106 protein-coding genes, 1 tRNA gene, 1 other RNA gene and 2 pseudogenes (1 of these 110 cut by a window edge) are annotated in these 115343 nt (G+C 42.4%); 95 read left to right on the top strand and 15 right to left on the bottom strand.

What is annotated here, in order from left to right:
* The 12 genes from holA to ACOXXR_RS06430 form a co-directional block, all read left to right on the top strand.
* On the top strand, nt 1-920 hold the 3' portion of the coding sequence (holA, locus tag ACOXXR_RS06485; protein WP_445278873.1) for a DNA polymerase III subunit delta. The gene continues 118 nt to the left of window position 1, outside the view; the window shows 920 of its 1038 coding nt (coding positions 119-1038); its start codon lies beyond the left edge, outside the window; the stop codon is at nt 918-920.
* A gap of 71 nt (nt 921-991) precedes the next feature.
* On the top strand, nt 992-1597 hold the full coding sequence (sodA, locus tag ACOXXR_RS06480; protein ID WP_048789622.1) for a superoxide dismutase SodA: 606 nt from the start codon (nt 992-994) through the stop codon (nt 1595-1597).
* A 94-nt stretch (nt 1598-1691) separates the two neighbouring features.
* Complete coding sequence (locus tag ACOXXR_RS06475) at nt 1692-2258, top strand: helix-turn-helix domain-containing protein (protein ID WP_023023319.1); 567 nt, start codon at nt 1692-1694, stop codon at nt 2256-2258.
* Entirely contained in the window at nt 2189-3076 is an 888-nt protein-coding gene (locus ACOXXR_RS06470; RefSeq protein WP_081697786.1) for an IS3 family transposase, read from the top strand. The genes ACOXXR_RS06475 and ACOXXR_RS06470 overlap by 70 nt, the downstream gene beginning before the upstream one ends.
* Nucleotides 3077-3319: 243 nt before the next feature.
* The gene (locus tag ACOXXR_RS06465; RefSeq protein ID WP_195348168.1) at nt 3320-4792 is read left to right on the top strand and encodes a helicase HerA-like domain-containing protein; all 1473 of its coding nucleotides are present in this window, start codon (nt 3320-3322) and stop codon (nt 4790-4792) included.
* Nucleotides 4793-4934: 142 nt separating this feature from the next.
* Nucleotides 4935-5987: a serine hydrolase gene (locus tag ACOXXR_RS06460; protein WP_414283856.1), complete on the top strand. Its 1053-nt coding sequence runs from the start codon at nt 4935-4937 to the stop codon at nt 5985-5987.
* A gap of 142 nt (nt 5988-6129) precedes the next feature.
* Complete coding sequence (locus tag ACOXXR_RS06455; protein WP_061563760.1) at nt 6130-6816, top strand: Crp/Fnr family transcriptional regulator; 687 nt, start codon at nt 6130-6132, stop codon at nt 6814-6816.
* 267 nt (nt 6817-7083) lie between these two features.
* Nucleotides 7084-8313 carry an arginine deiminase gene (arcA, locus tag ACOXXR_RS06450; RefSeq protein WP_009732527.1) on the top strand — a complete coding sequence of 410 codons (1230 nt, stop codon included), beginning with the start codon at nt 7084-7086 and terminating at the stop codon, nt 8311-8313.
* Nucleotides 8314-8408: 95 nt separating this feature from the next.
* Complete coding sequence (argF, locus tag ACOXXR_RS06445; protein ID WP_445278303.1) at nt 8409-9425, top strand: ornithine carbamoyltransferase; 1017 nt, start codon at nt 8409-8411, stop codon at nt 9423-9425.
* Between the two features lie 85 nt (nt 9426-9510).
* A complete protein-coding gene (arcC, locus tag ACOXXR_RS06440) occupies nt 9511-10455 on the top strand; it encodes a carbamate kinase (RefSeq protein ID WP_048789627.1) in 945 nt (314 codons plus the stop codon).
* A 205-nt stretch (nt 10456-10660) separates the two neighbouring features.
* The gene (locus tag ACOXXR_RS06435) at nt 10661-12172 is read left to right on the top strand and encodes a YfcC family protein (protein WP_006596655.1); all 1512 of its coding nucleotides are present in this window, start codon (nt 10661-10663) and stop codon (nt 12170-12172) included.
* 17 nt (nt 12173-12189) lie between these two features.
* A complete protein-coding gene (locus tag ACOXXR_RS06430; RefSeq protein ID WP_129822236.1) occupies nt 12190-13530 on the top strand; it encodes a dipeptidase in 1341 nt (446 codons plus the stop codon).
* A 197-nt stretch (nt 13531-13727) separates the two neighbouring features.
* Here the strand turns inward: ACOXXR_RS06430 and ACOXXR_RS06425 are convergent, their stop codons facing one another.
* Entirely contained in the window at nt 13728-14198 is a 471-nt protein-coding gene (locus ACOXXR_RS06425) for an arginine repressor (protein WP_154852392.1), read from the bottom strand.
* A 12-nt stretch (nt 14199-14210) separates the two neighbouring features.
* Nucleotides 14211-15239: a tRNA preQ1(34) S-adenosylmethionine ribosyltransferase-isomerase QueA gene (gene queA / locus ACOXXR_RS06420; RefSeq protein WP_154852395.1), complete on the bottom strand. Its 1029-nt coding sequence runs from the start codon at nt 15237-15239 to the stop codon at nt 14211-14213.
* Between the two features lie 203 nt (nt 15240-15442).
* Here queA and ACOXXR_RS06415 point away from each other — a divergent pair, with 203 nt between their 5' ends.
* The 4 genes from ACOXXR_RS06415 to ACOXXR_RS06400 all read left to right on the top strand — a co-directional run bounded on the left by ACOXXR_RS06415 (nt 15443) and on the right by ACOXXR_RS06400 (nt 20195).
* Nucleotides 15443-16144: a glucosamine-6-phosphate deaminase gene (locus ACOXXR_RS06415; RefSeq protein ID WP_445278302.1), complete on the top strand. Its 702-nt coding sequence runs from the start codon at nt 15443-15445 to the stop codon at nt 16142-16144.
* Between the two features lie 107 nt (nt 16145-16251).
* The gene (locus ACOXXR_RS06410) at nt 16252-17586 is read left to right on the top strand and encodes a DUF1958 domain-containing protein (RefSeq protein ID WP_445278301.1); all 1335 of its coding nucleotides are present in this window, start codon (nt 16252-16254) and stop codon (nt 17584-17586) included.
* 72 nt (nt 17587-17658) lie between these two features.
* Nucleotides 17659-18822 carry an MFS transporter gene (locus ACOXXR_RS06405; RefSeq protein ID WP_023022707.1) on the top strand — a complete coding sequence of 388 codons (1164 nt, stop codon included), beginning with the start codon at nt 17659-17661 and terminating at the stop codon, nt 18820-18822.
* 83 nt (nt 18823-18905) lie between these two features.
* A complete protein-coding gene (locus ACOXXR_RS06400; protein WP_445278300.1) occupies nt 18906-20195 on the top strand; it encodes a DUF1958 domain-containing protein in 1290 nt (429 codons plus the stop codon).
* Nucleotides 20196-20687: 492 nt separating this feature from the next.
* On the opposite strand, the gene ACOXXR_RS06395 is transcribed toward ACOXXR_RS06400, so the two are convergent.
* A complete protein-coding gene (locus ACOXXR_RS06395) occupies nt 20688-21062 on the bottom strand; it encodes an IS110 family transposase (protein WP_048715136.1) in 375 nt (124 codons plus the stop codon).
* 31 nt (nt 21063-21093) lie between these two features.
* Nucleotides 21094-21855, bottom strand: a complete 762-nt coding sequence (locus ACOXXR_RS06390) for an IS110 family transposase (RefSeq protein ID WP_445278299.1) — start codon at nt 21853-21855, stop codon at nt 21094-21096.
* Between the two features lie 404 nt (nt 21856-22259).
* Here ACOXXR_RS06390 and ACOXXR_RS06385 point away from each other — a divergent pair, with 404 nt between their 5' ends.
* The 8 genes from ACOXXR_RS06385 (at nt 22260) to alaS (ending at nt 32138) form a co-directional block, all read left to right on the top strand.
* Entirely contained in the window at nt 22260-22811 is a 552-nt protein-coding gene (locus ACOXXR_RS06385; RefSeq protein WP_023026609.1) for a hypothetical protein, read from the top strand.
* 362 nt (nt 22812-23173) lie between these two features.
* Nucleotides 23174-23728: a hypothetical protein gene (locus tag ACOXXR_RS06380; protein WP_023026610.1), complete on the top strand. Its 555-nt coding sequence runs from the start codon at nt 23174-23176 to the stop codon at nt 23726-23728.
* A gap of 424 nt (nt 23729-24152) precedes the next feature.
* Complete coding sequence (locus ACOXXR_RS06375) at nt 24153-25103, top strand: competence protein CoiA (RefSeq protein WP_023026611.1); 951 nt, start codon at nt 24153-24155, stop codon at nt 25101-25103.
* A gap of 70 nt (nt 25104-25173) precedes the next feature.
* Nucleotides 25174-26976: an oligoendopeptidase F gene (pepF, locus tag ACOXXR_RS06370; RefSeq protein ID WP_023026612.1), complete on the top strand. Its 1803-nt coding sequence runs from the start codon at nt 25174-25176 to the stop codon at nt 26974-26976.
* A 1-nt stretch (nt 26977) separates the two neighbouring features.
* Nucleotides 26978-27691, top strand: a complete 714-nt coding sequence (locus ACOXXR_RS06365) for an O-methyltransferase (protein ID WP_023022719.1) — start codon at nt 26978-26980, stop codon at nt 27689-27691.
* A gap of 77 nt (nt 27692-27768) precedes the next feature.
* Nucleotides 27769-28710, top strand: a complete 942-nt coding sequence (locus ACOXXR_RS06360) for a peptidylprolyl isomerase (protein ID WP_445278298.1) — start codon at nt 27769-27771, stop codon at nt 28708-28710.
* 290 nt (nt 28711-29000) lie between these two features.
* Complete coding sequence (locus ACOXXR_RS06355) at nt 29001-29483, top strand: LURP-one-related/scramblase family protein (protein ID WP_006596642.1); 483 nt, start codon at nt 29001-29003, stop codon at nt 29481-29483.
* A 36-nt stretch (nt 29484-29519) separates the two neighbouring features.
* Complete coding sequence (alaS, locus tag ACOXXR_RS06350) at nt 29520-32138, top strand: alanine--tRNA ligase (protein WP_445278297.1); 2619 nt, start codon at nt 29520-29522, stop codon at nt 32136-32138.
* 108 nt (nt 32139-32246) lie between these two features.
* On the opposite strand, the gene nrdF is transcribed toward alaS, so the two are convergent.
* The 3 genes from nrdF to nrdH all read right to left on the bottom strand — a co-directional run bounded on the left by nrdF (nt 32247) and on the right by nrdH (nt 35840).
* Nucleotides 32247-33206: a class 1b ribonucleoside-diphosphate reductase subunit beta gene (gene nrdF, locus ACOXXR_RS06345; RefSeq protein ID WP_445278296.1), complete on the bottom strand. Its 960-nt coding sequence runs from the start codon at nt 33204-33206 to the stop codon at nt 32247-32249.
* Nucleotides 33207-33329: 123 nt separating this feature from the next.
* Nucleotides 33330-35489 (bottom strand): class 1b ribonucleoside-diphosphate reductase subunit alpha, encoded by a 2160-nt coding sequence (gene nrdE / locus ACOXXR_RS06340; RefSeq protein WP_445278295.1) that lies wholly within the window; start codon nt 35487-35489, stop codon nt 33330-33332.
* 132 nt (nt 35490-35621) lie between these two features.
* Nucleotides 35622-35840, bottom strand: a complete 219-nt coding sequence (gene nrdH / locus ACOXXR_RS06335) for a glutaredoxin-like protein NrdH (protein ID WP_006596951.1) — start codon at nt 35838-35840, stop codon at nt 35622-35624.
* A gap of 430 nt (nt 35841-36270) precedes the next feature.
* On the opposite strand from nrdH, the gene ACOXXR_RS06330 reads away from it, so the two are divergent.
* The 26 genes and pseudogenes from ACOXXR_RS06330 to ACOXXR_RS06205 all read left to right on the top strand — a co-directional run bounded on the left by ACOXXR_RS06330 (nt 36271) and on the right by ACOXXR_RS06205 (nt 61621).
* Complete coding sequence (locus ACOXXR_RS06330; RefSeq protein WP_006596636.1) at nt 36271-36534, top strand: phosphocarrier protein HPr; 264 nt, start codon at nt 36271-36273, stop codon at nt 36532-36534.
* A gap of 2 nt (nt 36535-36536) precedes the next feature.
* Nucleotides 36537-38270 (top strand): phosphoenolpyruvate--protein phosphotransferase, encoded by a 1734-nt coding sequence (ptsP, locus tag ACOXXR_RS06325; RefSeq protein WP_445278294.1) that lies wholly within the window; start codon nt 36537-36539, stop codon nt 38268-38270.
* A gap of 388 nt (nt 38271-38658) precedes the next feature.
* Nucleotides 38659-40560: a 1,4-alpha-glucan branching protein GlgB gene (glgB, locus tag ACOXXR_RS06320; RefSeq protein WP_023022736.1), complete on the top strand. Its 1902-nt coding sequence runs from the start codon at nt 38659-38661 to the stop codon at nt 40558-40560.
* Nucleotides 40561-40677: 117 nt separating this feature from the next.
* Nucleotides 40678-41820: a glucose-1-phosphate adenylyltransferase gene (locus ACOXXR_RS06315; RefSeq protein WP_023022737.1), complete on the top strand. Its 1143-nt coding sequence runs from the start codon at nt 40678-40680 to the stop codon at nt 41818-41820.
* On the top strand, nt 41810-42946 hold the full coding sequence (glgD, locus tag ACOXXR_RS06310) for a glucose-1-phosphate adenylyltransferase subunit GlgD (protein ID WP_445278293.1): 1137 nt from the start codon (nt 41810-41812) through the stop codon (nt 42944-42946). Before ACOXXR_RS06315 ends, glgD begins: the two co-directional genes overlap by 11 nt.
* Nucleotides 42946-44373 carry a glycogen synthase GlgA gene (gene glgA / locus ACOXXR_RS06305; protein ID WP_023022739.1) on the top strand — a complete coding sequence of 476 codons (1428 nt, stop codon included), beginning with the start codon at nt 42946-42948 and terminating at the stop codon, nt 44371-44373. The genes glgD and glgA overlap by 1 nt, the downstream gene beginning before the upstream one ends.
* 48 nt (nt 44374-44421) lie before the next feature.
* Nucleotides 44422-44913, top strand: a pseudogene (locus ACOXXR_RS06300) (ZmpA/ZmpB/ZmpC family metallo-endopeptidase); the annotation flags it as partial.
* Between the two features lie 270 nt (nt 44914-45183).
* Complete coding sequence (locus tag ACOXXR_RS06295; RefSeq protein ID WP_023022742.1) at nt 45184-45384, top strand: F0F1 ATP synthase subunit C; 201 nt, start codon at nt 45184-45186, stop codon at nt 45382-45384.
* A 32-nt stretch (nt 45385-45416) separates the two neighbouring features.
* Entirely contained in the window at nt 45417-46133 is a 717-nt protein-coding gene (gene atpB, locus ACOXXR_RS06290) for a F0F1 ATP synthase subunit A (protein ID WP_445278292.1), read from the top strand.
* Nucleotides 46134-46151: 18 nt separating this feature from the next.
* Entirely contained in the window at nt 46152-46646 is a 495-nt protein-coding gene (gene atpF / locus ACOXXR_RS06285) for a F0F1 ATP synthase subunit B (protein WP_445278291.1), read from the top strand.
* Nucleotides 46646-47182, top strand: a complete 537-nt coding sequence (locus ACOXXR_RS06280; RefSeq protein ID WP_023022745.1) for a F0F1 ATP synthase subunit delta — start codon at nt 46646-46648, stop codon at nt 47180-47182. Before atpF ends, ACOXXR_RS06280 begins: the two co-directional genes overlap by 1 nt.
* A 15-nt stretch (nt 47183-47197) precedes the next feature.
* Nucleotides 47198-48703, top strand: coding sequence for a F0F1 ATP synthase subunit alpha (atpA, locus tag ACOXXR_RS06275; RefSeq protein ID WP_350018772.1), 1506 nt, complete (start codon nt 47198-47200; stop codon nt 48701-48703).
* A 15-nt stretch (nt 48704-48718) separates the two neighbouring features.
* Complete coding sequence (locus ACOXXR_RS06270; protein ID WP_324737801.1) at nt 48719-49600, top strand: F0F1 ATP synthase subunit gamma; 882 nt, start codon at nt 48719-48721, stop codon at nt 49598-49600.
* Nucleotides 49601-49688: 88 nt separating this feature from the next.
* Entirely contained in the window at nt 49689-51095 is a 1407-nt protein-coding gene (gene atpD / locus ACOXXR_RS06265) for a F0F1 ATP synthase subunit beta (RefSeq protein ID WP_123159335.1), read from the top strand.
* 13 nt (nt 51096-51108) lie between these two features.
* Complete coding sequence (locus ACOXXR_RS06260) at nt 51109-51528, top strand: F0F1 ATP synthase subunit epsilon (RefSeq protein ID WP_031573404.1); 420 nt, start codon at nt 51109-51111, stop codon at nt 51526-51528.
* A gap of 240 nt (nt 51529-51768) precedes the next feature.
* On the top strand, nt 51769-51999 hold the full coding sequence (locus ACOXXR_RS06255; RefSeq protein WP_023022750.1) for a DUF1146 family protein: 231 nt from the start codon (nt 51769-51771) through the stop codon (nt 51997-51999).
* Between the two features lie 66 nt (nt 52000-52065).
* The gene (gene murA, locus ACOXXR_RS06250; RefSeq protein WP_023026629.1) at nt 52066-53349 is read left to right on the top strand and encodes a UDP-N-acetylglucosamine 1-carboxyvinyltransferase; all 1284 of its coding nucleotides are present in this window, start codon (nt 52066-52068) and stop codon (nt 53347-53349) included.
* Nucleotides 53339-53527, top strand: coding sequence for a DNA-directed RNA polymerase subunit beta (locus ACOXXR_RS06245; RefSeq protein ID WP_023022752.1), 189 nt, complete (start codon nt 53339-53341; stop codon nt 53525-53527). The genes murA and ACOXXR_RS06245 overlap by 11 nt, the downstream gene beginning before the upstream one ends.
* A 104-nt stretch (nt 53528-53631) precedes the next feature.
* Nucleotides 53632-54444, top strand: a complete 813-nt coding sequence (locus tag ACOXXR_RS06240) for a DNA/RNA non-specific endonuclease (RefSeq protein WP_233331708.1) — start codon at nt 53632-53634, stop codon at nt 54442-54444.
* A gap of 166 nt (nt 54445-54610) precedes the next feature.
* Entirely contained in the window at nt 54611-55336 is a 726-nt protein-coding gene (locus tag ACOXXR_RS06235; protein ID WP_023022754.1) for a matrixin family metalloprotease, read from the top strand.
* Nucleotides 55333-55704 (top strand): hypothetical protein, encoded by a 372-nt coding sequence (locus tag ACOXXR_RS06230; RefSeq protein ID WP_023022755.1) that lies wholly within the window; start codon nt 55333-55335, stop codon nt 55702-55704. Before ACOXXR_RS06235 ends, ACOXXR_RS06230 begins: the two co-directional genes overlap by 4 nt.
* Before the next feature lie 82 nt (nt 55705-55786).
* On the top strand, nt 55787-57694 hold the full coding sequence (locus ACOXXR_RS06225) for an ABC-F family ATP-binding cassette domain-containing protein (RefSeq protein ID WP_445278290.1): 1908 nt from the start codon (nt 55787-55789) through the stop codon (nt 57692-57694).
* Between the two features lie 205 nt (nt 57695-57899).
* A complete protein-coding gene (locus tag ACOXXR_RS06220; RefSeq protein ID WP_445278289.1) occupies nt 57900-58256 on the top strand; it encodes a hypothetical protein in 357 nt (118 codons plus the stop codon).
* Nucleotides 58257-58260: 4 nt separating this feature from the next.
* Nucleotides 58261-59133: an XRE/MutR family transcriptional regulator gene (locus ACOXXR_RS06215; protein ID WP_445278288.1), complete on the top strand. Its 873-nt coding sequence runs from the start codon at nt 58261-58263 to the stop codon at nt 59131-59133.
* A gap of 25 nt (nt 59134-59158) precedes the next feature.
* A pseudogene (locus tag ACOXXR_RS06210) lies at nt 59159-60337 on the top strand (MFS transporter).
* 108 nt (nt 60338-60445) lie between these two features.
* Nucleotides 60446-61621: an MFS transporter gene (locus ACOXXR_RS06205; protein WP_445278287.1), complete on the top strand. Its 1176-nt coding sequence runs from the start codon at nt 60446-60448 to the stop codon at nt 61619-61621.
* 184 nt (nt 61622-61805) lie between these two features.
* Here ACOXXR_RS06205 and ACOXXR_RS06200 read toward each other — a convergent pair whose 3' ends face one another.
* Genes ACOXXR_RS06200 through murT form a run of 3 tightly spaced genes read right to left on the bottom strand, consistent with a single transcriptional unit; the run spans nt 61806 to nt 64234 of the window.
* Nucleotides 61806-62096, bottom strand: a complete 291-nt coding sequence (locus ACOXXR_RS06200) for a LapA family protein (protein WP_270307914.1) — start codon at nt 62094-62096, stop codon at nt 61806-61808.
* Between the two features lie 9 nt (nt 62097-62105).
* Nucleotides 62106-62894: a lipid II isoglutaminyl synthase subunit GatD gene (gene gatD / locus ACOXXR_RS06195; RefSeq protein WP_445278286.1), complete on the bottom strand. Its 789-nt coding sequence runs from the start codon at nt 62892-62894 to the stop codon at nt 62106-62108.
* Entirely contained in the window at nt 62894-64234 is a 1341-nt protein-coding gene (gene murT / locus ACOXXR_RS06190) for a lipid II isoglutaminyl synthase subunit MurT (RefSeq protein WP_445278285.1), read from the bottom strand. Before murT ends, gatD begins: the two co-directional genes overlap by 1 nt.
* A gap of 182 nt (nt 64235-64416) precedes the next feature.
* Between murT and cdaA the strand changes: the two genes are divergently transcribed.
* From cdaA to whiA, 11 genes are all read left to right on the top strand, one after another.
* Nucleotides 64417-65265: a diadenylate cyclase CdaA gene (gene cdaA, locus ACOXXR_RS06185; RefSeq protein WP_129822207.1), complete on the top strand. Its 849-nt coding sequence runs from the start codon at nt 64417-64419 to the stop codon at nt 65263-65265.
* Nucleotides 65262-66002 carry a CdaR family protein gene (locus ACOXXR_RS06180; RefSeq protein WP_195348185.1) on the top strand — a complete coding sequence of 247 codons (741 nt, stop codon included), beginning with the start codon at nt 65262-65264 and terminating at the stop codon, nt 66000-66002. Before cdaA ends, ACOXXR_RS06180 begins: the two co-directional genes overlap by 4 nt.
* 27 nt (nt 66003-66029) lie before the next feature.
* The gene (glmM, locus tag ACOXXR_RS06175; RefSeq protein WP_445278284.1) at nt 66030-67385 is read left to right on the top strand and encodes a phosphoglucosamine mutase; all 1356 of its coding nucleotides are present in this window, start codon (nt 66030-66032) and stop codon (nt 67383-67385) included.
* A 42-nt stretch (nt 67386-67427) separates the two neighbouring features.
* Nucleotides 67428-68819 carry an LPXTG cell wall anchor domain-containing protein gene (locus ACOXXR_RS06170; protein WP_023026643.1) on the top strand — a complete coding sequence of 464 codons (1392 nt, stop codon included), beginning with the start codon at nt 67428-67430 and terminating at the stop codon, nt 68817-68819.
* A 194-nt stretch (nt 68820-69013) separates the two neighbouring features.
* Complete coding sequence (locus ACOXXR_RS06165; protein WP_006596603.1) at nt 69014-69145, top strand: DUF4044 domain-containing protein; 132 nt, start codon at nt 69014-69016, stop codon at nt 69143-69145.
* A gap of 45 nt (nt 69146-69190) precedes the next feature.
* Nucleotides 69191-70504, top strand: coding sequence for a GTPase ObgE (gene obgE / locus ACOXXR_RS06160; RefSeq protein ID WP_445278283.1), 1314 nt, complete (start codon nt 69191-69193; stop codon nt 70502-70504).
* 23 nt (nt 70505-70527) lie between these two features.
* Nucleotides 70528-70689, top strand: coding sequence for a hypothetical protein (locus tag ACOXXR_RS06155; protein ID WP_048717230.1), 162 nt, complete (start codon nt 70528-70530; stop codon nt 70687-70689).
* Between the two features lie 16 nt (nt 70690-70705).
* Nucleotides 70706-71083, top strand: coding sequence for a RidA family protein (locus ACOXXR_RS06150; RefSeq protein ID WP_125335397.1), 378 nt, complete (start codon nt 70706-70708; stop codon nt 71081-71083).
* Nucleotides 71084-71194: 111 nt separating this feature from the next.
* Nucleotides 71195-72091: an RNase adapter RapZ gene (rapZ, locus tag ACOXXR_RS06145; protein WP_048717232.1), complete on the top strand. Its 897-nt coding sequence runs from the start codon at nt 71195-71197 to the stop codon at nt 72089-72091.
* Nucleotides 72088-73065 carry a YvcK family protein gene (locus tag ACOXXR_RS06140; protein WP_445278282.1) on the top strand — a complete coding sequence of 326 codons (978 nt, stop codon included), beginning with the start codon at nt 72088-72090 and terminating at the stop codon, nt 73063-73065. The genes rapZ and ACOXXR_RS06140 overlap by 4 nt, the downstream gene beginning before the upstream one ends.
* Nucleotides 73062-73982 carry a DNA-binding protein WhiA gene (gene whiA / locus ACOXXR_RS06135; RefSeq protein ID WP_048689373.1) on the top strand — a complete coding sequence of 307 codons (921 nt, stop codon included), beginning with the start codon at nt 73062-73064 and terminating at the stop codon, nt 73980-73982. Before ACOXXR_RS06140 ends, whiA begins: the two co-directional genes overlap by 4 nt.
* A 37-nt stretch (nt 73983-74019) precedes the next feature.
* Here whiA and ACOXXR_RS06130 read toward each other — a convergent pair whose 3' ends face one another.
* On the bottom strand, nt 74020-74988 hold the full coding sequence (locus ACOXXR_RS06130; protein ID WP_445278281.1) for an NAD(P)/FAD-dependent oxidoreductase: 969 nt from the start codon (nt 74986-74988) through the stop codon (nt 74020-74022).
* A gap of 205 nt (nt 74989-75193) precedes the next feature.
* Here ACOXXR_RS06130 and gla point away from each other — a divergent pair, with 205 nt between their 5' ends.
* The 3 genes from gla to rpsU all read left to right on the top strand — a co-directional run bounded on the left by gla (nt 75194) and on the right by rpsU (nt 76775).
* On the top strand, nt 75194-76063 hold the full coding sequence (gla, locus tag ACOXXR_RS06125) for an aquaglyceroporin Gla (RefSeq protein WP_048717236.1): 870 nt from the start codon (nt 75194-75196) through the stop codon (nt 76061-76063).
* Between the two features lie 80 nt (nt 76064-76143).
* Complete coding sequence (locus tag ACOXXR_RS06120; RefSeq protein WP_445278280.1) at nt 76144-76455, top strand: hypothetical protein; 312 nt, start codon at nt 76144-76146, stop codon at nt 76453-76455.
* 143 nt (nt 76456-76598) lie between these two features.
* The gene (gene rpsU, locus ACOXXR_RS06115) at nt 76599-76775 is read left to right on the top strand and encodes a 30S ribosomal protein S21 (RefSeq protein ID WP_000048054.1); all 177 of its coding nucleotides are present in this window, start codon (nt 76599-76601) and stop codon (nt 76773-76775) included.
* A gap of 102 nt (nt 76776-76877) precedes the next feature.
* On the opposite strand, the gene mscL is transcribed toward rpsU, so the two are convergent.
* Entirely contained in the window at nt 76878-77258 is a 381-nt protein-coding gene (mscL, locus tag ACOXXR_RS06110; RefSeq protein WP_048717238.1) for a large conductance mechanosensitive channel protein MscL, read from the bottom strand.
* A 238-nt stretch (nt 77259-77496) separates the two neighbouring features.
* Between mscL and dnaG the strand changes: the two genes are divergently transcribed.
* The 12 genes from dnaG (at nt 77497) to ACOXXR_RS06050 (ending at nt 91291) form a co-directional block, all read left to right on the top strand.
* Complete coding sequence (gene dnaG / locus ACOXXR_RS06105; RefSeq protein ID WP_445278279.1) at nt 77497-79284, top strand: DNA primase; 1788 nt, start codon at nt 77497-77499, stop codon at nt 79282-79284.
* A 2-nt stretch (nt 79285-79286) separates the two neighbouring features.
* Nucleotides 79287-80399 carry an RNA polymerase sigma factor RpoD gene (rpoD, locus tag ACOXXR_RS06100; RefSeq protein WP_048689399.1) on the top strand — a complete coding sequence of 371 codons (1113 nt, stop codon included), beginning with the start codon at nt 79287-79289 and terminating at the stop codon, nt 80397-80399.
* Between the two features lie 198 nt (nt 80400-80597).
* Nucleotides 80598-80927, top strand: coding sequence for a metal-sulfur cluster assembly factor (locus ACOXXR_RS06095; RefSeq protein ID WP_006596590.1), 330 nt, complete (start codon nt 80598-80600; stop codon nt 80925-80927).
* 155 nt (nt 80928-81082) lie between these two features.
* Nucleotides 81083-81790, top strand: coding sequence for an ABC transporter ATP-binding protein (locus ACOXXR_RS06090; RefSeq protein ID WP_238656191.1), 708 nt, complete (start codon nt 81083-81085; stop codon nt 81788-81790).
* 9 nt (nt 81791-81799) lie between these two features.
* Nucleotides 81800-82600, top strand: coding sequence for an ABC transporter ATP-binding protein (locus tag ACOXXR_RS06085; protein WP_238656193.1), 801 nt, complete (start codon nt 81800-81802; stop codon nt 82598-82600).
* A 76-nt stretch (nt 82601-82676) separates the two neighbouring features.
* Nucleotides 82677-83024: a transfer-messenger RNA gene (ssrA, locus tag ACOXXR_RS06080) on the top strand.
* 132 nt (nt 83025-83156) lie between these two features.
* Nucleotides 83157-83244, top strand: a tRNA-Ser gene (locus ACOXXR_RS06075).
* A 128-nt stretch (nt 83245-83372) separates the two neighbouring features.
* Nucleotides 83373-86474, top strand: coding sequence for a DNA polymerase III subunit alpha (locus ACOXXR_RS06070; protein WP_445278278.1), 3102 nt, complete (start codon nt 83373-83375; stop codon nt 86472-86474).
* Between the two features lie 84 nt (nt 86475-86558).
* Nucleotides 86559-87572, top strand: a complete 1014-nt coding sequence (gene pfkA / locus ACOXXR_RS06065; RefSeq protein WP_023026651.1) for a 6-phosphofructokinase — start codon at nt 86559-86561, stop codon at nt 87570-87572.
* Nucleotides 87573-87632: 60 nt separating this feature from the next.
* Nucleotides 87633-89138 (top strand): pyruvate kinase, encoded by a 1506-nt coding sequence (gene pyk / locus ACOXXR_RS06060; protein WP_023022804.1) that lies wholly within the window; start codon nt 87633-87635, stop codon nt 89136-89138.
* 144 nt (nt 89139-89282) lie between these two features.
* On the top strand, nt 89283-89840 hold the full coding sequence (lepB, locus tag ACOXXR_RS06055) for a signal peptidase I (RefSeq protein WP_123159320.1): 558 nt from the start codon (nt 89283-89285) through the stop codon (nt 89838-89840).
* 99 nt (nt 89841-89939) lie between these two features.
* A protein-coding gene (locus ACOXXR_RS06050; RefSeq protein WP_270616305.1) for an IS3 family transposase occupies nt 89940-91291 on the top strand; the annotation gives its coding sequence in 2 pieces (ribosomal slippage) (nt 89940-90381 and nt 90381-91291; 1353 coding nt in all).
* Between the two features lie 83 nt (nt 91292-91374).
* Here ACOXXR_RS06050 and ACOXXR_RS06045 read toward each other — a convergent pair.
* Nucleotides 91375-92568, bottom strand: a complete 1194-nt coding sequence (locus tag ACOXXR_RS06045) for a cation diffusion facilitator family transporter (protein WP_123159319.1) — start codon at nt 92566-92568, stop codon at nt 91375-91377.
* 185 nt (nt 92569-92753) lie between these two features.
* On the opposite strand from ACOXXR_RS06045, the gene pcrA reads away from it, so the two are divergent.
* From pcrA to ACOXXR_RS06030, 3 genes are all read left to right on the top strand, one after another.
* Entirely contained in the window at nt 92754-95039 is a 2286-nt protein-coding gene (gene pcrA, locus ACOXXR_RS06040; RefSeq protein ID WP_195214049.1) for a DNA helicase PcrA, read from the top strand.
* A 475-nt stretch (nt 95040-95514) separates the two neighbouring features.
* Nucleotides 95515-96789: a DUF2130 domain-containing protein gene (locus ACOXXR_RS06035; RefSeq protein ID WP_126404048.1), complete on the top strand. Its 1275-nt coding sequence runs from the start codon at nt 95515-95517 to the stop codon at nt 96787-96789.
* Between the two features lie 3 nt (nt 96790-96792).
* Nucleotides 96793-97593 carry an alpha/beta fold hydrolase gene (locus tag ACOXXR_RS06030; RefSeq protein ID WP_445278277.1) on the top strand — a complete coding sequence of 267 codons (801 nt, stop codon included), beginning with the start codon at nt 96793-96795 and terminating at the stop codon, nt 97591-97593.
* Nucleotides 97594-97632: 39 nt separating this feature from the next.
* On the opposite strand, the gene ACOXXR_RS06025 is transcribed toward ACOXXR_RS06030, so the two are convergent.
* Complete coding sequence (locus ACOXXR_RS06025) at nt 97633-98949, bottom strand: FAD-containing oxidoreductase (protein WP_445278276.1); 1317 nt, start codon at nt 98947-98949, stop codon at nt 97633-97635.
* Nucleotides 98950-99130: 181 nt separating this feature from the next.
* Here ACOXXR_RS06025 and truB point away from each other — a divergent pair, with 181 nt between their 5' ends.
* The 13 genes from truB (at nt 99131) to ACOXXR_RS05960 (ending at nt 111575) form a co-directional block, all read left to right on the top strand.
* Nucleotides 99131-100027 carry a tRNA pseudouridine(55) synthase TruB gene (truB, locus tag ACOXXR_RS06020; RefSeq protein ID WP_343094096.1) on the top strand — a complete coding sequence of 299 codons (897 nt, stop codon included), beginning with the start codon at nt 99131-99133 and terminating at the stop codon, nt 100025-100027.
* A gap of 4 nt (nt 100028-100031) precedes the next feature.
* Nucleotides 100032-100949, top strand: a complete 918-nt coding sequence (locus tag ACOXXR_RS06015; protein ID WP_048717254.1) for a bifunctional riboflavin kinase/FAD synthetase — start codon at nt 100032-100034, stop codon at nt 100947-100949.
* A 127-nt stretch (nt 100950-101076) separates the two neighbouring features.
* Complete coding sequence (locus tag ACOXXR_RS06010; RefSeq protein ID WP_040803090.1) at nt 101077-101478, top strand: Spx/MgsR family RNA polymerase-binding regulatory protein; 402 nt, start codon at nt 101077-101079, stop codon at nt 101476-101478.
* Between the two features lies 1 nt (nt 101479).
* Nucleotides 101480-101758, top strand: coding sequence for a UPF0223 family protein (locus ACOXXR_RS06005; protein WP_023026658.1), 279 nt, complete (start codon nt 101480-101482; stop codon nt 101756-101758).
* A complete protein-coding gene (locus tag ACOXXR_RS06000) occupies nt 101748-102521 on the top strand; it encodes an inositol monophosphatase family protein (RefSeq protein ID WP_048717256.1) in 774 nt (257 codons plus the stop codon). Before ACOXXR_RS06005 ends, ACOXXR_RS06000 begins: the two co-directional genes overlap by 11 nt.
* Nucleotides 102518-103822 carry an RsmF rRNA methyltransferase first C-terminal domain-containing protein gene (locus ACOXXR_RS05995; RefSeq protein ID WP_445278275.1) on the top strand — a complete coding sequence of 435 codons (1305 nt, stop codon included), beginning with the start codon at nt 102518-102520 and terminating at the stop codon, nt 103820-103822. The genes ACOXXR_RS06000 and ACOXXR_RS05995 overlap by 4 nt, the downstream gene beginning before the upstream one ends.
* A 130-nt stretch (nt 103823-103952) precedes the next feature.
* Entirely contained in the window at nt 103953-104819 is an 867-nt protein-coding gene (locus ACOXXR_RS05990; RefSeq protein ID WP_048717260.1) for a phosphate ABC transporter substrate-binding protein PstS family protein, read from the top strand.
* A 17-nt stretch (nt 104820-104836) separates the two neighbouring features.
* Nucleotides 104837-105748 carry a phosphate ABC transporter permease subunit PstC gene (gene pstC / locus ACOXXR_RS05985; RefSeq protein WP_048717261.1) on the top strand — a complete coding sequence of 304 codons (912 nt, stop codon included), beginning with the start codon at nt 104837-104839 and terminating at the stop codon, nt 105746-105748.
* A complete protein-coding gene (gene pstA, locus ACOXXR_RS05980) occupies nt 105738-106622 on the top strand; it encodes a phosphate ABC transporter permease PstA (protein ID WP_006596570.1) in 885 nt (294 codons plus the stop codon). Before pstC ends, pstA begins: the two co-directional genes overlap by 11 nt.
* 11 nt (nt 106623-106633) lie before the next feature.
* Entirely contained in the window at nt 106634-107437 is an 804-nt protein-coding gene (pstB, locus tag ACOXXR_RS05975) for a phosphate ABC transporter ATP-binding protein PstB (RefSeq protein ID WP_048689960.1), read from the top strand.
* A 36-nt stretch (nt 107438-107473) separates the two neighbouring features.
* The gene (gene pstB / locus ACOXXR_RS05970; RefSeq protein ID WP_006597331.1) at nt 107474-108232 is read left to right on the top strand and encodes a phosphate ABC transporter ATP-binding protein PstB; all 759 of its coding nucleotides are present in this window, start codon (nt 107474-107476) and stop codon (nt 108230-108232) included.
* A gap of 14 nt (nt 108233-108246) precedes the next feature.
* The gene (phoU, locus tag ACOXXR_RS05965) at nt 108247-108900 is read left to right on the top strand and encodes a phosphate signaling complex protein PhoU (protein WP_006596567.1); all 654 of its coding nucleotides are present in this window, start codon (nt 108247-108249) and stop codon (nt 108898-108900) included.
* A 131-nt stretch (nt 108901-109031) separates the two neighbouring features.
* Nucleotides 109032-111575, top strand: coding sequence for a M1 family metallopeptidase (locus tag ACOXXR_RS05960; RefSeq protein ID WP_445278274.1), 2544 nt, complete (start codon nt 109032-109034; stop codon nt 111573-111575).
* Nucleotides 111576-111631: 56 nt separating this feature from the next.
* On the opposite strand, the gene ACOXXR_RS05955 is transcribed toward ACOXXR_RS05960, so the two are convergent.
* Complete coding sequence (locus ACOXXR_RS05955) at nt 111632-112174, bottom strand: biotin transporter BioY (RefSeq protein WP_042361035.1); 543 nt, start codon at nt 112172-112174, stop codon at nt 111632-111634.
* 205 nt (nt 112175-112379) lie between these two features.
* On the opposite strand from ACOXXR_RS05955, the gene ACOXXR_RS05950 reads away from it, so the two are divergent.
* The 3 genes from ACOXXR_RS05950 to ACOXXR_RS05940 all read left to right on the top strand — a co-directional run bounded on the left by ACOXXR_RS05950 (nt 112380) and on the right by ACOXXR_RS05940 (nt 115121).
* On the top strand, nt 112380-112970 hold the full coding sequence (locus ACOXXR_RS05950) for a hypothetical protein (RefSeq protein WP_023022846.1): 591 nt from the start codon (nt 112380-112382) through the stop codon (nt 112968-112970).
* Nucleotides 112971-113083: 113 nt separating this feature from the next.
* Nucleotides 113084-113758, top strand: a complete 675-nt coding sequence (locus ACOXXR_RS05945; protein WP_023022847.1) for a response regulator transcription factor — start codon at nt 113084-113086, stop codon at nt 113756-113758.
* Nucleotides 113748-115121, top strand: a complete 1374-nt coding sequence (locus ACOXXR_RS05940) for a sensor histidine kinase (RefSeq protein ID WP_023022849.1) — start codon at nt 113748-113750, stop codon at nt 115119-115121. The genes ACOXXR_RS05945 and ACOXXR_RS05940 overlap by 11 nt, the downstream gene beginning before the upstream one ends.
* Nucleotides 115122-115343: the final 222 nt, after the last annotated feature.

Raw genomic sequence — 115343 nt, 5'->3', positions numbered from 1 at the left:
TTGGCTACGATTCGTCTGATTTGAACTATTCCTATTTTGACATGAAGGAAACAGCTTATTCTGAAGTCGAGCTTGACTTGGTTAGCCTTCCATTTTTTGCGGACGAAAAAATAGTGATTTTGGATCATTTTGTCGATGTGACGACCGCAAAAAAAAGATACCTGACGGATGATGAATTGCAGTCCTTTGAAGGATACTTATCAGCACCTTTAGAAACAACTCGCTTGATTGTCATTGCGGAAGGAAAACTGGATAGCAAACGAAGAATTGTCAAGCTTTTAAAAAGGGATGCCCAGTTGCTAGAAGCAACTGAATTAAAGGAACAGGAGTTGCGTGCCCATTTCGCGGAAGAGATCAAGTCTCTAGGGCTAGCGATTGATTCACAAGCCTTCGACCAACTTTTGATCAAATCTGGCTTTGATTTTAGTGAGATTCAGAAAAACTTGGAGTTTCTTAAAACCTACAAGGGAGCTTCAAGCATCACTATCACAGATATAGAAGAGGCTATTCTGAAGACACTCCAAGATAATCTGTTTGATCTGATCCAGATGATTCTAAAGAAACAAATTGATTCCGCTCGCAGTTTGGTCAAGGACCTTCGGCTGCAAGGAGAGGATGAAATCAAGCTTTTAGCCATTTTATTGAGTCAGTTCCGCATCTACACACAGGTCAAGCTGTTGAAGCAAGAGGGACGAACAGAATCCCAAATCGTTTCAGACCTATCAGAGCTGACCGGTCGAAAAGTAAATCCCTATCAAGTCAAATTTGCTCTAAGAGATAGTAGAGGGATTTCTCTAGCTTATTTGGAGCAGGCGATTTGTCTTTTGATTGATACCGACTTCCAAATGAAATCGGGAACCTATGAGAAAGATTATCTATTTGATTTGGCTGTACTAAAGCTAGCTAACCCATCTGTGTAAGCAGAATAGTTGAATAAATTTGATGATTGCGTTATCATTTTTATATACATAAAGAAATAGAGGTATTTTCCATGGCAATTATTTTACCAGATCTTCCGTACGCATACGATGCATTGGAACCATACATTGATGCTGAAACAATGCACTTGCACCATGATAAACACCATCAAACTTACGTAAACAATGCAAATGCAGCTCTTGAAAAACACCCTGAAATTGGTGAAGACCTTGAAGCTTTGTTGGCAGATGTAGAGTCGATCCCAGCTGATCTCCGCCAAGCGCTTATCAACAATGGTGGTGGACACTTGAACCACGCTCTTTTCTGGGAATTGATGACTCCTGAAAAGACAGCTCCTTCAGCAGAACTTGCAGCAGCAATCGATGAAGCCTTCGGTTCATTCGAAGAATTCCAAGCAGCTTTCACTGCAGCAGCAACTACTCGTTTCGGTTCTGGATGGGCATGGTTGGTTGTGAACAAAGAAGGGAAGCTTGAAGTCACTTCAACAGCAAACCAAGACACACCAATCTCAGAAGGGAAGAAACCAATCTTGGGCTTGGACGTTTGGGAACATGCATACTACGTGAAATACCGCAACGTTCGTCCTGACTACATCAAAGCTTTCTTCTCAGTGATTAACTGGAACAAAGTAGACGAGCTTTACGCAGCAGCTAAATAAGCTTTCATAATAAAAAAGTTTGAATCAAGAGGTCCCTTAAAGGAGCTTTGATATGTACCCTCTTTACTGGACACCCAGTAAGGAGGGTATTTTCATGCGTTACAGTCATGAGTATAAGTTAGAGTGTATTGAGCTATATAGAAAAGGAATATGGCCTGAAACACCAGAAGGAATAAAAACATCAAACTTTCATCTAATGGTTCGATACTGGGCTCGTATCGAAGAAGAAAATGGACCAGATGCATTAAAGCACTTAGGTAATAACAAAGTGTGGACCCCTGAAGCGAAATATGAATTAGTTGCTAAAGTATTAGCAGGACAATCCAACAAGTCAGTTGCTGTTTCTGCAGGTATAAATAATGGAATGCTATATACCTGGGTTCGCAAATACAAAGAATTAGGTTACAATGGTCTTGTGAATAAAAAGAAAGGTCGCAAGAGTAAGAACCCTGTTATGAAAAAGAAAACGATTAAGCCCAAACCTTTAACTGAATCAGAACGTGAAGAGTTAATCAGACTAAGAGAAGAAATTGCGGCAATGAAAGCGGAGATTGAAGTAGTAAAAAAAAGGATCGCCTTGAGGCAAGAAAGATGGGCTGCGCAACTCAAGGCGAAAAAGCAGCAATCATCAAAGCGCTCAGAGAAGAAGGATACCAATTAAAGCACCTACTAAAAGGTTTAAATATGCCTAAATCAACTTACTACTACGAAATCAGTAAAGTTGATACTGTAGACTTTAGAAATATTAAGCTCACTGAAGAAATCAAGAAAATATTTAGCCAGCATAAAGGTAGATATGGTGTGAGAAGAGTGTATAGAGAGCTCTTAAGACGTGGAAATTCTGTCAATCATAAAAGAGTACAACGTATCATGCATTCACTTGGATTGCAAGGCAAAAGACCTAAAGAAAAGTATCACTCATTCAAGGGTGAAGTAGGTAAAGTAGCACCAAACATAATAGATAGAGACTTTACAGCAACAGCACCACTTCAGAAGTGGACAACTGATGTATCTCAGTTTAACTTTTCATGGGGAAAGTGTTACCTTTCTCCGATAATTGATATGTACACAAATGAAGTTATTTCATATGACTTGTCGATGAGTCCAAACCTAAATCAAATCAAGAGAATGCTAGAGATGGCGTTTAAAAAGTTCAAATCACTTACAGGATTAATATTTCATTCAGATCAAGGATGGCAATATCAACACAACTACTATCGTCAGGAACTAAAAAACAGGGGAATTATCCAATCAATGTCTAGACGTGGCAATTGTATAGATAATTGCATTATGGAAACATTCTTTGGACGTCTAAAGAATGAAATGTACTACAGCTACGAGAAAGAATATGAATCATTTGAGAGCTTTTCAAAAGCACTAGATGAATACATAAGTTATTACAACAATGAAAGAATACAAGGAAAAACAAAATGGATGCCACCTGTAATGTACAGGATAGCATCCATGTGTTCCACTTAGTTCATAACATGTGTCCAGGATTCTGGGTACATATCACTTCTCGATTCAGGCTTTTTATTTTTCAAATTAGCCAACATAGTCTCAAATGAATACCCCATTTTAGGAGGGATATTTCTTGCGTTTATACCTGAAAATGATACACTAGAAGAGTATGTGAAAGTGAGGAGAAAGGCTTCCTACATAAGAAAGAAGCCTTGTCACTTTTTCTGAAAAAACTGTGCCTTAACAAAAGGGAGAATGAAAATGACAAGTATTACGATTACAAAAGGAGCAGTGGATACGCCACTTTATCTAAAAATGCTCAACCGCCACGGTTTAATTGCAGGAGCTACTGGTACAGGGAAAACCGTGACCTTAAAAGTCATAACTGAAAAATTAAGTCAGCAAGGGATTCCGGTGTTTCTAGCAGACATCAAGGGAGATCTTTCAGGTCTTGCAAAAGCTGGACAATGGACTCCAAAGATGGAAGAGCGCTATAAGCTACTAGGTATTACAGATCCTTTTGAACCTCAAGCTTTTCCAGTTCGCTTATGGGATGTCTTTGGTCAAGCAGGCCATCCAGTCCGTGCAACGATTGAAGGAATGGGCTCTCTTTTGCTAGCGCGCTTGTTGGACCTCAACGAAACGCAAACAGGGATTTTGGCCATCGTCTTTAAATTAGCCAAAGAAAAAAATTGGCCTTTGATTGATTTGAAGGATTTGCAGAGTCTTTTGAAGGAAGTCTATGACCATGCCTCAGATTATTCCGCTCAATACGGCAATATCAGTAAACAATCAGTAGGAGCTATTCAACGAAGCTTGTTAGTGCTAGAGCAAGAGGGGGCAGATCAATTCTTCGGAGAGCCTGCCTTGGATCTTCAAGATTTTATGCAATTGGACAGCAGTGGACGAGGCTACATCAACATTCTATCAGCGACTCGTCTTTTCAACTCCCCTAAGCTCTATTCAACCTTCCTTATCTGGATGTTATCTCGTCTGTTCGAAACCTTGCCAGAAGTTGGAGATTTAGAAAAACCAAAATTTGTCTTCTTCTTTGATGAAGCCCACCTTTTGTTTAATGATGCGAGCAAGCTCTTCCTTGAAAAAGTTGAGCAAGTCGTTCGACTCATCCGGTCTAAAGGAGTGGGGATCTACTTTATTACACAGAATCCTCAAGATCTTCCTGAATCTGTATTGGCCCAGCTTGGGAATCGTGTCCAACATGCTTTGCGTGCCTATACGCCAAAGGAAATGAAGGCTATCAAAGTTGCTGCTCAAAGCTTCCGACCAAACCCAGAATTTGATACGGAAACTGTCTTGACGGAGTTGGGAACAGGGGAAGCTCTCGTTTCCTTCCTAAATGAAAAGGGGCAACCAAGTGTGGTTGAACGCTCCCATATTTTGTCTCCACAATCGAGTTTTGATTTGTTAAACGAGAGTGAACAGTTGGCCTTGATGACCAGCTCTCCTTTCCATCAAAAATATGCTGTTCGAGTAGACAATGAATCAGCTTATGAAAAATTGACTGAAAAATCTGCTAGAGAAGAGAAGGAAAAGGAGCGGGAAGAGGAAGATAAAGCAAGAGTTGCAGAAGAGAAGGCCAGTCAAAAACGGAGTCCGGGCCGTCCGCGGAAATCTAGTTTAGAAAAGGCCAAAGATTCCTTTATCAGTTCCTTGTTCCGTACCATTGCGCGTGAAGTGGCAAAACTGATCATGGGATCCTTTAAGCGGAAATAAGACAGTCAAAAGGGGATGGACTATTAGGAAAATGAAGAAGGATTGACCTGGAAATCGTTAAAAAATTTCTTCTAGAAGAAATCGTTTTCTGATCCGGAAACACCTTGTTATTTTAAAGAGAATCTTTTATAATTAACTTCATATGAAAAAAATATTTAATGTTCGATCGATCATGATTGTGTTGGGAATTTTACTATGTATAGGAGGAGTTGGAGCGTTAACTTACCTCCATCTTCATCAGGCTCCGGCCTCACCACTTGCTCAAGAGGGAACGACGGCTCAACCAGTTGAGTCCAAGGAAGAGAAGCAGCCCCTCCAACCTCCTCGTGTCAAAACTCCTGAAGAAAAACAAGCTGTCATAGATCAAGATCGTGAAACAATGGAGAATTTGGGTCTTGTCTATGATTATGCCAATAAAGGCTTAGTTGAAGTTGTACAAGACTACATGGCTGAATATGGTATTGATCCTTCCCAAATTACCTTTACCTACAAAAATCCTGCGACAGGCCAACAATTTTCGATGAATGAGTTGCAGCCGATGACAGCTGGAAGTACCTATAAACTCCCCCTCAATATGTTAGTCGTGGATGAAGTCGATGCAGGGAAGTTAAACTTAACGGATGAGTTTGATATTACCAATACTTACTACGAGTACCTTGGAGAGCACGATAATTATGTAGCTGCCTTTGGTGGCGCTATGACGATCCCAGATATGCAACGTTATTCTCTTGTCTATTCAGAAAATACGCCGGCATATGCCTTGGCCGACCGCTTTGGTGGTATGGACAATGTTTACGGAAAGTATGAAAAGTATGGAAAATCCCGTGCAGAAATAAAAACCATCAGTCCTGAAAACAAAACAACATCTGATTACTATATTCAAGTCTTAGACTATCTTTGGAATCATAAAGAAAAATATGCGACCTTGCTAGAATTAATCGGAGAGTCCTTTCCGAATGAATACTACAAACGGTATTTACCAGATTTAGTCATTCAGCAAAAACCTGGTTATGTAGCGGAAGCCCTCAATGTCGAAGCCATCGTTTACGAACAAACACCTTACCTCATCTCGATTTTTACAGCTGGTCTAGGGGGAACTACTCCAGAAAGTACGGAGATCAGTGGCTATGGTCTTCATTTACTTGGCCAACTCTGCTATGTGATCAATGAATGGCACCGTGTAAATGTCAATTAACGATTTAGAAGCTTTCCCAAAACAGTTTTGGGAAGGTTTTTTCTATGGAAAATATTGTTTCATGGTTAAATCTTGGGGACATTCTTTGAGGTCAGTGAATAAATATGATATAATAACTAAAGAACCTTAAGAAAGAATAGAAATGATTACAAAAGAAGATTATCAGTTGATTCGATCCCATCCAGCTTTCTCTGAAATTCCAGTTGAAAAATTCGATAAATTGGCTGTAGAAATCCATTATAGAGAAATTCCAAAGGGACAGATCCTATTTTTTGCTGGTGATAAGCGCGATCGGATTTTTTTAGTGGTGGAAGGCTATGTCCGTATTGAGGAGTTTGATTCTTCAGACACCTTCTCGTATATGGATTACATTAAAGAAGGAGCTGTCTTCCCATACGGTGGTATGTTTACAGATTCAACTTATCACTATACAGCCACTTCCATGACAACCGTAAAATACTTCAGTATTCCTGTTCAGCTTTATGAGGAAATTGTCCAGTCCAGTATGGAACAAGTTCTCTTCATTACGAGAAAACTTTCAAAAATTTTGGAGTTCCAGGAGTTGCGGCTTCGTAATGTAGTGGCAGCCAGTGCCAGTGATCGTGTGATTCAATCCCTAGCTCTACTCTGTAAGGATTATCAAAAGTTTGGTCCAACCATTCCTTTTCCAATGAGCATGAAAGAGTTGGCTAGATTAGCTGCGACGACGAGGGAAACCGTCAATCAAGTGTTAAAGAAGCTCCTAGAAGAGGAGAGAATCGAGTACAAGCATAAGAAATTAACTTTTCTCGATCTTCCATTCTTTTTAGATAGTTTTGAAGAAGCCTAGTAGGGCTTCTTTTATTTTCTGTCAAAAACGTTAAAAAGTTTCAAAAATCAAATAAAAAAATATTTACTCACAAAAAGAATATATTTAGCAAAATATCCAAAGAAAGCGGTTCATTTTTCATAAAACGAGGGTAATATTTAAAAAAGTGTCAAATTCTTGGCATTCGTAATGGAAGATTGGTTGTGAAAGCGGTACCAATTGGTGATAAAATGAAACATGTAAACGGGATTAGCTAAGCTAAACCGCAAGAAAAAAGGAGGACTATAGATGTCTACACACCCAATTCATGTTTTCTCAGAAATTGGAAAACTGAAAAAAGTTTGTTTGCACCGTCCAGGTAAAGAGTTAGAAAACTTGATGCCTGACTATCTTGAACGTCTTCTTTTTGATGATATTCCATTCTTGGAAGATGCTCAAAAAGAACACGACGCATTTGCTGAAGCACTTCGTAACGAAGGAATCGAAGTACTTTATCTTGAGCAGTTGGCTGCTGAATCATTGACTTCTCCAGAAATTCGTGATCAATTCATCGAAGAATACCTTGAAGAAGCAAACATTCGTGGACGCCAAACAAAAGTTGCGATCCGTGAATTGCTTCACAGCATTGAAGACAACCAAGAATTGGTTGAAAAAACAATGGCTGGGGTTCAAAAAGCTGAACTTCCAGAAATTCCTGAAGAAGCAAAAGGATTGACAGACCTTGTTGAATCTGACTATCCATTTGCAATCGACCCAATGCCAAACTTGTACTTCACACGTGACCCATTTGCTACAATTGGTAATGCAGTATCATTGAACCACATGTACGCAGATACACGTAACCGTGAAACTTTGTATGGTAAATACATCTTCAAATACCACCCAGTTTACGGTGGAAAAGTTGAACTTGTCTACAACCGTGAAGAAGATACTCGTATCGAAGGTGGAGATGAGTTGGTACTTTCTAAAGATGTATTGGCAGTTGGTATCTCACAACGTACAGATGCTGCATCAATCGAAAAATTGTTGGTAAACATCTTCAAGAAGAACGTTGGCTTCAAGAAAGTATTGGCCTTCGAATTTGCTAACAACCGTAAATTCATGCACTTGGATACAGTATTCACAATGGTGGACTACGATAAATTCACAATCCACCCTGAAATCCAAGGTAACCTTCGCGTCTTCTCTGTAACTTATGAAAACGAACAATTGAAGATCGTTGAAGAAAAAGGTGATTTGGCTGAATTGCTTGCTGAAAACCTTGGTGTTGAAAAAGTTACTTTGATTCCATGTGGAGATGGCAACATCGTTGCTGCTGCGCGTGAACAATGGAACGACGGATCAAATACTCTTACAATCGCACCTGGTGTGGTAGTTGTATACGACCGTAACACTGTTACCAACAAGAAATTAGAAGAATACGGACTTCGTTTGATCAAGATCCGCGGAAGTGAATTGGTTCGCGGTCGTGGTGGACCTCGTTGTATGTCAATGCCATTCGAACGTGAAGAAATCTAATCATCCTTCTACAGGTTAGACGGGCTCAGTGTCTAAACTGAGCCCTCTAAACTGATTGACAGGATCTTATCATGCATAATAAAAGGAGATAATTAATGACAACTTCAGTATTCCAAGGACGTAGCTTTTTAGCAGAAAAAGACTTTACACGTGCAGAGTTAGAATACCTTATCGGACTTTCAGCTCACTTGAAAGACCTTAAAAAACGCAACATTGAACACCGCTACCTATCTGGTAAAAACATTGCGCTTTTGTTTGAAAAAACTTCAACTCGTACTCGTGCAGCCTTCACTACTGCAGCCATCGACCTTGGTGCTCACCCAGAATACCTTGGTGCAAACGACATCCAACTTGGTAAAAAAGAATCTACAGAAGATACTGCAAAAGTTCTTGGACGTATGTTTGATGGTATTGAATTCCGTGGTTTCAGCCAACGTATGGTTGAAGAATTGGCTGAATTCTCAGGTGTTCCAGTATGGAATGGTTTGACTGACGAATGGCACCCAACTCAAATGCTTGCTGACTACTTGACTGTTCAAGAAAACTTTGGACGTTTGGAAGGTTTGACACTTGTATACTGTGGTGACGGACGTAACAACGTTGCAAACAGCCTTCTTGTAACAGGTGCTATCCTTGGTGTGAACGTACACATCTTCTCACCAAAAGAACTCTTCCCAGAACAAGAAATTGTTCAATTGGCAGAAGGATTCGCAAAAGAAAGTGGCGCTCATATCTTGATCACTGAAGATGCTGACGAAGCTGTGAAAGGTGCAGATGTACTTTACACTGACGTTTGGGTATCTATGGGTGAAGAAGACAAATTTGCAGAACGCGTTGCCCTTTTGAAACCTTACCAAGTGAACATGGAATTGGTTAAGAAAGCTGATAACGAAGACTTGATCTTCTTGCACTGCTTGCCAGCTTTCCACGACACAAACACTGTTTATGGTAAAGATGTTGCTGAAAAATTCGGCGTAAAAGAAATGGAAGTTACTGACGAAGTGTTCCGCAGCAAATATGCTCGTCACTTTGACCAAGCTGAAAACCGTATGCACACAATCAAAGCGGTTATGGCAGCTACTCTTGGTAACTTGTACATTCCAAAAGTTTAAGACTTTATAACCGTATACCAACAGCTATAGGGGCTGGACTGCTAGCTTTAGTCCTGCCCCTATTTTTTATAGAAAGGGAAAACCTATGTCAAGAAAAATCGTCGTTGCTTTGGGAGGAAACGCCATCCTTTCATCTGATCCTTCTGCAAAAGCTCAACAAGAAGCACTTGTAGAAACAGCAAAACACTTAGTAAAATTAATCAAAAATGGGGATGACTTGATCATCACTCACGGAAATGGTCCTCAAGTAGGAAACCTCTTGCTCCAACACTTGGCTGCAGATTCTGAAAAGAACCCAGCTTTCCCATTGGATTCATTAGTTGCTATGACCGAAGGAAGCATTGGCTACTGGCTTCAAAATGCTCTTCAAAATGCTCTTCTTGAAGAAGGAATTGAAAAAGATGTGGCTTCAGTTGTGACACAAGTCGTTGTGGATAAGAACGACCCAGCCTTTGTCAACCTCAGCAAACCAATCGGTCCATTCTACTCAGAAGAAGAAGCAAAAGCAGAAGCTGAAAAATCAGGAGCAACCTTCAAAGAAGATGCTGGTCGTGGCTGGCGTAAAGTTGTTGCTTCACCAAAACCAGTGGATATCAAAGAAATCAATACCATCCGTACCTTGTTGAACGACGGACAAGTCGTTGTTGCTGCTGGTGGTGGCGGTATCCCAGTTGTGAAAGAAGCAAATGGTAGCTTGACTGGTGTTGAAGCTGTTATCGATAAAGACTTTGCATCTCAACGTTTGGCTGAATTAGTAGAAGCAGACCTCTTCATCGTTTTGACAGGTGTGGACTATGTTTTTGTGAACTATAACAAACCAGACCAAGAAAAATTGGAACATGTCAATGTCGCTCAATTGGAAGAGTACATCAAACAAGATCAATTTGCACCAGGAAGCATGCTTCCTAAAGTAGAAGCTGCCATCGCCTTTGTAAACGGTCGTCCAGAAGGAAAAGCAGTCATCACTTCACTTGAAAACCTTGGCGCTTTGATTGAGTCTGAAAGTGGAACGATTATCGTAAAAGACTAATTCATATACATGAGTGAGGGGAGTGAACCCCATATTTACAGGAGTTTGTAGAAAGTGCCTCCCCTCGTTTTTTTCTAAAAAAGATTAGGAAAAACTAGTTTTTTAATCTTAAATATGATAAAATAAACATATAGGTAAGCGCTTTCTAAAAGTTTAACCTTTTGAAAGACTCACTCAAACTTTGTTGCGTTAGGAGGATAAACAAATGAGTGAAAAAGCGAAAAAAGGGTTTAAGATGCCTTCATCTTACACCGTATTGTTAATCATCATTGCCATTATGGCAGTGTTAACTTGGATTATTCCAGCTGGTCAATACAAAGTTGACGATGGTGGTGCCATCATCGCAGGTAGTTATGAAGCTGTGAAACAAAATCCTCAAGGGATTTGGGACGTCTTGATGGCCCCAATCAATGCCATGCTTGGTAAAGCACCAACCAGTGCAGCCATTGACGTAGCCTTCTTTATCTTGATGGTCGGTGGTTTCCTTGGTGTTGTGAACGAAACAGGTACCCTTGATGTAGGGATTGCTTCTATCGTTCGTAAATACAAAGGCCGCGAAAAAATGTTGATCTTGATCTTAATGCCATTGTTTGCCCTTGGTGGGACAACTTATGGTATGGGTGAGGAAACCATGGCCTTCTATCCACTTCTTGTACCTGTTATGATGTCTGTTGGTTTTGACAGCTTGACAGGGGTAGCCATTATCTTGCTTGGTTCACAGATTGGATGTTTGGCATCTACCTTGAACCCATTTGCGACAGTTATCGCATCTGATACTGCAGGTATCTCAAGTGCTTCAGGTCTCTTGCTTCGTTTAATCTTCTGGATTGTCATGACAGCCCTTAGCACCTACTATGTATACCGTTACGCTGATAAAATTCAAAAAGACCCAACCAAATCTCTCACCTATGCTACTCGTGAAGAAGATTTGAAACACTTCAACGTTGATAGTGGCGAAGAAATTCCTTCACAAATGAACAAGAAACAAAAACGTGTCTTGCTCGTCTTCATTTCAACATTCGTTATCATGGTTGCTGGATTTATCCCATTCAAAGATTTGGGTATTACATTCTTTGACAGCTTTAACGAGTCTCTCCATAAAGTTCCTTACCTTGGTCAATTGATCGGTAACACAGATGCTCTTGGTACTTGGTACTTCCCTCAAACAGCTATGCTCTTTGCCTTTATGGGAATCCTTGTTGGTATCATTTATGGCTTGAAAGAAGAACAAATCATTTCATCCTTCATGAATGGTGCAGCTGACCTCTTGAGTGTTGCTATTATCGTAGCAGTAGCACGTGGTATCCAAGTCATCATGAACGACGGTATGATCACTGCAACAATTCTTCACTGGGGTGAAGAAGGACTTAAAGGTCTTTCATCTCAATTGTTCATTGTCTTGACTTACATTTTCTACTTGCCAATGTCATTCTTGATTCCATCATCATCTGGTCTTGCCAGCGCGACAATGGGTATCATGGCACCTCTTGGTAAATTCGTCAATGTACCAGCTAGCTTGATTGTTACAGCTTACCAATCTGCATCTGGTGTCTTGAACTTGATCGCACCAACTTCAGGTATCGTAATGGGAGCTCTTGCTCTTGGACGTGTTGAATTGAGTGCATGGTGGAAATTCATGGGTAAATTGGTCGTAGCGATTGTAGTGATTACCATTGCCCTTCTTCTACTAGGAACTGTGGTTCCATTCTTACAATAGAATAAAGTAGGTGTTTCATGAAAAATAGAATAAAGGACGATGTAAAAGAGCAGTTTTTAACCTCTCTTCAAACCATCATTTCTTATCCTTCGGTTTTAAACGAAGGCGAAAATGGAACACCGTTTGGACAAGCTATCCAAGATGTCCTTGAGAAAACGTTAGAAATTGCTCAAGAAATGGGCTTTCAAACCTATCTAGATCCTGAAGGATACTATGGATATGCAGAGATCGGTCAGGGGGAAGAACTCCTGGCCGTTCTTTGTCACTTGGATGTTGTTCCAGCCGGTGATTTAGAAGATTGGCAGACGCCACCTTTTGAGGCGACTCTGAAAGATGGATGGTTGATTGGACGTGGAGTGCAAGATGATAAGGGACCATCGCTTGCGGCGCTTTACGCAGTTAAGAGTCTGCTTGACCAAGGAGTTGTCTTTACCAAACGGATCCGCTTTATATTTGGTACGGACGAGGAAACTCTCTGGCGCTGTATGAACCGCTACAATCAGATAGAAGAAAAAGCAGATCTTGGATTTGCTCCAGATTCGTCCTTCCCATTAACCTATGCTGAAAAAGGCTTGCTTCAAGTGAAGCTCCATGGACCAGGATGGGAGGATCGTCCCTTACAAGCTGGTCGTGCCCTCAATGTGGTGCCAGATAAGGCAACTTATAAGGGTGACCGCTTAGAGGAACTCTTACCAGTCATCGAGCAAAGTGGTGTGAAGTATTCAGAAGAAGCAGGAGCAGTAACCGTTCTTGGTCTATCTAAACACTCCAAGGATTCGGCTGAGGGTGTCAATGCCATTGTAGGCTTAGCTGAAAGTCTTTCCTTGATCCAGCCTCATCCAGCCCTTCTCTTTATCGCAGATGCCGTTGGGGAAGATGCGACAGGAGCAGCTCTCTTTGATGAAATCAAAGATGAACCAAGTGGTGCTCTTTCCTTCAATATTGCAACCCTCTCCATTGATGAACAGCAATCTGAAATCGGGATTGATATTCGGATCCCTGTCTTAGCGGATAAGGAGGCCTTGGTAAAACGTTTAAGTGAGGTGGCAGCTAGCTATCAACTTCAGTATGAAGAGTTTGATTATGTAGCTCCACTATACGTCCCACTAGACAGTCCATTGGTGAGTACTCTGATGGCGGTCTACCAAGAGGAAACGGGGGATCAGACCCCAGCTATGTCCTCAGGGGGAGCGACCTTTGCGCGAACCATGGAAAATTGTGTGGCTTATGGGGCCCTCTTCCCTGATGCTCTCCAAACAGAGCACCAGGCGAATGAACGAGCTAAACTGGATGATTTATATCGTGCAATGGAAATCTATGCAGAGACCATTCGACGATTAGCAGCCAAGGAAGCCTGATAGAGATTAGAAAAAAGAGGCTGGGACAAAAGTCCTAGCCTCTCAATTATTTTTGGATTGTTGAGCAAGACGCAGTGGTTGAGTGGGCTTTACTACGCTGATTTCATCAGCTTTTACAGCCCTACTCAACTGTGCGGAGGTGGGACGACGAAATCGAATTCTAACGAATTACCGATTTCTGTCCCACTCTCTTTCTTTTATTTGCTAAAGAAGAAGGGAGGGGTGAATTCTTTCAATTTTTCAAAGCAGTCCAAGGCCCCCTGATTGTCTTCACAAATGATGAGGCAGACGTCATCCCCGCAGACGGTTGCGACAATTTGCGACAATTCAAGGGCATCTAAGATGGCTCCGAAGGACTGGGCCAAACCAGGTAGGGTTTTGACGACTACTTGGTTTTGGACGGGACGAAGCATGACGAGGGCATCCTCCATATAAAAACGCAGTCGGTTTTCCCAGCGAGATGGGGCAATGCTATTGATGGCATAGTAAGAGGTATCCCCTTCGTTAATTTTTACTAGATTCAAGGATTTGACATCTCTTGATAGAGTTGACTGGGTCACGATGATGCCGTTAGCTTCCAGGCTGTCCTGCAATTCCTGTTGGGTTCGAATTTTCTTTTCTGAAATAATGGACCGGATCAGGCGGTGGCGACTTTCAATCTTATTCATAAGGGGCTCTCCTTATTTGATAAACATAGCATCTCCAAAGCTGAAGAAACGGTAGCCTTGGTCGATAGCGTGCTGATAAGCATCCAGAGTGAGTTCTCGACCTGCGAAGGCAGAAACGAGCATGACTAGGGTTGATTTTGGTAGGTGGAAGTTGGTTGAAAAGGCGTCGACAACCTGCCACTGATAGCCTGGTTTGATAAAGATATTGGTCCAACCAGAGTCGGCTTGTAACTCCCCATTAAACTTGTTCCCAATTGTTTCTAAGGTTCGGATAGAAGTGGTTCCAACGGCTACGATGCGGTGACCGCTCGCTTTAACTTGCTGAAGGGTTTGGGCAGCCTCTTCAGAGAGTTGATAAAACTCGGAATGCATCTCATGTTGGTCGAGATCGTCGACAGATACTGGACGGAAGGTACCAAGTCCGACATGGAGGGTTAGATAAACCAAGTGAACCCCTTTGTCTTCAATTTTTTGTAAGAGCTCGGGTGTGAAATGGAGGCCAGCAGTAGGAGCAGCGGCGGATCCATTTTCTTTGGCATAGACCGTCTGGTAACGTTCCTGATCTTCTAATTTTTCATGGATGTAAGGTGGTAGGGGCATTTCCCCTAGACTTTCCAAGACTTCAAGGAAAATCCCTTGGTAAGAAAACTCTACGATACATCCTCCGTGTTCCAGCTTTTTGATCAGAGTTGCTTGGAGACGTCCATCACCAAAGCTGACGACCCCTCCCTCTTTGAGACGTTTGGCAGGTTTGGCAAGAACCTCCCATTGATCGCCCTCGATATTTTTTAAGAGGAGAAGCTCCACATGACCTCCTGTATCCGGTTTGACCCCATGGAGACGAGCTGGAAGGACACGGGTATTGTTCATCACCAAAGCATCCCCTGGTTCTAATTCATTGATAATGGCGTCAAAATGTTGATCTTCCATCTGACCTGTTTGACGATTGAGGATCAGTAGTTTTGAGGCATCGCGCTTTTCTAGAGGAGTTTGCGCAATTAACTCCTCGGGGAGGTGGAAATCAAAGTCGTTTGTATTCATGGTCTCTCCTTGTTTCTAAATTCTTCTATTTCTTACATTTAACCTTCCCCATTATATCATGAAATAAGAGTGAAAAAAAGGAAATCACTAGGCGAATTTTAAAGGGATGAAGGTAAAAAATCCTTCTTTCGTATGAAGAAAGCGCTTGACAAAAATTGGTCTATACCATATAATGAGTATAAGAAATAAGCGGAGGTTTAATCATGAAAGTTATTGAAGTAGCCAATCAAATTGAAGGAGGGCAGGTTGCTTTTGGCCTGTTAAAAGAAAAGTTAGAACAAGGTGCGAAAACGCTGGGGCTTGCGACTGGAAGTAGTCCACTTGAATTTTATAAATTGATTCGAGAAAGTAACTTGGATTTCTCAGACATGGTCAGTGTCAACTTGGATGAGTATGTCGGTTTGACGGGAGAAGATCCTCAATCTTATCGTTACTTTATGCAGGAAAATTTATTCAATGAGAAACCGTTTAAAGTCAGCTATCTTCCGAAAGGAAATGAAGATACTGCAGAAGAAGAAACAGCTCATTACAATGAAATTTTGGCCCAAAACCCAGTAGATCTGCAAATTCTAGGAATTGGTCGCAACGGCCACATTGGTTTTAACGAACCAGGCACCCCGTTTGACAGCCAAACGCATTTGGTCCATTTGGATCAATCAACGATTGAAGCCAACGCTCGCTTCTTTGAAAAAATTGAAGATGTGCCAACTCAAGCCATCTCCATGGGGATCGCGAACATTCTCGCTGCCAAGTCTATCATTCTCTTTGCCTATGGAGAATCAAAAGCAGAAGCGATTGCAGGAATGGTCAATGGTCCAAAAACAGAGAGTTTACCAGCGAGTGCCCTTCAAGGTCATCCAGATGTCGTGATTATTGCAGACCAAGCAGCCTTGAGCCTACTGTAACCAGTTGAAAAAGAGAGACCTATCTGAAATATCCTGAAAGATAGGTTTTTTTATAGATTGAAGTATGGTACAATAAGATAAAATTCTATATTTGAGGAAAATATATTTTGAAAAAGAAGTTGCTCGTTTTAGGAATCATCGTCTTATCTCTGTTCCGACCTTTGTCGATCGTGGCTGATGAGTTAGTGGATATGGCGCAAAAAATGTATCCCAATGATCATGTGCAGGCCTATAACCGACCAAGGTCTTCCCTCGTTATCGACGCGAATACCGGGGATGTTTTATGGAAAGACAATATTGATGAAGTGCGGGATCCTGCAAGTATGAGTAAGCTCATGACGTTGTATCTGCTTTTCGAATCCATGAAAGAGGGGAAGATTACCAAAGATACGGTTGTCACTGCAACAGCTGCGGATCAATCCATGTCAAAAATCTATGAGATTTCCAACAATAACATCGTTGCAGGCGTAGACTATACGGTCTCTGAATTGATTACCATGACCGCGGTTCCATCCTCCAATGTGGCCACGATTATGTTGGCCAATCTCCTTTCTAACCACGATGCGGATGCCTTTATTCAGCGGATGAATGAAAAGTCCAAGGAGTTGGGGATGACCAATACCATTTGGAACAATCCTAGTGGTGCGGCCATTTCAACCTTCCGAGGTTTATATACCAGTTATAACTATCCAAATGATGTTGCTAACCAGACAACCGCAAGAGATTTGGCGATTCTCGTCTATCATTTCGTGAAAGAATATCCTGAGATCCTTAGCTATACCAATCAGGCTAAGGTGACTGTCAAACAAGGAACTCCTTATGAGGAGACCTTTGATACCTATAACTATTCCTTGCCAGGAGCTAGATATGCTCTTGAAGGAGTAGATGGTCTGAAGACAGGCTCGAGTCCTCGCGGTGCCTTCAACTATATCGCAACTGCTAAACGAGGAGAACAACGAATTATCTCCGTAGTCATGGGAGTTGGTGATTGGTCTGACCAGGATGGCGAATACTATCGACATCCATTTGGCAATGCCTTGATCGAAAAAGCTTTTGCAGATTATCGTTATAAGAAGTTATTGGATAAGGGTGTTCAGACGATTGATGGAAAGACCTACACACTGGATCAACCTTTCTATGCCACGGTCAAAAAAGGAGAAGAGAATCCAAAACTCGTTGTCAAAAATGGACTGGTAGAGGCGGATTCAGGCTTGATGACCCTATCAGAAAAGATTTCTGATGGACTTCCAGTCAAAGAAGGAGCCGTGAATCAATCGGATACCCAAAGTACTACGGCTTCAACTACAGGGAAATCCTTCCATTTTCCTCTTGAAAGCCTGATCATTCTGATTCCAATTTTCATTCTTGCTATGATTCTGTATTTAGAAAAAGCCCGTCGTAAAGAACGTGCGCTCAAGGCTCAGGATCGATACAAAAAATAAATAATCAAAACTCAACTGAAATCCAGTTGGGTTTTGTCATTGCCTCTTATATTTAAATTTGAAAGGAAACTAATGAAAGCATTTCGAAATTCCTATTCTGCTTATTTATTTTTATATAGTTTTTACTTCATGTCGACTGCTCTCTTTACGACTCTAATCTCTGTCTATCTTATCGGCCAGCAGTATTCAGCCAGTCAAGTCTCTCATTTGGTATCAATGGCCTTTTTCCTATCCATGCTTACCCAGCCCTTATTTGGTTATATCAATGAACGATTTGGTATTGTTAAAATCACCACTTTGAGCTTAGGAGTCCTCATGGCAGGAGTGGCTGGCTTCATCTGGGCCCCTAACTACTTTTGGTTGACAATTTTTTATGGCTTAGTTTTGCTGTGTCTAAATGGGACGGCTCCCATGATGGAGGTTTTCGCTACCCAGAGTTCCTATGCTTTTGGAAAAATCCGCGTTTGGGGGACACTAGGGTATGCGGCTGGAGCGCAACTAGCTGGTTGGCTCTATGCTCATCTTAGCCCCCAGTCTGTATACTATTGTGTTTTGGTAACTATCCTTCTTAGTTTCCTCACTTTAGGAGCTATTCGTATCGACAAGACCAGTCGGGTACAGAAAGAAGCTGTATCGATCCGTCCTTTGCTCCACAATGGTCCCTATCTCTTTTTCCTACTACTGATGGGGCTTGTGTCGGGCGTGGGTAATATTGGCCATACCTATATTCCAGCTCTCTTGATGGATAGTGGGCTCCCTGTTCAGATAGCGTCTACGGTTGTGGCCCTATCTGTCGTTGTAGAAGCGCCCCTCATCTTTTTCTCGGACCGTTTTATGGACCATTGGCCCTTGCGTCTCCTGATTTTGCTTCCTGTGGGGATTCTCTTGCTTCAGTATCTCATCTATGCTCTTCCGAGTCCGGTCTTCTTAAAAGTGCTGGTCACCCTCTTGGCTAAGCATACGACAGGGATGGTCTTGATCATGGTCTCCTTGCGTTTTATCTCCCAACAGGTGGATAAAAAAGATCTAGTATTAGCCATGGCTCTTGTGCAAGGAGTCCGCTATCTTGGTACCATTCTCTTGCAACCGCTAGCAGCTTTCTTTGTGGATCACGGAGGATTTTCAATGATGAGTTACTTCTTGGTGGCTGTCCTGGTCCTCGTCCTTCTACTAAGTCTCTTTTTAAAGATGCCAAAAGGAAAATCTCCAGGTCTCTTTGGGAACACGAAGGAGTAAAAAGTTTAGGAAATAGAGTTTGTGAATAGAAGGACTTATGCTATAATGGAGAACGATGATGTTTATGAAAGAAATGAGAGAGAATGAAGTTTAAACGTGCCTTATTTGCGACACTTTCCCTTGCTTGCCTGTCTTTCCCAATGCTAGCAAAGGCGGATGATCTTTATCAACAAGAAGATATCATGTCGATCACAGAAAAATCAGGGACTTCGGTGGATGAATTTTTCCGTCCCAAGGCTGATATTGTCGTTGATGCTCATACAGGAGCTATTCTTTACGGAGATAATATTGATGCTCCTCGTGACTCCGGTAGTATGGCTAAATTGATGTCCGTCTACGTGCTTCTGAGAGCTATTAAAGAAGGGCAGCTGGATTATGATACCCTGATTACAGCGACGGATACGGATGTGATCATTTCTCAAAATCAGAAGTTGAGCAATAGTCCCATTGTGGCGGGTGCTAAATACAAGGTATCAACCCTCCTAAATATGATTTTTGTTCCTTCTTCAAGTGCTGCTACCATCATGATTGCCAATAAGGTGTCTGGAGGAGATCCGGATAAATTCTTGGATTTGATGAACCAGCGGGCTCAGGAAATTGGAATGACCAATACCAAGTGGAACAATCCTAATGGTGCCCCAACTGCAGTCTTGGATGGCTACTATAATCCGACACGCTATGATCAAAATGCCATTAACCAAACAACAGCGAGAGATATGGCTATTTTGGCCTATCACATGGTCAATGAGTTCCCTGAAATCCTCAACTACACCAAAAATGCCAAGATTACCCTCTTCAAAGGTACAGATTATGAAGAAACGCATGAGAATTATAATTATTCCTTAGAAGGTGGAAGGTATTCTCTTAAGGGAGCGGATGGTCTGAAAACAGGCTCTAGTCCGACCGCAGATTATAATTACACCTTGACGGTTAACCGTGGGAACCAGCGATTTGTTCAAGTCATTATGGGAGTTGGCCATTACGATGTGGAGATTGCAGAGAGCCTGCGCCACGTCATTGGAAATGCCCTGATTGAAAGACTCTATCAGGATTATGAGTACAAAGAGGTGCTGCCTGCAGGGGATCACACGATTCAGGGGCAAACCTATCACTTAGACAAACCCTTCTATGCTACAGTGAAAAGAGGGACCAATCCAGAGATTAGTGTTCAAAATGGACAACTACAAATCGCAAATGGCTTGCAAACGGTATCTCCGTCCATTCAGCAAACGCAGGCTGTAAGCGCAGTAGAAGCGCCCCACCAGAAGACCACGAGTAGTCGTCAAAAAGGCTGGGATCCAATGTGGCTCTGTTGCTTCCTTCCCTTTATTTTCTTAAGAGTTTTCTTTAACATCAGATATAAGAGAAAATAAAAAGATTTCCAGATTTGGAAATCTTAAATTAAAGAAATAGTATTCCTAGAAACTTTCCTTAGGTGAGTACGGACGTCAGCGAACTTCGAAGAAGTTCCATGACTTAGTTAAGATACAAAGGGCGTCTGCGGATAAAGTCAAAATAGGAAGTTTGACGCAGAATCTTTTGATTCTAGGAGAACTTATCTTTTTGACACAATCCGCAGCCCGTGTTCAATTAGTTTTGGATCTAAGGCTCCAAAACTCCCGAGTGCTAGAAACAAGAGTGTTTCTAGCACTTTTCTCACAGCGGAAAGTTTTTGTCCTTCTTAAATGCCTAAAAAATATAAGTCATTCTTTGATAATCATCCGACTATCTTAAGTAAAAAATAGTTTCTCTACATTCGAAGATTTCCAAATACGGAAATCTTTTTATTTGAAAAAAAGCAGTAAAAAAGCGCAAAAAATCACTTCCTGTGCTATACTGTAATTGAAAATTTTTTAATTTAAGCGTTAGAACTGTTTCCCCAGTCCTAGCGCCTTTTCTTTTTGATAAGTTTGCTTGGTGGAGAGTAGTTTGTAAATGATTCTAAGAATCTTATGAGCACAAGCAACGACGGCTTTCATCTTGCTTCCTCTTTGGGAAATTCGATTGTAAAAAGAAGAAAAAGCTGGATCCTTAGAATGTGCTGCAATTAATCCCGACATGGTCAAAGCCTGTTTGATATATCGATTTCCTTGCGTGATATGTGAGGATTTTTTAATGCCAGCACTTTCATAAGACCCTGGGCAGAGTCCAGCCCATGATGCTAAATGTGCATCGGATGGAAAGGCTGTAATAGTTGGTCCAATCTCAGCTAGAATAGTGGCAGCACAGTTTTCATTCACACCAGGAATGGTTTGAAGTATCCTATTTTCCTCAGGGGAACTCCTTTTCGATGTAGTGTTGAATCTCATCGGTCAGTTTTTCAATGAGTTCCTGATACATCTGATATTCCTCTAAGCTCTGGTCTAAGAGGAAGCGGTCTTCTAGTGACAACTTACCTTCCATCGCTTCAACGAGTTTCTCTGGACTTGCTTTCACTCGCTTCTGTATACAGAGGATAACAGATTCTACATCAATTGTTTCTCCGTTAATGAATAATTTTAAAAGTGCATGCCCCGTCTTAGAAAAAATATCAGAAAGACAACTGGTTAGCTTGATATTGGCTCGTTGTAAGAGATTGTGAATTTCATTTTTGACTTGAGTTTGACGTTGTTTATAAGAACGCAATCGACGAGTTAATAAACGAAGCTGTACCACTTCAGGGGCAGGGATATAGGAAGGTTCAATTAGTCCACAACGGCCGAGTTGAGCAATCCATTCAGCGTCCTTCACGTCTGTCTTACGACCAGGTACATTCTTGATATGTTGAGGATTGGCAAGTACTAAGACGAGATCAGAATCTGAAAATATATTAAAGAGCGGGAGCCAATATTGCCCAGTACTTTCAAAAAAGACATGTGTTACATGGTTTTCTACCATCCAAGCTAAGGCATTTTGAAGAGCTACAGTAGTTGTCCCAAATTTTTTCTGAATTTTCTTTGGCTTATTGGTATCTAGTGGACCATCTAGAATACAACAAACGATAGACTTTTGATGGACATCAATTCCACAACAAGTTTCAATCATGACTTCCATTATAAAAACCTCCTGTTAACTATTTGAACAATAGAACAAGAGGCTACTAGTAATTTTATTTTCATGCTCATGGCATATTCGAGTTATCTCATGACTCTTGTTCATCCAGTTTTTTGTACAGACTAGGAAAAGCCCTATTAAAGACCACGGATTTGTATTGTTCACCTTCATTATAAGCCGAACTTTCTTTTCTGTCATGAGTTAGCAGGCTAAGCCTGCTTAGAGTTTTTTGTAGTGAACAAAAGGAACCGCTGCTTCCTGGGAGGAGAGAAGCAGTGCTAGAGCAGTTGTTCTCCTACATTTTCGGATTTGATTTCACAATCTATCATCAGTTAGTGATTGATTTGACTGTCAAATTATTCGATGATACAATGGTCTCGAATCAATATTAAAGGAGTAATCGAATGAAAAAATTGATTTTATCTACTACAGCCTTGTTGGCAGCTGCTTCGCTTGCAGCTTGTTCAGGTAAGCAAGAAGTAAAAACCGAAGCTTCTTCATCTACTGAGAAGACAGAAAAGGTAACAAGCAAGTCTTCTAGCTCATCTAAGGCAGAAAAGACTTCTTCTAATACTAGCTCTCAAACAACTAGTGATATATTCCCATCAGATGAAGAGCTTGAGAAGTTAAAAACAGTTGGTGATTTTAAAAAGTGTTTCGCAAAAATCTTGGATGAATCCAATCGCCTGATGACTGAATCAATGGAATCTCTTCCTGAAAGTGCCAAAGAGACATTTGCTCAAACGGCAGATTCTCTTAAGGAGACTCTTGCAAAATCTAAGGAAGCATTTAACAAAGCGGTTGAGCGTTATGGGGATGATAATGCGGAAGTTCCAAAAGAGTTTCGTGAAACCTTTATTGAACAGTTGAAGGATGCTCGCGACTCTGCCAAAGATTCATCAGAGTCACCAGTGGACCATGATTCAGACGATGAAGACAGCGATTCAGATGAATAAATAGATGGCTAGCATTGGACTTTTTGGTTAAAAGCCAAAAGGAGGAGACGAGTGGAGGGATTTTCTACTTGCAAGAATCTCCCTCTTCCCTTAGGGTATCCTCTCTTATACCTCATGTTGGAGAAGTTGTAGAGATAGAAGAACTTGTCCACGTGATGCCGATATTTTCTAGGATTTCGACAGTGAATCAACCTTTAAGTATCTGGAGATAAGGGAGAGGTGCGCCTCATCCAAATAAATCGATAGACCGGAGATCAACTGATCTCTGGTCTTTTTTAGAAAGTCTCAGGGAGGATGCATGAATTGACGGCAACCTAGCTTGATGCTAAAATGGTAGTGGAAGCTTAAAAAGGAGAGAGTGAATGAAAAAAATACTATTATCGACGCTTGCTTTACTGGGAGTGATGGGGCTAGTAGCCTGCTCGAATCAAGAAGGGACCTCGTCCAGTGAAAAGTCTGTAAAGGAAACACGCCAGTCATCAACCTCTTCTCAGGGCAAGAAAGTGACCAGCTTGAAAGGATCCTCAGAGTCTCCTTTTGTCTTGTATACAGATGAGGAACTTGAAAATGCTAGAACTGTTGGAGACTTTAAAGCGCTCTATGCTTTGATGATGGACCGAACCGTTGCTCATTCAGAGGAAGCAGGAGCATCACTGACGGGCTCAGCTAAAGAGACCTATGAGACCTATCTGAAAGATTTGAAAGAGAAAATGGAAACGAGCAAGGCCCGCTTTAATGAATCCATGGATACGATAGGGTCCGAAGATACCGAAGTTCCGGAAGCTACTCGTGCAACCATTGTTGAAAAATTTGAAACGGCTCGAAAACAAGCTGAAGCATCTGAAAATGGGACCGCTCCATCATCGGAAACTCCAGATCCGGCATCAGACGAGAATTCGAGCGAGTCAGATCAATAAGCGAGGGATGTTTTTAAACGTCTCGTCTAGGATGGATGAGCAGTTGCTTTACATGTAAGGACGATTATATCTAAACAAGGAGCTTGGCTCCTTTCAGATTGAAGATAAAGTAATTTTAGAAACTTTCCTTAGGTGAGTACGGACGTCAGCGAACTTCTACGAAGTTCCATGACTTAGTTTTGAGCCTAAGGTCTCAAAACTCCCGAGTGCCTGAAACAACTGTGTTTCAGGCACTTTTCTCACGGCGGAAAGTTTTTCATCTTCTTAAACGACTAAAAAATGAAAGTCATTTTTTGAAAATCATCCAGCTGTTTTATAAAAAAATAATAGTTTGTCTGGATTCAACAAGGAGCTGGGCTCCTTTTTTTCTTTCTCTTCTATAGAAGCCTCTTCGGTTACGAATTATATAAGTGGAGGTGATGACATGTTTATTGCGACAGATGCAAAGCAACAGCGTTGGAATTGTTTGGAGAAGATCCCGATGAAAAAGGAAGGTCCTTTTTTCTGTCTCTTGTGTGGAAAGGAAGTCCGCTTAAAGAAAGGGGTCGTGATGCGTCCTCATTTTGCTCACGTTAGCCTAGAGGCTTGCCCCTTTCATCATGAGACGGAAAGTCCCGAACATCTAGAGTTAAAGCTGGGGCTTTATCAATGGGCCAAGCAAAACTCAGATGCTGAAGTAGAAAGTCCTCTGCAGGCTTTCCAACAGATTGCGGATGTTCTCCTTCCGGATCAAAAGATTGCCTTAGAAGTGCAATGTAGTTCCTTGTCTATGGAGCGTTTGAAAGAACGGAGCGATGCCTATCGCAAGCATGGTTATCAGGTCTATTGGTTGTTAGGGAAAAACTTGTGGCTTAAGAAAAGCTTGTCTGCTCTGCAAGAAGGTTTTGTCTATTTTAGTCAAAATAGGGGCTTTCATCTCTGGGAGTTGGACCTAGAGAAGCAGGAAGTTCGTCTCCACTATCTCATTCATCAAGACTTGCGAGGGCGTCTTTATTATCGGACTCAACATTTTCCTTTTTATGGAGGGAATCTGTTAGAAGTTTTGCGGACGCCTTATGCCCAACAAAACTTGCAACAAATGACAGTCCCTCTAGACAGACAGTTTAAGGACTATCTTCGTCAACAGCTGTACTACCGGCATTCTAAATGGATGGCTCTTCAGGAACAACTCTATCTGAAAGGAAAGCATCTCCTGGAATTGGACTTGGAAGCTTTTTATCCCCTTTGTCGGCCGCTGAAGTCTTCCCATTTTATCCAGATTAGGGGAGATTGGCGAAGCTATTACCAGGACTTTATGACCTACTATCGTTCAACTGGAATGAAAGCGACGCAGACTCTTTATTCACCTCGTTTTTATCAGAATGGGAAAGCTTAAATTTCCGTGAATCAAATACCCCCAAATGGTAATATATGTGATAAAATAGAAACATTGGAGGATTTTTGTAATGGTAAAACAACGAAATGAAATTGATGAAAAATACCAATGGGATTTGTCAACCATTTTTGCGACAGACCAAGCTTGGGAAGAAGAAGCAACTGCTTTAGCTGCAGCGATTAAAGATGCTGCCCATTTTGCAGGCTCTTTATTGTCTTCTCCAGCCAACCTATTAGAAACAACAGAAGTTTATTTGGACTTGAGCCGTCGTTTGGAGAAGGTCTATGTCTACGCCCATATGAAGAATGATCAGGATACGCGCGTAGCCAAATACCAAGAATTCCAATCAAAAGCCATGTCCCTTTACAGCCTTTTAGGGGAGACTTTTGCCTTCTACGAACCAGAATTTATGGAGATCACCGAAGAGCAATATGCCAACTTCTTGAAAGAAGTCCCTGCCTTAGAAGCTTATGCTCATTACTTTGACAAATTGCTCAAAACCAAAGAGCACGTTCTTTCTCAAAAAGAAGAAGAATTGCTAGCAGGAGCGGGTGAAATCTTTGCTGCTGCGGGTGAAACCTTTGAGATTCTGGACAATGCCGATATCGTCTTCCCAATGGTGAAAGATGACCAAGGGCAAAAAGTGCAGTTGACTCATGGAAACTATATTTCTTTGGTAGAGTCGAAGGATCGCCAAGTCCGTAAGGAAGCTTACCAAGCCTTGTATGGTGTCTACGAACAGTACCAACATACTTATGCCAAGACCCTTCAGACCAACGTCAAGGTCCACAATTACAATGCTAAGGTTCGCAAATTCTCTAGCGCGCGTGAAGCAGCTCTTTCTGCTAACTTTATCCCAGAGAGCGTCTATGATAGCTTGGTAGAAGCGGTTAACAAGCATTTGCCTTTGTTACAACGCTACGTGAAACTTCGCTCAAAAATCTTGGGAATTGAAGATTTGAAGATGTATGATGTCTACACACCATTGTCTTCTACTGATTACAAGTTCACCTACGAAGAAGCCCTTGCTAAATCTGAGCAGGCTTTGGCGGTGCTTGGTGATGATTACCTATCCCGCGTGAAGCGCGCCTTCACCGAACGTTGGATCGACGTCCATGTCAACCAAGGGAAACGCTCAGGGGCCTATTCAGGTGGTTCATACGATACCAATGCCTTTATGTTGTTAAACTGGCAAGATACATTGGACAACCTCTTCACCTTGGTGCATGAAACTGGTCACAGTATGCATTCTAGCTATACACGTGAGACCCAACCTTATGTCTATGGAGATTATTCTATCTTCCTTGCTGAGATTGCTTCCACAACCAATGAAAATATCTTGACTGAGCAATTGTTGGCAGAAGTAGAAGATGATGAAACCCGTTTTGCCATTCTCAACCACTTCTTGGATGGTTTCCGTGGTACCGTCTTCCGTCAAACCCAGTTTGCTGAGTTTGAGCATGCCATTCATAAAGCAGATCAAGAAGGACAAGTCTTGACCAGCGAATTCTTGAATGAGCTCTATGCGGACTTGAACGAGAAATACTATGGTCTTTCTAAAGAAGACAATCCAGAAATCCAATACGAATGGGCTCGTATTCCTCATTTCTACTATAACTACTATGTTTTCCAATATTCAACCGGTTTTGCAGCAGCTTCTGCCTTGGCTGAGAAAATCGTTCATGGAACACAAGAAGATAAGGACAAATATCTAGAGTATTTGAAGGCCGGAAATTCAGATTACCCACTCAACGTCATCCGCAAGGCGGGTGTCGATATGGAAAAAGAAGACTACCTCAATGCAGCCTTTGAAGTCTTTGAACGTCGTCTCAATGAATTTGAGGCCCTGGTTGAAAAATTAGGATTGGCCTAAGATGGTTGAGTCTTATAGTAAAAATGCTAACCACAATATGCGCAGACCAGTTGTGAAGGAGGAAATTGTCTCCTTTATGCGGGAGCGCCAAGCACCGGTAACCGATGCTTTAAAGGAGCTAGAAGAATTTGCTCGTCGGGAAAATATTCCCATTATCCCTCATGAAACGGTCGCTTTCTTTCGTCTCTTTTTGCAGACCATGCAGCCCAAGTCTATTTTAGAAATTGGGACAGCGATCGGCTTTTCGGCCCTCTTGATGGCGGAGCAAGTGCCGGATGCAAAGATTATGACCATTGATCGCAACGAGGAAATGATTGGTTTTGCTAAAGAAAACTTTGCTCGTTTTGATCAACGCAAGCAGATCACCCTCTTAGAGGGGGATGCGGTGGACCTGCTGGAGCATATTGAGCAACGCTTTGACTTGATTTTTATGGATTCGGCTAAGTCTAAGTACATCGTCTTTCTTCCAGAAGTTCTCAAACGATTGGAAGTTGGAGGAGTCGTGATTTTGGACGATATCTTTCAAGGAGGAGATGTGGCGCGTGATATCATGGAAGTTCGTCGTGGACAACGCACCATCTATCGAGGATTGCAACGTCTCTTTGATGCCACTTTGGATCATCCTGGCTTGACAGCCAGTCTGATTCCCCTCGGTGACGGCATTCTTATGATTCGTAAAAATCAGGAAAAGGTTTCTTTGCCGACAGAAGAGTAGCTTTTAGAATTATTTAAGTTATTCTTTTGATTTTGTGGTAAAATAGTAGCAGTGAATTTTAGAATGGAGAAATAAACATGAAGAAAAAATTTGTAGCTGGAGCGGTGACCCTTTTATCAGTCGTAGCGCTAGCAGCTTGTGCAAAAAGTGGCAGTGACAAAGATATCGTCACCATGAAGGGTGACACGATCACTGTTGGTGATTTCTATGATGAAATCAAACATAACCAAGGTGCACAACAATACCTGTTCCAAATGACCATTAATAAAGTCTTTGAAAAAGAATACGGCTCAAAAGTCTCAGACAAAGATGTTGAGAAAAAAGTTGATGAGCAGAAAAAACAATTGGGTGAAGCCTTCAATAGCTACCTCACTCAACAAGGGTTGACAGAAGAAACCAACAAACAACAAATCCGTAGTAACCTTTTGTTAGAGTATGCGGTTGACCAAGCTATTTCAAAAGAGTTGACAGACGAAGCTTATAAAAAAGCCTTTGAAAGCTATACACCAGAAATCACTGCAAATGTGATAAAATTGGATTCAGAAGAAAAAGCGAATGAAGTTCTTGCAAGTGTAAAAGCTGAAGGCGCTGACTTTGCACAAATTGCCAAAGAAAATTCTACAGATGCTAGCACCAAAGAAAAGGGTGGAGAAATCAAATTTGACTCTGGAACAACAACTGTTCCAACCCGTGTCAAGGAAGCAGCATCTAAGCTTGATGTAAATGGTATTTCAGATGTCGTTATTGATCCTGCTAGTCAAAAAAGCGCTGGTGCCTACTATATCGTTAAAGTAACTAAGAAGGAAGAAAAAGGATCTGACTGGAAGAAATACGAAAAACGCTTGAAAGAAATTCTGACGGCAGAACGTAAAAATGATGCCAACTTTATCCGTAGCATCATTGCCAAAGCAATGACAAATGCCAATATCAAGGTCAAAGATGATGCCTTCAAGGCAACCTTCAACCAATACATGCAAAATATTGGTGCAACAACAGAAGATAGCTCATCTTCTAAATAAGGATATTAGTTGACGAGCATTGTATTTATCTGTATAATGAGATAGTTGAGAATAAATCATTTAGAATCAGATTCAGAGAAGTGGCGGGGGTGCGAGCCATGGAAGAGGAATGATTTTGCTACTCAATAGAACAATTACATAATCGAATGAAGAATGACAAGTTCATTGAATGAAGGTGGTACCGCGGTTTTTCGCCCTTCGTTAGTGAGCTTGTCTTTTTTTCAGCATTTCTACCGGAGATCCTTTCTAATAAGAGAAAGGTTTTAATAAGGATTTGCAGGAGGAAACTGATGAAAACGTATCTGGTCAAACAAAAGTTTCGACTTGGAGGGGAACGCTTTGATATCAAAAATGATCTGGGAATGGTAGAATACCAGGTAGAAGGTTCATTTTTGAAAATTCCTAAAACCTTTACGGTATTTGATGTGGAAGGCCAGAAGGTCAGCCATATCACGAAGAAGCCTTTTAGCCTCTTACCTCAATTCACTGTAGAATTAGCGGATGGCTCCAGTTTTTTTATCCGTAAAAAACTGACCTTACTCCGTGATAAGTACGAAATTTCTAATTTAGGACTACGCATCGAAGGCAATATCTGGGATTTGGATTTCAAGTTATTGGATGATCGCGACCAGCTGGTTGCAGAGATTAGCAAGCAAGTCTTTACCTTGACGTCGACTTATCAGGTTTCCGTCTATGAAGAGGAATATGCCAATCTGGTGATTTCCTTGTGTCTTGCCATTGACTATGTAGAAATGATGGAAAATGGCTCCTAAGCCAATCAATAGAAAACAATAAATAGAGGAGAAAACATGAAACAATTATCTAGTGCACAAGTCCGCCAAATGTGGCTTGATTTCTGGGCGACCAAAGGTCACTCAGTAGAACCATCTGTTAGCTTGGTTCCAGTAAACGACCCAACCCTTTTGTGGATCAACTCAGGGGTTGCAACCCTTAAGAAATACTTTGATGGAACTATCATCCCTGAAAACCCACGGATTACCAATGCGCAAAAAGCCATCCGTACCAACGATATCGAAAACGTAGGGAAGACGGCGCGTCACCATACTATGTTTGAAATGCTGGGGAACTTCTCCATCGGGGATTACTTCCGTGACGAAGCCATTACCTGGGCTTATGAACTCTTGACAAGTCCGGAGTGGTTTGACTTCCCTAAAGACAAACTCTACATGACCTACTATCCAGCTGATACAGATTCATACAACCGCTGGATCGAAGTGGGCGTGGACCCAAGTCACTTGATCCCAATCGAAGACAACTTCTGGGAAATCGGTGCTGGACCTTCTGGACCAGATACAGAAATCTTCTTTGACCGTGGAGAAGCATTTGACCCAGAAAACATCGGTATTCGCCTTCTTGCAGAAGATATCGAAAACGACCGTTACATCGAAATCTGGAACATTGTCTTGTCACAATTTAACGCGGACCCTGCTGTTCCTCGTAGCGAGTACAAGGAATTGCCACACAAGAACATTGATACGGGAGCTGGTTTGGAGCGTTTGGTGGCGGTGATTCAAGGGGCTAAGACAAACTTTGAAACTGACCTCTTCATGCCAATCATCCGTGAAGTTGAGAAATTATCTGGTAAGGTTTACGACCAAGATGGCGACAACATGAGCTTCAAGGTTATTGCAGACCACATCCGTTCGCTTTCATTCGCGATTGGGGATGGTGCTCTTCCTGGAAATGAAGGTCGTGGTTATGTCCTCCGTCGTCTTCTGCGTCGTGCCTCTATGCATGGTCAAAAATTGGGCATCAACGAGCCTTTCCTATACAAACTCGTTCCAACTGTTGGAAAAATCATGGAAAGCTATTACCCAGAAGTGCTTGAAAAACGTGACTTTATTGAGAAAATTGTCAAGAGCGAAGAAGAGTCATTTGCGCGAACCCTTCACTCAGGTCAACACTTTGCCCAAGGTATCGTAGCAGACTTGAAAGAAAAAGGCCAAACTGTGATTGCTGGTCAAGATGTCTTCAAACTTTATGATACATACGGATTCCCAGTGGAATTGACAGAAGAAATCGCTGAAGAAGCTGGTATGACTGTAGACCGTGAAGGTTTTGAAGTAGCCATGAAGGAACAACAAGAGCGTGCGCGTGCATCTGCTGTCAAAGGCGGATCTATGGGGATGCAAAACGAAACCCTTCAAAACATCACTGTAGAAAGTGTCTTTAACTACAATGCTAGCCAACTGCCTTCTAAGTTGGTGGCTATCGTAGCGGACAATGCAGAAGTAGAAGCTGTTTCAGAAGGGACTGCATCACTGATCTTTGCAGAAACACCATTCTATGCTGAAATGGGTGGACAAGTTGCGGACCATGGTCAAATTTTGGATGCTGCAGGAAATGTCGTAGCGACTGTAACAGATGTACAAAAGGCACCAAATGGCCAACCACTTCATACTGTTGAAGTTCTTGCGCCACTTGCTTTGAACCAAGAATACACCTTGGCTATCGATAGCAATCGTCGTCACCGTGTCATGAAGAACCACACAGCCACTCACTTGCTCCATGCAGCTCTTCACAATATCCTTGGCCACCATGCCACTCAAGCAGGATCACTTAATGAAGTGGAATTCCTACGTTTTGACTTCACTCACTTCCAAGCTGTGACTCCAGAAGAGTTGCGTGCTATTGAGCAACAAGTCAATGAGAAGATTTGGGAAGCCATCGCAGTGGAAACTGTTGAGACAGATATTGACACCGCTAAAGAAATGGGAGCTATGGCCCTCTTTGGTGAGAAATACGGTAAGGAAGTTCGCGTTGTCACTATCGGGGACTACTCAGTGGAACTGTGTGGTGGTACCCACGTTGGCAATACTTCTGAAATCGGTCTCTTCAAGATTGTCAAGGAAGAAGGGATCGGATCAGGAACTCGTCGGATCTTGGCAGTGACTGGTAAGGAAGCCTTTGAAGCTTACCGTGAACAAGAAGATGCACTGAAAGCAGTCGCAGCAACCTTGAAAGCACCTCAACTCAAGGAAGTACCTCACAAGGTTGAAGGACTTCAAGAACAACTCCGTCAATTGCAAAAAGAAAATGCAGAATTGAAGGAAAAAGCTGCAGCAGCGGCGGCAGGTGATGTCTTCAAGAATGTTCAAGAAGCAAACGGACACCGTTATATTGCCAGCCAAGTTTCTGTATCAGATGCAGGTGCCCTTCGTACCTTTGCGGATAACTGGAAACAAAAAGATTACTCTGATGTGCTTGTTCTTGTCGCAGCAATTGGTGACAAGGTCAATGTCCTTGTAGCCAGCAAGACAAAAGAGGTGCATGCAGGTAATGTGATTAAAGAATTGGCTCCAATCGTCGATGGACGTGGTGGTGGTAAACCAGACATGGCCATGGCAGGAGGAAGCAACCAAGCGAAAATCCAAGAATTGTTGGATGCTGTAGCAGGTAAATTGTAAGAATCGGAGAGGTTGGATGTTTGTCCAATCTCTTTTTTCAAAAAAGAATTGGCTCCAATCAGAAAAAGATTGCAACAAAAAACCTTTCCGTCTGGAAAGGTTTTTGACTTATAGTCCGTAATTATAATCGTCATCCTGCATGGCTTCTACTTCACCGAGTAGGTAACCATTTCCGACTTGAGAGAAGAAGTCGTGGTTGGATGTTCCGGTTGAGATTCCGTTCATGACGATTGGGTTGACATCATCTGCTGAGTCTGGGAAAAGTGGATCTTGTCCCAAGTTCATGAGGGCTTTATTAGCATTGTAACGAAGGAAGGTCTTGACTTCCTCTGTCCAGCCCACACCGTCATAGAGGCTTTCTGTATAGCCTTCTTCGTTTTCATAGAGGGTGTAGAGCAGGTCATACATCCACTCTTTGAGTCTTTCTTGTTCGTCTTCTGGTAATTCGTTAAATCCAAGTTGGAACTTGTAACCGATATAGGTTCCGTGAACAGATTCGTCCCGAATGATCAACTTGATGATTTCAGCAACGTTGGCTAACTTGTTGTTTCCAAGATAGTAGAGGGGTGTGAAGAAACCAGAGTAGAAGAGGAAGGTTTCAAGGAAGACGCTGGCAACTTTCTTTTCAAGGGGAGTCCCATTGAGGTAGATTTCATTGATGATTTCTGCCTTCTTTTGAAGGAAAGGATTGGTATTGGTCCATTCGAAAATCTCTTCGATTTCTGACTTGGTATTCAAGGTTGAAAAGATAGAAGAGTAAGACTTAGCATGGACAGATTCCATGAATTGGATGTTGTTAAAGACAGCTTCTTCATGGGGAGTACGAATATCCGCACGAAGAGCCTGAACACCTGTTTCAGATTGCATGGTATCTAGAAGGGTCAATCCACCAAAGACTTTACCAACCAAGTCTTTTTCCTTGTGAGATAATTTTCTCCAGTCGTCCAAGTCGTTTGACAAAGGAATACGCGTATCCAACCAAAATTGTTCGGTTAGCTTTTCCCAAGTCGATTTATCGATGACATCCTCGATGGCATTCCAGTTAATGGCTTTGTAGTAAGTTTCCATTTGAAATCTCTTTCTTTTTCTAATTCATTCGATCATACAATCATTATTATTCTAACACAATTGTTAGAATACCGCACAAAAAGTCGGCGAACCGACTTTTTGGTAGCAATGGATCAGAGTGTCTTAGATGACACAGCTTTCACATTGGTTTGCGCCAACTTCTCCACCATCATCAGTAAAGGTACGGACGTAGTAGATAGACTTGATTCCCTTATTAAAGGCATAGTTACGAAGGATAGACAAGTCACGAGTGGTTTGTTTGTTTTCAGTTTTCCATTCGTAAAGACCTTTTGGAATGTCACTGCGCATAAAGAGAGTCAGTGAGAGCCCTTGGTCTACGTGCTCAGTTGCGGCAGCATAGACATCGATGACTTTCCGCATATCCATATCGTAGGCAGAAGTGTAGTAAGGGATGGTATCTGTTGATAATCCTGCTGCAGGGTAGTAGATCTTACCGATTTTCTTCTCTTGACGTTCTTCAATCCGTTGTGTAATTGGGTGGATAGAAGCAGACACGTCATTGATGTAGCTGATAGAACCATTTGGTGCTACAGCTAAACGGTTTTGGTGGTAAAGACCATCTGCTTTCACTTTATCACGAAGTTCAGCCCAATCTTCTGCACTAGGGATGAAGATGTCTTTAAAGAGTTCTTTGACACGCTCTGATTTTGGAACAAACTCTCCAGTCGTGTACTTTTCAAAGTAAGTACCGTTTGCGTAGTCTGATTTTTCAAAGTTGTGGAAGGTAACACCCCGTTCACGCGCGATGTTGTTTGATTCTACGAGGGTCCAGTAGTTCATAAGCATGAAGTAGATGCTAGTGAACTCAACAGACTCAGGTGATCCGTACTCGATCAATTGTTGCGCAAGATAGCTATGAAGTCCCATCGCACCGAGGCCAAAGGTATGCGCTAGGCTATTTCCATGGTCGATCGTAGGAACAGCGACGATGTGAGAACTATCTGTCACAAAGGTCAAAGCACGAACCATGGCACGAATAGAACGACCAAAGTCAGGTGAGGTCATCATGTTGACAACGTTGGTTGAACCAAGGTTACATGAGACGTCAGTTCCCATTTTAATGAACTCTTGAGCATCGTTGATCAAGCTTGGTTCTTGAACCTGGAGGATCTCTGAACACAAGTTACTCATGATGATTTTGCCATCAACTGGGTTTGCGCGGTTAGCAGTATCGATATTAACCACATACGGATAACCAGATTCTTGTTGCAATTTAGAAATTTCTGTTTCCAAATCACGGGCTTTAATTTTTGTCTTACGGATGTTTGGATTAGCAACCAACTCATCGTATTTTTCAGTGATGTCGATATAGTTGAATGGCACTCCGTATTCACGCTCTACAGAATATGGGCTGAAGAGGTACATTTCTTCATTTTTACGTGCCAATTCGTAGAATTTATCAGGTACCACAACACCAAGTGATAGAGTCTTCACACGAACTTTTTCATCGGCATTTTCTTTCTTAGTAGAAAGGAAGGCGATGATGTCTGGGTGGAAGACGTTGAGGTAAACAACCCCCGCCCCTTGACGTTGACCAAGTTGGTTAGAGTAAGAGAAGCTATCTTCAAAGAGCTTCATAACAGGAACGACCCCAGAAGCAGCTCCTTCATAGCCTTTGATCGGTGCTCCAGCTTCACGAAGGTTGCTGAGGGAGATTCCAACCCCACCGCCGATACGTGACAGTTGAAGGGCAGAGTTGATAGAGCGTCCAATCGCATTCATATCATCTGTTACTTGGATCAAGAAACAGGAAACCAATTCACCACGGCGTGCACGACCTGCATTTAGGAAAGATGGTGTAGCTGGTTGGTAGCGTTGGTGGATGATTTCGTTTGCGATGTCTTTGGCAATGTCTTCATTTCCATCTGCAAAATAGAGAGCATTGAAGAAGACGCGGTCTTCCATGCTTTCGAGATAGTATTCTCCATCATTTGTTTTCAGCGCATACTGGTTATAGAATTTATAGGCAGCCATGAAGGACTTGAATTGGAAGTTTTGGTCTTTGATAAATTGATAAAGTTCTTCCAAGAATTCTGGACGATATTTCTTGATAAAAGCTGTTTCGATATAGTTGTGTTCAATAAGGTAATTGATTTTATCCGTTATTGAATCAAAGGCCATGGTATTTGGCACAACATTTTCTTTAAAGAAAGCATCCAAGGCTTCTTTGTCTTTATGAAGCATGATTTGACCGTTTACTGGACGGTTGATTTCATTATTAAGACGGAAGTAGGTTACGTCTTCAAGTGATTTTAATCCCATAATGTTCCTTTTTCTAGTTCAAAAACAAAGGGGAGGCAAGCTCCCCCTGTACAAGTAAAAGGGCCAGGGAATACCGTAGTCAAGGACTACAATAATTCATTCCCCAGACCAATCAGATCCTGTTTGATAATGTTAAGATAATTTTTTGAGCTTAGCTGGTTGGAAGCCAGAGAAGACTTCATCTGCCGTTTGGATAACTGGCGCAGCATTGAAACCAAGGTTCTTCACATGGTCTACAAACTCAGGTTGCTCATCTAGATTAATTTCACGGTATTCAACGTGATTGGTATCTAAAAAACGTTTGGTCATTTTACATTGAACGCAATTATTTTTTGAATAAATTGTCACCATAATGTGATCTAACTCCTCTAAATTCATAAATCTGTATCTAGTATAAACAAAAGGTTTTTCCTTGTCAAGAGTTTTAACTAAATATTGTGCACATAAATTAACTATACCGGAAGATACCACAACATGTAGTATTGTAAGAATTAGTGAAAATTGAGGAAAACGTGATAAAATATAGGTTTTTAAAGTCAAAGGAATTCCTATCTTTTTCCTAAAATTCTATATACTGTGTCCATGAAAGCAATTCTATTTATTTAATAGAAGAAAGTAAAAAAAGCAGTTCAAAAGAAGAGAAAAATTGAGTGCTTCCTGTAAGTATTTTCAGTAAGTGTGTGATAAAAATCTTGAAAAATATTGGAGAAGATGATATAATAGCAAATTGTAAGGGTTATCACAGATAACTCAAAACTAATTTTAAAAGGAGAGTCAAACTATGGCTTCTAAAGATTTCCACATCGTGGCAGAAACAGGTATCCACGCACGTCCAGCAACTTTGTTGGTTCAAACTGCTAGCAAATTTGCTTCAGATATTACTCTTGAATACAAAGGTAAATCAGTTAACTTGAAATCAATCATGGGTGTTATGAGCCTTGGTGTTGGTCAAGGAGCTGACGTTGTAATCTCAGCTGAAGGTGCTGACGCTGATGATGCTCTTGCAGCAATCGCTGAAACAATGGAAAAAGAAGGATTGGCATAAACATGACAGAAATGCTTAAAGGAATTGCAGCATCTGATGGTGTTGCCGTTGCTAAGGCATATCTACTTGTTCAACCCGACTTGTCATTTGAAACAATCTCAGTTGAAGATACAAATGCAGAAGAAGCTCGTTTGGATGCAGCTCTTGAAGCTTCACAAAACGAGCTTTCTCTTATTCGGGAGAATGCAGTAGCGAGCCTTGGTGAGGAAGCAGCACAAGTATTTGATGCTCACATGATGGTTCTTTCTGACCCTGAAATGGTTGGTCAGATCAAGGAAACAATTCGCACGAAGAAGGTGAATGCTGAGGCTGGTTTAAAAGAAGTTACAGACATGTTTATCACCATCTTTGAAGGAATGGAAGATAACCCATACATGCAAGAACGTGCAGCAGATATTCGCGATGTTACCAAACGTGTTCTTGCAAACTTGCTTGGTAAAAAATTGCCAAACCCTGCGACCATCAATGAAGAAGCAATTGTGGTTGCGCATGACTTGACTCCATCAGATACAGCTCAATTGAACAAACAGTTCGTTAAAGCTTTTGTTACAAACATTGGTGGCCGTACAAGTCACTCAGCGATCATGGCGCGTACACTTGAAATCGCAGCTGTTCTTGGTACAAACAACATTACAGATCTTGTAAAAGATGGTGATGTGTTGGCCGTATCTGGAATCACTGGTGAAGTAGTCATCAACCCAAGTGAAGAACAAATTGCAGCCTTTAAAGCAGCTGGTGAAGCTTATGCGAAACAAAAAGCTGAATGGGCTCTTTTGAAAGATGCTAAAACCGTTACTGCAGATGGTAAACACTTTGAGTTGGCTGCTAACATCGGTACACCTAAAGACGTTGAAGGTGTGAACGAAAACGGTGCAGAAGCAGTTGGTCTCTACCGTACTGAATTCTTGTACATGGATTCTCAAGACTTCCCAACTGAAGACGACCAATATCAAGCTTACAAAGCAGTTCTTGAAGGTATGAACGGTAAGCCTGTTGTCGTTCGTACGATGGATATCGGTGGGGATAAAGAACTTCCTTACTTCGATCTTCCTAAAGAAATGAACCCATTCTTGGGTTACCGCGCTTTGCGTATCTCCATCTCTGAAACTGGTAACCAAATGTTCCGTACTCAATTACGTGCCTTGCTTCGTGCATCTGTTCACGGTAAATTGCGGATCATGTTCCCAATGGTTGCTTTGTTGACGGAGTTCCGTACCGCTAAAGGTATTCTTGAAGAAGAAAAAGCGAAATTGGTTGCTGAAGGTGTTGCCGTTGCTGACGACATCGAAGTAGGTATCATGATTGAAATCCCAGCAGCAGCAATGTTGGCTGACCAATTTGCCAAAGAAGTTGACTTCTTCTCAATTGGTACAAACGACTTGATCCAATACACAATGGCTGCTGACCGTATGAACGAACAAGTATCATACCTTTACCAACCATATAACCCATCAATCCTTCGCTTGATTAACAACGTTATCAAGGCAGCTCACGCTGAAGGTAAATGGGCTGGTATGTGTGGTGAAATGGCCGGTGACCAAACAGCTGTTCCACTCCTTGTCGGAATGGGCTTGGATGAGTTCTCAATGTCAGCTACATCAGTCCTTCGTACACGTAGCTTGATGAAGAAATTGGATACAACTAAGATGCAAGAATACGCTAACCGTGCTCTTACTGAATGTTCAACAATGGAAGAAGTTCTTGAACTTTCTAAAGAATACGTGAACGTAGATTAATTGATTTTAAGAATCTGATAACAAAGTTATCACCTTGGAAGAGGTGGTAGCTTTTTTATTTTGCTACTTTATTTGTCTTATAAAGGAAGTAGCTGAATAAAAATAGAGTAGATATCCCTATATCAAAACAAAAAATCTAAATTTTCTAAAAATTTTCGGAAATAGGTTTAATTACAATGATTTTTATAGTATAATGTTAGAAAGATAGTTTGAAAGCTGAACAATTGTGAATTGATTTTAGGAAATTTCAGGGAAAACTTGGAAGTTTTGAATTATTTTCATATATTTTCATCGCATTATTCAAGAAATAATCTTGAATATTTCAACTATTTATAGTAGAATAATACTATTAGGAAGCGCTTTCATAAGAGGCGAGAGAGGTGAGTGAATGGATACGAAACAAGCATTGTACACATTTGGAACCGGAGAGAACTTTCATCTTCAACATTATCTAGGGGCTCATAAAGAGCAAGTAGATGGTGTGGAGGGGTATTGTTTCCGCGTATGGGCTCCAAATGCACAGGCAGTACACTTAGTAGGTGATTTCACCCAATGGGAAGAAAATGAAATTCCTATGGTGAGAAATGAAGCTGGTGTTTGGGAAGTTTTTACAACAGCACCTCAAGTGGGAGATATTTATAAGTACCATGTTACAAGACAAAATGGCCACCGCTTGATGAAGGTGGATCCTTTAGCGGTACGCATGGAAAAACGTCCAGGTACAGGAGCGGTTATTACTGATATTCCAGAGCGGAAATGGAAAGATGGACTGTGGATGGCGAGACGGAGAAAACTTGGTTTTCGATCTCGACCAGTTAATATCTATGAGGTTCATGCTGGATCCTGGAAACGGAATGAAGATGGAAGTCCTTATTCCTTTGCTCAGTTGAAGGAAGATTTGATTCCTTACTTGGTGAAAATGAACTATACCCATGTGGAGTTCATGCCGGTGATGGCTCACCCGCTCGGACTAAGTTGGGGCTATCAATTGATGGGTTACTTTGCCTTGGAACATACTTACGGAACACCGGAAGAGTTTCAGGATTTCGTTGAGGCCTGTCACTTGAATAACATTGGGGTGATTGTGGACTGGGTGCCCGGACACTTTACGATCAATGATGATGCCTTGGCCTATTATGATGGGACACCAACCTTTGAATATCAGGACCATCATCGGGCTCACAACTATGGTTGGGGAGCAATGAACTTTGACCTAGGGAAAAACCAGGTCCAATCCTTCCTTATTTCTAGTGTAAAATTCTGGATTGAGTTTTATCATTTGGATGGAATCCGGGTCGATGCGGTCAGCAACATGCTCTACTTAGATTACGATAGTGGTCCATGGACACCAAATATCGATGGTGGAAATCTCAATTATGAGGGGATTCATTTCCTTAAACGAATGAATGCGGTGATTAAACTTGAGCATCCTGATGTGATCATGGTTGCTGAAGAAAGTTCATCTGGAACTAAGATTACTGGTCCAGAAGAATACGGTGGCTTAGGTTTTGACTACAAGTGGAATATGGGATGGATGAATGATATCCTTCGCTTCTACGAGGAAGATCCTATTTACCGGAAATTTGATTTCAATTTGGTGACCTTTAGCTTTATGTATGCTTTCTCTGAGAATTTCTTGTTGCCGTTTTCTCACGATGAAGTGGTGCATGGCAAGAAGAGTCTCATGCATAAGATGTGGGGAGATCGCTACAATCAGTTCGCCGGCTTGAGAAATCTCTTGACCTATCAGATTTGTCACCCAGGGAAGAAATTGCTCTTCATGGGTTCAGAGTTTGGCCAATTCTTAGAGTGGAGGTCTGAAGAACAGTTAGAATGGTCTAATCTGGAAGATGACATGAACCGCAAGATGCAAGAATTTACTTCCCAGCTCAATCAATTCTACAAAGACAACAAGATGTTGTGGGAAATTGATGATAGCTATGATGGTATTGAGATTATTGATGCAGATAACCGAGATCAAAGCGTTTTGACCTTTACTCGTAAGGATAAAAAAGGAAATCATTTGCTTTGTATCTTTAATATGGCACCAGTAGAGCGCAAGGACTTTACAGTCGGCGTCCCTGTAGCTGGGGTCTATGAAGAAATTTGGAATACAGAATTAGAGAAATGGGGAGGTGTCTGGAAAGAGCACAACCAAGAAGTGAAGACTCAAGAGGGATTATGGAAAGATTATCCACAAACCTTAACCTTTACTTTACCGGCTCTTGGAGCTAGTGTATGGAAAGTGAAACGAAAACTTCGTTCCAATGTGTCTAAAACAAAAGAATAGTTGTTGGTGATCTACTGATCGCGGTCTATGATCCCATTCCTAACTCTGTAGAAGAGGCCACAGTGCCTCTCCTCAGAACTGGGAAGAAGGTCTCGTCAATCCAAAAAGGAGTAATCAATGAAGAATGAAATGCTAGCTCTGATCCTTGCTGGTGGGCAAGGAACTCGCCTTGGAAAACTCACTCAAAGCATTGCCAAACCTGCAGTGCAATTTGGGGGACGTTATCGTATTATTGACTTTGCCTTATCCAACTGTGCCAACTCAGGTATCCACAATGTTGGCGTGATTACTCAGTATCAACCGCTTGCCTTAAACAATCATATCGGAAATGGTTCAAGTTGGGGTCTTGATGGTATTAATACTGGGGTTTCTATCCTTCAACCTTATTCTGCAAGTGAAGGAAATCGTTGGTTTGAAGGAACAAGTCATGCGATTTTCCAAAATATCGACTACATCGATAGCATCAATCCAGAGTACGTATTGATTCTTTCTGGAGACCATATCTACAAGATGGACTACGATGAAATGCTTCAGTCTCATAAAGATCACAATGCTAGTCTTACAGTAGCTGTATTGGATGTACCTTTAAAAGAAGCTAGCCGTTTTGGAATTATGAATACGGATGCCAACAATCGTATTGTAGAGTTTGAAGAAAAACCTGCAGAGCCAAAATCGACAAAAGCTTCCATGGGAATCTATATTTTTGACTGGGCTCGCCTTCGCAATATGCTAGTGGCTGCAGAGAAGAGTGACATCGATATGTCTGACTTTGGTAAAAACGTTATTCCAACTTACCTTGAATCTGGAGAAAGCGTCTATGCTTATGAATTCAAGGGCTATTGGAAAGACGTGGGGACTATTGAATCTCTCTGGGAAGCGAATATGGAATACATTGATCCAAACAATGCCTTGGATAGCCGCGACCGTCACTGGAAGATCTATTCTCGTAACTTGATTTCACCACCAAACTTCTTTGGCGAACATGCTAATATTGAAGATTCCTTGGTAGTGGATGGGTGCTTGGTAGACGGAACCGTAAAACGTTCTATCTTGTCTACGGAAGCACAAGTTCGTAAAGGTGCAGTCGTTGAAGATTCTGTTATCATGAGTGGTGCCATTATCGGTCAAGGTGCTGTGATTAAACGTGCTATTATCGGTGAAGGAGCAGTTGTTTCAGAAGGTGTTGTCATCGATGGAACGGAAGAAGTACAAGTCGTTGGATATAACGAAAAAGTGGGGGTAGCAACAGATGAAGATTGATAAGTATTCAGCTATTTTAGGAAACACAGTAGGCTTCCATGATATGTCGTCATTGACAGATCATCGTCCTGTTGCCAGTCTGCCATTTGATGGGAAATATCGCTTGATCGACTTCCCGCTTTCTAGCCTCGCTAATGCAGGAATCCGTAGTGTATTTGGTATCTTCCAGCAAGAAAATATCAGTTCTGTCTTTGACCATATTCGCTCTGGTCGTGAGTGGGGCTTGTCAACTCTTTTGAGTCACTACTATCTCGGTATCTACAACACTCCAGTAGAAAGTTCAAACGTTGGCAAGGAATATTATGAGCAACTATTGACCTATTTGAAACGCTCTGGTTCGAACCAGACAGTCGCTCTTAACTGTGATATCTTAGTAAACATTGATTTGAACCAAGTCTTCCACTTGCACAATACCGTTGACAGACCAATCACAGTGGTCTACAAGAAAATGCATCATCGTGACATTTCTGAAGTAAATGCGGTTTTAGAAATCGATGAGACAGACCATGTACGTGGACAAAAATTGTTTGATGGAACAGATCCAGATGCTCTCTATAATATGTCAACGGATATCTTTATCGTTGATACACCATGGTTGATTGAAAAATTAGAAGCAGAAATCCATAAAGAACATCCAGAAAAATTGCGTTATATCCTTCGTGATTTAGCAGTAGAACACGGGGCCTTCGCTTTTGAATACACTGGCTATATTGCCAATATTCATTCAGTTGAATCTTACTATCGTGCTAACTTGGATATGTTGGAAACCAATAAATTCATGTCCCTCTTCTCACCAAACCAAAAAGTTTATACCAAGGTGAAAAATGAAGAGCCTACTTACTATGCTCCTGGTTCGCAAATTAAGAATTCGCAATTTGCCTCAGGAAGTATTGTAGAAGCTTTGGTGCATGATTCGATTGTGTCTCGTTGTGTTCATCTACATAAGGGGGCTGAAATTCGTAGCAGTCTCTTGTTCCCAGGCGTTGTTGTCCATGAGGGAGCAGTCGTCGAGCATGCGATTCTTGACAAGGGAGTTGTGGTTGAGGCTGGTGTAACCATTCGTGGAACCCAAGAGGCACCTCTTGTGATTAAAAAAGGTGCTGTGATTACAGAGGATATTGGATAATGAAATTATTGTTTGTTGCCGCAGAAGGAGCTCCCTTTTCAAAAACAGGGGGGCTAGGAGATGTGATTGGAGCACTTCCTAAATCCTTGGCTAAAAAAGGACATGATGTTCGTGTCGTCCTCCCCTACTACGACATGGTAGAGGCGAAATTTGGCGACCAAGTTGAAGATGTTTTGCACTTCGAGACCAGAGTGGGATGGAGAAGTGAATATGTTGGTGTGAAACGCATCTATCGTGATGGTGTTACCTTCTATTTTATTGATAACCAAAAATATTTCTTTAGAGGACATGTCTACGGAGATTTTGATGATGGGGAGCGCTTTGCCTACTTCCAATTGGCAGCGCTTGAGATGATGGAACGTGTAGACTTTATTCCAGATATCGTCCACGCTCATGACTACCATACAGCCATGATTCCTTTCCTACTAAAAGAGAAATACCGTTGGATTCAAGCTTACAATGGAATTAAGTCTGTCTTGACCATCCATAATCTGGAGTTCCAAGGTCAGTTTGATCCAGGAATGTTGTGGGATCTGTTTGGAGTTGGATTTGAGCGCTACGAAGATGGTACCCTTCGGTGGAAGGATTGCTTGAACTGGATGAAGGCCGGGATCCTCTATGCTGATCGTGTGACGACGGTTTCACCAAGTTATAGTTATGAAATCAGAACGGCTGAATATGGTTGTGGCCTTGATCAAATCTTGCGCATGGAATCTGGTAAATTGACGGGGATTGTGAATGGAATCGATACTGACCTCTACAATCCTGAAACAGACCCGCTATTGACCTATCATTTCAGTAAAGATGATTTATCAGGAAAAGCGGCAAGTAAGCGAGCTCTTCAGGAACGTGTCGGACTTCCGGTTCGTGATGATGTTCCCTTGTTTGGAATCGTTTCTCGTTTGACTCACCAAAAAGGCTTTGATGTGGTAGTTGAAGAATTACATAACCTCTTACAAAAGGATATCCAAATCGTTCTTTTGGGAACAGGAGATCCTGGCTTTGAACATGCCTTTTCTTGGTTTGGTCAAGCTTATCCAGATAAACTCTCTGCCAATATTATGTTTGATGTCCAGTTAGCGCAGGAAATTTATGCTGCTTCTGATGTCTTCTTGATGCCAAGTCGTTTTGAACCATGTGGACTATCTCAAATGATGGCCATGCGCTATGGCACGCTACCATTGGTTCACGAGGTAGGAGGACTTCGAGATACAGTACAAGCCTATAATGTGCTTGATGGTAGTGGTACTGGCTTTAGCTTTAACAACCTTTCTGGTTACTGGCTAAACTGGGCTGTAGATCAAGCATTGACAGTCTATACTCATGATAAGGATGCTTGGCTTGGTCTCCAAAGACAAGCCATGAGCCGTGACTTCTCATGGGATACAGCTAGTCAACATTATGCTGATCTCTATCAATCATTATAAGATGAATGGAAAACGCCTATTTTAGGCGTTTTTTTTTGCTTTTGCAGGGAAGAGTTTGCCCAAGGAATGTTGCAAACACCATCTGTATCTAATTCAAATGGGAAATACAAAGCTCTGGGTCTCAATATGGCCTACGAACGTCCCAACGATGGAAACCAATGGTACAATACCAATCCAAATGACCTCACCTCACGCGAGGAGATTGATCGGTAAATGAAGGGGTAAAACGATACGCTCATACTTCTGGATTATCTAGAAGGGGAAGCTGTCCTCAATAAATGCAGTCAAGATTGGAATAAAGCTTACTTCAATCAAGTTGTGACAAGTGCCAAAAAAGGAGTTCAATCTATTGAAATCGATGGTAAAACCTACAATAGCTATGAAGACTTGAAACGTGAATTTGCTGAAGCAGTTGATAAAGATAAGGCTACCCTAAGTAACGGATCTGTCAAATTTGGCAATACTGTTTCACTGAAAGAAAAAGTCTTTAAGAAATTGCTGCAACAAACAGACAGTTTCAAAACCTCTATTTTCAAATAGGAAGAAAATGCTCATCTGCTTAGCAGGTGAGTTTTTCTATTTTTTATAAAATTGGATCTCCAACTGATGAAATAGTATAAATTTGTATGGAGAACAAAAATAGACAATGTGTTTGAAAATGACCAAACTCTTTCGAATGCTAGTGGCAAGAAGTATTTTAAAAGTGGTGACAGAATCATAGTAAAACGTTTTCTTTCTAAGCAAACATTTGACTTTTCTATCTTTTAGGAGTAAACTAAAGAGGTAAAATTTATAAAAGGAGAATTCATCATGAATTTAACATTTTTAGGTCTTTGTTTAGCCTGTTTTGGTGTGTCACTTGCGGAAGGTTTGATGATGAGCAATCTGTTCAAATCTGCATCACGTCAACCAGAAATTATTGGTCAATTGCGTAGTCTCTTGATTCTTGGTGTTGCCTTTGTCGAAGGTACTTTCTTTGTAACTTTGGCCATGGCCTTCGTTATTAAATAGACAACTCTATTTAGAAAAGGAGGTGTCAAACCATGGAAGAAAGTTTGAACCCAACCGTTAACATTGGACCAATATCCTTTGATTTGACCCTGCTTGCCATGTCTCTTGTAACTGTTTTGATGGTTTTTGCCTTTGTCTACTGGGCAAGTCGTAAAATGACCATCCGTCCAAAGGGTAAACAAAATGCTCTTGAGATGATTTATGACTTTGTGATTAGTTTTGCCAAACCAAACATTGGAGAATCATACATCAAGGATTATTCCTTGTTTCTGTTTTCTCTATTCTTGTTTATCTTGGTTGCCAATAATATTGGTTTAATGGCAAAAGTACAAACAACAAACGGTTATAACTTGTGGACTTCTCCAACAGCCAACCTTGGATACGATTTATCCCTCTCATTATTGATCACTTTGATCGCTCATGTAGAAGGAGTTCGTCGTAGAGGCGTTAAAGAATATTTGAGAGCATTTGTTACACCTGGCTTTATGACTCCGATGAACATTTTAGAAGAGTTCACCAATTTTGCCTCCTTGGCGATTCGGATTTACGGAAATATCTTTGCCGGTGAGGTCTTAGCGGGATTGCTATTGGCCTTGTCACAACATGCCTTGTATTGGTATCCTTTTGCCTTTATTGCAAACATGTTATGGACAGCATTTTCGATTTTCATTTCATGTATTCAAGCTTATGTATTTACCATGTTGTCATCTATGTACATTGGTAAAAAAATAAATGAAGGGGAAGAGTAAGTAGAGGAGGATTAGAAGATGGATTTAACTATTAGTACCATTATTGGTGACTTTATTCTGATCGCTGGTTCCTTCCTTTTATTGATCTTTTTAGTGAAGAAATATGCTTGGGGAAATATTACCAGTGTCTTAGATGAACGCGCTGAAAAGATTTCTTCAGATATTGATGGTGCCGAGGAAGCCCGTAAAAAGGCAGAGGAACTTGCTAGCAAACGCGAAGCTGAGTTAGCGGGTAGCCGCAAAGAAGCTGCGTCTATCGTCGAAAATGCAAAGGAAACTGCAGAAAAGAACAAATCTCAGATTCTTTCAGAAGCCACTCAAGAAGCAGTACGTTTGAAAGAAAAAGCGCAACAAGAAATTGCGCATAACAAAGAAGAAGCATTGAACAGTATCAAAGGCGATGTGGCAGATCTCACTGTCAATCTTGCCAGCAAATTGTTGAGCCAACAGCTGGATACTGAAGGTCAACGCCAACTGATCGATCGCTATCTTGATGAATTAGGAGAAGCCTAATGGACAAAAAGCAACTGATGGTGATTGAGAAATATACCCAGCCTTTTGTTCAATTGGTCTTTGAAAAAGGAGAACAAGATCTTGTCTTTGAAAAATTGACCCAAATCAAGGGCATTCTTGAGGAGACTGGACTTGCGAACTTCTTAGCTCATATCGGTGTAGAGGATGAAGAGAAAGCAAAAAGTCTACGGCTTTTTCAACCCTCTGATTCACAATTACTCGACCATTTGATTGAAGTGGTGATTCTCAATCATCGTGAAGCCTTATTTTATGACATTGTAACGGTTTGTTTGGAGCAGATTCAATTACTGAGCAACGCTTTTGTCGTCACAGTTACGACAGTTGCAGGTTTGGATCCCATTCAAGAGCAAAAGCTAGTACCCATTATCGAAAGAAAATTTGGGGTTCAAGTTCGCTCGATCCAACAAAAGATCGATCCAGATTTAATTGGTGGCTTTGTCGTGACAGCCAATCATAAAACGTTGGATACCAGTCTCAAACACCAATTGCAAGTTATAAAATCTAAATTGAAATAGAAAGTGGTGTGAATTTTGGCGATTAACGCACAAGAAATCAGCGCTTTAATTAAGCAACAAATTGAAAATTTCAAGCCAAACTTTGACGTCACTGAGACAGGTGTTGTAACCTACATTGGTGACGGGATTGCTCGCGCTCATGGGCTTGAAAATGCCATGAGTGGTGAGTTGTTGATCTTTGAAAATGGCTCATACGGGATGGCCCAAAACTTAGAAACAACGGATGTCGGGATTATCATCTTGGGTGATTTCACGGATATTCGTGAAGGAGACTCTGTCCGTCGTACAGGTAAAATCATGGAAGTCCCTGCAGGAGATGCCTTGATTGGTCGTGTTGTCAACCCACTTGGCCAACCAGTGGATGGTTTGGGTGAGATTGTGACAGATAAATTCCGTCCAGTTGAAACGCCAGCTCCTGGTGTTATGCAACGGAAATCTGTCTCAGAACCTCTACAAACTGGTTTGAAAGCCATTGATGCCCTTGTTCCAATTGGACGTGGTCAACGGGAATTGATTATCGGGGACCGTCAAACAGGGAAAACCTCGATTGCCATCGATACTATCTTGAACCAAAAGGGGCAAGATATGATCTGTATCTATGTGGCGATCGGTCAAAAAGAATCAACAGTTCGGACGCAAGTAGAAACTCTCCGTAAATACGGAGCTATGGATTATACGATTGTGGTAACTGCTTCGGCTTCTCAACCGTCTCCATTGCTTTATTTGGCACCTTATGCAGGGGTTGCAATGGCCGAAGAGTTCATGTACAATGGCAAACACGTTTTAATCGTCTATGATGATTTGTCAAAACAAGCCGTTGCTTACCGTGAATTGTCCCTTCTTCTTCGTCGTCCGCCAGGACGGGAAGCCTTCCCAGGGGATGTTTTCTACCTTCACAGCCGTTTATTGGAACGTTCTGCGAAAGTATCGGATGAATTGGGTGGTGGTTCCATTACTGCGCTTCCAATCATTGAGACACAAGCAGGGGATATTTCTGCTTATATCGCGACTAACGTGATTTCGATCACAGATGGCCAAATCTTCTTGCAAGATAGCCTCTTTAACTCAGGAATTCGTCCAGCCATTGACGCAGGATCATCTGTGTCACGGGTTGGTGGATCAGCCCAAATCAAGGCTATGAAGAAGGTTGCGGGGACTCTCCGTATTGACCTAGCTTCTTACCGTGAGTTGGAAGCCTTCACCAAGTTTGGTAGTGACTTGGATGCCGCTACTCAAGCTAAGTTGAACCGTGGTCGCCGGACAGTAGAAGTCTTGAAGCAACCAGTCCATGAACCATTAACTGTCGAAAAACAGGTAGTCATCTTGTATGCTTTGACACATGGATTCTTGGATAGTGTACCTGTTGATGATATCCTTCGCTTTGAAGAGGAATTGTTTGCCTTTGTAGAAGTGCATCATCCAGAAATCTTTGAAACCATTCGGACGACCAAAGATCTTCCAAGTGAAGAAACAATGGATGCAGTGATTACTGACTTTGTCAACCAATCAAGTTTCAAATAGAAATAGGAGTGGCAGATGGCAGTTTCTTTAAATGATATCAAAAATAAAATTGCATCGACAAAGAATACTAGTCAAATTACAAATGCTATGCAGATGGTATCTGCTGCCAAACTTGGGAAGTCTGAGCAAGCTGCCAAGGACTTCCAAATTTACGCATCTAAGGTTCGTAAGCTATTGACCGACCTCTTACATGGACATGAGGCTGAGAATTCTAAGTACCGTCCATTTTTAAAGAGTCGGCCTGTCAAAAAGTCTGCTTATATTGTCATCACTTCTGACCGTGGACTAGTGGGAGGATACAACGCCTCTATTCTCAAGTCTGTCATGGAATTGAAGGAAGAATACCATCCAACGGGTGAGGATTTCGAAGTCATCTGTATTGGAAGTATTGGGGCAGATTTCTTTAGAGCAAGAGGCATCCAGCCGGTTTATGAACTACGTGGCCTAGCTGATCAACCAAGCTTTGATGAAGTGCGGAAGATCATTAACAAGACAGTCCAAATGTATCAAAATGAATTGTTTGATGAATTGTATGTCTGTTATAACCACCACGTCAATAGTTTGACCAGTCAATTGCGGGTTGAGCAAATGCTTCCGATCATTGACTTGGACCCCAACGAAGCAGATGAAGATTATATCTTGAATCTGGAGTTGGAATCAGACCGAGATGCGATTTTGGATCAATTGCTTCCACAGTTTGCTGAGAGTATGATTTATGGAGCCATCGTTGATGCCAAAACAGCTGAAAATGCTGCCGGTATGATGGCCATGCAAACAGCAACAGACAATGCCAAGAAGGTAATTGATGAATTGACCATTCAATACAACCGAGCTCGTCAGGCGACCATTACGCAAGAAATTACGGAAATTGTTGCAGGAGCGAGTGCGCTTGAGTAGTTGATTCGATGCACATTTTAACAATACAAAAATAAGCTTGCTTATATGTATGACCAAGCTTAGAAACTTAATAGAATAGGAGAATGACATGAGTTTAGGCAAAATTTCTCAGGTTGTAGGTCCTGTCGTTGACGTAGCTTTTGCTGCGGGCGATAAACTCCCTGAGATTAATAATGCGCTTGTAGTCTATAAAAATGACCAACAAAAATCAAAAGTCGTTCTTGAAGTAGCTCTTGAACTTGGGGATGGTGTCGTTCGCACCATTGCCATGGAATCAACAGATGGCTTGACTCGTGGGATGGAAGTATTGGACACTGGTCGTCCAATCTCTGTGCCTGTCGGAAAAGAAACTCTTGGACGTGTTTTCAACGTCTTGGGAGATACCATTGACTTGGAAGAAGCATTTCCAGAAGATGCTCCTCGTGAATCCATTCATAAAAAAGCTCCATCCTTTGATGAGCTTTCTACTTCAGAAGAAATTCTTGAAACAGGGATCAAGGTCATTGACCTCTTGGCCCCTTACCTGAAAGGTGGGAAGGTCGGCCTCTTCGGTGGTGCCGGAGTTGGGAAGACCGTCTTAATTCAAGAATTGATCCACAACATTGCCCAAGAGCACGGTGGGATCTCCGTCTTTACCGGGGTTGGTGAACGGACCCGTGAGGGGAATGACTTGTACTGGGAAATGAAGGAATCTGGCGTTATCGAAAAAACAGCCATGGTCTTTGGACAAATGAACGAACCACCAGGAGCACGGATGCGTGTAGCCTTGACTGGTTTGACCATTGCGGAATACTTCCGTGATGTGGAAGGTCAAGACGTTCTCTTGTTTATCGATAATATCTTCCGTTTCACCCAAGCCGGATCAGAAGTATCAGCCCTTTTGGGACGGATGCCTTCTGCCGTTGGTTACCAACCGACCTTGGCAACTGAAATGGGTCAATTGCAAGAACGGATTACCTCAACCAATAAAGGTTCTGTTACATCGATCCAAGCCATCTATGTGCCAGCCGATGACTATACAGACCCTGCCCCAGCAACAGCCTTCGCCCATTTGGACTCAACGACCAACTTGGAGCGTAAATTGGTTCAATTAGGGATTTACCCTGCCGTTGACCCATTGGCATCTAGCTCTCGTGCCCTTTCTCCAGACATCGTCGGAGAAGAGCACTATGCAGTGGCTTCTGAGGTCAAACGCGTCCTTCAACGCTACCATGAACTGCAAGATATCATTGCCATCTTGGGGATGGATGAATTGTCTGATGATGAAAAGACCTTGGTGGCTCGTGCCCGTCGTGTCCAATTCTTCTTGTCTCAAAACTTTAACGTGGCGGAACAATTCACTGGTCAACCAGGTTCTTATGTACCGGTTGCAGAAACTGTACGTGGTTTTAAAGAAATTTTGGACGGGAAACACGACCACTTACCTGAGGATGCCTTCCGTGGTGTCGGTTCGATCGAAGATGTGATTGCAAAAGCTGAAAAAATGGGATTCTAAGAAGAGGTGAAAGATGAGTCAAATGAACGTCCAAATCGTTACACCGGATGGACTGGTTTATGATCATCATGCCGCATTTGTATCTGTCAAGACAATTGATGGTGAATTAGGGATTTTACCTCGTCATATCAATACCATTGCGGTTTTGGCTGTAGACCAAGTCAAGGTCCGTCGGGTCGATGACGAAAAACACATTGATTGGATCGCCGTGAATGGTGGGATTATCGAAGTGGTAGATAATGTCATTACCATCGTAGCGGATTCGGCGGAACGCGCTCGAGACATTGATATTAGCCGGGCTGAGCGTGCGAAATTGCGTGCTGAAAAAGCCCTTGAAGAAGCCAAAGATCAACATTCTGTTGATATGGAGCGTCGTGCAAAAATTGCCCTTCAACGAGCTATTAACCGGATTAATGTCGGAAATCGATTATAAAAAGTTAAAGAGGCTGGGACAAAAGTCCTAGCCTCTCAATTGTCTTTGGATTGTCGCGCAAGACACAGTGGTTGAGTGAGCTCTACTACGCTGATTTCATCAGCTTTTACAGTCCTACTCAACTGTGCGGAGGTGGGACGACGAAATCGAATTCTGACGAATGACCGATTTCTGTCCCACTCTCTTTTTTTGAATCTAAAGAATATAAAGGGAAACTTTTTCTTGTGGTATAATAGAGGTATGATTCAAATGATTTTTACTTTTTGCAGTCACCTATTATTTATTTCTTTTGCCTACCACCTTCTTTCAACGGTGGTTCAGTGGGAGCGTTTTTTAAAGGTAAGTGCTGATACAGCCTTGAAAATTCGTCTTCTTATTCTATTGATCAGCATTAGTTTAGGGTATTTGACGAGTAGCTTCTTTATCAGTATCTATGAATTCAGTCGGCAGTTGTTTAACGGGAACTTTTAGCTTCTTTTTTGATGAATTTATGGTATGATAGTAGTCGTGACTGAATGAAATGGAGTAATAACGAGTATGGATAAAATTATTGTAAACGGTGGTCAAAATCGCCTAGTTGGAACTGTGAAGATTGAAGGAGCAAAGAATGCCGTCCTTCCCCTTTTAGCAGCAACTGTTTTGGCCAGTGAAGGAACAACGACTTTGACCAATGTTCCTGTTTTATCTGATGTCTTTACCATGAATAATGTCGTTCGTGGCTTGAACACTCAAGTGACGTTTGATGAAGAGACCAATACAGTAGTCGTTGATGCAACTCAACCATTAACAGAAGAAGCGCCTTACAAATATGTCAGCAAGATGCGGGCTTCGATCGTCGTATTAGGTCCTGTCTTGGCTCGGAATGGTCATGCCAAAGTTTCCATGCCGGGTGGATGTACCATTGGTAGTCGTCCAATCGATTTGCACTTGAAGGGATTGGAAGCTATGGGGGCGAAGATCACTCAAACTGCGGGCTATATTGAAGCAAAAGCAGATCGTCTTCATGGAGCGCATATCTATATGGATTTCCCATCTGTAGGTGCCACCCAAAATATCATGATGGCAGCAACTTTGGCAGATGGAACTACGGTTATCGAAAATGCAGCCCGCGAACCTGAGATTGTGGATTTGGCCTCTCTTTTGAATAAGATGGGCGCTAAGGTGCGTGGAGCTGGGACAGAAACCTTGACGATTGTTGGGGTGGATCGCCTGCATGGAGCGGTTCATAATGTCGTTCAAGACCGAATTGAGGCAGGCACTTTCATGGTTGGTGCAGCCATGACAGGTGGAGACGTTTTAATCGAGGATGCTATCTGGGAACACAACCGCCCTCTTCTTTCTAAGATGCAAGAAATGGGTGTTGAAGTAACGGAAGAAGAAAATGGTATTCGCATTCGCTCAGATGTCTCTAAATTGAAACCAGTGACGGTAAAAACCTTGCCTTATCCAGGCTTTCCTACAGATATGCAAGCCCAATTCACTGCTTTGATGGCCATGGCCTCTGGTGAATCGACTATGATTGAAACAGTCTTCGAAAATCGCTTCCAACACTTGGAAGAGATGCGTCGGATGGGCTTACATTCAGACATTATGAGAGATACAGCCCGCATCCAAGGTGGAGCTAGCTTACAAGGGGCTGAAGTGATGTCGACAGACTTGCGTGCTAGTGCGACCTTGATTTTAATGGGGCTTGTAGCTGAGGGAGAAACCAAAGTTAGCAAGTTAACACACCTTGACCGTGGATATTTTAAATTCCATGAGAAATTGGTGGCTCTTGGAGCAGATGTACGTCGTGTGAAGGAAGATGATGATGAAAACTAAATTAAAAGCAATTGGAAAACAATTGGGAATCGTCCTATTGGTTCTTACTATTTTAGCGATTGTCTTCGCTCTTGGCTTGGTCATTGGATATGGTATCATTGGTAATGGGAAGGATCCTTGGTCTATTCTCTCGCCAGATACATGGAAGGAAATCCTTCAGAAATTTACAGGTAAGTAACTATTTATCAAAAGAGGAGCTTGAGATCGTGATCCCAGGCTCTTTCCCATTCAGTAGAAACAGAGGAAACCAGTGTGGCAAATAATCAAAAGAAACCACTTAAAATGAAAAAATCGGGACAAACCTTACTAGGCTTGGTGGTGGCTGCAGCTCTCTCGATCGGCGGGTATTATTTTAGTCAACCCCAGCCAATCGCTAGTCACTCTCAAGTTCAAACGGTTGTCACTTCGAGTCAACAAGCAACACCGAGTAAGGAACTAGCTGAGAGTGTTCTGACGGATGGTGTTCGTACAAAACTAGGAAAGAACATTCAATGGAACGAAGCGGGCGCTTTCATTATTAACCAGAACAAAACCAATCTGGATGCAGATGTTGCGAGTCTCCCTTATGCAGATACGAAGACAAAGACTGTAAAAGGACGAGAAATTCCCACAGTTGCCAACGCTTTGATGACCAAGGCGACTCGTCAATACCAAAAGAGAGAGCAGACAGATGTAGATTGGACGCCAGCTGGCTGGCACCAAGTAACCAATTTAGCTGGGGAATACGACCATGCGGTTGATCGGGGACACCTTCTCGGCTATGCCTTGATAGGTAAGCTTGATGGTTTTGATGCCTCAACGAGCAATCCAAAAAATATAGCGGTTCAAACAGCTTGGGCGAATCAAGCTCGTGATAGTTTTTCGACAGGACAAAATTATTATGAGACCCTTGTTCGGAAGGCCTTAGACAATAATAAGCGGGTTCGTTATCGAGTGACTCTCCACTATGCATCGGATGATGATTTGGTACCAGTCGGCAGTCAAATTGAAGCAAAATCTAGTGATGGTAGTCTAGAGTTTAACGTCTTTGTTCCAAATGTTCAGAGTGGAATTAGTTTGGATTATCGTACGGGAAAAGTAACAGTGCATCGTTAAGCTAAACGGAAAAGAAGAAGCAAGATGAGAAGGATTCGGTTGGCTTTGTAGTCGACTGGATCTTTTTCTTTTCATGACTGCAATCTTTAGTTTATTTTAAGAAAACTAAGGTATACTATGCTCTTCTAGACCTAAACAGAGGTCTTCCCAAGGAAAGGAGGAGCTTGTGAGAACTATTAAAGCCATGATTCGTTTTCTAATACGGGCCATTTGGAGCCTTGTTTGGGGCTTGTTCTGGACCCTAGCTCTCAGTTTTGCCCTAGTAGTTGGTGTTCTGTTCTTTAGTGGCAAAACCGGTAGCGGGATAGACGGCATCAGTCGTGCGGCCCAAACGGTTGTCACGCAGGTGGATGCTTACTTTCATCGAACTGGTCCTATGCTAAGTCAAGGGAGCCCATCTGCTCAAGAAGGCCTAGCAACTGATGGCCATACCTCTACAGGAGCAAGGTGGGATCAGGCAACTGCAAAAGTTTATCTAGATCCTGCGATGGATGAGACCTTTACCCTTGCTTATGAGGAAGCGCTTGAGTCTTGGAATCAGACAGGGGCCTTCACTTTCCAACTTGTCACCAGTGAAGAAGAGGCGGATATCCTCCTAACAGAGATGGATGATAGCACGGTTTCTGCAGCAGGTGAAGCAGAATCCCAGACCAATGTTTTAACCCATCGATTCAAACGTGTGATTGTTCGTTTGAATCGCTATTACCTATTAAATAAGCAGTACAACTATTCCCATCAACGGATTGTGAATACAGCTGAGCATGAACTAGGCCATGCCATTGGTTTGGACCATAATGAGGAAGAGTCCGTCATGCAGTCGGCTGGTTCCTTTTATAGCATCCAAGCGAGGGATATTGAAGCTGTTCGTCAACTATATAAGGAGTCAGAATGATCAAACGGATACTGTATCTTATTCGAACCTTTCCAGAACAAGTGGCACTCTTTGTGTTTAACTCTGGAATCTTTCTTTGGATATCCCAAAAAGGGCAAGTAATTTCCCATGAATTAGGCATTCAACAGGCTTGGGAAAATTATGCTCCTGAGGGAGTCCGTCAATTTTTCGGGAACAATAGGGAAGCTGTTCAAGCTTTCCTCTCCCATTCGGCCATTACTTGGCTGATTGGCTCCATGATTATCCTGCTTGTGATTCGCTTTGTGAAGGGCGTCATCAAATGGGGCTTGTTTTTGCTAGTGATTGGCATCGGGCTTTTCCTAGCCTGTCAGTACAGTCAAATGGCTTCCAATGTCTCAGCGATTTAAAAAGTGAAGAAAGGTCAAGCGCGTCTAGCGTTTGGCCTTTTCTTCAATTGTCAATTTGTCAAAAGTAAGGTACAATGAAACTATGATTATTTTACAAGCCAACAAAATTGAACGCTCTTTTGCAGGGGAGGTTCTTTTTGATAATATCAGCCTGCAAGTGGATGAACGGGATCGAATTGCTCTGGTCGGAAAGAACGGCGCAGGCAAGTCTACGCTCTTGAAAATCTTGGTGGGAGAAGAAGAGCCGACCTCAGGAGAAATCAATAAAAAACGCGACCTTTCTCTCTCTTATCTGGCCCAGGATAGCCGCTTTGAGTCGTCCAATACCATCTACGATGAGATGCTCCATGTCTTTGACGATCTCCGTAAGACGGAAAGAACCTTACGGCAGATGGAGCTCGATATGGGGGAAAAAACTGGAGCCGATTTGGAGAAACTCATGCAGGATTATGACCGGCTCTCGGAAGAATTCCGTCAGGCTGGTGGCTTTACCTATGAGGCAGATATCCGTGCCATTTTAAACGGCTTCAAGTTCGATGAATCTATGTGGCAGATGAAGATTGAAGAGTTGTCTGGAGGGCAAAATACCCGTTTAGCTCTGGCCAAGATGCTCTTGGAAAAGCCAAATCTTTTGGTACTGGATGAGCCGACCAACCACTTGGATATTGAGACCATCGCCTGGTTGGAAAATTACTTGGTCAATTATAGTGGGGCCCTTCTCATTGTCAGTCACGACCGGTATTTTCTAGATAAGGTAGCAACCATTACTCTGGACTTGACCAAGCATTCTTTGGACCGCTATGTCGGCAATTACTCCAGCTTTGTCGAGCAAAAAGAGCAAAAACTCCTGACCGAAGCCAAGAACTACGAGAAGCAACAAAAAGAAATCGCTGCTCTCGAAGACTTTGTTAATCGCAATTTAGTGCGGGCTTCGACCACCAAGCGGGCCCAGTCTCGTCGCAAGCAGTTGGAAAAAATGGAGCGCCTAGACAAGCCCGAAGCTGGGAGCAAGTCTGCCCATATGACCTTCCATTCTGATAAGACCTCTGGCAATGTCGTCTTGACAGTAGAAGAGGCAGCTGTCGGCTATGACGATCAAGTCCTATCAGAGCCCATCAATCTGGATATCCGCAAGATGAATGCGGTCGCTATTGTAGGACCAAATGGAATCGGGAAATCGACTCTAATCAAGTCCATCGTTGGACAGATTCCTTTTATCAAAGGAGAAGCCCGTTTTGGGGCCAATGTCGAGGTGGGCTACTATGACCAGACCCAAAGTAAGCTAACCCCTCACAACAGTGTCTTGGATGAGCTCTGGAACGACTTCAAGCTAACACCAGAAGTAGAAATTCGCAATCGCCTAGGAGCCTTCCTTTTCTCAGGGGACGATGTCAAGAAAACCGTCGGCATGCTGTCAGGTGGAGAGCGGGCGCGCCTGCTCTTGGCTAAACTATCCATGGAGAATAACAATTTCTTGATTCTCGATGAGCCAACCAACCACTTGGATATCGATAGCAAGGAAGTGCTGGAAAATGCCTTGATTGATTTTGATGGGACCTTGCTCTTTGTCAGCCACGACCGTTACTTTATCAATCGGGTGGCTACACAGGTCTTGGAACTGTCAGAAGAGGGCTCAACTCTTTATCTAGGAGACTATGATTATTATCTGGAGAAAAAAGCGGAGTTAGAGGCCCTTGCGGCAGCACAAGCAGAAGCTGTGCCTGTTTCCTCGGCCGAAGAAGTCACCAGCAATGACTATCATCTGCAAAAGCAAAACCAAAAGGAACTCCGGAAAATCACTCGTCGCATTGAGCAATTGGAAGCAGAGATGGAAGAGCTGGACCAGAAAATCCAAGACATTACCGAAACCATGCATAGCACCAACGATGCAGCTGACTTGGTTCAACTGCAAAGCGAGCTGGACCAACTAACTGTCCAGCAGGAAGCGGTCATGGAAGAGTGGGCAGAACTGTCAGAGCAGGTGGAATAGATGGAAGATCTTGGAAAAGTTTTTCGTGAATTTCGAATCAGTAAGAATTATTCGTTAAAAGAAGCTGCGGGCCACTGACGCTGGCGAACTCATGGAGAGCCAGTAGCAAATCGACCAGCTGACCGCCGCGCAAGAAGAAGCCATGCTAGAATGGGAAGCGCTAGCCCAGTAAGTATAGTTTTCTAGTTTGTATAAGGAGAACATAATGGCGACTGAAAATGATTGGTTTATGAAGCAGGTTAAAGGTGTAGCCGACATGATTGGTACAACTTTGCGCCTACAGATTCAAAATTTAGATTTGGGGCAGTATGAGGATGAGGAAGGAAAACTCATCAACGGGGCTCACTATCTTCAGCAAGTCCTAGAAGAGCAGCGCTTCGAAGAGGCCATTTCTTTTGTTGAAGAGCAGATGAAACGCCTACCTCTTCATCAGTATGATCTATTGGTTGATTGGCTGATTTCCTACTTAAGACAATTAGATGTTTCCGTGAAAGAAGATCAAGGATTCTACGAAGGGTACTTGCAAGAGTTAGAAAGGCACTTAAAGGAATTTAAGTGGTAATCAAATGGAAGATTTAGGCAAAGTTTTTCGTGAATTTCGAATCAGTAAAAATTATTCGTTGAAAGAAGCTGCAGGAGAGGCCTGCTCGACCTCCCAGTTATCCCGTTTTGAATTGGGGGAGTCGGATCTGGCTGCGTCGCGCTTCTTTGACATTTTGGACAATATCCATGTGACGATTGAGAATTTTATGGATAAGGCCAGAAATTTTCAACACCATGAACATGTGGCCTTGATGGCCCAGATTATTCCTCTTTACTATTCAAATGATATTACTGGTTTTCAAAGGCTTCAAGGAGAACAACTTGAAAAGGCTAAAAGTTCGACCAATCCCCTCTATTTTGAATTGAACTGGATTTTGTTACAAGGGCTGATTTGCCAGAGAGATGCCAGCTACACCATGAAGCAGAGTGATCTGGACAAGGTGGCGGATTATCTCTTTCAAACGGAAGAGTGGACCATGTATGAGTTGATCCTCTTTGGCAATCTTTATAGCTATTATGATGTGGATTATGTTACTCGGCTTGGTAGAGAAGTGATGGAGCGTGAAGATTTCTACAAGGAAATTGGTCGCCATCGAAAACTGGTCTTGATTCTAGCTCTGAATTGTTACCAGCATTGTTTAGAACACCGTTCTTTTGAAAATGCTAGTTATTTTGAAGCCTATGTGGAAAAGATTATCGGCAAGGGAATTAAACTCTACGAGCGCAATGTCTTTCATTACCTCAAGGGATTTGCCCTCTATCAGAAGGGGCAAAAGAAAGAAGGCTGTCAGCAAATGCAGGAAGCCATGAATATTTTTGATGTGTTGGGACTACCAGAGCAGGTAGCTTACTATCAAGAACACTTTGATAAATTTGTAATAGATGAATGTTCCTAAATAAGCAAGAGATAAAGGAGATTTTATGAACCGACATGCGGTCCAATTAATTAGTCGTGGAGCGATTAACAAAATTGGAAATATGCTCTATGATTATGGGAATAGTGTCTGGCTGGCCTCAATGGGGACTATAGGAAAGACGGTATTAGGAATCTATCAGATTTCTGAGTTAGTGACAGGGATTCTCGTCAATCCTTTTGGAGGAGTGATTTCAGACCGTTTTTCTCGTCGCAAGATTTTGATGACGACCGACTTGGTTTGTGGACTCCTTTGTTTGGCGATTTCTTTTATCAGAAGTGATCGTTGGATGATTGCGGCACTGATTTTTGCCAATATAGTTCAGGCCATTGCCTTTGGTTTTTCTCGACCTGCCAATAAAGCCATTATCACAGAGGTGGTAGAGAAAGAAGAGATTGTAACCTATAATGCGCACTTGGAGTTGGTCTTACAGGTTGTTAGTGTCAGTTCACCTGTGTTTTCTTTCCTAGTTCTACAATTTGCCAGTCTCCATGCGACCCTCTTACTAGATGCGCTGACCTTTTTTATTGCATTTGTCCTAGTGGCATTCCTTCCGAAAGAAGAAGCTAAGGTTCAAGAAAAGAAACAGTTTACGGTGAAAGATATTTTTTCTGATATCAAGGAGGGGTTAGACTATATCTGGCATCAGAAAGAAATTTTCTTTCTCCTCTTGGTGGCTTCCGGTGTTAATTTCTTTTTTGCGGCTTTTGAGTTTTTACTTCCCTTTTCCAATCGACTCTACGGGGTCAAGGGGGCTTATGCGACCATCTTAACATTGGGAGCTATCGGATCTATTCTAGGAGCACTTGTTGCCAATAAAATTGCATCAAGTATGAAAACTCTCCTGTTTTTACTGATTATGGCAGGGGTCGGAGTGTTCACGATGGGCTTGCCTCTCCCACCTTATCTTTCCTTTTCGGGAAATCTGGTCTGTGAATTTTTTGTGACCATTTTCGACATCCACGTTTTTAGTTAAGTGCAAACCAAGGTGGAAGATGATTATCTGGGGAGAGTCTTGAGCACGATTTATACTTTGGCTGTTCTTTTTATGCCCATCGCCAAAGGTTTGATGACTTGGTTACCAAGTGTCCAAGTAGAATCCTTTCTCCTGATTGGAGCTGGAGTTATTCTCTTTTCACTCTTGGCTCAGCTAGTAGCTAAGCAGTTTCAATTAAAAGAACAGTAGGTATCCTTTTATAAAATTGCAATCTATTATTTTTCCCAAATAAGGGACAAAATGAAAACCTCTTTCATGAACTGATACAATAGTTTCAGAAAATGAAGGAGGTTTTTTATGAAGCGACATGCAGTCCAATTAATTGCTCGTGGAGCAATCAATAGAATGGGGAATATGCTCTATGATTACGGGAATAGTGTCTGGTTGGCCTCGATGGGGACTATAGGAAAGACGGTATTAGGGATTTATCAGATTTCTGAACTTGTTACCTCCATTCTAGTTAATCCATTTGGAGGCGTGATCTCAGACCGTTTTTCTCGTCGTAAGATTTTGATGACAACCGACTTGGTGTGTGGTCTCCTTTGTTTGGGCATTTCTTTTATCAGGAACGATCGTTGGATGATTGCAGCCCTGATTGTTGCCAATATTGTCCAGGCCATTGCCTTCGCTTTTTCTAGAACTGCCAATAAAGCCATTATTACAGAACTTGTAGAGAAAGACGAGATTGTGACTTATAATGCCCACTTGGAGTTGGTCTTACAGGTTGTCGGTGTTAGTTCACCTGTCTTCTCTTTTCTTGTTTTACAATTTGCCAGTCTCCATGGGACCCTCTTACTGGATGCACTGACCTTTTTCATTGCTTTTGTACTGGTTGCTTTACTGCCGAAAGAAGAAAAGGTTCAAGAAAAGAAAGGGTTTACGGCAAAGGATATTTTTTCTGATATCAAGGATGGAGTGCACTACATCTGGCAGCAGAAAGAAATTTTCTTTCTCTTATTGGTGGCTTCCAGTGTCAATTTCTTCTTTGCAGCTTTTGAGTTTTTACTTCCCTTTTCCAATCGACTTTACGGAGTCAAGGGGGCTTATGCGACCATCTTAACCTTGGGGGCTATTGGCTCCATCATCGGAGCCTTGATCGCTAATAAATTTAAATCAAGCATGGAGATGCTTCTCTTCTTATTGATCTTAACAGGAGTAGGAGTATTCATGATGGGCTTGCCTCTTCCTCCTCTTCTTTCCTTTTCTGGAAATTTAGTCTGTGAACTCTTTATGACGATTTTTAATATCCATTTTTTTACCCAAGTACAAACCAAGGTGGAAGGAGACTATCTAGGAAGGGTCTTAAGCACCATTTTTACCCTGGCCATTCTCTTAATGCCCATCGCAAAAGGCTTGATGACTTGGTTGCCAAGCGTCCGAGTAGAATCCTTTCTCCTGATTGGCGCTGGCGTCATTCTCTTTTCCTTCCTAGCCCAACTAGTAGCCAAGCAGTTACCATCACAAAGTCATTAGAACAACATGAAGAGGCTGGGACAAAAGTCCTAGCCTCTCAATTGTCTTTGAATTGTCGAGCAAGACGCAGTGGTTGAGTGGGCTCTACTGCGCTGATTTCATCAGCTTTTACAGCCCTACTCAACTGTGCGGATGTGGGACGACGAAATCGAATTCTAACGAATTACCGATTTCTGTCCCACTCTCAGTTTTCGATTTGTTTGATTTTTTCTTCTTTATCACCTGACATCTTTTGTCCTAGTTGTTTTTTCGCGGCTTTTAACTCATGTTTTAATGAGAAATTTTTTGGAAGGCTGACTAAGAAAGTCACCAGCGAACCTAGAAGGACACAAACCAGAATCAAAATGATGAGAGGGAGTTTAAATTGGACCAGCAAAAAGTTCACGGTCACCGTTTGCATATTAGCCAAGGAAATAATCGCAATGAGCAGTACAGAAATCAGTAGTGCAACATATTGTAGTTTTCGTTTATTCATTTTGTCTCCCTATTCTTCTAATTCAGCCTTGCTTTTCACATCAGCGTATTCTTCTGCTTTTTCAAGGCTTAAGATATCATTGTAAGTCGGTAGGACGATGTCTTGTCCATATTTTTTCTTTAGAGCGGTTGTCACCAAGCGATAGGCCAAATTGGCATTTCGGGACAAGATAGGACCGTGGAAGTAGCTGCCAAAGACGTTCTTGTAATGAACCCCTTCGCACCCATCTTCTTTGTTGTTCCCATTTCCGTAGACGACTTTACCAAGCGGTTTTTCGTCCTTCGCCAAGAAGGTCCGACCTTGGTGGTTTTCAAAACCATAGTAGGTCTCATTGAACTCTTCATTATGGATTTTGATGTCGCCAATATAGCGATTGTTTTCTTGGTTAAGAGTGTAATGCCCCATAATACCAAGGCCCTCAATACGTTTGCCAGAAGCTTCAATGTAGTACTGGCCTAGAAGCTGAAAGCCACCACAGATAGCCAGGACCACCCCATCGTCATGAATAAAGCGTTCGAGGTCTTCTTTTTTATCTGGTAGGTCCTCAGATACAATGGTCTGCTCGTAGTCTTGGCCTCCACCGAAAAAGGCAATGTCGTAGAGGTCTGGATCAAAGCGGTCTTTGAGCGAAACGATGTCCACCGTTACGCGAGCACCAAGCTTTTCCGCAACGTACTTGAGCATGAGGATATTGCCATTATCCCCATAAGTATTCATCAGATTCCCATAAAGATGGGCAATTCTCAATTCATATTGATAGTTTTCCTGATCAGGGGATTGTAGTGAAGTATACGTCATTAATTCATCTCCTTTTCAATCAGGTGTTCTTGAGCTAGCAATTCACGGAATTCTAGCATGGCTGTATAGGTGGCTAAAATATAGGCGTGAGGAGTAGTCTGTCCTTTAATCTGGGTAAAGACATCCTCTAATTTTGCATTTTCAGTAATCTGGTCAGCCGGATAGCCAGTGACCCGAAGTCGCCGAGCAATTTCTGAGTGTCGCACCCCACCAGCATTGATTTCTGGAATGTCCATCTGGGTGATTTGCTCAAAGTCCGCATCCCAAATCCAGCTGGTATCAATCCCATCTGCATAGTTGGCGTTGAGAAGAACGGACAAGCTGAAGGGATATGGCGCTAGTTTGATCATTTCAATAGCCTGAGTAGCTCCAACCGGATTTTTGATCAGGACTAGGGTACATTCCTTATCCCCAATCTTAAAGGTTTCCTGACGGCCAAAGACAGCCTTGCTCTTATCGAAACCACGCTTAATGACGTCTGGGCTGACATCAAAATAATGGGCCACCGCAACTGCAGCGAGGGCATTATAAATATTGTAGAGGCCCCCGATATTAATGTGGTAGTTTGTTCCGTTGATCTTAAAGTGAGAAGAAGTATTGGTCAGCTCAGTCAATTCATCGACAGCGACTGTTAAAGGAGGACGGTGGAAGCCACAGCTTTCACAAATGTAATCCCCCAGATTCGCATAGGTATTCAACTGGTAGGTCAAGATGCCATGACATTCTGGGCAGACGATTCCTTCTGTGTTGTAATGAGCTAGCTGTGGAGCAGTTTTTTCCGTATCAAAGCCAAAATATTGAACGGGATTTGGTAGGGGAAGGGTATGGAAAAGAGGGCTATCCCCATTCATCAGAACAGTCGCCTGTGGCGCTTTTTTGATCCCATCCAAAATCATCCGATAAGTCGTGTAGATTTCTCCGTAGCGGTCCATTTGATCGCGGAAGATATTGGTAATCACAAACAAGGTCGGTGTGATGTAGTCACAAATCCGAGATAGGCTGGCTTCATCGATTTCAAGAACAGCGATCGGACGACCAGAAGTATCTTTTGCGTTCAAGAAAGTAGTTGTAATCCCTGAAATCATATTGGCACCACTAGGATTGGTCACGATAGGTCCGAAAGCCTCCTGAAGAATGCCAACAGTGAGAGCCGTTGTTAGTGTTTTCCCATTCGTACCAGTGACAACTACAATTTCGTAGTTCTGGGCCAGGTGTTGTAAAATATCTTTATCAATTTGAAGGGCGATTTTTCCAGGAAGGGTAGAGCCACGTCCAAGCATACGCAAGAGGTGACTACTCATTTTTCCGGCAATAAGCCCCATACTAGTCTTAATCTTCATAATTCATATTTTATCACAAAAACCAACAGAAGGTTACAGAAAAATCTGTTGAAACATGATATAATGATGTAGAGTGGTTTGAACGCGCTATCCTTTTGATAGAAGCCTTGCTGTTGCTAGTAAGATTCTACAATTTGTTAGCCGTTCGATAAGCCTAGAAGAGAAGTGGTAGGTATGAGATCGTGAACATCCAACAATTGTCAAATCCCCAGTATTGGGCCAGTTTATTTCCCACTCCATGGAGTGTGGTTGTCAACCTGATTGACATTGCCCTAGTAGCTTGGTTATTGTATTATTTTATAAAAGCCATTGTCGGCACTAAAATTATGATTTTAGTCCGTGGTGTCTTGACCTTTTTCTTATTTGAGTTAGTTGCCAATATGATTGGTCTGACGACCATTTCTTGGTTGATCAACCAAATCATCACCTACGGGGTCATTGCTGCGGTAGTGATTTTCTCTCCGGAAATTCGGACGGGATTAGAACGATTAGGTCGAGCAACTGAATTTTTCTCAACCAACCAGATTAGTACAGAAGAAAAATTGGTTCAATCCTATGTAAAAGCCGTTGCTTATATGAGTCCTCGAAAGATTGGTGCCTTGGTTGCTATTCAAGGGAGTAGAACCCTTCAAGAATATATTTCTACGGGTATTCCCCTCGATGCAGATGTTTCGGGTGAACTTCTGATTAATATTTTTATTCCCAACACCCCGCTTCACGATGGGGCAGTGATTGTCACCAATGATAAAATTGCTGTATCTTGTGCTTATCTCCCCTTAACAGAAAGCACGGGAATTTCAAAAGAGTTCGGTACGCGACACCGGGCTGCAATCGGCTTGTCTGAGGTAAGTGATGCCTTCACCTTTGTTGTTTCGGAAGAAACGGGTGGTATCTCCATTGCGAGAAATGGGAGCTTTAGACACGACCTCAGTATCGAAGAATTCGAACAAGAGTTGCGTTCCTTCATAATTCCAGAAGATCAAGGGAAAAAAGATTTGAAATCAAGAATTTTTGGAGGACGTATCAAATGATTCCAAAAAGAAAAATTGTCTATATTGTGACATCAGTCTTTTTCTCAAGTCTCTTATTCATCATTGCCACCTCTGTTAATTTCCAGAATAACAGTAGTGCGCGTCAAGTGAGCTCTGAAACTTACACGAACACCTTAACCAATATTCCGATTGATGTAAAATATAACGATAGTAAATATTTTGTTAGCGGGATTAGTTCAGAAGTAACAGTTTTTCTGAAGGGATCTAACCGTGTCGCCTTAGCATCCGAAATGCAGGCTAGTACTCGTAAATTTAAAGTGGTAGCTGATCTTAGCAATCTGAAAGAGGGCCAGCATGAAATCACCTTAAAGGTGGAAGGCTTACCTTCCGGTTTAACTGCAACCATCGAGCCTCAAACAGTCACTGCAAAAATTGGTAAGAAAAAGACGAAAAAGTTTGATGTTTCCGTCACGATACCAGACAAACAAATTGCCCCAGGTTGGAGTCTCTCACATGTTACTTTTTCTGAAGATAAGGTCTCTGTCACCAGCGACCAGGATACTTTAGCCAAAATTGATCATGTGGAAGCCATCTTCCCTGAAGGAGATCTTTTGAACAATACCTACACGGCAACCGTCTCCTTGAAGGCAGTCGATAGCGAGGGAAATGATTTACCAGTCATCATCTCTCCATCAGAACTATACATGAAGGTTGAGTTGAAACAGACAAGTTCTAGCTCGTCGTCATCCAGTTCCTCATCAAATAATAGCAATTAATAAAGATTCATCGAAAGGATTATCATAATGGGTAAATATTTTGGAACGGACGGAGTCCGTGGAGAAGCAAACGTCGAATTGACACCAGAGTTGGCCTTTAAGCTCGGTCGATACGGAGGGTATGTCCTCAGTCAACATGAAAAAGAAACGCCACTTGTTTTCGTAGGACGAGACACTCGTATTTCTGGTGAAATGTTGGAAAGTGCGCTTGTTGCGGGTCTCTTATCTGTAGGGATTAAAGTATACAAACTCGGTGTGATTGCGACACCAGGTGTAGCTTATTTGGTTCGTTCTGAAGGGGCAAGTGCTGGGGTCATGATTTCTGCCAGCCACAACCCAGCTTTAGACAACGGGATTAAATTCTTCGGGAATGATGGCTATAAACTGGATGATGACCGTGAATTAGAGATTGAAGCTTTATTGGATGCGGAGTCTGATACTCTTCCTCGTCCTAGTGCAGAAGGTCTTGGAACTGTGATGGACTATCCTGAAGGACTTCGTAAGTATCAAGAATACTTAGTTTCAACTGGGACCCAGCTTGAAGGAATGCACGTGGCTCTAGATGCTGCGAATGGTTCTGCATCTACAAGCGCCCGTCAAGTCTTTGCTGACCTAGGAGCACGTTTGACAGTTATTGGAGAAAGCCCAAATGGTCTCAATATCAATGACCAAGTAGGCTCGACCCATCCTGAGGCTTTGCAAGAGGCTGTCCGAGAATCTGGTGCGGCTATTGGTTTGGCTTTTGATGGTGATAGTGACCGTTTGATTGCAGTTGATGAAAATGGGGACCTAGTTGATGGTGATAAGATCATGTACATCATTGGGACCTACCTTTCTGAGAAGGGCCTCTTAAAAGATAACACCATCGTAACGACCGTCATGTCTAATTTAGGCTTCCATAAGGCTTTGGATGCCAAGGGGATTAACAAGGTTGTGACTGCTGTCGGAGACCGCTATGTAGTTGAAGAGATGCGGAAGTCCGGATACAATCTTGGTGGAGAGCAATCTGGTCACGTGATTGTCATGGACTACAATACCACTGGAGATGGCCAGATGAGTGCCGTTCAATTGACTAAGATTATGCAAGAAACTGGTCGAACCTTATCAGACCTTGCATCAGAAGTGACCATCTATCCTCAAAAATTGGTCAATATCCGTGTTGAAAATAGCATGAAAGATAAGGCGATGGAAGTTCCGGCTATTCGCGCAATTATTGAAAAAATGGAAGCTGAAATGGCAGGGAATGGCCGCATCTTAGTGCGTCCAAGTGGTACCGAGCCACTGCTTCGTGTTATGGCAGAAGCTCCGACTGATGACGAAGTGGATTACTATGTGGATACAATTGCCGCTGTGGTCAAAGATGAAATTGGTCTTGAAGATTAAATAAAGAAGTAAACTCTCCAAGCGAGAGTTGAGGAGGTCAATATGAAATATTTACGTCGAATGATGTGGTCTCTAGCCCTTGTTGCTACTGTCCTCTTTTCGAATGCTTTTGTTCAAACGATTCAAGCGTCAGAAGTCCTGTCTTATACGCAAACAGCAAGCCTAACCAAGGATAATCAAGTAGTAACTAGTGGAACTACAGTCTTATCAAACGAAAAATTGTCTGCTACCATCAATGTAGCCTTTCCAGATACACAATCCATTCAAGCAGGAGATACCCTGACCTTGTCTTTGCCGAAAGAATTAACCTTCTATACAGCTCTAGAATTTGATGTGGTGGAAGAAGGTCAAACAAATGGTCAGACAGTTGGGAAAGCTGTTGTCAATACAGCAAACAAGACCGTAACCGTTACTTTTAACGATTACTTTGCTTCCCACCCACTCAATAAACGCGTAGCTTTGCGTTTTGATGTGAAGGTGGATACAGAGGTTGTTACAAAAACATCCCCATTGACTTTTAAAATTGGCAATACAGATTTTTCATTAAACTACGAAAAAACAGATGGTCAAGCTGGTGACTATGAAATGAAATATGGCTACCAAGACCAAAAGGATCCAACGATTGTAAAATGGCGGATTATCTTAAATGCTCGTCAAGATATTCTTCGTGGCATGGTCATTAAAGATCAATTTGGAGATGGCTTGACACTGGTAGAAGGTAGTTTCCGTGCGGTTCGCTTTAGTCCAGTAGATGGTGGAATTAGAAACGAAGCCCATATTTTAAGTCTGCCAGTTTTAGATAATTTCAGTAAAAAAGCTGTCTTCGACAAGAATGCAGCTGGTCAGATCACAGGATTTACTATTGAATTTGGAGATAACTACAATTGGCCAATGTATATTGAATACTCTACTAGAGTGGCTCCGGGTACAAAAGTAGGCGATCTAGTTCATAATACTTTGACATGGAAAGCAACCAATTTCCCTGAGCCTCGTAGCTTAACACGCGAAGTAAGATTAGAATCGGGGTCTGGCGAAGGATTGGGTGAGAAAGAACAAACCCCACCGACACCAAGTTCAAGTTCTTCATCAAGTTCAAGTTCTTCGTCAAGTTCTAGCTCTTCGTCAAGTTCATCGTCTTCATCAAGTTCTAGCTCTTCGTCAAGTTCATCGTCTTCATCAAGTTCTAGCTCTTCGTCAAGTTCATCGTCTTCATCAAGTTCTAGCTCTTCGTCAAGTTCATCATCTTCGTTAAGTTCTAGTACTTCATCAAACTCATCATCAACTTCTGTCAAAGAAGAAGAAACTCCAAAAACTGGGAAGAAAAAAGTTCTTCCAAGTACAGGTGAAAAGATGACGCCTGTTATCTTCCTTGTCGGTATCTTGGGATGTGCAGTTGCTATTACAGTATTTCGCTCTAAGAAGTTAACAAAATAATCCTCGTTTTTAAAAGGCTGGAAATTACTCCAGTCTTTTTTAATTGGATGCTAGAAATAAATATGCAAAAGTATGGTTGTAAAAAACACCTGCCATAAATTAGCTATCTTTCTTGTAAAAGGTGGATGTTTGAAAAATGCCCTTTTTCGTGGTAAAATAGGGCTAATGAATTTATTGTAATAGAGGTAAAAAACGTGGCTTTTGGAGATAACGGAAAACGCAAAAAAACATTTTTTGAAAAATTGACTATGCTAGTCATTGTGATTATGTTAATTGTAACGGTTGGAGCAATTTTTGCTGCAGCTTTGGGTGCACTATCCTACTAAGGGACTACCAAGCAATACTTGGTTATAAAAGGAAAACGATAAACTATGAGTATGTTTTTAGATACAGCCAAGATTAAGGTCAAGGCTGGAAATGGCGGCGATGGCATGGTGGCCTTTCGCCGTGAAAAGTATGTTCCCAATGGCGGCCCTTGGGGTGGTGATGGTGGACGCGGAGGCAATGTCATTTTCGTTGTAGACGAAGGCTTGCGCACGCTGATGGACTTCCGCTATAACCGGCATTTCAAAGCCCAAAATGGGGAAAAAGGGATGACCAAAGGGATGCACGGACGGGGAGCAGAAGATCTCTATGTACGAGTTCCCCAAGGAACGACAGTCCGAGATGCTGAGACAGGAAAGGTCATTACCGACTTGGTTGAAAATGGGCAAGAGTACATTGTTGCCCATGGAGGACGTGGAGGACGCGGGAATATTCGTTTTGCAACTCCTAAAAATCCAGCACCTGAGATTTCAGAAAATGGGGAACCGGGTCAGGAACGCGAACTCGAATTAGAACTCAAGGTCTTGGCAGACGTTGGTCTGGTTGGCTTCCCATCAGTAGGGAAATCAACTCTTCTTAGTGTGATTACTTCTGCCAAACCAAAAATTGGGGCCTATCATTTTACAACCATCGTTCCAAACTTGGGCATGGTTCGGACGCCGTCAGGTGAATCCTTTGCAGTAGCAGACCTTCCTGGATTGATTGAAGGGGCTAGCCAAGGGGTCGGACTGGGGACTCAGTTCCTTCGTCACATCGAGCGCACCCGTGTCATCTTGCATGTCATCGATATGTCAGCCAGTGAAGGACGCGATCCTTATGAAGATTATGTTCAAATCAATAAAGAGCTTGAAACCTATAATCTTCGCTTGATGGAACGTCCGCAGATTATCGTGGCGAATAAGATGGATATGCCAGAGAGCCAGGAAAATTTGAAAGAGTTCAAGAAAAAATTGGCCGCCAATTACGACGAGTTTGATGAACTACCACAGATCTTCCCAATCTCTAGTTTGGCGCATCAAGGTTTGGACAACTTGTTAGAAGCAACAGCAGACTTGTTAGACAAAACACCAGAATTCTTGCTCTATACGGAAGAAGATATGGCGCAAGAAGAAGTTTACTACGGCTTTGATGAGGACCAACCAGCCTTCGAGATCAATCGCGATGATGATGCTTCTTGGATCTTGTCTGGTGATAAGCTAGAGAAGCTCTTCAATATGGCCAATTTTGATCGCGACGAGTCTGTCATGAAATTTGCGCGTCAATTGCGTGGAATGGGTGTCGATGAAGCCCTTCGTGCGCGTGGAGCCAAAGACGGAGATATCGTACGGATCGGTAAATTTGAATTTGAATTTGTTGACTAATTAGATGTAAAGAGGAGAAGAAGATGGGAGATAAACCTATATCCTTTCGTGATAAAGACGGAAATTTTGTCTCTGCTGCAGACGTTTGGAATGCAGAAAAATTGGAAGAACTCTTTAATAAGCTGAATCCCAACCGTAAGTTACGGTTAGAACGGGAAAAATTAGCAACATCCAGTGAAAATTAGGAATCAGGAGAAGAAAATGGCAAAAACAATTCACACAGACAAAGCACCAGCAGCAATTGGACCTTATGTTCAAGGAAAAATTGTGGGCAATCTCTTATTTGCAAGTGGGCAAGTTCCGCTTTCACCAGAAACAGGTGAAATTGTTGGAGAAACCATCCAAGAACAAACCCAACAAGTATTGAAGAATATTGCTGCTATCCTTGAGGAAGCTGGAACGGACTTTGATCACGTAGTTAAAACAACCTGTTTCTTAAGTGATATGAATGATTTTGTACCTTTTAACGAGGTATACAAAACAGCATTTTCAAGTGAATTTCCAGCACGTTCTGCAGTAGAAGTGGCTCGCTTGCCACGCGACGTCAAAGTTGAAATTGAAGTTATTGCAGAAGTATAGTCTGAATAGAGGAATGCATTCGGGAAATAAGAATGCTGGAGTGAGAGCCATCGACTGACCAACTGGAAAGATGATGGTCTCCTCCTTTTTTGTAAGGAAAAGGTGATTAGGATGACAGATACAGAAAAAACAATTCAACTGGTCATTGTGACAGGAATGAGTGGTGCAGGAAAGACTGTAGCCATTCAATCCTTTGAAGATATGGGCTATTTCACCATTGACAATATGCCACCAGCTCTCTTGCCGAAATTTATTGAGCTGATTCAATTGTCGATGGACAACAATAAGTTGGCTCTCGTTGTGGATATGCGGAGCCGGTCTTTCTTCGCAGAAATTCGCTCCATTTTGGACGAATTAGAGAACCACGAAGGAATTGATTTTAAAATTCTCTTTTTGGATGCGACCGACAGTGAATTGGTTGCGCGCTATAAAGAGACTCGTCGGAGTCACCCACTCGCAGCTGATGGGCGTGTCTTGGATGGGATTACGTTGGAACGGGAACTTTTGGCTCCGCTCAAAAACATGAGCCAAAATGTCATTGATACGACGGAATTAACTCCTCGTAATCTTCGAAAAGTGATTGCTGAACAGTTCTCTAGACAAGATAGTCAGCCTGAGTTTCGGATTGAAGTCATGTCCTTTGGCTTTAAGTATGGTTTGCCTTTAGATGCGGACTTGGTTTTTGATGTTCGTTTCCTACCGAATCCTTATTACAAACCAGAGTTACGAAATCAAACAGGCTTGGATGATGATGTCTATAACTATGTCATGGACCATCAAGAATCAGAGGAGTTTTATCGCCATCTCTACGATTTGATTGCTCCTATCTTGCCTGCATATAAGCGAGAAGGGAAGTCTGTTTTGACGATTGCAGTGGGCTGTACAGGTGGTCAACACCGTTCAGTAGCCTTTGCAGCTCGTCTTGGACGGGATCTAGCGAAAGATTGGACGGTGAATATGAGTCATCGCGACAAAGACCGACGGAAAGAAACGGTGAATCGTTCATGAGAAAACCAAAGATGACCGTCATCGGAGGCGGTACAGGAATTTCCGTCATTTTGGACAGCCTTCGAAAAAAAGATGTTGAAATTACAGCCATTGTAACAGTAGCGGATGATGGTGGTAGTTCTGGAGAACTTCGAAAAAATATTCATCAATTGACACCACCGGGTGACTTGCGAAATGTGCTAGTAGCCATGTCAGACATGCCTCGCTTTTATGAAAAAGTCTTTCAATATCGTTTTGCGGAAGACGATGGACCACTAGCTGGGCACCCTCTAGGGAATTTGATTATTGCCGGTATTTCTGAAATGCAGGGATCGACCTATAATGCCATGCAATTGCTGACCAAGTTTTTCCATACGACAGGAAAAATCTATCCTTCTAGTGATACACCGTTGACCCTTCATGCTGTCTTTACGGATGGGACAGAAGTCGCTGGCGAGAGTGAAATCGCCCATCATGAGGGCATGATTGATTATGTTTATGTCACCAATACCTATAATGATGAGACGCCGAAAGCGAGTCGAAAAGTAGTAGATGCGATTTTAGAAAGTGATCTGGTGATTTTAGGACCTGGTTCCCTCTTTACATCGATCCTTCCCAATCTAGTGATTGAAGAAATTGGGCAGGCCTTGCTTGAGACAAAAGCAGAGGTCGCTTATGTCTGCAACATCATGACCCAACGTGGGGAGACAGAACACTTTACCGATAGTGACCATGTTTCCGTTCTTCATAAACACTTGAAGAAGCCCTTTATTGATACTGTTTTGGTCAATATTGAAAAAGTCCCTCAAGAATATATGGACACGAATCGCTTTGATGAATACCTGGTTCAAGTAGAACACGATTTTGCAGGTCTAAAATCGCAGGTTCCCCGAGTTATTTCAAGCAATTTCCTTCGCTTGGAAAACGGCGGCGCCTTCCATGATGGAGGAGCTGTGGTAGATGAACTGATGCAAATTGTACAGGTGATTAAATGAGTTTTACCATTAAAGTAAAAGAGGAGCTTTTGACCTTACATCGCTTCGAAAAAAGTGAGTTGTCTGCTCTGATTAAGATGTCAGGTAGTTTGGGTCTGAGTATGGGGGGCTTAAGCTTGTCCTTGACCACGGAGAATGCTAAGATTGCCCGCCATATCTACGAATTGATTGTAGAGTTTTATCAGGTCAAATCGGACATTCGTCACCACCAAAAAACCAATTTAAAAAAGAATCGCGTCTATACTGTTTCCATCGATGAAAAGGTCGAAGAGATTCTTGCAGACCTGCACTTAGCAGATTCTTTCTTTGGTATTGAGACGGGGATTGACCCAAGAATTTTAGAAGAAGATGAAGCGAGTCGAGCTTATCTGAGAGGCGCTTTCTTAGCAAGTGGGACCATCAAGGATCCGGAGTCTGGTCGCTATCAATTAGAGATTAGCTCTGTTTATTCCGACCATGCCCAGGACTTGGCCAACCTCATGCAACACTTTTTATTAGATGCCAAGACCATCGAACGCAAAAAAGGAGTCGTTACCTATTTGCAGAGGGCAGAGGATATTATTGATTTCCTTATCTTGGTAGAAGCCAAGCAGGCTTTGGAAGAATTTGAGTCTGTCAAGGTCATGCGAGAAGCGCGCAATGATCTCAATCGAGCCAATAATGCTGAAATGGCCAATATTGCGCGGACGGTCACAGCTAGTATGAAGACCATTAACAATATCGTCAAAATCATGGATACCATTGGATTAGGTGGCCTTCCGGTCGAGCTTCAGGAAGTTGCCTATGTTCGAATCCAGAATCCCGACTATTCCATCCAGCAAATTGCGGATGCCCTGAAAACTCCCTTAACCAAAAGTGGCGTCAACCATCGCTTGCGGAAAATCAATAAGATAGCAGACGAGCTAGATGAACTATAAGAAAAACCTTTGAATCATTGATTCAAAGGTTTTCTTCTTACAAACTAGTCGAATGGACTGGTTGAACTTTCTTATCTGGATAAATGTAGTTTATCGCATTATTTACCGCAGTCGGAGCCTCGCCTAATCCAGTCGCAATTAAGTCGATCTTTCCTTCGTAGAAGCAACAATCGCCGCAAGCGTAAATGCCTTCTCGGCTGGTCTCTTGTTTGCGGTTCACGAGGATTTTATGGCGTTGGAGGTCCAAGCCCCATTCTTTCAATTTCCCAACGGATGATTTAAAGCCATAATTGACAAAGAGTTCATCGATGGGGAGTAATTGGGTTTCATCTGATTTAACCTTGCTAATTTCCAGATGGCTGGCACGGCAATTTTCTCCGATTAAACGGCTAGGAACATAAGGAGTTTGAATAGAGACGGACGAAGCCTTTAATTCTTCAACGCTGTGTTCGAGAGCGCGGAAATTATCACGACGATGGACCAGAGTTGTCGGTGCGATGTTTTCAAAGGCTAGGGCCCAATCGACTGCTGAATCTCCTCCTCCTAGAATTGCAACTTGTTTGCCGGCATATTGTTGGATATTTGAAACATGGTAGTGAACGTTCTCAAATTCTTCAGCCCCATCCACTTCTAAAGGACGAGGTTTAAAGGCACCACCACCCATCGCAATAATGACAGCACGACTGAAATGCTGGTCTTTATTAGTTTCAATGAGGAAGTGATCCTCGTTTTTAAGAATATCCAAAACAGTTTCGTTCAAACAAATGTCGGTCTCGAAAGTTTCTAATTGATCGATCAACCGTTGGGACAATTCTTCTCCGGTTAAGTTCGTAAAACCAGGGACATCCAGGATTCGTTTTTCAGGATAGAGAATAGCAGGTTGACCACCTAATTGAGGAAGGGAATCAATCAATTTCACTTTTACTTGACGCATATGGCCATAGAAGGCAGCAAAAAGCCCAACAGGGCCACCACCAATAATGGTAATGTCATAGATTTCAGACATGAGATCTCCTTTGTGATGTGTAACTAGTCCTATTGTATCATAATTCGGGGATAAATAGAAAGTGTAGGAAGTACAAGGATAGAAAAGGATGAATCAGGGGATTGAGATATATTTTTTAAAAATAATGTTCGGTTTATTTACAAGTCCTCAATAATCTGTTAGAATAAATTATTATTATTTTTATTTATAAGGAGATTATTCAAAAATGCAATTTGATTTTTGGGTTAAAGTTGCGACCGAATTTATTGCAACAGCTTTCTTGATTATTTTAGGAAATGGTGCTGTTGCAAACGTTGAATTGAAGGGTACCAAGGGGCATCAAAGTGGATGGCTTGTGATTGCAATCGGGTACGGAATGGGTGTTATGATTCCAGCTTTGATGTTTGGTAACGTTTCTGGTAACCACATTAACCCTGCCTTCACGATTGGTCTTGCAGTGAGCGGACTCTTCCCATGGGAAAATGTTATATACTACGTCGTTGCTCAAATTCTAGGAGCCATGTTTGGACAATTGGTTGTCGTTGCGACTCACCGTCCTTACTACCTTCAAACGGAGAATCCAAACAATATCTTGGGAACATTCTCAACGATTTCTAGCTTGGATAAAGGAACTCCAGAATCACGTAAAGCAGCAACCATCAACGGTTTCGTCAACGAGTTTGCTGGATCATTCGTCCTTTTCTTCGGTGCACTTGGTTTAACAAAACACTTCTTCGGTGCAGAGATTGTTGGCTTAGCTCAAAGAGCTGCTACTGAGCAAGGTGGTATTTTTGATGCGAATTCAACAGCAGCAAAATTGGCCTTGGCTCAAGCAAATGCTCCTGGTTTAGGAGTGGCTCACTTGGCGCTTGGATTCCTCGTTATGGCTTTGGTGACTTCACTTGGTGGTCCTACAGGACCTGGTTTGAACCCTGCCCGTGACCTTGGTCCACGTTTGCTTCACGCCTTCCTTCCAAAATCTGTCCTAGGAGAACACAAGGGAGATTCAAAATGGTGGTACGCTTGGGTACCAGTTGTAGCACCAATCTTGGCTGCTATCGTTGCCATTGCTCTCTTTAGCTACCTTTATAAGTAAGACCAGAACACTTTTCGTAGTCACTACGGAAAGTGTTTTTATCTTTTGTAGAGTATATTGTTTTTATAAAAGGAGTAGGGATGAAAGAAAAGAATCTAATAGAAGATAATAGAAGAGCGGATCATTTTAGTTTTTTATATTATTTGCATGAGGAGAAGGATTTTCGTGTGGAAGCACTCGAGGATTTATGTCAGTATCTAGAAAGGCTAGAATCAGTCAGTATCGAACAGCTAAAAGATGTGCGCTGGATAGAAAATCAAATTTTGCGCCATCTGGTCTATCATTTTGATCCAAATGATCTAAGTAGAATTCGCAATCTCCCAACGAATTATTGGGAGGAATTGGAAGAATTCGAACAAGCAGTGTCAAGGATTTATGATCGTTATGAATAAAAGGATTTTACCAAAACTGAAATTCTAGACTAGTTTTGAAGCTAAGATGATGGTGAGAGATGAATTCCTTTAACTTTTTCTTGACAATCTTTAGAATTCCGTGTAGAATAGAGTAGATCTTGAACTTGAAGGGAGTGAAAAACATGTCAAAAACAGTAGTACGTAAGAATGAATCTCTTGACGATGCTCTTCGTCGTTTCAAACGCGCGGTTACTAAAGCTGGTACTCTTCAAGAAACACGCAAACGTGAATTCTATGAAAAACCTTCTGTAAAACGTAAACGTAAATCAGAAGCAGCTCGTAAACGTAAAAAATTCTAATTGAATACAAGAACAGACTTCGGTCTGTTTTTTGTTTCTCTAGAAAAATTGAAGACAAAAAAAGCCGACCTTCTAGCTAGAAGATCGGATCTTTTTATCTGATTATTTGTTTGCAAGCAAGTCGCGGATTTCAGTAAGCAACTCTTCTTGAGTTGGAGCAGCAGCTTCTTCTTCAGTAGCTTCTTCTTTTTTACCGAAGTTTTGTGCTTTTTCAGCAGCTTTCACTACGAAGAAAAGAACAGTACCGATAACAAGGAAGTTGATTACAGCGCTCAAGAAGCTACCGTATGCAACACCGTTCCAAGTCAATTCAGCGATCTTTTCAACACCAGCAGCTTTCAAAGCTGGGTTCAAAATAAGCGGAGTAATAACGTCGTTTACAAATGATGTAACGATAGCTCCAAATGCAGCCCCGATAATCACAGCAACAGCAAGGTCAACAACGTTTCCACGAAGGAGGAAAGCTTTCAATTCTTTTAACATATCCTAATATGTCCTTTCATAATAATTTTTTACAGAGGATAGTATAACTGAAATTTTTTTCGAATTCAATCATTATGCTCAAATTTTTTAAAAAAGTTGATTTAAGGAAAATGAAGGCTTTCAAATCTAGGGAAAAATGTGGAAAAATCAGGTGAAAATCAATGCGGATGATTTACAATTGACAAAAATTAGTTTAAAATAGTTAATGATATTCTATGGTAAAATGGAGGCACTGTTTATGGTTGACAAACAACTGATTTCGGAAATTAAAAACAGTGTGAATATTGTAGATGTAATCGGAGAAGTCGTTCAATTGACAAAGGCAGGACGAAACTTTTTGGGTCTCTGCCCTTTTCATGGTGAAAAGACGCCTTCTTTTAATGTGGTCGAGGATAAACAATTCTATCATTGTTTTGGTTGTGGCCGCTCAGGCGATGTTTTTAAGTTTATCGAAGACTATCGTGGTGTCTCCTTCATGGAAGCTGTTCAAATTGTCGGAGATCAGGTGGGCATTCGTGTCCAGTCTCTTCCTCCATCTCAGTCTAGGCCCCAACAAGCAGATGGGAAACAGCCCTTTTATGAGATCCATCAAGAGGCTGCCAAGTTCTATCATGCCATCCTGATGACGACAAAGATGGGTGAAGAGGCTCGGCAATACCTTTATGATCGAGGACTTGACGATGAGGTGCTTCGGCATTTTCAAATCGGGCTAGCACCAGCAGAAGGGAATTATCTGTATCAGAGTGTTTCTGGAAAGTTTTCAGAAAATATTTTGGCCGACTCAGGTTTATTTCATATTAGTGATATGGGGACCATGTATGATGCGTTTCAAGATCGCATCATGTTTTCCTTGTCGGATGATACTGGGCGAGTCATTGCTTTTTCTGGTCGACTCTGGCGTGAACCAGCTGAGGGAGCAAAGCCTCAGGGGAAATACAAGAACAGTCGCAGTACGCTCCTTTTTAATAAGAGTTATGAGCTCTATCATTTGGACAAGGCCAAGCAGGTCGCTAAGAAGAAGCATGAGCTTTATCTGATGGAAGGCTTCATGGATGTCATCGCAGCCTACCGAGCTGGGATTGAGAATGCCGTTGCTTCCATGGGGACAGCCCTCACGCAGGAACATGTGGCCCATCTGAGCAAATTTACCAAAAAGGTTATTTTGGCCTATGATGGGGATAAGGCGGGAAGGCTAGCGACAGCAAAGGCTTTGGAGGTCCTGGAAAAACAGGACGTAGAGGTCGTCCAGATTCCTGATCAGATGGACCCAGACGAGTATCTTAATAAGAATTCTCCTCAAGCTTTGGTGGACTTATTAGAAAAAACACGTCTCAGTCGCGTAGAGTTTCTCATGGATTATTGGAAGCCAGACAATATTGAAAATTTGCAGGCGCAGATTGAATTTGTCGAAAAAATGGCTCCTTTAATAGCTCAGACGCCATCTGTAACGGCACAAAACACCTACATTTATAAATTAGCCGATCTCTTGGTCGACTTTGATTATTTGCAGGTAGAACAGACGGTTAATACTAGTCGACTTCAGATGCGTAGCCAGCGTCAGGAGCAAGGGAAAATTCAGACACAGGCTCCACTTGCTAGTCCAACTGTCGTGCAAAAACAACTGCCTCGCCTGGTTCGGGCTGAGAATCATCTCCTTCATCGGATGAAGGACTTTCCTTATGTTTTAAATGAATATCGTCTTCGGACAGATTTTTCATTTGATACACCTGCCTTGCAAACCTTGTACCAACTTCTTTGTCAAAATGGAGAAGTGACATCGCAAGATTTGTCAGAGCAGACAGAGGAAGTGCAACGGGCCTGGTATCTGATGCTAGAAGAAAATTTACCGGATGAAATAGCGGAGAATGAGTTGGAAGAAGTGGAAGAAACGAGAAATCGGGAGCTTCTTCGCAAAGAAAGTCAACAAATAGGAAAGAAAGTCCGAGAAGCCTCTCACAGTGGAGATGCGGATCAGGCTTTGTTGGAACTAGAGCGCTTAATCGCTCAAAAAAGAAGAATGGAGTAGGAATGGCGAAAGAACAAAAAGATATCACAACTTTAGATGTCCAAATTGCAGAGTTTATTCGTAGTCATAAAAAAAGTGGTACTGCAACAGATGATGAAATCAATGATCAATTGGTCATTCCTTTTACCTTGGATGCCGATGGGATTGATGATTTGTTGCAAAGGATTCAAGATGCTGGAATTTCCATCACAGATAAGGAAGGAAATCCAAGCGCGCGTGTCTTGAACAATGAAGAGGAAGAACCAGAGTTGACGGATGAGGAATTGCTTGGAAGCAACTCTGCTAAAGTCAATGACCCAGTACGGATGTACTTGAAAGAAATTGGGGTCGTTCCTCTTTTAACTAATGAAGAAGAGCAAGAATTGGCCATCTTGGTGGAACAAGGTGATTTAGAAGCCAAGCAACGTTTGGCAGAAGCCAACCTTCGTTTGGTTGTTTCTATTGCGAAGCGGTATGTTGGACGTGGGATGCAATTCTTGGATTTGATCCAAGAAGGAAATATGGGATTGATGAAGGCCGTTGATAAGTTTGACTATACCAAAGGGTTCAAGTTCTCTACTTATGCGACTTGGTGGATTCGTCAGGCTATCACGCGTGCCATTGCAGACCAAGCGCGTACTATTCGAATTCCTGTACACATGGTGGAAACCATTAACAAGTTGGTTCGTGAACAACGCAATCTTTTGCAAGAATTGGGACAAGATCCAACACCTGAACAAATCGCTGAACGCATGGATATGACACCAGATAAGGTCCGTGAAATCTTGAAGATTGCTCAAGAGCCTGTTTCTCTTGAAACACCAATCGGGGAAGAAGACGATAGCCATTTGGGAGATTTCATCGAAGACGAAGTGATTGAAAATCCAGTAGACTACACCACTCGTGTGGTTCTACGCGAACAATTGGATGAAGTCCTCGATACCCTGACAGACCGAGAAGAAAACGTGCTTCGTTTACGTTTTGGTCTCGATGATGGAAAAATGCGGACCTTGGAAGATGTGGGGAAAGTCTTCAACGTGACCCGTGAACGGATCCGTCAGATTGAAGCCAAAGCCCTCCGCAAACTCCGCCACCCAAGCAGAAGCAAACCATTACGTGACTTTATAGAGGATTAAAAAGGTCCGGGGGACCTTTTTAACCCGAGCCCAGAAATTCGGAAGCGAGGAATGTCCAGTGGACATTTTTAACGGTTGCCTAGAAATGGAAAAGCAACCTAGGTTCGGGTGCCCTTTTCTAGTGCCCTTTGAATCTAGGTCTTGCTGTAAATAAAAATATTCTTCCTGGGGATGAACCGTGTGAAGAAGGAGTAAAGAATGAGTTATACGACAGAAGAAATCGAACAAATTAAAAACCGTATTCTTGAAAATCTAGAGCAGGTCATCGATCCTGAATTAGGTATAGATATTGTCAACCTTGGTTTGGTCTACGAAATTCGGTTTGATGGTGAAACTGGTGAAACAGAAATCGATATGACCCTCACCACCATGGGCTGTCCATTGGCAGACTTGCTGACGGATCAGATTTATGATGCTTTAACAGGAATGGAAGAAGTGACCAAGGTCGATGTGAAATTGGTCTGGTATCCAGCTTGGACGGTTGAAAAAATGAGCCGCTATGCACGGATTGCATTAGGAATTAAATAAAATTGTTTTAAAGGAGGGACAGATGTCCCTCTTTTTTAGTGAAGATGGTTTGGATGTCAAATAGTACGAATATTATATCTTCTTTTACGATTATATCTTGCAATCACTTCTTAGTAAGGTTATAATAGAATCATTATTAAATTAAGGAGAAGATTATGAATCAGTACCCTTTGGTCTACTTAGACCATGTTCAAAAAGTGTATGGTAAGCACATTGCCTTATATGATGTGAGTGTCAATATTCAACCGGGTCGTATCATTGGTTTGTTAGGACCAAATGGAAGTGGGAAAACAACCATCATTAAATTAGTGAATGGGCTTTTGCAACCAACTTCTGGTAATGTCTACATCCATGGTGAAGTGCCGTCTGCAAAAACCAAACAAGTCGTTTCTTATTTACCAGATACAACTTATTTGGATGAAAATATGAAGATTTCAGAAACCCTTCGTTTCTTCCAAGACTTCTATAAAGATTTCAATGTGCAACGTGCCTATCAATTGTTGAACGATTTACAATTGCACCCAGAGCAAAAATTGAAACAACTCTCTAAAGGGAATAAAGAAAAAGTTCAATTAATTTTGGTCATGAGTCGTGAAGCGGATTTGTACATTCTTGATGAACCAATTGGAGGAGTGGACCCTGCTGCGCGTGATTACATCCTTAGAACCATCATTCAAAATCGTCGTCCAAACTCATCAGTATTGATTTCAACCCACTTGATTGCGGACGTTGAGCAGGTCTTGGATGAAGCACTCTTTATCAATCAAGGTCGTATTCTGTTGCATGAAAACACAACTGTTTTACGTAACCAATACGGTAAATCGATTGATGAGATCTTCCGTGAACAATTTAGAATGTATTAGGAGGCTCTTATGTTTGGGAAATTAATGAAATATGAATTAAAAGCAACCTATAAGTGGTATCTCATTATTTCGGGTGTGCTTGCTATTCTCGCAATTTTTGCTGGTTTATTAGCTTCTAGTGTTATTACTGGCGCAGCAAGTTATACAGCAGATACAACGTATACGATTGTTGGAATTGTTGTTCTGGTTATTTTTGCGGGTTACATTGGCTTGACCTTGACCAACTATATCATTATTATTCGTCGTTTTTACAATAATATTTTTGGTCGAGAAGGTTATTTGACCTGGACTTTGCCAACTAGCTCTCATACCGTTTTACTTGCAAAAGCTACCTCTGCTTTGATTTGGAGTATCTTCTGTTTTATTAGCTTGGTCCTTTCTTTGGTTATTTTCCTAGGTGTAATTGGACTTTCTCAACAACAGAATATCTTTGAGGTGCTTGGTCTACTTCTTGAACGTATTGGTGGCTCTCTGTTTTGGCAAACCTTGTTTTTCCAATTGTTAGCAACCATTTCAGGGATTTTGATGCTCTATTGTGCGATTTCACTGGGCCAACTCTTTATTAATCATCGTGTCGTAATGGCCTTTGTCTTTGGTTTTATTCTTTGGGTTGTTCTTAGCATCATTGGAAGAATGTTTCCTACTGTGGAGTTAACCAGCCTTTCATATCTGTCAAGTGGCTATTATGATACCCTTAGTGATGTATTGGCTGTTAACTTTATTCCGGCTTATATCTATGAACTAGTTAAAATTGTAGCGATGTACTTTACAGTTCATTATGTGACAAAATTCAAATTGAACTTACAATAAGAATGAAAGAGGAAGGAATTCCTCTTTTTCTTTTGCCATTTTACCCAAAAAATGATACACTGGACTATATCATTTTGGGGTCGTTACGGATTCGACAGGCATTATGAGGCATATTTTGCAACTCGTGTGGCGACGTAAACGCTCAGTTAAATATAACTGCAAAAAATAACACTTCTTACGCTCTAGCTGCCTAAAAACCAGCAGGCGTGACCCGATTCGGATTGCTCGTGTCTGATGACAGGTCTTAATTTTAGCGAGATACGATCAAACTTTGTCTAGCAGTTTGATAAGAGATTAATGGACTCGCAGTTTCTTGGCTTGAGTTATGTGTCGAGGGACTGTTAAACCAATACATAACCTATGGTTGTAGACAAATATGCTGGCAGGTGTTTGGACGTGGGTTCGATTCCCACCGGCTCCATTTTTATATATGTAAACGGCAAATCCTTGTCGTTTTTTGTTTCTTTAAAATCTATCAAGCAATGATATCTTGTGAGCGATTCCTAATTTTTTTGTTGACAGGAGGAGCGCTTTTCCGTATAATGGATACTAGTTTGGAAGATTACTCAAGAGGCTTAAGAGGCCGTGTTGGAAACGCGGTAGGCGTGTAACAGCGTGCGTGGGTTCGAATCCCATGTCTTCCGTAAGAGAAAGGAAAGCAGATCAGTTGATCTGTTTTTTTTGTTAGGCAGGATTGGCAATGGGTAAGAGTGTCTTCTTTGGCGGATTTCCTGTATAATAGAAGGAAAGAACGGACGAAAAGGAGTGCAAGGTGATTACACAACTGGACACAAAATCGGTTTATACCTTTATGGACAGTTTAGTCTCTATTCGAGACTATATTCAGCGTGCCAAAGAAATGGGTTACCAACAAATTGGTCTCATGGATATAGATAATTTGTATGGGGCCTACGAGTTTTTAGAAGAGTGCCAAAAATCTGGTATAGGAGCTGTCCTAGGTCTTGATTTGGAAGTCGAGTTACCAGCGGGTCCTTTGTCTATCCGTTTGGTTGCATTAGGTACCATAGGTTATAAACATTTAATCAAGATTTCCAGCATGAAAATGATGGGGACAACAGACTGGTCGGCCTTTCAACACTTGTTGGATGATCTAGCCATCATCGTTCCCTATTTTGAAGGGATTGAGTATTTAGACTTGGGCCAAGACTTTGCGATTGGTGTCTTTCCAGATACTCCAGCGAAACAGTTTTCTCGTCCTGTTTTCCCCCTCCATACAGTCCGCTATTTTTCTACGAGTGATTTGGAGAGTCTTCAGATGCTCCATGCCATTCGTAATAATTGCAGTCTGAAAGAAGTGGGAGTTATTGACACTTCTATGATGTTACTGCCACCAGAAGAGTTGGAGCGGGCCTTTGCTCATAATTATCCAGAGAGTATTTCTTATCTAGAGAAGACCCTTGCGACTGTTCATTATGAGATTGATACGCAATTGAAGCTTCCTCGCTTCAATCCAGAGAAACCTGCAGTCGAGGAATTGCGTGAGTTGGCTGAGGAGGGCTTGAGAAGCAAGGGGCTGGACCAGACGGTTTACCAAGAGCGTTTGCGTCATGAATTAGCTGTCATCCATCAGATGGGATTTGATGACTACTTCTTGATTGTCTGGGATTTGTTACGGTTTGGTCGTAGCCAAGGTTACTATATGGGGATGGGCCGTGGATCAGCAGTTGGTAGTCTAGTAGCCTATACCTTAGATATCACAGGGATTGATCCAGTCAAGAACAATCTTCTCTTTGAGCGTTTTTTGAACTTAGAGCGTTATACAATGCCAGATATTGATATTGATATTCCAGATGTCTATCGTCCCAAATTTATCCAGTATGTTAAAAATCGCTACCGCAGTCCTCACGTGGCTCAAATTGTGACTTTCTCAACTTTTGGGGCCAAGCAAGCCATTCGGGATGTTTTTAAGAGATTTGGGACCCCAGAATATGAGTTAACCAACCTCACCAAGCGGATCGGCTTGCGGGATACCTTAGCCTCTGCTTATGAAAAGAATTTAGCATTTCGTCAAGCCATTCAAAGTCGCCCAGAATACCGGAAGGGCTTTGAAATTGCGAAGAGGATTGAAGGGCAACCGCGTCAGACGTCGATTCATGCGGCAGGCGTTGTCATGAGTGGAGAGGACCTCACCAATCAAATTCCGATCAAGATGGGTGAGGAGATGAATCTGACCCAATATGATGCCCATGGTGTTGAAGCTAATGGCTTGCTCAAGATGGACTTCTTAGGACTACGAAATTTGACCTTTGCTCAACGGATGCAGGAAGCAGTGAAGGAAAAATATCAAAAGGATATTAAAATCGAGGACATTCCTCTAGAAGATCCAGAAACAATTGCTTTATTTGCTGCTGGCAATACCAAGGGTATCTTCCAGTTTGAGCAAGCGGGAGCTATTCGTTTGCTGAGACGAGTTCAACCTAGCTGTTTTGAAGAAATTGTTGCGACGACTTCCTTGAACCGGCCAGGAGCTAGTGACTATATTGATAATTTCGTTAAACGCAAGCACGGCAAGGAAAAGGTCGATATGATCGATCCTAGTTTGGAAGAGATTCTAGCACCAACTTATGGCATCATGCTCTATCAGGAGCAAGTCATGCAGGTGGCCCAGACCTTTGCTGGCTTTAGTCTAGGAAAAGCCGATATCCTCAGACGGGCCATGGGGAAAAAGAACGTTGCAGAAATGCATCGGATGGAAGATGACTTTATCAAAGGGGCTATCGCTCTTGGACATAGTGCAGAAAAAGCCAAGCAAGTGTTTTCCATTATGGAAAAATTTGCTGGCTATGGCTTTAATCGTTCCCATGCCTATGCTTACTCAGCCCTGGCCTTCCAATTGGCCTACTTTAAAGTCCATTATCCAGATGTCTTCTTTGACATTATGCTCAACTATTCTAGCAGTGATTACTTGACCGATGCATTGCAATTCAACTTCCAAGTGGCTCCTTTGACCATTAATACCATTCCTTATAAAGATAAGTTCCAAGATCAGAAGATTTATCTAGGAATGAAGAATATCAAAGGTCTTCCAAAAGATCTAGCCTTTTGGATTATTGACCAACGTCCGTTTGAGAGTATTGAAGATTTTATCTTGCGCTTGCCCAGTCAGTACCACAAACTTCCTCTTTTAACGCCACTGGTAGAATTGGGCTTGTTTGACTGCTTTGAAAAGAATCGAAGAAAAGTCCTTCAGAACCTTCCTAATCTATTTGTTTTTGCAGATGAGTTGGGTAGTTTATTTGGCGAAGCTAATTATTCCTGGATGGATGCCGAGGACTACAGCAAGGCTGAGAAGTATGAAATGGAGCAAAGGGTCATAGGGGTCGGTCTCAGTCCTCATCCTCTGGTGGAAATTCTAGCCGCAAGTAGCCAACCAGTACGGCCGATCGCTTCTTTAAGCGAAGGAGAACAGGCCACCATCCTAGTCGAACTCCAATCAATCCGGACGATTCGAACAAAAAATGGGGAAAATATGGCCTTTCTACAAGTTTCCGATCTCCAAAAGAAGATGGATGTCACTCTTTTTCCGGAAACTTATCGCCAGTATAGTTCAAAAATAAGAGAGAAGGGCTATTACTATCTCAAAGGAAAAGTGCAATCTAGAGATGGTCGTCTTCAGATGGTTTTAATGGAAGCAGAAGAAGCCACCAATCAGCGTTTTTGGATTCAATTGTTTGATCACCAGGAGGACCGGGCAGTCTTAGATATTTTAAAAGCTTATCCAGGTCCTTATCCTGTCGTTATTCGCTATGAAGAGGAGAAAAAGACCATTCAATTAAAAGGAGTTTCCGTCCAGAAAAACGAGAAGTTAGAAAATGAACTGGCAAGTATTGCTATGAAAACGATTTATCGATAAAATCTACGGAAAATAGGAGAAATTTGAGCCTCTTTGTGTTATAATCATTTAGAATGTAAAAGAAAAAAAGGAGCAAATATCGAAATGAAACGTATTGCTGTTTTAACCAGTGGAGGAGATGCCCCTGGAATGAATGCTGCTATCCGTGCAGTTGTTCGCCAAGCAATTTCTGAAGGAATGGAAGTATTTGGTATCTATAATGGATACGCTGGTATGGTTGCTGGTGATATCCATCAATTGGATGCTTCATCAGTTGGAGATATTATTTCTCGTGGTGGAACAATGCTTCATTCAGCTCGCTATCCTGAATTTGCTGAACGCGAAGGTCAATTAAAAGGGATCGAGCAGTTGAAAAAACATGGAATCGAAGGTGTTGTCGTTATCGGTGGTGATGGATCATACCACGGAGCGATGCGTTTGACTGAACATGGTTTCCCAGCTGTAGGACTTCCTGGAACAATTGACAATGATATCGTTGGTACAGATTTCACAATCGGGTTTGATACAGCAGTTACAACTGTTATGGACGCGATTGATAAGATCCGCGATACCTCATCTAGTCACCACCGTACTTTCGTTATCGAGGTAATGGGACGTCACGCAGGGGATATTGCCCTTTGGTCTGGTATTGCTTCTGGTGCGGATGAAATTATCATTCCAGAAGAAGGCTTTGCTATCGAAGATGTCGTTGAGAGCATCAAGAAGGGCTACGAAAAAGGTCGTACACACAACATCATCGTTCTTGCTGAAGGTGTGATGTCAGCTGCTGAATTTGGTAAAGCCTTGAAAGATGCCGGAGATACAAGCGATCTTCGTGTAACAGAACTTGGACATATCCAACGTGGTGGTTCACCAACTGCGCGTGACCGTGTCCTTGCTTCACGTTTGGGTGCACATGCTGTTAAGTTGTTGAAAGCTGGTATCGGTGGTGTAGCTGTTGGTATCCGCAATGAACAAATGGTGGAAAACCCAATTCTTGGTAGTGCAGAAGAAGGTGCTCTCTTCAGCTTGACTGAAGACGGCAAAATCAAGGTGAACAACCCTCACAAGGCTGACTTGAACCTTGCAGAGTTGAACCGTAGCTTATCTTCTATCTAATAGTTATTTGTTAAAATTTGTCTAAATAGACAGTGTATTTTAAAAGGAGTCACAAAAATCATGAACAAACGTGTAAAAATCGTTGCAACCTTAGGTCCTGCGGTAGAAATCCGTGGTGGTAAAAAATTTGGTGATGATGGATATTGGGGTGAAAAACTTGATGTTGAAGCTTCAGCACAAAACATTGCTCAATTGATTGAAGCAGGAGCTAACACTTTCCGTTTCAACTTCTCACACGGTGACCACCAAGAACAAGGTGACCGTATGGCAACCGTTAAACGTGCAGAAGAAATCGCTGGTAAAAAAGTTGGTTTCCTTCTTGATACAAAAGGTCCAGAAATCCGTACAGAGTTGTTCGAAGGCGATGCTAAAGAGTACTCATACAAGACTGGTGAAAAAATCCGTGTTGCAACTAAACAAGGAATCAAATCAACTCGTGAAGTGATTGCTTTGAACGTTGCTGGTGGTCTTGATATCTACGATGATGTTGAAGTTGGTCATCAAGTCTTGGTTGACGATGGTAAATTGGGTCTTCGTATTTTCGCTAAAGACGATGATACTCGTGAATTTGAAGTGGTTGTTGAAAATGACGGTATTATTGCTAAGCAGAAAGGTGTGAATATCCCTAATACGAAGATTCCTTTCCCAGCTCTTGCTGAACGCGATAACGACGATATCCGCTTCGGTTTGGAACAAGGTATCAACTTCATCGCGATCTCATTCGTACGTACTGCGAAAGACGTGAACGAAGTTCGTGCAATCTGTGAAGAAACTGGTAACGGTCACGTTCAATTGTTCGCTAAAATCGAAAACCAACAAGGTATCGATAACTTGGATGAAATCATTGAAGCTGCTGACGGTATCATGATCGCTCGTGGTGACATGGGTATCGAAGTACCATTCGAAATGGTTCCAGTATACCAAAAAATGATCATCACAAAAGTGAACGCTGCTGGTAAAGTTGTTATCACTGCAACAAACATGCTTGAAACAATGACTGAAAAACCACGTGCAACTCGTTCAGAAGTATCAGACGTATTTAACGCTGTTATCGACGGAACTGACGCGACTATGCTTTCAGGTGAGTCTGCAAACGGTAAATACCCACTTGAGTCAGTAACAACAATGGCTACAATTGACAAGAATGCACAAACTCTTCTTAACGAATACGGACGTTTGAACTCAGATACTTTCGAACGTAACTCTAAGACAGAAGTTATGGCATCAGCTGTTAAAGATGCAACAAACTCAATGGATATCAAATTGGTCGTTACTCTTACTAAGACTGGTCACACTGCACGTTTGATTTCTAAATACCGTCCAAATGCTGATATCTTGGCATTGACATTTGATGAATTGACTGAACGTGGATTGATGTTGAACTGGGGAGTTATCCCAATGTTGACAGATGCTCCATCATCAACTGACGATATGTTCGAAATCGCAGAACGTAAAGCAGTAGAAGCAGGTCTTGTACAATCTGGTGACGATATCGTTATCGTTGCAGGTGTGCCACTTGGTGAAGCTGTTCGTACAAACACTATGCGTATCCGTACAGTACGTTAATCTAACTAACCAACCTTGTTCTCTAAGTGTAAAATCTTGGAGACAAGGTTTTTTTCGTCCAAGTTTCTGACGATTTAGGAATGTGGGCCTTTTTTATTGTCTAATAAAATGGTATAATGGAAGGAACTGAAAGGGGGGATAGGAATGTCAAAAAGGGATTTGATTCGGAATATTATCATCATTGGAATATTGGGCTTGGTACTCATTACTTTGCGCCTATTTGTTTTTCAACCATTGTGGGTATCTGATCAAATGGCCAATGCCTCCGTTAAGAAAGATGATTTAGTATTAGCGACTAAGAAGGGAAAAATTGATCGGACAGATTTGGTCCTCTACCATGTAAAAGAGAAACAATATCTTGGACGTGTCATTGCGATAGAGAGCGATGAGGTCAGCTATGTGGATGATGTCTTTTATTTGAATGGTTTAGCTACAGCAGAGCCGTATTTGGATAAAATGAAGACCAAACATTTGGCGGCCCCAAGTGGCGATTATTTTACAAATGATTTTTTCTCTAGAGAACTTAAAGGAACCAAGGCAGGGAAAGTACCAAGTAATAGTTATTTAGTCCTAAACGATGATCGCAACAATACAAAAGATAGCCGTGAATTTGGTTATATTAAAGCTAGTCAGATTGAAGGGGTAGTTGATTTCCGCTTGTATCCTTTAAATAAATTCGGCTTTATTAAAATCGAAGAATAGTCCAGAAGGACTATTTTTTCTTACAAAAAAGCTACTGCAGAATTGAACTGCACCCCAAAAGTTAGACAGAAAAAATCTAACTTTTGGGGTGTTTTTATTATGAAATTGACTTATAAAGATAAAGTTCAGATCTATGAACTTAGAAAACAAGGATATAGCTTAGAGCAGCTTTCAAATAAATTTGGGATAAACAATTCTAATCTTAGGTACATGATTAAATTGATTGATTGTTACGGAATAGAGTTCGTCAAAAAAGGAAAAAATCGTTACTACTCTCCTGAATTAAAACAAGAAATGATTGATAAAGTTCTACATGAAAACTGGTCTCAAGATAGAGTTTCTCTCGAATATGCTCTCCCAAATCGTGGTATGCTTCCAAATTGGATGGCACAATACAAGAAAAACGGGTATACTATTGTTGAAAAAACAAGAGGGAGAGTACCTAAAATGGGACGTAAACGTAAGAAAACTTGGGAAGAAATGACAGAACTAGAGCGACTCAAAGAAGAGAATGAACGCTTACGTACCGAGGTGGCTTACTTAAAAAAGTTAAAAGAGCTAGAAGACAGGGACGAAGCCTTACAACGAGAAAGGCAGAGACAATTAGAGAAATGGCTTCAGGAGGATTTCGACTAGATTTACTTCTTGAAGCGGCTCGTTTACCTCGCTCAACTTACTACTATCAGTTGAAGCAACTGGATAAGCTTGACAAAGATAAAGATCTTAAAGCTGAAATTCAATCTATTTTTACTGAGCACAGAGGAAATTATGGCTATCGCCGAATGACTCTTGAATTGAGAAATCGTGGTTATATGGTCAATCACAAAAGAGTCCAACGCCTGATGAAGGTCCTTGGTTTAAGTGCTCGAATTCGTCGTAAACGGAAGTATTCTTCTTACCAAGGAGAGATTGGTAAGAAAGCAGATAATCTTATTCAACGCCAATTTGAAGCAACCAAACCAATGGAAAAGTGTTATACAGATGTGACAGAATTTGCCATTCCAGCAAGCAGTCAAAAACTCTATTTATCACCAGTTTTAGATGGCTTTAATAGCGAAATTATCGCCTATAATCTTTCAACTTCACCAAACTTAGAACAAGTGGAAGCTATGTTAAACCAGGCCTTCAGTGAGGATCATTACACAAATACTATTCTCCATAGTGATCAAGGATGGCAGTATCAACATCAGTATTATCATCATTTTTTAGAGGGTAAAGGAATCCAACCGTCCATGTCACGTAAAGGAAACAGTCCAGATAATGGCATGATGGAATCCTTCTTTGGCATTCTTAAGTCTGAGATGTTTTATGGTTATGAGAAGACCTTTCACTCACTTGAGCAATTGGAGCAAGCTATTGTAGACTATATTGATTATTACAACAACAAACGAATTAAGATAAAACTAAAAGGACTCAGTCCTGTGCAATACAGAACTAAATCCTTTGGATAAATTAATTGTCTAACTTTTTGGGGTCAGTACAAATATGTGAACTGCAGTAGCTTTTTATCTTTGTTTCTCCCAGTTAGAGGGCCCTAGTTTTCCTTTTTACTGGTAATTTGATGAAAGACCTTTTGCCAATGTTCATGGCGACGCCAGAGACTGGTATGGATCTGGTTATTTAATTCATAGCGAATCAGCTTAGTCTTTTGACTGATGGATTCGATCTCGAAATTCTTAAAGGGAATCTGATTCTCTTCCTGCAAACGGACCAGGTCCTCCTTGTGGCTTTCTTGGCCAAACTCATCGATGAGGGTGAAGTTGTCTGCTAGGAGGGTTGAATATTCTTGCTGAGCTTGCAAGCGTTCTTCGTAGGTTTTTAGTTTGAGAAGGACATTGTCCAAAATTTCATCTTCTGGGATAGAACTTGGTTCCACATGGACATCGATGTCAAAGACTCCAAATTTTTCCTTGAGAAGGCGCTCGACCTCTTCGGTAATGGCATGGCTCTCATAAACAGAAAGGTCTGGATTCATTTCGATGACGACATCTAGGTAGATATTGCTTCCGTAGGTCCGTCCCCTTTGTGATTTGACCCGGCTTACCTTTGGTAATTCTAGAATAGCCGCCTTGTATTTATCAAGAAGACTTTCATCAAATCCATCTGAGAGGCTGAAGGAGGATTCAATGAAAATATCGTAGGCTGTTTTTAGAATAAAGAAGGTAATAACGATGGCCACTAATTGGTCCACAATCGGATAGTTAAGAGCACTAGCTCCAATCGCAACAGAGGTTCCTAAAGAAGTGACTACGTCAGACAGGTTGTCTTTAGCGGCAGCATTGAGGGCCTTGGATTGGGCTTTCTTAGCTAAGGTGCGGTTATACAGATAGACTGCAAACATGACTAGGGCTGACCCAACTCCGACAATGGCCCCTAAAGGATCAATGACAGATGTTTCCCTGCTGAGGATTTTTTGAACCGTATCTCGTAAGACATCAAAGCCCACATAAAACATGATGATGGAAGTCACCAGACTAGCTAGATCTTCAATCTTCCAATGACCGAATCGGTGGTCGCGGTCAGCTGGCTGGCGGGCCATGCGAATGCCAATGAGAAGGGCGACATTGCTGATAATATCTGATAAGTTATTAAAACCATCGGCAACCAAACTAGAGGAGTGAAGGAGGTGGCCTGTTGCTAATTTGGCAGCGGAAAGGATCAGGTAGGCTACAATACTGATCAGGGCTCCACGTTCGGCAAGTTTTAAATTACTTTGTGATTGATTCACTGATAACTCCTCCAGACTTCTGTAGATTTCCTCATAAGCGGTTGTTGAAGAGGGAAAATTCGTTCTTCTTAAGGCTTTATTATAGCTTTTTTGAGTACAAAATTCAAATGATGCCAACTGTTTCCAAAAGGAGAAAGGGCGAAAATGTGGTATAATAGAACGATTGAATGAATGAGGAGTATGAGATGAATCCTTTATTGAATGGTATGAATGATCGCCAAGCAGAGGCGGTCCAAACGACAGAAGGTCCCCTCTTGATCATGGCGGGGGCTGGTTCTGGTAAGACACGTGTCTTGACCCACCGCATCGCTTACTTGATCGATGAAAAAATGGTCAATCCTTGGAATATTTTGGCCATTACCTTTACCAATAAAGCCGCTCGGGAAATGAAGGAGCGGGCTTATCAGTTGAATCCAGCCACCCAAGATTGCTTGATTGCCACCTTCCACTCTATGTGTGTGCGCATCCTCCGTCGTGATGCGGATCACATTGGCTACAACCGCAACTTCACCATTGTCGACCCGGGTGAGCAACGGACCTTGATGAAGCGGATTTTGAAGTCCTTGAACTTGGATCCTAAAAAATGGAATGAACGGACCATCTTGGGGACTATTTCCAATGCCAAAAATGACCTGATCGATGAAGTGGCCTACGTCGCCCAAGCGGGGGATATGTATACCCAGATCGTCGCCAAGTGTTATGAGGCTTACCAAAAGGAACTCCGTCAGTCAGAAGCAGTGGACTTTGATGATTTGATCATGCTGACACTGCGTCTTTTTGATCAGCATCCAGATGTGCTGACCTATTACCAGCAGAAGTTTCAATACATCCACGTAGACGAGTATCAAGATACAAACCATGCCCAATACCAATTGGTCAAACTCTTGGCTTCACGTTTTAAAAATATCTGTGTCGTTGGGGATGCGGACCAGTCTATTTATGGCTGGCGGGGAGCAGATATGCAGAATATCCTGGACTTTGAGAAGGATTATCCTGATGCCAAGGTCGTCCTCCTAGAAGAGAATTACCGCTCGACTAAAACCATCCTGCAAGCAGCCAATGATGTCATTAAAAACAATAAAAATCGTCGTCCTAAGAATCTTTGGACCCAAAATGCTGACGGGGAAGAGATTGTCTACTACCGGGCTAATGACGAGCAGGATGAAGCGGTCTTTGTTGCTAAAACGATTGAAGAGCTCAGTCGCGAAGCTGGCTACAAACACCGTGATTTTGCCGTTCTCTACCGGACCAATGCTCAGTCCCGGACCATTGAAGAAGCGCTGCTCAAGTCTAACATTCCCTACACCATGGTAGGGGGCACCAAGTTCTACAGCCGGAAGGAAATTCGGGATATCATTGCTTATCTAAACTTGATTGCCAACCTTAGTGACAATATCAGTTTTGAGCGCATTATCAATGAACCCAAGCGGGGAATCGGGCCAGGTACAGTGGATAAGATTCGTGACTTTGCTCAAATGCAAGAGTCCTCACTTCTAGATGCTTCGGCTAATATCATGCTCTCAGGCATCAAAGGAAAGGCTGCCCAAGCCATCTGGGACTTTGCCAATCTCATTCTTGATTTGAGAGAAAGATTGGACCAGCTGACCATTACAGAATTGGTCGAAGAAGTCCTTGACAAGACAGGCTATATGACAGCCCTAACCAATCAGGGAAATTTGGAAAGTCAGGCCCGCATCGAGAATATCCAAGAGTTCCTATCTGTTACCAAGAATTTTGATGAAAACGGAGAGACCGTCGAAGACGAATCAGGTGTGGAGACCCTGAGTCGCTTCTTGAACGATTTGGCTTTGATTGCCGATACAGATGATGGAGCTCAAGAGACCTCAGAAGTCACCTTGATGACCCTTCACGCGGCTAAAGGATTGGAGTTTCCAGTCGTCTTCTTGATTGGGATGGAAGAAAATGTCTTTCCTCTTAGTCGAGCAGCTGAGGATCCGGATGAATTGGAAGAAGAGCGTCGCCTAGCATATGTAGGAATCACGCGGGCAGAGAAGGTTCTCTTCTTGACCAATGCCAACTCTCGTTTGCTCTTTGGACGGACCAGCTACAACCGCCCGACGCGTTTCATCAATGAAATTAGCTCGGATTTATTGACCTACCAGGGCTTGGCCCGTCCAGCCAACACTAGCTTTAAGGCTTCTTATAGCAATGGAGGCGGAACAACCTTTGGAAAAGGAATGAGCCTGTCACAAGCCCTTCAAGAGCGCAAGAGACAAGCAGCTCCAAGTGCCCTCACGTCATCAAGCCTCCCCTTTGGCAATAGCAACCGTTCTAGCACCAAAGAAAGTGTCGCTTGGGCCATTGGTGATATTGCCATTCACAAGAAGTGGGGCGAAGGAACCGTGCTTGAAGTATCTGGTAGTGGTAGTACCCAAGAACTCAAGATCAACTTCCCAGAAGTGGGGCTCAAGAAACTCTTGGCCAGTGTCGCTCCGATTGAGAAGAAATAAACTGAAACCAGTAAGCCTAGCTTGCTGGTTTTGCCTTTTATAAAACTTCCCTTAGATGAGGACGGACGGTAGCGACTCCCTTTAGGATTCCATACCTTAGATTTGAGCCCTCCGTCTCAAATCTACCGAGAGAGTGGGACAGAAATCGGTAATTCGTTAGAATTCGATTTCGTCGTCCCACCTCCGCACAGTTGAGTAGGGCTGTAAAAGCTGATAAAATCAGCGTAGTAGAGCCCACTCAACCACTGCGTCATGCTCGACAATCCAAAGACAATTGTGAGGCTAGGACTTTTGTCCCAGCCTCTTTTCTCACGGTGGGAAGTTTTAATGGTCATCGTTCTGTTTTCTCAAATCCTCTCATTTACTTTATTCACTGTCATAAACTAGGGAAATAGTAGGAGCAAGGCTCGTTTGCTGGTTTTGATTTTACAGGTGGCATGATATAATATACTAAGAATAGAGAAAGAGGCAGGCTATGAACGAAATCAAGTGCCCCAACTGTGGGGAAGTTTTTACAGTTAATGAAAGTCAATACAGCGAGCTCTTGTCACAGGTTCGGACAGCTGAGTTTGACAAGGAAATTCATGAGCGGATTCGGCAAGAGTTGGCTTTAGCTGAGCAAAAGGCCCTTAATGAGCAGCAAGAGAAGTTAGCCAAAAAGGATCAAGAAATTGCCCAGTTACAAAACCAGATTCAACAGTTTGATACTGAAAAAGAATTGGCGAAAAAGGAAGTAGAGCAAACCGCTAGCCAAAGTCTGCTAGAGAAAGAAAAAGAAGTTCAACAACTTGAGAATCAGTTGGCCACCTTGCGCTTGGAGCATGAAAACCAACTGCAAAAGACACTGTCTAATCTAGAGAAAGAAAGAGACCAGGTCAAAAATCAGCTCCTTCTACAAGAAAAAGAAAACGAGCTTTCTCTGACTTCGGTTAAACAAAACTATGAGGCCCAGCTTAAAGCGGCCAATGAGCAGGTTGAGTTCTACAAGAACTTCAAGGCCCAACAATCAACCAAGGCCATTGGGGAAAGTCTGGAGCAGTATGCGGAAAGTGAGTTTAACAAGGTCCGTAGCTTTGCCTTTCCAAACGCTTATTTCGAAAAGGACAACAAGGTTTCTGCTCGTGGGTCTAAAGGGGACTTTATCTTCCGTGATTTTGATGAAAATGGGCTAGAATTCATTTCCATCATGTTTGAGATGAAAAATGAAGCTGACGGGACTGAAAAGAAGCATAAGAATGCCGATTTTTACAAGGAGTTGGACAAGGATCGTCGAGAAAAGAACTGTGAGTATGCTGTATTAGTTTCGATGTTAGAAGCCGATAATGACTACTTCAACACAGGGATTGTCGATGTTAGCCACGAGTATGAGAAGATGTACGTCGTTCGTCCTCAGTTCTTTATCCAACTGATTGGGCTCTTGCGTAATGCGGCTCTTAACTCCCTTAAATACAAGCAAGAACTAGCACTTATCCGTGAGCAAAATATTGACATTACCCACTTTGAAGAAGACCTAGACGCCTTCAAGGTTGCCTTTGCTAAGAACTACAATTCAGCTTCGGTCAACTTCGGTAAGGCCATCGATGAAATCGACAAAGCCATCAAGCGGATGGAAGAAGTCAAGAAATTCTTGACCACATCCGAAAATCAACTCCGACTTGCCAATAATAAGCTGGATGATGTATCAGTCAAAAAATTGACCCGCAAAAATCCAACCATGAAGGCTAAGTTTGATGCCTTGAAGGGGGAATAATCTTTGTATTCAGCTAAGAACGCTACCTTGTCCATGAATGGGAAAACCATGGACTATGTGACCTTTGGTAAAGGAAAGAAACCTCTCGTTATCATACCAGGATTGGGTGATGGACTACAGACGGTTAAAGGAAAGGCCCAGCTCTTTTCCCTCTCTTATCGTCTACTTGCTAAGCGCTATAAAATCTATGTTTTTTCTCGAATCAATGAGTTGAGGCAGGGCTATACGACACGGGATATGGCAGCAGATGTAGCAGAAGCAATGGAGACACTAAACCTAGACGCCGCTTATGTTATGGGGATTTCACAAGGTGGAATGATTGCTCAATGGTTAGCTGTAGATTTTCCAGAAAGGGTTCAAAGGCTCATCCTAGCTGTGACAACAGCGAAGCCTAGTCAACTTGCTAGAGAACGAATTGAGCATTGGCAAAAACTCAGTCAATCTGGAAATTTTAAGCATCTCATGCTGGATATTGCACAGCACTCCTACACGCAAAAGAGCTATCAAAAGTGGCGGTTGCTTTATAATATCATGGGTCGATTGGGGCGAATCAAAGATGAGAAACGAATTTCCATTCAGTCTCAGTCTTGCCTCACTCACGATAGCCTTGGGGTCTTAAAAGAAATTCAATGTCCGACCCTGATCCTTGGTGCCCTCGAAGATGATGTGATCGGTGTGAAGGGATCCAAGGAACTGGCAAAAGCGATTTTGGGTTGTCAGCTCCTTATTCTTAAGCATTCAGGTCATGCTCTGTATGAAGAAAATAAAGTATTTCAAGAGGCTATCTGTGGATTTTTACATTAAAAAACGCTGGAAAAATTTTTCCAGCGTTTTTTATGAGATTTAAATCGCAAAGAGATCGTTTAGGTTTTCTGCCATGGTTGGGTGGGTAAAGATTTGTTTTGCGATGTAAGTATAAGGGATCTTATTGTCCATGGCCATAGTGATCAGATTGATGAGTTCACCTGCGGCTTCTCCAAAGAGCGTTGCTCCAAGGATTTCTTTGGTTTCTGGATTGACCACAGCTTTGAAGGCACCTCGAAGGTCTGCATTGACATGGCCACGTGGCATGGCAGCAACTGGCAATTCTTTGACAGCAACTGGAAGTCCTTTGTCACGTGCTTCTTGCTCAGTCAAGCCAACTTGGGCCAGTGGAGGAGCAAGAAAGAGTGTCGTCGCATAGTTTCCGCGTGTTTCTAGATTATAGCTACCATCGCCTGTGAGGTAGTTGAAGACAATGCGGAAGTCATCGAGTGACATGTAAGTGAATTGAGGACCACCATTGACATCCCCAACTGCAAAGACACCAGGGACGCTGGTTTCCAAATGACGGTTGACTTGGATTGCCCCACGATCAGTGACTTGGATATCTGTGTTTTCAAGACCAAGTCCAACTGTGTTTGGCTTCCGTCCTGTTGCGTAGAGAAGGATATCGAACTCGAAGTCTCCCTTATCCGTTACAACGGTTAAGCTGTTTTGGCCATCTTTGATTTCTTGGGTATGAACGCCTTGCAAGAATTGAATACCATCTTCTTCCAGGTAGCCTTTTGCAAGAGCTGCGATGCTTGGCTCGATCCGTGGCAAGAATGCTTCAGAAGCATCCAATACTGTTACTTGGCTACCCAAGGTATTGTAGAGGTGGGCGAATTCCAATCCGATTGGTCCACCACCAAGGACGCCCAGGCGTTTTGGTAGGTTTTCCAAACGTTGAATACCGGTTGAATCCACTGCAAATTTACTTTCAGCCAATCCTGGGATTGGAAGGATAGTTGGCACAGCACCAGTATTGATAATAATGGTTTCAGCTGTCAATTCTTCCTTTTCATCTCCAACTTGAATTTCGATGACCTTGTTGGACACAAAGCGGGCTGTCGCATCGATAATGTCTACACCCGTTCCAGCAATCGTTGCGTAGTTCTTGCCGTTGAGACGAGTAGTGACCGCATTTTTTTCACTCATAGCTTGTTCAAAATCCAAGCCTTTTTCCGCTGCGACGATCAAGGTCTTAGTTGGAATACAAGCGATATTGATACAAGTACCACCATACATAGACTTGCTCTTTTCAATCAGAGCGACTTTTTTTCCTTGGCTTGATAATTTCGCTGCAAGAGTTTTACCAGCTTTACCAAATCCAATCACAATAACATCATACATTAACATATGTTACACCTTCTTTCGCTTTCTATTGTATCAAACCCATTTTAAAAAGTCTGAAATCTGCTACGGGATTTTTTGGAAGCTCATCAGGAAGGGGGAAACAGGGACAAGAAGTCTCGTTTCATGGTATAATAAAGGGTCGGTGGCCCGGATGGTCACACATGAGTTAGAAAGAGCAAATCAGATGGACGGAATTATCAACTTAAAAAAAGAAGCAGGAATGACCTCCCATGATGCGGTTTTTAAACTGAGAAAAATCTTAGGTACCAAGAAGATTGGCCATGGGGGAACGCTGGATCCTGATGTGGTGGGAGTACTTCCGATTGCAGTTGGCAAGGCGACCCGGATGGTCGAATTTATGCAAGATGAAGGCAAGGTCTATGAGGGCGAAATCACTTTGGGATTTTCTACCACAACGGAGGATGCCAGCGGGGATGTCCTAGAGCGAACCCCAGTGGAAGCACCTTTAGATGCAACAGAGGTGGACCGTATGATTGCCCAGATGGTGGGAGAGATGGAGCAGGTGCCGCCTATGTATTCAGCGGTCAAGGTCAATGGGCGTAAGCTCTATGAATATGCGCGGGCAGGAGAAGAAGTGGAACGTCCTGTCCGACAGGTGACGATTTATGAATTCACGCGCACCAGTGAGATTAGCTATGAAGAAAGTCTAGCCCGTTTTCGTTTCCGAGTTAAATGCAGCAAGGGAACCTATATCCGGACCTTGTCGGTGGACCTTGGTCAAAAACTGGGCTATGCGGCTCACATGTCCCACTTAACACGAACCAGTGCTGCCGGTTTGTCACTGGATGATGCCCTGACCTTAGAAGAAGTGGCTGAAAAAGTGGGGCAAGGAGATTTGAGCTTCCTTCACCCACTTGAGATTGGCACCGGAGATCTGGAAAAAGTAGAGCTGACAGTAGAAGAGGTCGGCGAAGTCCAAGTGGGACGCTTTATTCCAGTTGAGAGCGAAGCCAGGGAGTTGGCTGCTTTTTACCAAGGGAAATTGGTAGCCATTTTGGAGAAAAGGGAAGAACTTTACAAACCTCGCAAGGTTTTTCTGACAGAAAGTGTGTTACAATAAATTTATGAACATTTGTTATGTAACTAGTGAAAAAGAAATAAAAGCTCAAGCAGATACCGTTCTTGTCTTGGGCTATTTTGACGGTCTCCATCGAGGGCACCAGGAGCTCTTTCGGACAGCTCGCACCATTGCCGATGAGCAAGGACTTCGAGTAGCTGTCTTGACCTTTCCAGAATCTCCAAAGCTAGCTTTTGCCCGTTACCAACCAGAACTACTCCTCCATCTCCAAAACCCAGAGGAACGCTTTAAACGGATGGAAGAACTTGGAGTCGATGATCTATATCTTATCGATTTTACCAGTGATTTTGCGGCTCATACGGCCCAAGAATTCGTTGCGGCCTACCTAACTGCACTTCGGGCGCGTGTCTTAGTGGCAGGTTTTGATTATAGCTTTGGTAGCGACAAGAAAGTAGCTAGTGATTTGGGAACCTATTTTAAGGGTCAAGTCATCGTCGTTCCACCTGTCCTAGACCAGGACGAAAAAATTAGCTCAACTCGTATTCGGCAGGCCATTGCATCTGGCCAGGTCAAAGAAGCAGCTGATCTTTTAGGTTATCCCTTATCCAGTCGTGGCATTGTAGTCCATGGGGATGCACGGGGTCGCACCATTGGTTTTCCAACAGCCAATCTGGCGCCTATCGATCGCACCCATCTTCCTCAAGATGGTGTTTATGTCGTCGAAGTAGAAGTGCTAGGGAAACGTCACCGGGGGATGGCCTCTGTAGGGAAAAACTCGACCTTTGATGGGACGGAACTTCGCTTTGAAGCCAATATCTTTGATTTTTCAAAAGATATTTATGGACATACGATTCGGATTTTTTGGTTAGACAAGATTCGAGAAATGGTCAAATTTGACAGTGTAGAAGCCCTCGTCGAGCAACTGCATCAGGACGAGATCCTGGCTCGTCAATGGACCAGATAATTTTTGTTAGAAATTCTCCCTTAAGGGGAGAATTTTCTTTGTCTAAATTAAAAAATCACTATGCAAGCGCGGAATAATTTTGTATAATAGAGTCAGCTAAGTGTGTCCAAAAAAAGAAGAGAAGAACATGATTACATTATTTTTGTCTCCGAGTTGTACATCCTGTCGAAAGGCCCGGGCTTGGTTAGAAAAACATGAGGTTCCTTTTAAGGAACACAATATTATGACGAGTCCTTTAACAACTGAGGAGTTGCGTAATATTTTAGCTCTAACTGAGAACGGTACAGACGATATTATTTCAACTCGTTCTAAAATTTTTCAGAAGCTAAATGTTGATGTAGAGGATTTATCGATTTCTGCTTTGATCAAGTTGATTGAGGAAAATCCTAGTCTTTTGCGTCGCCCAATTATTCTAGATAAGAAACGGATGCAAATTGGTTTTAATGAGGATGAAATCCGTGCATTTCTCCCTCGAGGATATCGTAAGGAAGAGTTAAGATCTGCTACATTAAGAGCGGAGATCCATTAATATGAATAAGAATTATAGTTACCCACTCGATTTATCGTGGAGCACTGAAGAGCTTGCTTCGGTGCTTTCTTTTTTTAATCAGGTTGAACAAGCCTACGAACAAAAGGCAGATGCCCGCATCTACCTAGAAGCCTATAAGGCCTTTAAGAAAGTTGTCCCAAGTATTGGCGAAGAAAAGCGTCTGGGCAAAGAATTTGAAGAGGTCAGCGGCTACTCACTTTATCGTGCAACCAAAGTTGCGAAAGAAAAAGGGGAAGGATGGTTTTCGATTGATCAATAAATTAGAATTTGCTAAGACCATTGTCAAAGAAGCAGGAAGCTATCTTAGAGAACACCTGCATGACCAGCTAGCAATCACAGTCAAAACAAATCCGACGGATTTGGTGACTCAAATGGACCAAGAAGTGCAAGCAACCCTGGTTGGCAAGATTTTAGAAGCCTATCCAGAAGACCACATTTTTGCCGAAGAGGATGACCTTCGTGCACCTATTTGTTCCGGTAAGGTCTGGGTGATTGATCCCATTGATGGGACCAATAATTTTGTGACCCAAAAAGAAGACTTTGCTGTTATGGTTGCTTATTTTGAAGAAGGGATTGGCCAGTTTGGCTTGATTTATGATGTCATGCGGGATCATCTCTTTTTTGGTGGAAAGGATTTTGGAGTCTTTTGTAATGAGCAAGAACTGCAACCCTTTCAAAATCGTCCCCTTAGTGATTTATTAGTGGCTTCCAATGTTGGTATGCTCAAGTCCAACGCTTGGGGCATGGCGGATCTGGGGGCAGAATGCTTAGGAATTCGGGTTTATGGGAGTGCTGGTATCAGCTTTACCAAGATTTTATCCGGTGGTATTTTAGGCTACTTCAGCTATATCTGGCCATGGGACTATGCAGCAGCAGCCATCATGGGCGAGTGCCTAGGTTACTCTGTTTTGACTCTAGAAGGAAAAGAACCCAACTATGAGACCTTGGAGCCCATCATGATGGTGCCAACTTGTAAATTAGATGAGATTCAACCCTTTTTGAAGAAAGGAACACACGCATGACCTTTCCTCAAGGATTTAAAGAAAAATATGATCAACTACTTGGAGAGGAGGCTGAGGCCTTCTTTCAAACCTTTGACGAGCCGGCCGTATCTGCCTATCGGACTAATCCATTAAAGGCGGAGCAAATCAGTGGAGATGACCCTATTCCAGGCATGCCTTGGAGTTACTATGGCAAGGTGTCGGGTAAATCCGTTGCCCATGTCACTGGACTGGTCTATTCGCAAGAACCGGCTGCCCAAATGGTAGCCCAAGTAGCCCATCCAAAACCAGGTATGAAGGTCTTGGATCTTGCGGCAGCACCGGGTGGCAAGACAACCCACTTGCTCTCTTATTTAGACAATCAAGGACTCCTTGTTTCCAATGAAATCCACAAGGGGCGCTCCAAGATTCTGGTCGAGAATGTCGAACGCTTTGGAGCCCGTAATGTCGTGGTGACCAATGAATCAGCCAATCGCTTGGCTAAGGTTTTCCCAGCCTATTTTGATTTGATTGTTTTGGACGCACCATGCTCTGGTGAAGGAATGTTTCGAAAGCAGCCAGATGCTATGGACTATTGGCATCCTGATTATCCAGCCCAATGTGCTGGTCTCCAGAGAGAAATCTTAACAGATGCCCTCAAGATGCTTGCACCAGGGGGGCAGCTGGTTTATTCGACTTGTACCTGGGCACCAGAAGAAAACGAAGAAATTGTCTCTTGGCTCTTAGACGAATACGAGCTGGAATTGCTACCGATTGAAAAAATCAATGGCATGGTAGAAGGGATCGGCCATCCTGAAACAGCTCGGATGTACCCTCATCGTTTCAAAGGGGAAGGGCAATTTGTTGCTAAATTCCATTATCAGGGAGAGCCTGAAGTCAAGAAGATCAAGGAAGGCCGTTCCAATCTAACGGCTGAGCAGAAAAAGTTGTGGCAAGCTTTTGCCAAGGACTGCTTGGCCATGGACTTGGAGGGCCTCTACCAATGTTTTGGAGATCAGCTTTATCTATTGCCGGTTGGACTTCCTGATTTGAAAAAGGTCAAGATTGCTCGCAATGGCTTGCACCTTGGAACCTTCAAGAAAAATCGCTTTGAACCTAGCTTTGCCTTAGGCCTAGCTCTGAAGCCAGAGCAAGTGAAGAAAGCGGTCAGCTTATCAGATCAAGACTTCATCAAGTACGTAGCTGGGGAGACCATTCAACTGGAGCGGGACTATACCAATGGATGGTATCAAGTCTTAGCTGGAGGCAATGGTTTAGGCTTTGCTAAAGTAACGGGCCGTACCTTGAAAAATTTCTTTCCAAAAGGCCTGAGATTTAGATAAATTATTAGGAAATGCGGTCTTTCTATGTTATAGTGGAAATAGAGTGATTCTTGCTAGAATACTAGAAGATGACCAAGTGTTTAGAGATAAAATTTAAACGATATTTGATTATGATTCAAGGAGACTTACATTGAATAAATGCAAAAAGCTAGTCCTTGGGCTAGCAACAGTAGCACTTGCAGTTTCTCTATCTGCCTGTGCATCTTGGATTGACCGTGGAGAAGCGATTACAGCTGTTGGATCGACAGCTCTACAACCGCTCGTTGAAGGGGTGGTAGATCGTTATATTGAAGAACATCCCGGTAAGATTGTCAATGTCCAAGGGGGTGGATCTGGTACAGGTCTTTCTCAGGTCCAATCAGGAGCTGTCGACATTGGAAATAGTGACCTCTTTGCGGAGGAAAAAGATGGCATCGATGCTTCTAGCTTGGTAGACCATCAAGTGGCAGTAGCAGGAACAGCTATTATTGCCAATAAGAATATTTCTGTAGACGATTTGACAACCGAACAATTGCGTAAGATTTTTACTGGTGAATATACCAACTGGAAGCAATTGGGTGGTGAGGACCTGGAAATTACCATTGTGAACCGGGCTGTAGGATCTGGTAGCCGTGCTGTGTTTGATGATATCATCATGAATGGGAAAGACCCAAAACAGGCTCAGGAACAAGATTCCAATGGAATGGTGAAAAACATTGTTTCCCAGACTCCAGGTGCCATTTCTTATTTGGCCTTTACCTACGTGGATGATAGTGTTAAAACTATGAAGTTAAATGGCTATGAACCAACTAAGGAAAACGTGGTGAACAATAACTGGCCAATCTGGTCTTACGAACATATGTATACCAAGGGGGAGCCAAGTAAATTGGCTAAGAAATTCTTGGATTACATGATGACTGATGAAGTCCAGCAGGAAATCGTTGGTAAGATGGGCTATATCCCAATCAATGATATGAAAGTCAGCCGTGATCTTGACGGTAACATTACGAAGAAATAAGAAGAATTAGGTAAAACATGAATGAAGTAGCAAAAAAAATGCTCGCAAAGTCCAATAATTCTCGGTTGGAAAAATTTGGTAAAACCATTACTTTCTGCTGTATGAGTTTAATCGTCTTTGTCGTAGCTTTGATTTTGATTTTTGTAGCCCAAAAGGGATTATCGACCTTCTTTGTCAACAAGGTCAATGTCTTTAGTTTCCTTTTCGGATCCACATGGAATCCATCAGGGAAAGAATTTGGGGCTTTGCCAATGATCTTGGGTTCCTTCATTGTAACCCTTTTGTCTGCCTTGGTGGCGACACCTTTTGCCATTGGTGCGGCAGTCTTTATGACAGAAGTTTCTCCTAAGGGAGCTCGTCTCTTACAACCAGCCATTGAATTGTTGGTAGGGATTCCTTCTGTTGTATATGGATTTATTGGTTTGCAAGTGGTGGTTCCATTTGTCCGTTCCATCTTTGGTGGGACAGGATTTGGGATCTTGTCAGGGGTCTTTGTCCTCTTTGTCATGATTCTTCCAACTGTGACCTTTATGACAACAGACAGCTTACGGGCAGTGCCTCGTCACTATCGGGAAGCGAGTATGGCTATGGGAGCGACTCGTTGGCAAACGATTTGGCATGTCACCTTAAAGGCGGCTCGCTCAGGTATTTTTACAGCAGTTGTCTTTGGAATGGCCCGTGCCTTCGGTGAAGCCTTGGCTATTCAGATGGTGGTCGGAAACTCAGCGGTTGTTCCAAATTCTTTAACAACTCCAGCTTCCACCTTGACCTCTATTTTGACCATGGGTATCGGAAATACGGTTATGGGAACTGTTAACAACAACGTTCTCTGGTCACTTGCCTTGGTGCTCTTGCTGATGAGTTTGGCATTCAACAGCGTTATCAAATTGATCACGAAAGAAAGAGGTAAGAAGAACTATGCACGCTAAAAAAATAGATAAGATAGCGACAGGGGTTCTCTATGCAATTGCTGGAATTATTGTCACTATTCTTGCTTCTTTGATTCTCTATATCCTGGTTAGAGGGTTGCCGCATGTGTCTTGGACCTTCTTGACCAGCAAATCCTCTTCTTACCAAGCAGGTGGAGGGATTGGGATTCAGCTCTATAATTCCTTCTTCCTCTTAGTCATTACCTTGATTATTTCCTTCCCACTTTCATTAGGGGCAGGGATCTACTTGTCAGAGTATGCCAAGAAGGGCCCATTGACCAATTTGGTTCGGACCTGTATTGAGATCTTGTCTTCTCTCCCATCGGTCGTAGTTGGTCTCTTTGGTTATTTGGTCTTTGTAGTGCAGTTCCAATATGGTTTCTCGATTATTTCTGGAGCCTTGGCCTTGACGGTCTTTAACCTGCCACAGATGACACGAAACATTGAAGATAGTTTGCAAAATGTCCACCATACACAAAGGGAAGCCGGCCTTGCGCTTGGAATTTCTCGTTGGGAAACTGTGATTCACGTGGTGGTACCTGAAGCCTTGCCAAGTATTATTACGGGTGTCGTACTAGCTTCTGGGCGGATCTTTGGGGAAGCAGCGGCCTTGATTTATACTGCTGGTCAGTCTGCCCCAGCCTTGGATTGGAGCAACTGGAACCTCTTTAGTGTCACCAGTCCGATCTCTATTTTCCGTCAAGCAGAAACCCTAGCGGTCCACATTTGGAAGGTCAATAGTGAAGGAACCATTCCAGATGCGATTGAAGTATCTGCTGGATCGGCTGCAGTTTTGTTGATCTTCATTTTGATTTTCAACTTCGGAGCGCGTAAGCTCGGTACTTACCTCCATAAGAAATTAACCTCAGCATAAAAGGAGAAGAAATGTCAAAGTACAATTGGGATGAGAAACATATCATTACTTTTCCTGAAGAAAAAGTGGTCCTTTCGACCAAAGACTTACATGTTTACTATGGTTCAAATGAATCCATCAAAGGCGTGGATATGCAATTTGAGAAGAATAAAATTACAGCTTTGATCGGTCCTTCTGGATCTGGGAAATCCACCTATCTCAGAAGTTTGAACCGGATGAACGATACCATTGATATTGCGCGTGTGACTGGGGAGATCTGGTACGAAGGGATTGACGTTAACCGTCCAGATATCAATGTCTATGAAATGAGAAAGCATATCGGAATGGTCTTTCAACGACCAAATCCCTTTGCCAAGTCTATCTACCGCAATATCACCTTCCCCCACGAGCGGGCAGGTGTCAAAGACAAGAAGGTCTTGGACGAAATCGTCGAAAAATCTTTGAAGCAAGCAGCCCTCTGGGATCAGGTCAAGGATGACTTGCACAAGTCCGCATTGACCCTCTCTGGTGGTCAACAGCAACGCCTTTGTATTGCCCGTGCAATCTCCGTTAAACCAGAGATTTTGCTCATGGATGAGCCAGCTTCAGCCTTGGACCCTATCGCGACTGCTCAGTTGGAAGAAACCATGCTAGAGTTGAAGAAGGACTATACTATTATCATCGTGACCCACAGCATGCAACAGGCAGCTCGGGCCAGCGATTATACAGGATTCTTCTATCTAGGCGATTTGATCGAGTATGATAAAACAGCCAATATCTTCCAAAATGCAAAACTGCAATCGACCAACGATTATGTGTCTGGTCACTTTGGATAGGAATTGGCAACATTGAAATAACATAAGGATGAAAACATGACAGAACCAATTTTGCAAGTCAAGGACTTGTCGGTTTATTACAATAAGAAAAAGGCACTGAATAGTGTGTCACTGGATTTCACCCCTAAAGAAATCACGGCTTTAATCGGTCCTTCTGGATCTGGGAAGTCTACCTTGCTCAAAGCCATCAACCGGATGGGAGATTTGAACCATGAGGTGACGACGACCGGAACCGTCCTCTACAATGGTCACAATATCTATAGTCCACGGACGGATACGGTGGAGCTTCGTAAGGAAATCGGGATGGTCTTTCAACAGCCCAACCCCTTCCCTATGTCTATCTATGACAATGTCACTTACGGACTCATGATCAATGGGGTCAAGGACAAGCAAGTCTTGGATGAAGCAGTCGAAACCTCTTTGAAAAATGCTTCTATTTGGGATGAGGTCAAGGATCGTCTCCATGATTCAGCGATTGGGCTTTCAGGGGGGCAGCAACAACGGGTTTGTGTGGCGCGTGTATTGGCAACCAGTCCAAAGATTATCCTCTTGGATGAGCCAACCTCAGCTTTGGACCCGATTTCTGCTGGAAAGATTGAAGAAACACTTTATGGTTTGAAGGATCGTTACACCATGCTCTTGGTGACGCGGTCTATGCAACAAGCCAGTCGGATCTCGGATAGGACGGCCTTTTTCTTGGATGGGGACCTCATCGAGTATGATGACACCTCAAAAATCTTCTTGAACCCTGCTCGTAAGGAAACAGAAGATTATGTATCAGGGAAGTTTGGATAAGAAAGGGAAAGTAAATGTTACGTGTACAATTTGAAGAAGATTTAGAAAAGCTTCATAACCAGTTTTATGCCATGGGAAATGAAGTCTTGACCCAGATCAACCGCACGGTTCGAGCTTTTGTCACTCATGACCGTGATCTGGCACGTCAGGTGATCGAAGATGATGCGGAGATTAATGAGTATGAAGTGAAGTTGGAGCGCAAATCCTTTGAGATGATTGCCCTTCAACAACCGGTTTCTCAGGACCTTCGGATGGTGATGACAGTCTTAAAAGCTGTATCTGACGTTGAGCGTATGGGAGACCATGCGGTATCTATCGCCCGTGCAACCATCCGTATGAAGGGAGAACTTCGTAGTAAGGTTGTAGAAGAAGAAATTAGCAAAATGGGTCGAGAAGTCAAAGACTTTGTTGAAGCAACCTTGGAGCTCTACTTAAAAGGGGATGTTGAAACGGCCTATGAAGTAGCGACTCGCGATGAAAAGATTAATGAGTATTATGATCGTATTCAAGAGTTGGCAACGGAAGAAATCAAGCATAATCCTGACTTGATTATCACTGGACGTGATTACTTCCAAGTCATCAACTACTTGGAGCGTATTGGTGATTACGCTAAAAATATCTGTGAGTGGGTTGTCTACTTCGAAACTGGAAAGATTGTGGAATTATAAGAAAAGAAAGTCTGAGGTCATGATCTCAGACTTTTGTCTTTTTGTAGGTCTGGTTTTGCCCCCTCTTACCTTACAGTTAGTATGATTTATGTTAGAATAGAAGATGAGAAAAAATGAAGAAGGAGTTACTCATGCAAGCAGTTGCACATTTTATTGATACATTTGTACCTGAGCACTACGATCTATTCTTAGATTTGAACCGCTCTAGTAAAACTTTCTCAGGGAAAGTGATCATTAGCGGAGAAGCAAAAGAGACTCGCATCTCTCTTCACCAAAAGGATTTGACCATCGAAACAGTAGAAGTAGACGGGCAGGACTGTGCCTTTACAGTCAATGATGAGGAAGAGGCTGTCTTTATCGAAGTTCCTGCTACTGGAAAAGTAAACCTTACCCTCACTTATGCAGGGAAGATTACCGATAATATGACAGGAATTTATCCTTCTTACTACACAGTAGATGGTGTAAAGAAGGAAGTGATCTCTACTCAGTTTGAGAGCCACTTTGCACGTGAAGCCTTCCCAAGTGTGGATGAGCCAGAAGCCAAAGCGACCTTTGATTTGGCTGTGAAATTTGACCAAGAAGAGGGAGAAATCGTTCTTTCTAACATGCCTGAAATCGATGTGGAAAACCGCAAAGAAACAGGTATTTGGAAGTTTGACACAACTCCACGTATGTCGTCTTATCTCTTGGCCTTTGCGGCTGGAGACCTCCAAGGGGTGACAGCTAAGACCAAGAATGGAACCCTAGTCGGTGTTTACTCTACCAAAGCTCACCCATTAGAAAACTTGGACTTCTCATTGGATATTGCCGTTCGTGCTATTGAATTTTATGAAGACTACTATGGCGTGAAGTATCCAATCCCTCAATCTCTTCATATCGCCCTTCCAGACTTTTCTTCAGGAGCGATGGAAAACTGGGGCTTGGTAACCTACCGTGAAGTCTACCTTCTTGTTGATGAGAATTCGACTGCCCAAAGCCGTCAAACAGTAGCCTTAGTGGTGGCTCACGAGTTGGCTCACCAATGGTTCGGAAACCTCGTGACCATGAAATGGTGGGATGATCTCTGGTTGAATGAAAGCTTTGCCAACATGATGGAATATGTCAGCTTGGATGCTATCGAACCAAGCTGGAATATCTTTGAAGACTTCCAAACAACTGGTGTGCCTGCTGCCTTGAAACGCGATGCTACAGATGGCGTTCAATCCGTCCATGTGGAAGTGAAACACCCAGACGAGATTAACACCCTCTTTGACCCAGCCATCGTTTACGCTAAGGGTAGCCGTCTCATGCACATGCTTCGCCGTTGGTTAGGCGATGACGCCTTCCGTAAAGGGTTGAAGATTTACTTTGAAAAACACCAATACGGAAATACCATCGGTCGTGACCTTTGGGATGCTCTTGGGCAAGCTTCAGGTCGTGATGTCGCAGCCTTTATGGATTCTTGGTTGGAGCAACCAGGATACCCTGTTGTCTCAGCTGTTGTAGAGAACGATACCTTGATCATCCGTCAAGAGCAGTTCTTTATCGGAGAAAGAGAAGAAAAATGTCGCAAGTGGGTTGTTCCTTTAAATAGCAACTGGACAGGTATTCCAGATACCTTGGATACAGAAGTCTTAGAGATTCCAAACTACAGTGCCTTGAAAGCAGCTAACAGTGGAGCTCTTCGCTTCAATACAGAAAATACAGCTCACTATATCAGTGACTACCGTGGGGAATTGTTGGAAGACATTCTTGCTGACCTTGCTAGCTTGGATAGTACTTCGAAACTACAAGTGGTTCAAGAACGCCGTCTCTTAGCGGAAAGTGGTCAAATTTCTTATGCAAGCCTCTTGCCAGTGATTGAACATTTGACAGAAGAAACTTCCTTCCTGGTTGTTTCTGCTGTATCGAGCGTCTTGAGCGGAATCAGTCTCTTTGTGGATGAAGGAACTGAAACAGAAGTAGCCTTCCATGAGTTGTTGAAACGGATGAACCGTTACAACTTCGAACGCTTGGGACTGGAAGCTAAGCCTGGTGAATCAGAAGAAGACGAAAAAGTTCGTCAGCTAATGATTGCTAATATGATCAAGGCCAATGATGAAGCTGCACAAGCACAAGCGAGCGCTATCTTTGAAGCGCACGCAGCTGATTTGGAAAAACTTCCAGCTGCCATTCGCTTGCAAATCTTAGTCAACCAAATCAAACACCAGGAAACCAAGGCGCTTAGCCAACAATATCTGGATACCTATGTGAAGACAGTTGATGGAAACTTTAAACGCCAGTTGGCGGCTGCCCTTTCTTATACCAAGGATGAGGAAACTTTGGAAGCACTATTGAAAGAGTGGAAGAACAAGGATGTGGTGAAACCTCAGGACTTGGCTATGAGCTGGTACTTCAATTTCTTGCACCATGACTTTACCCAAGGAAGAACCTGGACTTGGGCGCGTGAAAACTGGGATTGGATCAAGAAAGCACTCGGAGGTGATATGAGCTTTGATAAGTTTGTCATCTACCCAGCTAACTGTTTCAAGACCCGTGAACGGTTGAATGAATACAAGGCCTTCTTTGAGCCTCAATTGGATGATATGGCGATCAGCCGTAATATCAAGATGGGAATTAAAGAGATCGCGGCTCGTATCGATCTTATCGAGCGGGAGAAAGCAGCGGTTGAAACAGCCCTTCTAGCAACTAAATAAAGAAAAAAAAGCTCCTAGAGAGGAACCTACAGGTTTGTAGGCCTCTCTAAGAGTTTTTATTTTGCTTTTTTGAAATATGGGAGATGTTTGAGATTGCGATAGAGAATAACTGCGAAAACCGTTGTCAACGTGATCTTAATCAAATCTGGTAATACAAAAGGTAGGACGACCAGTTTTACGGTGAGATCCAAACTCTGGTGGGTAATGAGCATAAAACCTAAGGCACCCCCAATAAAGAGGACGACTTCCCCCAAGGCGTTAGCTAGGAAGATACGAATGGGCTGTCCCTTTTGGCCAGCGAGGCTAGAGGTAACCAAAGCACGAAGGGGAAAGAAGAAAAGGAATCCAGCAGTGGGACCGTAGAAGGAGCTGATGCCTCCGTGACCACCTGCAAAGACGGGGAGGCCAATGGCACCTAAGAGGAGGTAAATGAGAACAGAAAGGGTGGCTTCTTTTGGACGGTAGATGCTGGCGATCAATCCAATCGCTAAAGTCTGAAGCGTGATAGGAATGGGTCCAAGTGGGATTGTAAAAGGAGATAGGGCAGCAATCAGAGCTGCTCCAAGAGCAATTAATGTCATTGATTCTATTTTTTTCAAAACAGTAAACCTCGCTTTATTTTTATGGTAACTATTCTACAAAAAAGAATGCAAGCCTGTCAAGTCCTCTATTCAGCTGTGACAATTGTCTCCATCCTCATTTTAGGAAAGTTTAAGAAAAAATTTAGTCACGATTAAGGAAGAATCGGTAAACTATCCCTATCTAAACAAAGGCCTTGTTTAAATAATTTAAGGAATGGAAAGAATGCAAGCTTCGAATGAACAAAAGCAAGAAAGAACTGAAAAAATGATTGTCGTTAAGAAAAGTCCTAAGTGGTGGGCAACTGCCGCAGCAACAGGAGGACTTGTCGTAGGAATGACTGGTGGATTTGGCTTGGGAATGTTGGCGACAGCCAATACGACTCCCCAACGCCAACAAGCAGCAGTAGCTACACAAAATAGTAACCAGCCTGCCCAAAACCATCAAGGACAAAATAGCCATGGGAACGATCAAAATGGACCTTCTAACTCACAAGGTTTTGATGGCCAAAATGGTGGTCCAGGGCAAGGAGAAATGAACGGTCAACCACCTCAAGGAGGGGGCTCGCAAGGTGGTCAAGGACAAGATGGATTTGGTGGAGGACCAGGCGGTATGCCACCGCAAGATGGCCAAAACGGTGGACCAGGACAAGGAGACATGAATGGCCAACCACCACAAAATGGAGGCCCTCAAGGTCAACAAGACAAGCAACAAAATAGTAAATCGAGTAAAAAGTCCTCCAAGAAATCCTCTTCGAAAAAATCGTCTAGCAATACAAACAATTCATCAAAGGATGAGACAGGGACAGCAGGCTAAGAAAAAAGTTGAAATCGCTATCTGAATGCTACTGAATGAAGCCTGGTCATGTTATAATAGAGTAGAAAATACTCGTCATCCCTGTATGGAAGAATGAGAAGGAGAAAGTACACATGATTAAGATTTTATTAGTAGAAGACGACCTCGGTTTGTCTAATTCAGTATTTGATTTTTTAGATGACTTTGCAGATGTCATGCAAGTCTTTGATGGAGACGAAGGTCTTTATGAGGCTGAAAGTGGCATCTATGACCTCATTTTGCTAGACCTCATGCTCCCTGAAAAAGATGGTTTCCAAGTTCTGAAAGAATTGAGAGATAAGGGTGTCTCCACTCCAGTATTGATTATGACAGCCAAAGAGAGTTTGGACGATAAGGGCCATGGGTTTGAGTTAGGGGCAGATGACTATCTGACCAAGCCATTCTACCTAGAAGAACTCAAGATGCGGATCCAAGCATTGTTGAAGCGCTCTGGTAAGGTCAATGAAAATACCCTTTCTTATGGGAATGTAACCGTTAATCTTTCGACAAATTCTACGCTTGTTGAAGGGAAAGAAGTGGAGCTATTAGGGAAAGAATTTGATCTTTTGGTCTATTTCCTTCAAAATCAAAATGTTATCCTGCCCAAGACACAAATCTTTGATCGACTTTGGGGATTTGATAGCGATACGACTATCTCGGTTGTTGAAGTGTATGTTTCTAAGATTCGTAAGAAGTTAAAAGGAACAGAATTTGCAAAAAATCTCCAAACATTGCGTAGCGTGGGGTACATTCTGAAAGATGCTCAATAAAATTAAAAAAACTGTCAATGCGGATGACTTTTCTTATTTCATCCGCTATTTCGGACTCTTTACCTTGATTTTCTCAACCATGACCTTGATTATTATTCAAGTAATGCGGTCAAGTCTGTATACAACGGTTGATGAAAATTTAAAGATACTGAGTAAAGATCGTTATTCCATCATTAGCTTGGCCAATCGTACCGGAAATGGGATGGGAAGAGACGAACCAGATGATGACCGACCAGAAGATAATGAACCTGATCCCGAGGATGGCCCTAGACCATCGGTCACTTCCAATAGTACAGCCATCCTCTTGAATGATAATTTTGAAAATGTGACGACGGACAATGGTTTTCTGGATTTAAAAACAGTGACCTTTAGTCGCAGCTATTTAAACAAGATCAAGCAGATTCAAATCACCAACCATTATAAGCAAAAAGAAAGCTACCGGGCTTATTTGGTGGATATTGACCCCGATGATTATATCGATGGGGTGAAATATGCCGTGATCATGACCAATATCAGCCAGTTGGAGCAGACCAGTGAAAAACACGAGAGCCAAATCGCCTTGGTCATGATTTGCTTCTGGGGCATTTCCCTCTTTGCAAGTATCTTCCTGGCTAAAATGAGTGTGAAACCTCTCTTAGAGAGCATGAACCGGCAGAAGGCTTTTGTCGAAAATGCTTCTCATGAATTGCGGACACCTTTAGCCGTTTTGCAAAATCGTTTGGAAACCCTGTTCCGAAAGCCAGAGGCAACAATTATGGAATCCAGTGAGAATATCGCCTCCTCTTTGGATGAGGTTCGCAATATGCGCTTACTGACGACCAATCTCTTAAACTTAGCCCGTCGAGATGATGGGATTAAACCTGAGTTTTGTGAAATCCCTCCTTCTTTTTTCGACCAAACCTTTGCCAATTATGAAATCATTGCCGAGGAAAATGATAAAATCTTCGAGTATGAGAATCATGTCGAAAGGAGTCTGGTGTCTGACAAGGTCCTACTGAAACAGCTGATGACCATTTTGTATGACAATGCCCTCAAATACACAGAGGAAGAAGGAAAGATACGGTTTGTCGCCCAATTCAAGGATCGCTATCTCTATCTTCGGGTAGAGGATAATGGACCAGGGATTGCAGACGAAGATAAAAAGCGGATATTTGATCGATTCTACCGAGTGGATAAGGCGCGTACGCGTCAAAAGGGTGGTTTTGGTTTAGGACTGTCCTTAGCCAAGCAAATCGTAGAAGCCTTTAATGGCACCATTACTGTTCGAGATAACAAGCCGAAAGGTGCTATTTTCGAGGTCAAACTAGCAACCAAGTCAGATAGTAAAAAGAAATCAACTTCTAAATCAACGAAAAACAAGTAAGAGAGTGGGACAGAAGTCCTAGCCTCTCAATTATTTTTGGATTGTTGAGCAAGACGCAGTGGTTGAGTGCTCAAAGCACTGCTTTGAGGTGGCGGATAGAACTTGCGAAGCAAGTATCCTAAGTCTTTGTTCGCTTTTTAAGCTTCAAAGATGCCCTATGTTGACGGAAACTATGTTTCCTTTATCTGCAACCTTCAACAGTCTCCCAGACTGTTGAAGCTG

It is taken from the genome of Streptococcus sp. KHUD_013, from assembly GCF_052588545.1.
This window is presented reverse-complemented; position numbering and strand designations above follow the sequence as displayed.

What these genes read in the sequence shown, in the direction of transcription:
- ACOXXR_RS06215 (WP_445278288.1), top strand. Translation starts at nt 58,261, where the DNA reads ATGGAAGATTTAGGCAAAGTTTTTCGTGAATTTCGAATCAGTAAAAAT.
- ACOXXR_RS06280 (WP_023022745.1), top strand. Translation starts at nt 46,646, where the DNA reads ATGGACAAAAAGCAACTGATGGTGATTGAGAAATATACCCAGCCTTTT.
- pyk (WP_023022804.1), top strand. Translation starts at nt 87,633, where the DNA reads ATGAACAAACGTGTAAAAATCGTTGCAACCTTAGGTCCTGCGGTAGAA.
- ACOXXR_RS06465 (WP_195348168.1), top strand. Translation starts at nt 3,320, where the DNA reads ATGACAAGTATTACGATTACAAAAGGAGCAGTGGATACGCCACTTTAT.
- ACOXXR_RS05995 (WP_445278275.1), top strand. Translation starts at nt 102,518, where the DNA reads ATGACCTTTCCTCAAGGATTTAAAGAAAAATATGATCAACTACTTGGA.
- ACOXXR_RS06205 (WP_445278287.1), top strand. Translation starts at nt 60,446, where the DNA reads ATGAAGCGACATGCAGTCCAATTAATTGCTCGTGGAGCAATCAATAGA.
- pstC (WP_048717261.1), top strand. Translation starts at nt 104,837, where the DNA reads ATGAATGAAGTAGCAAAAAAAATGCTCGCAAAGTCCAATAATTCTCGG.
- ACOXXR_RS06015 (WP_048717254.1), top strand. Translation starts at nt 100,032, where the DNA reads ATGAACATTTGTTATGTAACTAGTGAAAAAGAAATAAAAGCTCAAGCA.
- ACOXXR_RS05945 (WP_023022847.1), top strand. Translation starts at nt 113,084, where the DNA reads ATGATTAAGATTTTATTAGTAGAAGACGACCTCGGTTTGTCTAATTCA.
- nrdF (WP_445278296.1), bottom strand. Translation starts at nt 33,206, where the DNA reads ATGGAAACTTACTACAAAGCCATTAACTGGAATGCCATCGAGGATGTC.
- ACOXXR_RS06260 (WP_031573404.1), top strand. Translation starts at nt 51,109, where the DNA reads ATGAGTCAAATGAACGTCCAAATCGTTACACCGGATGGACTGGTTTAT.
- ACOXXR_RS06155 (WP_048717230.1), top strand. Translation starts at nt 70,528, where the DNA reads ATGGGAGATAAACCTATATCCTTTCGTGATAAAGACGGAAATTTTGTC.
- atpD (WP_123159335.1), top strand. Translation starts at nt 49,689, where the DNA reads ATGAGTTTAGGCAAAATTTCTCAGGTTGTAGGTCCTGTCGTTGACGTA.
- ACOXXR_RS05950 (WP_023022846.1), top strand. Translation starts at nt 112,380, where the DNA reads ATGCAAGCTTCGAATGAACAAAAGCAAGAAAGAACTGAAAAAATGATT.
- argF (WP_445278303.1), top strand. Translation starts at nt 8,409, where the DNA reads ATGACAACTTCAGTATTCCAAGGACGTAGCTTTTTAGCAGAAAAAGAC.
- glgD (WP_445278293.1), top strand. Translation starts at nt 41,810, where the DNA reads ATGAAGATTGATAAGTATTCAGCTATTTTAGGAAACACAGTAGGCTTC.
- pfkA (WP_023026651.1), top strand. Translation starts at nt 86,559, where the DNA reads ATGAAACGTATTGCTGTTTTAACCAGTGGAGGAGATGCCCCTGGAATG.
- phoU (WP_006596567.1), top strand. Translation starts at nt 108,247, where the DNA reads ATGTTACGTGTACAATTTGAAGAAGATTTAGAAAAGCTTCATAACCAG.
- glgB (WP_023022736.1), top strand. Translation starts at nt 38,659, where the DNA reads ATGGATACGAAACAAGCATTGTACACATTTGGAACCGGAGAGAACTTT.
- arcA (WP_009732527.1), top strand. Translation starts at nt 7,084, where the DNA reads ATGTCTACACACCCAATTCATGTTTTCTCAGAAATTGGAAAACTGAAA.
- ACOXXR_RS06170 (WP_023026643.1), top strand. Translation starts at nt 67,428, where the DNA reads ATGAAATATTTACGTCGAATGATGTGGTCTCTAGCCCTTGTTGCTACT.
- ACOXXR_RS05960 (WP_445278274.1), top strand. Translation starts at nt 109,032, where the DNA reads ATGCAAGCAGTTGCACATTTTATTGATACATTTGTACCTGAGCACTAC.
- dnaG (WP_445278279.1), top strand. Translation starts at nt 77,497, where the DNA reads ATGGTTGACAAACAACTGATTTCGGAAATTAAAAACAGTGTGAATATT.
- ACOXXR_RS06390 (WP_445278299.1), bottom strand. Translation starts at nt 21,855, where the DNA reads ATGGAAGTCATGATTGAAACTTGTTGTGGAATTGATGTCCATCAAAAG.
- ACOXXR_RS06315 (WP_023022737.1), top strand. Translation starts at nt 40,678, where the DNA reads ATGAAGAATGAAATGCTAGCTCTGATCCTTGCTGGTGGGCAAGGAACT.
- ACOXXR_RS06295 (WP_023022742.1), top strand. Translation starts at nt 45,184, where the DNA reads ATGAATTTAACATTTTTAGGTCTTTGTTTAGCCTGTTTTGGTGTGTCA.
- ACOXXR_RS06425 (WP_154852392.1), bottom strand. Translation starts at nt 14,198, where the DNA reads ATGAATAAGATTGAAAGTCGCCACCGCCTGATCCGGTCCATTATTTCA.
- ACOXXR_RS06130 (WP_445278281.1), bottom strand. Translation starts at nt 74,988, where the DNA reads ATGTCTGAAATCTATGACATTACCATTATTGGTGGTGGCCCTGTTGGG.
- rpsU (WP_000048054.1), top strand. Translation starts at nt 76,599, where the DNA reads ATGTCAAAAACAGTAGTACGTAAGAATGAATCTCTTGACGATGCTCTT.
- ACOXXR_RS06375 (WP_023026611.1), top strand. Translation starts at nt 24,153, where the DNA reads ATGTTTATTGCGACAGATGCAAAGCAACAGCGTTGGAATTGTTTGGAG.
- ACOXXR_RS06365 (WP_023022719.1), top strand. Translation starts at nt 26,978, where the DNA reads ATGGTTGAGTCTTATAGTAAAAATGCTAACCACAATATGCGCAGACCA.
- ACOXXR_RS06355 (WP_006596642.1), top strand. Translation starts at nt 29,001, where the DNA reads ATGAAAACGTATCTGGTCAAACAAAAGTTTCGACTTGGAGGGGAACGC.
- pstB (WP_048689960.1), top strand. Translation starts at nt 106,634, where the DNA reads ATGTCAAAGTACAATTGGGATGAGAAACATATCATTACTTTTCCTGAA.
- glmM (WP_445278284.1), top strand. Translation starts at nt 66,030, where the DNA reads ATGGGTAAATATTTTGGAACGGACGGAGTCCGTGGAGAAGCAAACGTC.
- lepB (WP_123159320.1), top strand. Translation starts at nt 89,283, where the DNA reads ATGTCAAAAAGGGATTTGATTCGGAATATTATCATCATTGGAATATTG.
- ACOXXR_RS06025 (WP_445278276.1), bottom strand. Translation starts at nt 98,949, where the DNA reads ATGTTAATGTATGATGTTATTGTGATTGGATTTGGTAAAGCTGGTAAA.
- ACOXXR_RS06240 (WP_233331708.1), top strand. Translation starts at nt 53,632, where the DNA reads ATGAAAAAATCGGGACAAACCTTACTAGGCTTGGTGGTGGCTGCAGCT.
- atpB (WP_445278292.1), top strand. Translation starts at nt 45,417, where the DNA reads ATGGAAGAAAGTTTGAACCCAACCGTTAACATTGGACCAATATCCTTT.
- ACOXXR_RS06225 (WP_445278290.1), top strand. Translation starts at nt 55,787, where the DNA reads ATGATTATTTTACAAGCCAACAAAATTGAACGCTCTTTTGCAGGGGAG.
- murA (WP_023026629.1), top strand. Translation starts at nt 52,066, where the DNA reads ATGGATAAAATTATTGTAAACGGTGGTCAAAATCGCCTAGTTGGAACT.
- atpF (WP_445278291.1), top strand. Translation starts at nt 46,152, where the DNA reads ATGGATTTAACTATTAGTACCATTATTGGTGACTTTATTCTGATCGCT.
- ACOXXR_RS05940 (WP_023022849.1), top strand. Translation starts at nt 113,748, where the DNA reads ATGCTCAATAAAATTAAAAAAACTGTCAATGCGGATGACTTTTCTTAT.
- whiA (WP_048689373.1), top strand. Translation starts at nt 73,062, where the DNA reads ATGAGTTTTACCATTAAAGTAAAAGAGGAGCTTTTGACCTTACATCGC.
- alaS (WP_445278297.1), top strand. Translation starts at nt 29,520, where the DNA reads ATGAAACAATTATCTAGTGCACAAGTCCGCCAAATGTGGCTTGATTTC.
- ACOXXR_RS06245 (WP_023022752.1), top strand. Translation starts at nt 53,339, where the DNA reads ATGAAAACTAAATTAAAAGCAATTGGAAAACAATTGGGAATCGTCCTA.
- pstA (WP_006596570.1), top strand. Translation starts at nt 105,738, where the DNA reads ATGCACGCTAAAAAAATAGATAAGATAGCGACAGGGGTTCTCTATGCA.
- sodA (WP_048789622.1), top strand. Translation starts at nt 992, where the DNA reads ATGGCAATTATTTTACCAGATCTTCCGTACGCATACGATGCATTGGAA.
- gla (WP_048717236.1), top strand. Translation starts at nt 75,194, where the DNA reads ATGCAATTTGATTTTTGGGTTAAAGTTGCGACCGAATTTATTGCAACA.
- glgA (WP_023022739.1), top strand. Translation starts at nt 42,946, where the DNA reads ATGAAATTATTGTTTGTTGCCGCAGAAGGAGCTCCCTTTTCAAAAACA.
- nrdH (WP_006596951.1), bottom strand. Translation starts at nt 35,840, where the DNA reads ATGGTGACAATTTATTCAAAAAATAATTGCGTTCAATGTAAAATGACC.
- ACOXXR_RS06035 (WP_126404048.1), top strand. Translation starts at nt 95,515, where the DNA reads ATGAACGAAATCAAGTGCCCCAACTGTGGGGAAGTTTTTACAGTTAAT.
- ACOXXR_RS06090 (WP_238656191.1), top strand. Translation starts at nt 81,083, where the DNA reads ATGAATCAGTACCCTTTGGTCTACTTAGACCATGTTCAAAAAGTGTAT.
- rpoD (WP_048689399.1), top strand. Translation starts at nt 79,287, where the DNA reads ATGGCGAAAGAACAAAAAGATATCACAACTTTAGATGTCCAAATTGCA.
- ACOXXR_RS06475 (WP_023023319.1), top strand. Translation starts at nt 1,692, where the DNA reads ATGCGTTACAGTCATGAGTATAAGTTAGAGTGTATTGAGCTATATAGA.
- ACOXXR_RS06255 (WP_023022750.1), top strand. Translation starts at nt 51,769, where the DNA reads ATGATTCAAATGATTTTTACTTTTTGCAGTCACCTATTATTTATTTCT.
- murT (WP_445278285.1), bottom strand. Translation starts at nt 64,234, where the DNA reads ATGAAGATTAAGACTAGTATGGGGCTTATTGCCGGAAAAATGAGTAGT.
- ACOXXR_RS06220 (WP_445278289.1), top strand. Translation starts at nt 57,900, where the DNA reads ATGGCGACTGAAAATGATTGGTTTATGAAGCAGGTTAAAGGTGTAGCC.
- pepF (WP_023026612.1), top strand. Translation starts at nt 25,174, where the DNA reads ATGGTAAAACAACGAAATGAAATTGATGAAAAATACCAATGGGATTTG.
- ACOXXR_RS06095 (WP_006596590.1), top strand. Translation starts at nt 80,598, where the DNA reads ATGAGTTATACGACAGAAGAAATCGAACAAATTAAAAACCGTATTCTT.
- pstB (WP_006597331.1), top strand. Translation starts at nt 107,474, where the DNA reads ATGACAGAACCAATTTTGCAAGTCAAGGACTTGTCGGTTTATTACAAT.
- ACOXXR_RS06270 (WP_324737801.1), top strand. Translation starts at nt 48,719, where the DNA reads ATGGCAGTTTCTTTAAATGATATCAAAAATAAAATTGCATCGACAAAG.
- ACOXXR_RS06005 (WP_023026658.1), top strand. Translation starts at nt 101,480, where the DNA reads ATGAATAAGAATTATAGTTACCCACTCGATTTATCGTGGAGCACTGAA.
- ACOXXR_RS06085 (WP_238656193.1), top strand. Translation starts at nt 81,800, where the DNA reads ATGTTTGGGAAATTAATGAAATATGAATTAAAAGCAACCTATAAGTGG.
- ACOXXR_RS06330 (WP_006596636.1), top strand. Translation starts at nt 36,271, where the DNA reads ATGGCTTCTAAAGATTTCCACATCGTGGCAGAAACAGGTATCCACGCA.
- ACOXXR_RS06230 (WP_023022755.1), top strand. Translation starts at nt 55,333, where the DNA reads ATGATCAAACGGATACTGTATCTTATTCGAACCTTTCCAGAACAAGTG.
- ACOXXR_RS06200 (WP_270307914.1), bottom strand. Translation starts at nt 62,096, where the DNA reads ATGAATAAACGAAAACTACAATATGTTGCACTACTGATTTCTGTACTG.
- nrdE (WP_445278295.1), bottom strand. Translation starts at nt 35,489, where the DNA reads ATGGGATTAAAATCACTTGAAGACGTAACCTACTTCCGTCTTAATAAT.
- ACOXXR_RS06385 (WP_023026609.1), top strand. Translation starts at nt 22,260, where the DNA reads ATGAAAAAATTGATTTTATCTACTACAGCCTTGTTGGCAGCTGCTTCG.
- truB (WP_343094096.1), top strand. Translation starts at nt 99,131, where the DNA reads ATGGACGGAATTATCAACTTAAAAAAAGAAGCAGGAATGACCTCCCAT.
- ACOXXR_RS06415 (WP_445278302.1), top strand. Translation starts at nt 15,443, where the DNA reads ATGAAAGTTATTGAAGTAGCCAATCAAATTGAAGGAGGGCAGGTTGCT.
- ACOXXR_RS06150 (WP_125335397.1), top strand. Translation starts at nt 70,706, where the DNA reads ATGGCAAAAACAATTCACACAGACAAAGCACCAGCAGCAATTGGACCT.
- ACOXXR_RS06010 (WP_040803090.1), top strand. Translation starts at nt 101,077, where the DNA reads ATGATTACATTATTTTTGTCTCCGAGTTGTACATCCTGTCGAAAGGCC.
- ACOXXR_RS06120 (WP_445278280.1), top strand. Translation starts at nt 76,144, where the DNA reads ATGAAAGAAAAGAATCTAATAGAAGATAATAGAAGAGCGGATCATTTT.
- ACOXXR_RS06380 (WP_023026610.1), top strand. Translation starts at nt 23,174, where the DNA reads ATGAAAAAAATACTATTATCGACGCTTGCTTTACTGGGAGTGATGGGG.
- gatD (WP_445278286.1), bottom strand. Translation starts at nt 62,894, where the DNA reads ATGACGTATACTTCACTACAATCCCCTGATCAGGAAAACTATCAATAT.
- ACOXXR_RS06140 (WP_445278282.1), top strand. Translation starts at nt 72,088, where the DNA reads ATGAGAAAACCAAAGATGACCGTCATCGGAGGCGGTACAGGAATTTCC.
- ACOXXR_RS06470 (WP_081697786.1), top strand. Translation starts at nt 2,189, where the DNA reads ATGGGCTGCGCAACTCAAGGCGAAAAAGCAGCAATCATCAAAGCGCTC.
- ACOXXR_RS06360 (WP_445278298.1), top strand. Translation starts at nt 27,769, where the DNA reads ATGAAGAAAAAATTTGTAGCTGGAGCGGTGACCCTTTTATCAGTCGTA.
- mscL (WP_048717238.1), bottom strand. Translation starts at nt 77,258, where the DNA reads ATGTTAAAAGAATTGAAAGCTTTCCTCCTTCGTGGAAACGTTGTTGAC.
- ACOXXR_RS06180 (WP_195348185.1), top strand. Translation starts at nt 65,262, where the DNA reads ATGATTCCAAAAAGAAAAATTGTCTATATTGTGACATCAGTCTTTTTC.
- ACOXXR_RS06405 (WP_023022707.1), top strand. Translation starts at nt 17,659, where the DNA reads ATGAAAGCATTTCGAAATTCCTATTCTGCTTATTTATTTTTATATAGT.
- ACOXXR_RS06435 (WP_006596655.1), top strand. Translation starts at nt 10,661, where the DNA reads ATGAGTGAAAAAGCGAAAAAAGGGTTTAAGATGCCTTCATCTTACACC.
- ptsP (WP_445278294.1), top strand. Translation starts at nt 36,537, where the DNA reads ATGACAGAAATGCTTAAAGGAATTGCAGCATCTGATGGTGTTGCCGTT.
- arcC (WP_048789627.1), top strand. Translation starts at nt 9,511, where the DNA reads ATGTCAAGAAAAATCGTCGTTGCTTTGGGAGGAAACGCCATCCTTTCA.
- obgE (WP_445278283.1), top strand. Translation starts at nt 69,191, where the DNA reads ATGAGTATGTTTTTAGATACAGCCAAGATTAAGGTCAAGGCTGGAAAT.
- ACOXXR_RS06460 (WP_414283856.1), top strand. Translation starts at nt 4,935, where the DNA reads ATGAAAAAAATATTTAATGTTCGATCGATCATGATTGTGTTGGGAATT.
- ACOXXR_RS06400 (WP_445278300.1), top strand. Translation starts at nt 18,906, where the DNA reads ATGAAGTTTAAACGTGCCTTATTTGCGACACTTTCCCTTGCTTGCCTG.
- queA (WP_154852395.1), bottom strand. Translation starts at nt 15,239, where the DNA reads ATGAATACAAACGACTTTGATTTCCACCTCCCCGAGGAGTTAATTGCG.
- pcrA (WP_195214049.1), top strand. Translation starts at nt 92,754, where the DNA reads ATGAATCCTTTATTGAATGGTATGAATGATCGCCAAGCAGAGGCGGTC.
- rapZ (WP_048717232.1), top strand. Translation starts at nt 71,195, where the DNA reads ATGACAGATACAGAAAAAACAATTCAACTGGTCATTGTGACAGGAATG.
- ACOXXR_RS06455 (WP_061563760.1), top strand. Translation starts at nt 6,130, where the DNA reads ATGATTACAAAAGAAGATTATCAGTTGATTCGATCCCATCCAGCTTTC.
- ACOXXR_RS06430 (WP_129822236.1), top strand. Translation starts at nt 12,190, where the DNA reads ATGAAAAATAGAATAAAGGACGATGTAAAAGAGCAGTTTTTAACCTCT.